Origin of the sequence: Streptomyces sp. NPDC001231, from assembly GCF_042896885.1 — a bacterium.
GTDB lineage: Bacteria > Actinomycetota > Actinomycetes > Streptomycetales > Streptomycetaceae > Streptomyces.
Map to the genome: position 1 here is coordinate 112,874 of NZ_JBIAXS010000008.1, position 115,343 is coordinate 228,216.

The 115,343-nt window shown below is 71.8% G+C and carries 103 protein-coding genes, 2 tRNA genes and 1 riboswitch (1 of these 106 cut by a window edge); of the genes, 85 read left to right on the forward strand and 20 right to left on the reverse strand.

Annotated features, from left to right (window positions below; all coding sequences use genetic code 11):
- Positions 1–155: 155 nt before the first annotated feature.
- The 4 genes from ACFY3J_RS12235 to ACFY3J_RS12250 all read left to right on the forward strand — a co-directional run bounded on the left by ACFY3J_RS12235 (position 156) and on the right by ACFY3J_RS12250 (position 1,660).
- Positions 156–620 (forward strand): TIGR02611 family protein, encoded by a 465-nt coding sequence (locus ACFY3J_RS12235; RefSeq protein WP_384175495.1) that lies wholly within the window; start codon positions 156–158, stop codon positions 618–620.
- 81 nt (positions 621–701) lie between these two features.
- A tRNA-Val gene (locus tag ACFY3J_RS12240) sits at positions 702–773 on the forward strand.
- Between the two features lie 329 nt (positions 774–1,102).
- On the forward strand, positions 1,103–1,549 hold the full coding sequence (locus ACFY3J_RS12245) for an SRPBCC family protein (RefSeq protein ID WP_390840826.1): 447 nt from the start codon (positions 1,103–1,105) through the stop codon (positions 1,547–1,549).
- Between the two features lie 39 nt (positions 1,550–1,588).
- A tRNA-Val gene (locus tag ACFY3J_RS12250) sits at positions 1,589–1,660 on the forward strand.
- A gap of 45 nt (positions 1,661–1,705) precedes the next feature.
- Here ACFY3J_RS12250 and ACFY3J_RS12255 read toward each other — a convergent pair.
- On the reverse strand, positions 1,706–2,434 hold the full coding sequence (locus ACFY3J_RS12255; RefSeq protein WP_384175499.1) for a 3'-5' exonuclease: 729 nt from the start codon (positions 2,432–2,434) through the stop codon (positions 1,706–1,708).
- A 182-nt stretch (positions 2,435–2,616) separates the two neighbouring features.
- Here ACFY3J_RS12255 and ACFY3J_RS12260 point away from each other — a divergent pair, with 182 nt between their 5' ends.
- From ACFY3J_RS12260 to ACFY3J_RS12275, 4 genes are all read left to right on the forward strand, one after another.
- Entirely contained in the window at positions 2,617–3,183 is a 567-nt protein-coding gene (locus ACFY3J_RS12260; RefSeq protein ID WP_390724346.1) for a DUF4365 domain-containing protein, read from the forward strand.
- Entirely contained in the window at positions 3,180–4,415 is a 1,236-nt protein-coding gene (locus ACFY3J_RS12265) for a hypothetical protein (RefSeq protein WP_384175503.1), read from the forward strand. The genes ACFY3J_RS12260 and ACFY3J_RS12265 overlap by 4 nt, the downstream gene beginning before the upstream one ends.
- A gap of 131 nt (positions 4,416–4,546) precedes the next feature.
- Complete coding sequence (gene thrS / locus ACFY3J_RS12270) at positions 4,547–6,523, forward strand: threonine--tRNA ligase (RefSeq protein ID WP_390840827.1); 1,977 nt, start codon at positions 4,547–4,549, stop codon at positions 6,521–6,523.
- Between the two features lie 90 nt (positions 6,524–6,613).
- Positions 6,614–7,159, forward strand: coding sequence for an HIT family protein (locus ACFY3J_RS12275; protein WP_390840828.1), 546 nt, complete (start codon positions 6,614–6,616; stop codon positions 7,157–7,159).
- Positions 7,160–7,180: 21 nt separating this feature from the next.
- On the opposite strand, the gene ACFY3J_RS12280 is transcribed toward ACFY3J_RS12275, so the two are convergent.
- The gene (locus ACFY3J_RS12280; RefSeq protein WP_384175509.1) at positions 7,181–8,848 is read right to left on the reverse strand and encodes a hypothetical protein; all 1,668 of its coding nucleotides are present in this window, start codon (positions 8,846–8,848) and stop codon (positions 7,181–7,183) included.
- 169 nt (positions 8,849–9,017) lie between these two features.
- On the reverse strand, positions 9,018–11,216 hold the full coding sequence (locus ACFY3J_RS12285; protein WP_390840829.1) for an elongation factor G-like protein EF-G2: 2,199 nt from the start codon (positions 11,214–11,216) through the stop codon (positions 9,018–9,020).
- Between the two features lie 227 nt (positions 11,217–11,443).
- On the opposite strand from ACFY3J_RS12285, the gene pgsA reads away from it, so the two are divergent.
- From pgsA to ACFY3J_RS12360, 15 genes are all read left to right on the forward strand, one after another.
- On the forward strand, positions 11,444–12,172 hold the full coding sequence (pgsA, locus tag ACFY3J_RS12290; protein WP_384175745.1) for a phosphatidylinositol phosphate synthase: 729 nt from the start codon (positions 11,444–11,446) through the stop codon (positions 12,170–12,172).
- On the forward strand, positions 12,169–13,098 hold the full coding sequence (locus ACFY3J_RS12295) for a phosphatidylinositol mannoside acyltransferase (RefSeq protein WP_384175513.1): 930 nt from the start codon (positions 12,169–12,171) through the stop codon (positions 13,096–13,098). Before pgsA ends, ACFY3J_RS12295 begins: the two co-directional genes overlap by 4 nt.
- Positions 13,095–14,258, forward strand: coding sequence for a glycosyltransferase family 4 protein (locus ACFY3J_RS12300; protein ID WP_384175515.1), 1,164 nt, complete (start codon positions 13,095–13,097; stop codon positions 14,256–14,258). The genes ACFY3J_RS12295 and ACFY3J_RS12300 overlap by 4 nt, the downstream gene beginning before the upstream one ends.
- Before the next feature lie 69 nt (positions 14,259–14,327).
- On the forward strand, positions 14,328–14,870 hold the full coding sequence (locus tag ACFY3J_RS12305) for a hypothetical protein (protein ID WP_384175517.1): 543 nt from the start codon (positions 14,328–14,330) through the stop codon (positions 14,868–14,870).
- 138 nt (positions 14,871–15,008) lie between these two features.
- Complete coding sequence (pdxS, locus tag ACFY3J_RS12310) at positions 15,009–15,923, forward strand: pyridoxal 5'-phosphate synthase lyase subunit PdxS (protein WP_361412753.1); 915 nt, start codon at positions 15,009–15,011, stop codon at positions 15,921–15,923.
- A 40-nt stretch (positions 15,924–15,963) separates the two neighbouring features.
- The gene (gene pdxT / locus ACFY3J_RS12315; RefSeq protein WP_384175520.1) at positions 15,964–16,572 is read left to right on the forward strand and encodes a pyridoxal 5'-phosphate synthase glutaminase subunit PdxT; all 609 of its coding nucleotides are present in this window, start codon (positions 15,964–15,966) and stop codon (positions 16,570–16,572) included.
- A gap of 47 nt (positions 16,573–16,619) precedes the next feature.
- Positions 16,620–17,372 (forward strand): YebC/PmpR family DNA-binding transcriptional regulator, encoded by a 753-nt coding sequence (locus ACFY3J_RS12320; RefSeq protein ID WP_384175522.1) that lies wholly within the window; start codon positions 16,620–16,622, stop codon positions 17,370–17,372.
- 155 nt (positions 17,373–17,527) lie between these two features.
- Positions 17,528–18,076 (forward strand): crossover junction endodeoxyribonuclease RuvC, encoded by a 549-nt coding sequence (gene ruvC / locus ACFY3J_RS12325; protein WP_376398926.1) that lies wholly within the window; start codon positions 17,528–17,530, stop codon positions 18,074–18,076.
- On the forward strand, positions 18,073–18,678 hold the full coding sequence (gene ruvA, locus ACFY3J_RS12330) for a Holliday junction branch migration protein RuvA (protein WP_390840830.1): 606 nt from the start codon (positions 18,073–18,075) through the stop codon (positions 18,676–18,678). The genes ruvC and ruvA overlap by 4 nt, the downstream gene beginning before the upstream one ends.
- A gap of 15 nt (positions 18,679–18,693) precedes the next feature.
- The gene (gene ruvB, locus ACFY3J_RS12335) at positions 18,694–19,788 is read left to right on the forward strand and encodes a Holliday junction branch migration DNA helicase RuvB (protein ID WP_384175526.1); all 1,095 of its coding nucleotides are present in this window, start codon (positions 18,694–18,696) and stop codon (positions 19,786–19,788) included.
- A 165-nt stretch (positions 19,789–19,953) separates the two neighbouring features.
- Positions 19,954–20,445, forward strand: a complete 492-nt coding sequence (yajC, locus tag ACFY3J_RS12340; protein WP_384175528.1) for a preprotein translocase subunit YajC — start codon at positions 19,954–19,956, stop codon at positions 20,443–20,445.
- A gap of 134 nt (positions 20,446–20,579) precedes the next feature.
- Positions 20,580–22,349 carry a protein translocase subunit SecD gene (gene secD, locus ACFY3J_RS12345; RefSeq protein ID WP_390840831.1) on the forward strand — a complete coding sequence of 590 codons (1,770 nt, stop codon included), beginning with the start codon at positions 20,580–20,582 and terminating at the stop codon, positions 22,347–22,349.
- A 1-nt stretch (position 22,350) separates the two neighbouring features.
- Complete coding sequence (secF, locus tag ACFY3J_RS12350) at positions 22,351–23,478, forward strand: protein translocase subunit SecF (RefSeq protein WP_390840832.1); 1,128 nt, start codon at positions 22,351–22,353, stop codon at positions 23,476–23,478.
- Complete coding sequence (locus tag ACFY3J_RS12355) at positions 23,475–24,014, forward strand: adenine phosphoribosyltransferase (protein ID WP_141362739.1); 540 nt, start codon at positions 23,475–23,477, stop codon at positions 24,012–24,014. The genes secF and ACFY3J_RS12355 overlap by 4 nt, the downstream gene beginning before the upstream one ends.
- An 863-nt stretch (positions 24,015–24,877) precedes the next feature.
- The gene (locus tag ACFY3J_RS12360; RefSeq protein WP_384175534.1) at positions 24,878–27,415 is read left to right on the forward strand and encodes a RelA/SpoT family protein; all 2,538 of its coding nucleotides are present in this window, start codon (positions 24,878–24,880) and stop codon (positions 27,413–27,415) included.
- Positions 27,416–27,546: 131 nt separating this feature from the next.
- On the opposite strand, the gene ACFY3J_RS12365 is transcribed toward ACFY3J_RS12360, so the two are convergent.
- Together ACFY3J_RS12365 and ACFY3J_RS12370 are read right to left on the reverse strand one after the other, a co-directional pair.
- Positions 27,547–28,776, reverse strand: coding sequence for a DUF349 domain-containing protein (locus ACFY3J_RS12365; protein ID WP_384175536.1), 1,230 nt, complete (start codon positions 28,774–28,776; stop codon positions 27,547–27,549).
- Positions 28,777–28,922: 146 nt separating this feature from the next.
- Complete coding sequence (locus ACFY3J_RS12370) at positions 28,923–29,756, reverse strand: peptidylprolyl isomerase (RefSeq protein ID WP_384175538.1); 834 nt, start codon at positions 29,754–29,756, stop codon at positions 28,923–28,925.
- Between the two features lie 168 nt (positions 29,757–29,924).
- Here ACFY3J_RS12370 and ACFY3J_RS12375 point away from each other — a divergent pair, with 168 nt between their 5' ends.
- Positions 29,925–30,638, forward strand: a complete 714-nt coding sequence (locus tag ACFY3J_RS12375) for an MBL fold metallo-hydrolase (protein ID WP_384175540.1) — start codon at positions 29,925–29,927, stop codon at positions 30,636–30,638.
- A gap of 13 nt (positions 30,639–30,651) precedes the next feature.
- Positions 30,652–31,914, forward strand: a complete 1,263-nt coding sequence (gene hisS, locus ACFY3J_RS12380; RefSeq protein WP_384175542.1) for a histidine--tRNA ligase — start codon at positions 30,652–30,654, stop codon at positions 31,912–31,914.
- A 78-nt stretch (positions 31,915–31,992) separates the two neighbouring features.
- On the opposite strand, the gene ACFY3J_RS12385 is transcribed toward hisS, so the two are convergent.
- Both ACFY3J_RS12385 and ACFY3J_RS12390 read right to left on the reverse strand, forming a co-directional pair.
- Positions 31,993–32,838 (reverse strand): ABC transporter permease, encoded by an 846-nt coding sequence (locus ACFY3J_RS12385; protein WP_384175544.1) that lies wholly within the window; start codon positions 32,836–32,838, stop codon positions 31,993–31,995.
- Positions 32,838–33,695: an ABC transporter ATP-binding protein gene (locus tag ACFY3J_RS12390; protein ID WP_390840833.1), complete on the reverse strand. Its 858-nt coding sequence runs from the start codon at positions 33,693–33,695 to the stop codon at positions 32,838–32,840. Before ACFY3J_RS12390 ends, ACFY3J_RS12385 begins: the two co-directional genes overlap by 1 nt.
- Before the next feature lie 142 nt (positions 33,696–33,837).
- Here ACFY3J_RS12390 and ACFY3J_RS12395 point away from each other — a divergent pair, with 142 nt between their 5' ends.
- The 16 genes from ACFY3J_RS12395 to nusB all read left to right on the forward strand — a co-directional run bounded on the left by ACFY3J_RS12395 (position 33,838) and on the right by nusB (position 50,535).
- Complete coding sequence (locus ACFY3J_RS12395; RefSeq protein WP_141362754.1) at positions 33,838–34,494, forward strand: vitamin K epoxide reductase family protein; 657 nt, start codon at positions 33,838–33,840, stop codon at positions 34,492–34,494.
- A 59-nt stretch (positions 34,495–34,553) separates the two neighbouring features.
- Positions 34,554–35,909: a replication-associated recombination protein A gene (locus ACFY3J_RS12400; protein WP_384175548.1), complete on the forward strand. Its 1,356-nt coding sequence runs from the start codon at positions 34,554–34,556 to the stop codon at positions 35,907–35,909.
- 345 nt (positions 35,910–36,254) lie between these two features.
- Complete coding sequence (gene rpsD, locus ACFY3J_RS12405) at positions 36,255–36,869, forward strand: 30S ribosomal protein S4 (RefSeq protein WP_384175550.1); 615 nt, start codon at positions 36,255–36,257, stop codon at positions 36,867–36,869.
- Between the two features lie 188 nt (positions 36,870–37,057).
- Complete coding sequence (locus ACFY3J_RS12410) at positions 37,058–37,507, forward strand: DUF948 domain-containing protein (protein WP_384175552.1); 450 nt, start codon at positions 37,058–37,060, stop codon at positions 37,505–37,507.
- A 9-nt stretch (positions 37,508–37,516) separates the two neighbouring features.
- Positions 37,517–37,891 (forward strand): hypothetical protein, encoded by a 375-nt coding sequence (locus ACFY3J_RS12415; RefSeq protein ID WP_384175554.1) that lies wholly within the window; start codon positions 37,517–37,519, stop codon positions 37,889–37,891.
- The gene (alaS, locus tag ACFY3J_RS12420) at positions 37,891–40,563 is read left to right on the forward strand and encodes an alanine--tRNA ligase (RefSeq protein ID WP_390840834.1); all 2,673 of its coding nucleotides are present in this window, start codon (positions 37,891–37,893) and stop codon (positions 40,561–40,563) included. The genes ACFY3J_RS12415 and alaS overlap by 1 nt, the downstream gene beginning before the upstream one ends.
- Before the next feature lie 13 nt (positions 40,564–40,576).
- A complete protein-coding gene (gene ruvX / locus ACFY3J_RS12425; protein WP_384175558.1) occupies positions 40,577–41,041 on the forward strand; it encodes a Holliday junction resolvase RuvX in 465 nt (154 codons plus the stop codon).
- A gap of 122 nt (positions 41,042–41,163) precedes the next feature.
- Positions 41,164–42,984 carry an endolytic transglycosylase MltG gene (gene mltG, locus ACFY3J_RS12430; protein ID WP_390840835.1) on the forward strand — a complete coding sequence of 607 codons (1,821 nt, stop codon included), beginning with the start codon at positions 41,164–41,166 and terminating at the stop codon, positions 42,982–42,984.
- Positions 42,965–43,804, forward strand: a complete 840-nt coding sequence (locus ACFY3J_RS12435) for a shikimate dehydrogenase (RefSeq protein ID WP_384175562.1) — start codon at positions 42,965–42,967, stop codon at positions 43,802–43,804. The genes mltG and ACFY3J_RS12435 overlap by 20 nt, the downstream gene beginning before the upstream one ends.
- 252 nt (positions 43,805–44,056) lie before the next feature.
- Positions 44,057–45,241, forward strand: a complete 1,185-nt coding sequence (gene aroC, locus ACFY3J_RS12440) for a chorismate synthase (RefSeq protein WP_384175564.1) — start codon at positions 44,057–44,059, stop codon at positions 45,239–45,241.
- Entirely contained in the window at positions 45,238–45,756 is a 519-nt protein-coding gene (locus ACFY3J_RS12445) for a shikimate kinase (protein ID WP_384175566.1), read from the forward strand. The genes aroC and ACFY3J_RS12445 overlap by 4 nt, the downstream gene beginning before the upstream one ends.
- Entirely contained in the window at positions 45,753–46,844 is a 1,092-nt protein-coding gene (aroB, locus tag ACFY3J_RS12450; RefSeq protein WP_390840836.1) for a 3-dehydroquinate synthase, read from the forward strand. The genes ACFY3J_RS12445 and aroB overlap by 4 nt, the downstream gene beginning before the upstream one ends.
- 165 nt (positions 46,845–47,009) lie before the next feature.
- A complete protein-coding gene (locus ACFY3J_RS12455; protein WP_390840837.1) occupies positions 47,010–48,227 on the forward strand; it encodes a Pro-rich N-terminal domain-containing protein in 1,218 nt (405 codons plus the stop codon).
- Positions 48,228–48,365: 138 nt separating this feature from the next.
- A complete protein-coding gene (locus ACFY3J_RS12460; protein ID WP_384175570.1) occupies positions 48,366–49,475 on the forward strand; it encodes an aminopeptidase P family protein in 1,110 nt (369 codons plus the stop codon).
- Between the two features lie 56 nt (positions 49,476–49,531).
- A complete protein-coding gene (gene efp / locus ACFY3J_RS12465) occupies positions 49,532–50,098 on the forward strand; it encodes an elongation factor P (RefSeq protein WP_141362778.1) in 567 nt (188 codons plus the stop codon).
- A gap of 2 nt (positions 50,099–50,100) precedes the next feature.
- Complete coding sequence (nusB, locus tag ACFY3J_RS12470) at positions 50,101–50,535, forward strand: transcription antitermination factor NusB (protein ID WP_384175572.1); 435 nt, start codon at positions 50,101–50,103, stop codon at positions 50,533–50,535.
- A gap of 227 nt (positions 50,536–50,762) precedes the next feature.
- On the opposite strand, the gene bldD is transcribed toward nusB, so the two are convergent.
- Positions 50,763–51,266, reverse strand: coding sequence for a transcriptional regulator BldD (gene bldD / locus ACFY3J_RS12475; RefSeq protein WP_004990661.1), 504 nt, complete (start codon positions 51,264–51,266; stop codon positions 50,763–50,765).
- Positions 51,267–51,520: 254 nt separating this feature from the next.
- Between bldD and pyrR the strand changes: the two genes are divergently transcribed.
- The 14 genes from pyrR (at position 51,521) to ACFY3J_RS12545 (ending at position 68,276) form a co-directional block, all read left to right on the forward strand.
- Positions 51,521–52,105 (forward strand): bifunctional pyr operon transcriptional regulator/uracil phosphoribosyltransferase PyrR, encoded by a 585-nt coding sequence (gene pyrR / locus ACFY3J_RS12480; protein WP_225076249.1) that lies wholly within the window; start codon positions 51,521–51,523, stop codon positions 52,103–52,105.
- A 100-nt stretch (positions 52,106–52,205) separates the two neighbouring features.
- A complete protein-coding gene (locus ACFY3J_RS12485) occupies positions 52,206–53,183 on the forward strand; it encodes an aspartate carbamoyltransferase catalytic subunit (RefSeq protein WP_384175575.1) in 978 nt (325 codons plus the stop codon).
- Positions 53,184–53,188: 5 nt separating this feature from the next.
- A complete protein-coding gene (locus ACFY3J_RS12490; protein ID WP_384175577.1) occupies positions 53,189–54,484 on the forward strand; it encodes a dihydroorotase in 1,296 nt (431 codons plus the stop codon).
- On the forward strand, positions 54,481–55,074 hold the full coding sequence (locus ACFY3J_RS12495) for a hypothetical protein (RefSeq protein ID WP_384175579.1): 594 nt from the start codon (positions 54,481–54,483) through the stop codon (positions 55,072–55,074). Before ACFY3J_RS12490 ends, ACFY3J_RS12495 begins: the two co-directional genes overlap by 4 nt.
- Entirely contained in the window at positions 55,071–56,228 is a 1,158-nt protein-coding gene (carA, locus tag ACFY3J_RS12500) for a glutamine-hydrolyzing carbamoyl-phosphate synthase small subunit (protein WP_384175581.1), read from the forward strand. Before ACFY3J_RS12495 ends, carA begins: the two co-directional genes overlap by 4 nt.
- Positions 56,221–59,529: a carbamoyl-phosphate synthase large subunit gene (gene carB, locus ACFY3J_RS12505; RefSeq protein ID WP_384175583.1), complete on the forward strand. Its 3,309-nt coding sequence runs from the start codon at positions 56,221–56,223 to the stop codon at positions 59,527–59,529. The genes carA and carB overlap by 8 nt, the downstream gene beginning before the upstream one ends.
- Positions 59,530–59,618: 89 nt before the next feature.
- Positions 59,619–60,734 (forward strand): quinone-dependent dihydroorotate dehydrogenase, encoded by a 1,116-nt coding sequence (locus ACFY3J_RS12510; RefSeq protein WP_384175585.1) that lies wholly within the window; start codon positions 59,619–59,621, stop codon positions 60,732–60,734.
- On the forward strand, positions 60,731–61,576 hold the full coding sequence (gene pyrF / locus ACFY3J_RS12515) for an orotidine-5'-phosphate decarboxylase (protein WP_384175587.1): 846 nt from the start codon (positions 60,731–60,733) through the stop codon (positions 61,574–61,576). Before ACFY3J_RS12510 ends, pyrF begins: the two co-directional genes overlap by 4 nt.
- A gap of 288 nt (positions 61,577–61,864) precedes the next feature.
- Positions 61,865–62,188 (forward strand): integration host factor, encoded by a 324-nt coding sequence (locus tag ACFY3J_RS12520; RefSeq protein WP_003977346.1) that lies wholly within the window; start codon positions 61,865–61,867, stop codon positions 62,186–62,188.
- Positions 62,189–62,246: 58 nt separating this feature from the next.
- Positions 62,247–62,840, forward strand: a complete 594-nt coding sequence (gene gmk, locus ACFY3J_RS12525) for a guanylate kinase (RefSeq protein ID WP_384175588.1) — start codon at positions 62,247–62,249, stop codon at positions 62,838–62,840.
- A 62-nt stretch (positions 62,841–62,902) separates the two neighbouring features.
- Positions 62,903–63,175 (forward strand): DNA-directed RNA polymerase subunit omega, encoded by a 273-nt coding sequence (rpoZ, locus tag ACFY3J_RS12530; protein WP_004933985.1) that lies wholly within the window; start codon positions 62,903–62,905, stop codon positions 63,173–63,175.
- 174 nt (positions 63,176–63,349) lie between these two features.
- On the forward strand, positions 63,350–64,552 hold the full coding sequence (coaBC, locus tag ACFY3J_RS12535; protein WP_384175591.1) for a bifunctional phosphopantothenoylcysteine decarboxylase/phosphopantothenate--cysteine ligase CoaBC: 1,203 nt from the start codon (positions 63,350–63,352) through the stop codon (positions 64,550–64,552).
- Between the two features lie 239 nt (positions 64,553–64,791).
- Entirely contained in the window at positions 64,792–66,015 is a 1,224-nt protein-coding gene (gene metK / locus ACFY3J_RS12540) for a methionine adenosyltransferase (RefSeq protein WP_141362798.1), read from the forward strand.
- A gap of 113 nt (positions 66,016–66,128) precedes the next feature.
- Complete coding sequence (locus ACFY3J_RS12545; protein ID WP_384175593.1) at positions 66,129–68,276, forward strand: primosomal protein N'; 2,148 nt, start codon at positions 66,129–66,131, stop codon at positions 68,274–68,276.
- Positions 68,277–68,704: 428 nt separating this feature from the next.
- On the opposite strand, the gene ACFY3J_RS12550 is transcribed toward ACFY3J_RS12545, so the two are convergent.
- The gene (locus ACFY3J_RS12550; protein ID WP_384175595.1) at positions 68,705–69,238 is read right to left on the reverse strand and encodes a hypothetical protein; all 534 of its coding nucleotides are present in this window, start codon (positions 69,236–69,238) and stop codon (positions 68,705–68,707) included.
- 690 nt (positions 69,239–69,928) lie between these two features.
- Here ACFY3J_RS12550 and fmt point away from each other — a divergent pair.
- From fmt to ACFY3J_RS12590, 8 genes are all read left to right on the forward strand, one after another.
- Positions 69,929–70,861, forward strand: a complete 933-nt coding sequence (gene fmt / locus ACFY3J_RS12555) for a methionyl-tRNA formyltransferase (RefSeq protein ID WP_390840839.1) — start codon at positions 69,929–69,931, stop codon at positions 70,859–70,861.
- Positions 70,862–70,942: 81 nt separating this feature from the next.
- A complete protein-coding gene (locus tag ACFY3J_RS12560; protein WP_384175599.1) occupies positions 70,943–72,358 on the forward strand; it encodes an RsmB/NOP family class I SAM-dependent RNA methyltransferase in 1,416 nt (471 codons plus the stop codon).
- A 215-nt stretch (positions 72,359–72,573) separates the two neighbouring features.
- A complete protein-coding gene (gene rpe, locus ACFY3J_RS12565; RefSeq protein WP_384175601.1) occupies positions 72,574–73,260 on the forward strand; it encodes a ribulose-phosphate 3-epimerase in 687 nt (228 codons plus the stop codon).
- Positions 73,261–73,338: 78 nt separating this feature from the next.
- Positions 73,339–74,382, forward strand: coding sequence for a sugar-binding domain-containing protein (locus tag ACFY3J_RS12570; protein WP_361417065.1), 1,044 nt, complete (start codon positions 73,339–73,341; stop codon positions 74,380–74,382).
- 37 nt (positions 74,383–74,419) lie between these two features.
- Complete coding sequence (locus tag ACFY3J_RS12575; RefSeq protein ID WP_384175603.1) at positions 74,420–74,821, forward strand: ribonuclease domain-containing protein; 402 nt, start codon at positions 74,420–74,422, stop codon at positions 74,819–74,821.
- Positions 74,818–75,147 carry a barstar family protein gene (locus ACFY3J_RS12580; protein WP_384175605.1) on the forward strand — a complete coding sequence of 110 codons (330 nt, stop codon included), beginning with the start codon at positions 74,818–74,820 and terminating at the stop codon, positions 75,145–75,147. Before ACFY3J_RS12575 ends, ACFY3J_RS12580 begins: the two co-directional genes overlap by 4 nt.
- 132 nt (positions 75,148–75,279) lie before the next feature.
- Positions 75,280–76,722 carry a GuaB1 family IMP dehydrogenase-related protein gene (locus ACFY3J_RS12585; protein WP_384175607.1) on the forward strand — a complete coding sequence of 481 codons (1,443 nt, stop codon included), beginning with the start codon at positions 75,280–75,282 and terminating at the stop codon, positions 76,720–76,722.
- Positions 76,723–76,754: 32 nt separating this feature from the next.
- The gene (locus ACFY3J_RS12590; protein ID WP_141362818.1) at positions 76,755–77,207 is read left to right on the forward strand and encodes an Lrp/AsnC family transcriptional regulator; all 453 of its coding nucleotides are present in this window, start codon (positions 76,755–76,757) and stop codon (positions 77,205–77,207) included.
- Between the two features lie 190 nt (positions 77,208–77,397).
- Here ACFY3J_RS12590 and ACFY3J_RS12595 read toward each other — a convergent pair whose 3' ends face one another.
- Positions 77,398–77,862 carry a hypothetical protein gene (locus tag ACFY3J_RS12595; protein ID WP_384175609.1) on the reverse strand — a complete coding sequence of 155 codons (465 nt, stop codon included), beginning with the start codon at positions 77,860–77,862 and terminating at the stop codon, positions 77,398–77,400.
- Positions 77,863–78,327: 465 nt separating this feature from the next.
- Between ACFY3J_RS12595 and ACFY3J_RS12600 the strand changes: the two genes are divergently transcribed.
- Together ACFY3J_RS12600 and ACFY3J_RS12605 are read left to right on the forward strand one after the other, a co-directional pair.
- Entirely contained in the window at positions 78,328–79,116 is a 789-nt protein-coding gene (locus ACFY3J_RS12600; RefSeq protein WP_384175611.1) for a carbon-nitrogen hydrolase family protein, read from the forward strand.
- A 59-nt stretch (positions 79,117–79,175) separates the two neighbouring features.
- A complete protein-coding gene (locus ACFY3J_RS12605; RefSeq protein ID WP_384175613.1) occupies positions 79,176–80,888 on the forward strand; it encodes a flavin monoamine oxidase family protein in 1,713 nt (570 codons plus the stop codon).
- A 16-nt stretch (positions 80,889–80,904) separates the two neighbouring features.
- Here ACFY3J_RS12605 and ACFY3J_RS12610 read toward each other — a convergent pair whose 3' ends face one another.
- The 4 genes from ACFY3J_RS12610 to ACFY3J_RS12625 all read right to left on the reverse strand — a co-directional run bounded on the left by ACFY3J_RS12610 (position 80,905) and on the right by ACFY3J_RS12625 (position 85,447).
- Positions 80,905–81,834: an LLM class F420-dependent oxidoreductase gene (locus ACFY3J_RS12610; RefSeq protein WP_390840840.1), complete on the reverse strand. Its 930-nt coding sequence runs from the start codon at positions 81,832–81,834 to the stop codon at positions 80,905–80,907.
- A gap of 92 nt (positions 81,835–81,926) precedes the next feature.
- Entirely contained in the window at positions 81,927–82,592 is a 666-nt protein-coding gene (locus ACFY3J_RS12615; protein ID WP_384175617.1) for a DUF5995 family protein, read from the reverse strand.
- Positions 82,593–82,720: 128 nt separating this feature from the next.
- Entirely contained in the window at positions 82,721–84,118 is a 1,398-nt protein-coding gene (locus ACFY3J_RS12620) for a uracil-xanthine permease family protein (RefSeq protein WP_384175619.1), read from the reverse strand.
- Positions 84,119–84,235: 117 nt separating this feature from the next.
- The gene (locus tag ACFY3J_RS12625; protein WP_390840841.1) at positions 84,236–85,447 is read right to left on the reverse strand and encodes an MFS transporter; all 1,212 of its coding nucleotides are present in this window, start codon (positions 85,445–85,447) and stop codon (positions 84,236–84,238) included.
- 133 nt (positions 85,448–85,580) lie between these two features.
- Between ACFY3J_RS12625 and ACFY3J_RS12630 the strand changes: the two genes are divergently transcribed.
- The 10 genes from ACFY3J_RS12630 (at position 85,581) to ACFY3J_RS12675 (ending at position 94,945) form a co-directional block, all read left to right on the forward strand.
- Positions 85,581–86,831 (forward strand): ROK family transcriptional regulator, encoded by a 1,251-nt coding sequence (locus tag ACFY3J_RS12630; RefSeq protein WP_384175623.1) that lies wholly within the window; start codon positions 85,581–85,583, stop codon positions 86,829–86,831.
- A 382-nt stretch (positions 86,832–87,213) separates the two neighbouring features.
- A riboswitch (FMN riboswitch) is annotated at positions 87,214–87,344 on the forward strand.
- A 154-nt stretch (positions 87,345–87,498) separates the two neighbouring features.
- On the forward strand, positions 87,499–88,107 hold the full coding sequence (locus ACFY3J_RS12635; protein WP_390840842.1) for a riboflavin synthase: 609 nt from the start codon (positions 87,499–87,501) through the stop codon (positions 88,105–88,107).
- Positions 88,104–88,748: a nicotinamide riboside transporter PnuC gene (locus ACFY3J_RS12640; RefSeq protein WP_384175627.1), complete on the forward strand. Its 645-nt coding sequence runs from the start codon at positions 88,104–88,106 to the stop codon at positions 88,746–88,748. The genes ACFY3J_RS12635 and ACFY3J_RS12640 overlap by 4 nt, the downstream gene beginning before the upstream one ends.
- Positions 88,745–90,091 (forward strand): bifunctional 3,4-dihydroxy-2-butanone-4-phosphate synthase/GTP cyclohydrolase II, encoded by a 1,347-nt coding sequence (locus tag ACFY3J_RS12645; RefSeq protein WP_384175629.1) that lies wholly within the window; start codon positions 88,745–88,747, stop codon positions 90,089–90,091. Before ACFY3J_RS12640 ends, ACFY3J_RS12645 begins: the two co-directional genes overlap by 4 nt.
- A 22-nt stretch (positions 90,092–90,113) precedes the next feature.
- Entirely contained in the window at positions 90,114–90,599 is a 486-nt protein-coding gene (gene ribH, locus ACFY3J_RS12650; protein ID WP_225076283.1) for a 6,7-dimethyl-8-ribityllumazine synthase, read from the forward strand.
- A 34-nt stretch (positions 90,600–90,633) separates the two neighbouring features.
- Positions 90,634–90,906 carry a phosphoribosyl-ATP diphosphatase gene (locus tag ACFY3J_RS12655; RefSeq protein ID WP_031486114.1) on the forward strand — a complete coding sequence of 91 codons (273 nt, stop codon included), beginning with the start codon at positions 90,634–90,636 and terminating at the stop codon, positions 90,904–90,906.
- 62 nt (positions 90,907–90,968) lie between these two features.
- On the forward strand, positions 90,969–91,817 hold the full coding sequence (gene hisG / locus ACFY3J_RS12660) for an ATP phosphoribosyltransferase (protein WP_384175632.1): 849 nt from the start codon (positions 90,969–90,971) through the stop codon (positions 91,815–91,817).
- A gap of 21 nt (positions 91,818–91,838) precedes the next feature.
- Positions 91,839–92,306 (forward strand): PH domain-containing protein, encoded by a 468-nt coding sequence (locus ACFY3J_RS12665; RefSeq protein WP_384175634.1) that lies wholly within the window; start codon positions 91,839–91,841, stop codon positions 92,304–92,306.
- Between the two features lie 225 nt (positions 92,307–92,531).
- Complete coding sequence (locus ACFY3J_RS12670; protein ID WP_384175636.1) at positions 92,532–93,878, forward strand: hemolysin family protein; 1,347 nt, start codon at positions 92,532–92,534, stop codon at positions 93,876–93,878.
- Complete coding sequence (locus ACFY3J_RS12675) at positions 93,875–94,945, forward strand: hemolysin family protein (RefSeq protein WP_384175638.1); 1,071 nt, start codon at positions 93,875–93,877, stop codon at positions 94,943–94,945. The genes ACFY3J_RS12670 and ACFY3J_RS12675 overlap by 4 nt, the downstream gene beginning before the upstream one ends.
- A 238-nt stretch (positions 94,946–95,183) precedes the next feature.
- On the opposite strand, the gene ACFY3J_RS12680 is transcribed toward ACFY3J_RS12675, so the two are convergent.
- Positions 95,184–95,978 carry a hypothetical protein gene (locus ACFY3J_RS12680; RefSeq protein WP_384175640.1) on the reverse strand — a complete coding sequence of 265 codons (795 nt, stop codon included), beginning with the start codon at positions 95,976–95,978 and terminating at the stop codon, positions 95,184–95,186.
- 216 nt (positions 95,979–96,194) lie between these two features.
- On the opposite strand from ACFY3J_RS12680, the gene ACFY3J_RS12685 reads away from it, so the two are divergent.
- The 4 genes from ACFY3J_RS12685 to ACFY3J_RS12700 are packed head-to-tail and all read left to right on the forward strand — an operon-like array spanning position 96,195 to position 103,230.
- Entirely contained in the window at positions 96,195–97,535 is a 1,341-nt protein-coding gene (locus tag ACFY3J_RS12685; RefSeq protein WP_390840843.1) for a B12-binding domain-containing radical SAM protein, read from the forward strand.
- The gene (locus ACFY3J_RS12690) at positions 97,532–98,647 is read left to right on the forward strand and encodes a hypothetical protein (RefSeq protein ID WP_384175643.1); all 1,116 of its coding nucleotides are present in this window, start codon (positions 97,532–97,534) and stop codon (positions 98,645–98,647) included. The genes ACFY3J_RS12685 and ACFY3J_RS12690 overlap by 4 nt, the downstream gene beginning before the upstream one ends.
- A gap of 52 nt (positions 98,648–98,699) precedes the next feature.
- On the forward strand, positions 98,700–99,500 hold the full coding sequence (locus ACFY3J_RS12695) for an SIR2 family protein (protein WP_390840844.1): 801 nt from the start codon (positions 98,700–98,702) through the stop codon (positions 99,498–99,500).
- The gene (locus tag ACFY3J_RS12700) at positions 99,493–103,230 is read left to right on the forward strand and encodes an NACHT domain-containing protein (protein WP_390840845.1); all 3,738 of its coding nucleotides are present in this window, start codon (positions 99,493–99,495) and stop codon (positions 103,228–103,230) included. The genes ACFY3J_RS12695 and ACFY3J_RS12700 overlap by 8 nt, the downstream gene beginning before the upstream one ends.
- A gap of 25 nt (positions 103,231–103,255) precedes the next feature.
- Here the strand turns inward: ACFY3J_RS12700 and ACFY3J_RS12705 are convergent, their stop codons facing one another.
- Both ACFY3J_RS12705 and ACFY3J_RS12710 read right to left on the reverse strand, forming a co-directional pair.
- Positions 103,256–105,121 (reverse strand): AAA family ATPase, encoded by a 1,866-nt coding sequence (locus ACFY3J_RS12705; protein ID WP_384175649.1) that lies wholly within the window; start codon positions 105,119–105,121, stop codon positions 103,256–103,258.
- Positions 105,122–105,553: 432 nt separating this feature from the next.
- Positions 105,554–106,222: a uridine kinase gene (locus ACFY3J_RS12710; protein ID WP_390840847.1), complete on the reverse strand. Its 669-nt coding sequence runs from the start codon at positions 106,220–106,222 to the stop codon at positions 105,554–105,556.
- A gap of 210 nt (positions 106,223–106,432) precedes the next feature.
- Here ACFY3J_RS12710 and ACFY3J_RS12715 point away from each other — a divergent pair, with 210 nt between their 5' ends.
- A complete protein-coding gene (locus ACFY3J_RS12715; protein WP_384175653.1) occupies positions 106,433–107,809 on the forward strand; it encodes a peptidase C39 family protein in 1,377 nt (458 codons plus the stop codon).
- Between the two features lie 197 nt (positions 107,810–108,006).
- Entirely contained in the window at positions 108,007–108,627 is a 621-nt protein-coding gene (locus tag ACFY3J_RS12720; protein ID WP_390840848.1) for a TetR/AcrR family transcriptional regulator, read from the forward strand.
- Positions 108,628–108,691: 64 nt separating this feature from the next.
- Here ACFY3J_RS12720 and ACFY3J_RS12725 read toward each other — a convergent pair whose 3' ends face one another.
- Positions 108,692–109,924 carry a glycoside hydrolase family 18 protein gene (locus ACFY3J_RS12725; RefSeq protein WP_390840849.1) on the reverse strand — a complete coding sequence of 411 codons (1,233 nt, stop codon included), beginning with the start codon at positions 109,922–109,924 and terminating at the stop codon, positions 108,692–108,694.
- A gap of 322 nt (positions 109,925–110,246) precedes the next feature.
- On the opposite strand from ACFY3J_RS12725, the gene ACFY3J_RS12730 reads away from it, so the two are divergent.
- Positions 110,247–111,419: an acyl-CoA dehydrogenase family protein gene (locus ACFY3J_RS12730; RefSeq protein ID WP_384175659.1), complete on the forward strand. Its 1,173-nt coding sequence runs from the start codon at positions 110,247–110,249 to the stop codon at positions 111,417–111,419.
- Here ACFY3J_RS12730 and ACFY3J_RS12735 read toward each other — a convergent pair.
- A complete protein-coding gene (locus ACFY3J_RS12735; protein WP_141362883.1) occupies positions 111,382–111,633 on the reverse strand; it encodes a hypothetical protein in 252 nt (83 codons plus the stop codon). The genes ACFY3J_RS12730 and ACFY3J_RS12735 overlap by 38 nt on opposite strands.
- Before the next feature lie 177 nt (positions 111,634–111,810).
- Positions 111,811–112,257 (reverse strand): hypothetical protein, encoded by a 447-nt coding sequence (locus ACFY3J_RS12740; RefSeq protein ID WP_384175662.1) that lies wholly within the window; start codon positions 112,255–112,257, stop codon positions 111,811–111,813.
- A gap of 234 nt (positions 112,258–112,491) precedes the next feature.
- On the opposite strand from ACFY3J_RS12740, the gene ACFY3J_RS12745 reads away from it, so the two are divergent.
- The 3 genes from ACFY3J_RS12745 to ACFY3J_RS12755 all read left to right on the forward strand — a co-directional run.
- Complete coding sequence (locus tag ACFY3J_RS12745) at positions 112,492–112,932, forward strand: Lrp/AsnC family transcriptional regulator (RefSeq protein ID WP_141362887.1); 441 nt, start codon at positions 112,492–112,494, stop codon at positions 112,930–112,932.
- 129 nt (positions 112,933–113,061) lie between these two features.
- On the forward strand, positions 113,062–114,666 hold the full coding sequence (locus ACFY3J_RS12750; protein WP_390840850.1) for an amidohydrolase: 1,605 nt from the start codon (positions 113,062–113,064) through the stop codon (positions 114,664–114,666).
- Positions 114,667–115,212: 546 nt separating this feature from the next.
- Positions 115,213–115,343, forward strand: the 5' end (the start) of a protein-coding gene (locus ACFY3J_RS12755) for a polyprenol monophosphomannose synthase (protein ID WP_384175666.1). It continues 676 nt past the right edge of the window; 131 of the gene's 807 nt are visible here — the first part of the coding sequence; the start codon lies at positions 115,213–115,215; its stop codon lies off the right edge, out of view.

Below are 115,343 nucleotides of genomic sequence, written 5' to 3' on the forward strand. Positions count from 1 at the left end.
TTCGCACGTCGGCGAAATCGACATGCCACCTACGGTGCCGTTGTAAACCCCTCTGAGTGTTTTGCTTGCCTTTACGTAACTCTTCCGGCCGAGGGTGTGTTCGTACGGTACGCCCATTCCGGTGACCGGATTCTCGTCCGGTACGGTTGAATCGTATGAATACGGGGAGTGACGGACCGGAGGAGCCGGCCGAGGCGCCGGGACGAGCGAAGGCCGAGGCGGAGGCGGACGAGGCGCGGGACCGGCGGGGGCTGGGGTCGCGGGCTCCCGCGTTCGTCCGGTCACGCCGCGTGCTGCACCTGGGCTGGCAGGCGGGGATCTTCCTCGCCGGACTCCTGGTCGTGATCGCCGGCGTCGTCATGCTCGCGCTGCCCGGACCGGGCTGGCTGGTGATCTTCGGCGGTATGGCGATCTGGGCCACCGAGTTCGTCTGGGCCCAGATCGTGCTGCGCTGGACCAAGCGGAAGGTCACCGAGGCGGCGCAGCAGGCCCTCGACCCCGAGGTGCGCCGCCGCAACATCGCGCTTACCCTGATCGGCCTGGTGATCGTCGCCGCGCTGGTCGGGGTGTACGTCTGGAGGTTCGGCCTGGTGCCGCCCTGGGACGTCGGCGGCCGCTGAGCGCGGCGGGTGGCGGCCGGGTGCTCGCCGGGCAGTGGTCCCGGGCATCCTCTGACATGCGGTAATGTTCTCTCTGTGCCCGGGCGATTAGCTCAGTGGGAGAGCGCTTCGTTCACACCGAAGAGGTCACTGGTTCGAACCCAGTATCGCCCACCCGGAACCGGCGGCCCGTCTGCGATCACGCGGACGGGCCGCCGGCGTATGCGTGGGGTGCCAGAGAGCGCGGTGACGATCCGTTACTTCTGAGCGGAGCGCCGGCGCATGCGCCGAGAAGTCGACCACCCCCGTCCCGTTCTTCCCGAAGAAGTATTTGAGGATCAAGGAGAAGGCCGACTTCCGGGACTATGTCCTATTCCGGGAGAAGTTCCGGACGTCGCCTCCGGAGGAAATCACCGGACGTTTTTCCAAAACGCCGTCACTTTTCTTCAGGGGTACGGAAGGAGAGGTCCCGATCCGGCGGGCGTCCGGGCCAGACTCGTGCCATGGACTGGACCCACTACCGCTTCCGCACCCGGTGGACCCTGCCCGCACCGCCCGACGCCGTCTACCGGGCGCTGGAGCGGGTCGAGGACTGCCCGCGCTGGTGGCGGCAGGTGCGCGAGGTGACCCGGACCGACCCGGCGACCGGCGTCATCCGGATCCGCTCCCTCCTGCCCTACGACCTGACCTTCACCGCGCGCGAGGTACGCCGCGACCCGGCCGCCGGAGTCCTGGAGGTCGCGCTCACCGGGGACGTCGACGGCTGGGCACGCTGGACGCTCACCGCGCACGGCACCGGCACCCTCGCCCGCTACGACCAGATCGTCCACGTGAACAAACCGCTGCTCAGGCGGTTCGCCGTGCCCGGCCGGCCCCTCTTTCGCGCGAACCACCGGCTGATGATGCGAGCCGGACGACGCGGACTGGCCGCCCGCCTGGAAGCGGTTTGAACGAACGCCCCGCAGGCCTGTATGGTTCAGTGCGTTCCCGGGCGATTAGCTCAGTGGGAGAGCGCTTCGTTCACACCGAAGAGGTCACTGGTTCGAACCCAGTATCGCCCACCGGGTAAGGCCGGTCCGCACAGGCGGACCGGCCTTTTCACATGCCTACGCGGCCGCCGCCGGCAGGTCCGGACGCAGCGGCCACGACGGGTCCACCGTCTCCTCCGTCCCGCTGCGCGCGAACCACGCCTGAAGACCGCGGGCCTGCGCCGCGTGCCATCCCGTCTGCAGCGTGTGCAGTTCCGCCGGGGTCAGCCGCTCCAGGCGGGCCGCGAAGTGGCGGCCGAGCGCGCGGACCACCTCGAGCGCGGCCAGGGCGTCCGCCGCCGCGTCGTGCGCGTCCTGCAAGGCCACGCCGTAGTGCGCGCACAGGTCGGTGAGGGTGCGCCTGCCCTTGCGGTAGCGGTCGAGATGCTTGTCCAGCACCCGCGGATCCAGCACCCGCAGCGGCGACGCCTCGAACCAGCGCTCCAGCGACGAGGCCCGATGTCGGCGCAACTCCCGGTCCAGCAGCGTCAGATCGAACGGCGCGTTCATCACCACCAGCGGCCGCCCCAGGGCGGCCTGCTCCGCCAGCTCCTCGGCCAACTCGTACATCACCGGCGCCGGCCAGCGCCCGCTGCGCTGGAGATGCTCGTCGGTCAGCCCGTGCACCGCCGTCGCCGCCTCCGGAACCGGCACGCCCGGGTTCACCAGCCAGCGGTGAACCCGCGGCCGGAAGCCCGGGGCGTCCTGGACGACCACGGCGGCCGACACGATGCGGTCGGTCTCGACGTCGACGCCCGTCGTCTCCGTGTCGAACGCGGCCAGAGGCCCCTCGTACCAGCACGTCATACGCCCACAACTCCTCGATCCACCAGGGCAGCTGACGCGGCCTCTCCTGCGTTCGCCTTCTGCCCGTTTGGTGATACCCGGGCTGTTTGCGCCGTACGCCGGAAGGACACAACAGGAGTGCGGGTCTTTGCAGTTCACGGGTTCGCAGCGGGGATACACCAATTCGTGGAAGGCTGTTGGTCATGGTGATGGCGCAGCCCGAGCGGGGCGGGCTGCTGCCCGAGCGCGCGAGCGCCCCACGGGGCACCCTCGCCACCACCGCCTGCATGGAGACACTTCAGGTGGGCTATCTGCACGCGGTCGCCGCGGCGGCCGGCTGCTCGCTGTCGCAGCCCTTCCCCGACAACGGCATCGACTGGCACGTCAGCCACAGCGCCCCCGGACACACCGTCGACGACGAGGTGACCATCAAGGTGCAGCTGAAGTGCACCTACCAGGTACCGCCCAACCCCCCGGGCCGGTTCTTCTCCTTCACGCTCGACAACGCCCACCTGGCGAAACTCGCCCGCACCCCGGTCTCGGTGCACAAGATCCTCGTCGTGATGATCGTGCCCCGGTCGCAGGACCAGTGGCTGCGCGCCGGCCACGACCGGCTCGACCTCAGACACTGCTGCTACTGGGTCAACCTCGCCGGCCACCCCCTCACCGGCCGGCACCGCACCACCGTGCGGATCCCGACCTCGCGCATCTTCGACGACCGGGCCCTGTGCGAGATCATGACGCGGGTCGGGACGGGAGGCAGACCATGACGCACCGCCCCCTCGACGAGCCGCTGCGACCGGTACGACCGCACCCCGTCGACGCCCACCGCGACCGTCTTCCCGCGCCCTCCGACGTCGACCCCGCCGTCCTCGGGACCCTGCTGCGCCGGCACGGCTGGCAGCGGCGCGGCGGCGCCGCCGGTCGCTACGGCCGCTGGACCCCGCCCGGCCCCGGCGGCGCCGGCACCAGCCTGCTCGTGCCCGAGAGCCGCGCCTTCCCCGACAGCGACGACCTGCTCGGCGAGGCACTGGACGCCCTCGCCCGCAGCGGCACGCCCTCCGCGCGCGAGGTGCTGGTCGCGCTCAGCCTGCCCAGCGACGAGATCCGCTGGTGGCGGGACGTGCCGGAGGGGCCGGCCGACGCCGCCGGCTGGACCGTCGAGGAACGGCTGCGCGGCGCCGCCCGGCAGATGCTGCTCGCCGCCGCGCTCGCCACACGCGCGCGTGCCGGCTACCACGGCGCCCGCCACCGGCGCTCGGCCGCCGCGAGCCTGGACCACGTCCTCGTCGGCTCAGCCGCCGACGGCCGCGGCCTGACCGCCTTCGTCCCCGTCGACCCCGGACGCCCCCTCGCCGTATGCCTCCACCAGGCCCTGTACGCCGTTCGCGAGGCCGTCGACTACCGCCGGGCCACCGGCGCCATGGACGCCTTCGACGGCGCCGTCCACGCGGGCGCCAGCCGTGAACTCACCGAGGCCGTCGCCGCCCTCGTCCGCGGCACCGAGGGCGCGCGCGTCGCCGTCGAGTGGGCGCCCGCCGCGGGCGTACCCGAGGCCTGCGCGGCCGCCGCCGAGGCCGTCGAGTTCTCGCCGGGCGACCTGCCCGTGCTGCGCGAGGCGGGCGCCCGCTATCTGCGCGCCGAACCGTCGGTGCCCGCGCGGATCACCGGCACCGTGGTGCGGATGCGCAGAGCGCAGCCGCGCGGCGAGGGCACCGTACGGCTGCGGGTGCTCGCGGGCGCCGAAGTGCCGTACGTGCGCGCGACCCTGGACGAGGAGGACTACCGCATCGCCGGGCACGCCCACCTCGTCGGACTGCCCGTGCGGGTGCTCGGACGGCTGGAGAGCCGCGGCGGCTTCCGCCGGCTCACGGGCGCCTCCGGCGTCGTACCCGTGCAGGTGGACGACGAGGAGCGGGACCGGCTGATGAAGTCGCTGCAGGAGAATGCCAAGGACACGGACTGCTTCGAGGAGGCGTGCGGCGGGGACGCCCGCGACTGACGTGGACGACCGCTACCGACCGTGGACCCTGCGTAATCGTTTCGCGGTCACGGGCCCGGGGTCGGTACGATCCCAGTCATGCGCGCGCTCCAGGTATGGCGCCGCACCCCACCTGCAGTCAGGAGAGACCGGTGTCAGACGTCCGTGTGATCATCCAACGCGATTCCGAGCGGGAAGAGCGCACGGTGACGACGGGCACCACGGCCGCCGACCTCTTCGCCGGCGAGCGCTCGATCGTCGCCGCGCGCGTCGGTGGCGAACTCAAGGACCTCGCCTACGAGATCGAGGACGGCGCGACCGTCGAGGGCGTCGAGATCTCCTCCGAGGACGGCCTCAACATCCTGCGCCACTCCACCGCGCACGTCATGGCGCAGGCCGTGCAGGAGATCTTCCCCGAGGCCAAGCTGGGCATCGGCCCGCCGGTCAGGGACGGCTTCTACTACGACTTCGACGTCGAGAAGCCGTTCACGCCCGAGGATCTCAAGGCCATCGAGAAGAAGATGCAGGAGATCCAGAAGCGGGGCCAGCGCTTCTCCCGCCGCGTCGTCACCGACGAGGCCGCCCGCGAGGAGCTGGCCGACGAGCCGTACAAGCTCGAGCTGATCGGTCTCAAGGGCACCGCGTCGCACGACGACGGAGCGGACGTCGAGGTCGGCGCCGGCGAGCTGACGATCTACGACAACCTGGACGCCAAGACCGGCGAGCTGTGCTGGAAGGACCTCTGCCGCGGTCCCCACCTGCCCTCCACCCGGCTGATCCCGGCGTTCAAGCTGATGCGCAACGCCTCGGCGTACTGGCGCGGCAACGAGAAGAACAAGCAGCTCCAGCGCATCTACGGCACCGCCTGGCCGTCCAAGGACGAGCTGAAGGCGCACCTGGACTTCCTCGCCGAGGCCGAGAAGCGCGACCACCGCAAGCTGGGCAACGAGCTGGACCTGTTCTCCATCCCCGAGCAGATCGGCTCCGGTCTGGCGGTCTTCCACCCCAAGGGCGGCATCATCCGCCGGGTGATGGAGGACTACTCGCGCCGCCGCCACGAGGAGGAGGGCTACGAGTTCGTCTACACCCCGCACGCGACCAAGGGGAAGCTCTTCGAGACCTCGGGCCACCTGGACTGGTACGCCGAGGGCATGTACCCGCCCATGCAGCTCGACGAGGGCGTGGACTACTACCTGAAGCCCATGAACTGCCCGATGCACAACCTGATCTTCGACGCGCGCGGGCGGTCGTACCGGGAACTGCCCCTGCGGCTCTTCGAGTTCGGCACGGTCTACCGCTACGAGAAGTCGGGCGTCGTGCACGGCCTGACCCGTGCCCGCGGCTTCACCCAGGACGACGCGCACATCTACTGCACCCGCGAGCAGATGGCCGACGAGCTCGACAAGACGCTCACCTTCGTGCTGAACCTGCTGCGCGACTACGGCCTGACCGACTTCTACCTGGAGCTTTCCACCAAGGACCCGGAGAAGTACGTCGGCTCCGACGAGGTCTGGGAGGAGGCCACCGAGACCCTGCGCCAGGTCGGCGAGAAGCAGGGCCTGCAACTGGTCCCGGACCCGGGCGGCGCGGCGTTCTACGGCCCGAAGATCTCCGTCCAGGTCAAGGACGCCATCGGCCGCACCTGGCAGATGTCGACGGTCCAGCTCGACTTCAACCTGCCCGAGCGCTTCGACCTGGAGTACACGGCCGCGGACGGCTCCAAGCAGCGCCCGGTCATGATCCACCGCGCGCTGTTCGGAAGCATCGAGCGGTTCTTCGCGGTGCTCCTCGAGCACTACGCGGGCGCGTTCCCGGCGTGGCTGGCGCCCGTCCAGGCGGTCGGCATTCCGGTGGGCGACGCCCACGTGGAGTACCTCCAGAAGTTCGCCGCGGACGCGAAGAAGAAGGGCCTGCGCGTCGAGGTGGACTCCTCCTCGGACCGCATGCAGAAGAAGATCAGGACGCATCAGAAGCTCAAGGTGCCGTTCATGATCATCGTCGGTGACGACGACATGAACGCGGGCACGGTGTCGTTCCGCTACCGCGACGGTTCGCAGGAGAACGGCATTCCGCGTGACGAGGCGCTGGCGAAGCTCCTCGACGTGGTGGAGCGCCGCGTACAGGTGTGATGCGGCGGCCACCGACATGGGCCTTCTGGCCCCCGGGGTATCCCCGGGGGCCTTTGCCTGCCCGCAGGCCGCACGCCATATGCTGCACGCATGACGAGTGAGCCGGAGCAGCAGATCGGAGTGGGGACGCAGGACGCGTTCCAGCGCCTGTGGACGCCCCATCGGATGGCCTACATCCAGGGCGAGAACAAGCCGAGCGGCCCTGGTGCCGACGACGGCTGCCCCTTCTGCTCGATCCCGGCCAAGTCCGACGAGGACGGGCTGATCGTCCGACGCGGCGAGCTGGTGTACGCGGTGCTCAATCTGTACCCCTACAACGGCGGCCACCTGATGACCGTGCCCTACCGTCACGTCGCCGACTACACCGACCTGACCGAGGCGGAGACCGCGGAGCTGGCGGAGCTGACCAAGCAGGCGATGCGGGCGCTGCGCGCCGCCTCCGGCGCCCATGGCTTCAACATCGGCATGAACCAGGGCACGGTCGCCGGCGCCGGTATCGCCGCCCATCTGCACCAGCACATCGTGCCCCGCTGGGGCGGTGACACGAACTTCATGCCGGTGGTCGGCCACACGAAGGTCCTGCCGCAGCTTCTCGCCGACACCCGCAAGATGCTCGCGGAGGCCTGGCAGGCGTAGCCCGCCCGGCGGGCGCACGCCTCACGCGTCGTAGGAGTCGGCCTTCCTCGGCGACACGTCCTGGACGGCGCCGCTGAGGACCGCGGAGCGGGAGCCGAACTTCTCGACGTTCACGCCGTTCTCCTTGAGGACCTTGAGCGCCGCGGCGTGCACCACCCGCAGCACGGGGGTGGCGGCGCGCAGCGCGTCGTCGGCCATGAAGCGGTGGCGCCAGGGCTGGTCGGCCCAGGCGTGCCGCAGGCCGAACGGCTCGGGCAGGGTGAGGCTGCCGCCGAGCCACTTCAGCAGGGGCGGGTACCAGGACAGGGGGGCACGGGCGGCGAGCCGTACCACCTCGTCGGCGTCGATCAGGGGCAGTTTCACCTTGCGGGTCTCCCAGAAGCGGAGCGCCTTCTGGACTTCCTTCTCCTTGGCCGCCGGTTTCTCGTTGAACAGGGGGTTGACCGGTCCCAGGGCGTGGCCGGTGACCTCGATGCGCAGGGTGTCGTGCAGCACGGTCACGGTGACCAGCATCGTGATCACCAGGTGGCCGTCCCAGAGGGTCCACTGGACCCCGAGGTAGTGGCGGTCGCCGCTGCCGAACTGCTGCTTGTTGCAGATGTCCTGTATGGCGTGCGTCTTGACCGTGTACGTCTCGACGTCGGTGCCGCTCGGCCGGGAGACCTCCTTGGCGTTCTCCCCGATCGGTGTGACGACCCAGTGGGTGACGGTCGGCTTGGGGAAGCCGCCGGTGTTGATGGAGGTGCGTTCGAGCATGACCAGGCCGCCCTGGATCGCGGTGATGACGTCCCAGCTGCGGAAGGGGTGGAACTCCTTGCCCGGTTCGGCGGAGACCAGTTCCTCGGCCAGCTGCCAGCTGCCCCAGCGCGTGCCCATGCCGAGTATGCCCTTGGGGCCGGCGTAGAAGACGGAGTTGGAGCGCTGTTCGGCGCTGAGCCGGGCGAGTTCCTTGCGTACTTGTTCGGCCGCGTCGCCGGGGTTGCCCGGTACGGCTTCGGGGATCTTGGCGCCCACGCCGCCGCCGGTCAGGAGACCTTCCCAGCGCTCCCGCAGTTCGCGCGCCGAGCGTTCGCAGATCTGCTTGGCCCAGAACCAGCCGATCACGGGCATGACGACCGCCGCGCGTGCGTACCAGGCCCAGAAGTCGGTGAAGGGCATCTTGATCAGGAAGAGCACGGCGAGTGCGGCCATGGCGACCAGCAGGGTGTTGGCGAGTGCGCCGGCTCGTTTGTCCTCACGTTTGCCGATGGTGGCGCGCAGGGTGAACACGAGCAGCCATACGAGGAGGCCGGGCAGGAAGAGCAGCCCGCACAGCACGGTCACCGCCGTCAGCCAGTTGTCGCGGTCGCGGCGGATGCGGTGGGCGGCCAGGCAGTGCTCCACGACGACCTGGGGTTCGAGGCCGAAGGACTGGATGAGCGGCTTGCGCCCGGCGCCGAGCATGCGGTCGATCACCGCGCGGGAGAAGGCCTCGCCGAACCTGGGGCGGAAGATCTTCGCCCAGGGGCGCGGCAGGCTGACCTTGGACTGGTGCCATTCGTTGTCCGCGGCCAGGATCTTGGTCACTTCGTCGTCCCGGTAGGCGGCCGCGGCGAGCGCGTTGGTCGCCGCCGTCTGCCCCGCCGAGCCGGACAGGGGCACCTGAGCCCCGGGACTGAAATCGAATCCGTCCGTCACTTCCGCCCCCATTGCCGCCGCTCCTGCATCTGCGGCCTTCCCGACTTCCCTGCCCCGCACACCTGTTGATCAGGTCATCAGGGTATCGGCAGCGGAGCGCGTGGACAGGTGGACGGCCGGAGCCGCCCACCTGTTCGCAACGATGCGTTCCAGTGCCCTGGTTGTGCGCCGGGCGCGCCGACTATGAGGCGTCGCGCCCCTGTTGGCGTACCCGGTCGGCCACCTGGGGCGGCATCGGCTCGTGCCGTACGTACCGGCGGTCGAAGCGGGCCGTGCCGTGCGACAGGGAGCGCAGGTCGATCGTGTACCGGCCGATCTCGATCTCGGGCACCTCGGCGCGTATCAGGGTGCGGCCGCTGCCCACCTGTTCGGTGCCCAGTACGCGGCCGCGCCGCCCGGACAGGTCGCTCATCACGGGGCCCACGTAGTCGTCGCCGACCAGCACGGTCACCTCGGCCACCGGTTCCAGCAGGTGGATCCGCGCGTCGGCCGCGGCCTCCCGCAGCGCGAGCGCGCCCGCGGTCTGGAAGGCCGCGTCGGAGGAGTCCACCGAGTGGGCCTTGCCGTCCAGCAGGGTGACGCGTACGTCGATCAGCGGGTGGCCGGCGGCGACGCCCTTGGCGGCCTGGGTCCGTACGCCCTTCTCCACCGAGGGGATGAACTGCCGTGGCACGGCTCCGCCGACGACCTTGTCCACGAACTCGATGCCCGAGCCGCCCGGCAGCGGTTCCACCTCGATCTCGCAGATGGCGTACTGGCCGTGGCCGCCGGACTGCTTGACGTGCCGTCCGCGCCCCGCGGACCGGTCCGCGAACGTCTCGCGCAGCGAGACCCGGTGCGGTACGACGTCGACCTGGACGCCGTAGCGGCTGCGCAGCCGTTCCAGGGCGACGTCGGCGTGGGCCTCGCCGAGGCACCACAGCACCACCTGGTGGGTGTCCGGGTTCTGCTCCAGGCGCATCGTCGGGTCCTCCGCGACGAGCCGGGCCAGGCCCTGGGAGAGCTTGTCCTCGTCGGGTTTGCTGTGGGCCTGGATGGCGAGGGGCAGCAGCGGGTCGGGCATCTGCCACGGCTCCATCAGCAGCGGGTCGTCCTTGGCGGAGAGCGTGTCGCCGGTCTCGGCGCGGCCCAGTTTCGCCACGCACGCGAGGTCGCCGGCGATGACGTGCGTCACCGGGCGCTGCTGCTTGCCGAAGGGGGTGGACAGGGCGCCGACCCGCTCGTCGACATCGTGGTCCTCGTGGCCGCGGTCGGCCAGGCCGTGTCCGGAGACGTGCACGGTCTCGTCGGGGCGCAGGGTGCCGGAGAAGACGCGGACCAGGGAGACGCGGCCGACGTACGGGTCGGAGGAGGTCTTGACGATCTCGGCGACCAGCGGCCCGTCGGGGTCGCACGGACGCAGTTCGCGCGGGCCGCCGTCGATGGTGGTGACCGCGGGTGCCTCGTGCTCCAGCGGGGTGGGGAAGCCGCGGGTGATCAGCTCCAGGATTTCCACGGTGCCGATGCCCTGCTTGGCGCCCTCGGCGGCGGGCGCGGCGGCCAGGACGGGGAAGAACGCCCCGCGGGCGACGGCTCGTTCCAGGTCCTCGATGAGCGTCTTGACGTCGACCTGTTCACCGCCGAGGTAGCGGTCCATGAGGGTCTCGTCCTCGCTCTCGGCGATGATGCCCTCGATCAGCCGGTTGCGGGCCTCCTCCAGCTGCGGCAGCTGGTCCTCGCCCGGTTCGGACTCCTTGCGCTCGCCGGAGGAGTAGTCGAACAGCTTCTGCGTCAGCAGTCCGACCAGACCGGTCGCGGGCGCGTGCCCGTCGGGTCCCTTCGGGCCGCGCAACGGCAGGTAGAGCGGCAGGACGGCGTCGGGGTCGTCCGCGCCGAACGCCTCCGCGCACACCCGCGTCATCTCCTCGAAGTCCGCGCGGGCGGCCTCCAGGTGTGTGATCACGATGGCGCGGGGCATGCCGACGGCCGCGCACTCCTCCCAGACCATGCGGGTCGAGCCGTCCACGCCGTCGGAGGCCGAGACGACGAACAGGGCCGCGTCCGCGGCGCGCAGACCGGCCCTGAGCTCCCCGACGAAGTCGGCGTAGCCGGGGGTGTCCAGCACGTTGATCTTGATGCCGTCCCATTCGACGGGCACCAGGGAGAGCTGCACCGAGCGCTGCTGCCGGTGCTCGATCTCGTCGTAGTCCGAGATGCTGCCGCCGTCCTCCACGCGGCCCGCACGGTTCACCGCTCCCGCGGTCAGCGCGAGAGCCTCCACCAGGGTCGTCTTGCCCGATCCGGAGTGGCCGACCAGCACCACATTGCGTACGGATGCGGGATGGTCGGCCGCCATTGCCCTGCCGGCGGCTCCGGGGTGGGTCTGCGTCTTGTCGCCCATGATCCTGCCTCCCGTTGAGGGTGAGGTCACTGTGGGCGCGGACACGCGGCACCGCGTGCACTGGCGGCTCCGGCGACGCCCGCGGTCCTTCGAGCTTTCCACTCCCGTCACGCTGCGTCCATACGAAGGACCCGATCCCGCCGTCGACCAGCGCTCGCGCACGGGTGGCCGCCGGTGCCCGCGGAGGTCGGGCGCCCGACCTCCGCGCACGCGCGTGCGTGGCTACGATGGGCCAGCCGGTGGCCAGCAGGGGCCGCCCGGCGACACCGACCCTCGGGAAGGCCATGCTGAACAAGTACGCGCGTGCATTCTTCACGCGTGTCCTCACACCGTTCGCCGCGTTTCTCATCCGCCGGGGCGTGAGCCCGGACACGGTCACGCTCATCGGGACCGCCGGAGTGGTCGCGGGCGCGCTGGTCTTCTATCCGCGGGGCGAGTTCTTCTGGGGCACGGTCGTGATCACGCTGTTCGTGTTCTCCGACCTCGTCGACGGCAACATGGCCCGCCAGCTCGGCCGCTCCAGCCGCTGGGGCGCCTTCCTCGACTCCACGCTCGACCGGGTCGCCGACGGCGCGATCTTCGGCGGTTTCGCCCTGTGGTACGCGGGTCATGGCAACGACAACGTGCTGTGCGCGGTGTCGATCTTCTGTCTGGCCAGCGGCCAGGTGGTGTCCTACACCAAGGCCCGGGGCGAGTCGATCGGCCTGCCGGTCGCCGTCAACGGGCTGGTCGAGCGTGCCGAGCGGCTGGTGATCTCGCTGGTCGCGGCCGGGTTCGCGGGCCTGCACAAGTTCGGGGTGCCGGGCATCCAGTACCTGCTGCCGATCGCCCTGTGGATCGTCGCCGCGGGCAGCCTGGTCACGCTGATCCAGCGGGTCGTCACGGTCCGCCGGGAGTCGGCCGAGGCGGAGGCCGCGGCGGCCCGGCGGGAGCAGGGGAGCGGGGCGGCGAAATGACCGTCCAGGAGCGGCTCACCGACGGGCTGTACGGGCTCGGCTGGGGCACCGTGAAGAAGCTCCCCGAACCGGTCGCCGTGCGGCTCGGCCGCACGGTCGCCGACCTGGCCTGGCGGCAGCGGGGCAAGGGTGTGCGGCGGCTGGAGGGCAACTACGCGCGCGTGGTCCCCGACGCGACCCCCGAGCGCCTTGCCGAGCTGTCGCGTGCGGGGATGCGCTCGTACCTGCGCTACTGGATGGAGTCCTTCCGGCTGCCGGCCTGGAGCGCCGAGCGGATCAGGGCGGGCTTCGACCCCAAGGACCTGCACTACCTGACCGACGCTCTGGCGGCAGGCAGGGGCGTCGTCCTCGCCCTGCCCCACCTGGCCAACTGGGACCTGGCCGGCGCCTGGGTCACCACCGAGCTGAAGACGCCGTTCACGACGGTCGCCGAGCGGCTGAAGCCGGAGACGCTCTACGACCGGTTCGTCGCCTACCGCGAGGGCCTCGGCATGGAGGTCCTGCCGCACAGCGGCGGCTCCGCGTTCGGCACGCTGGCCCGGCGGCTGCGCGACGGCGGCCTGGTCTGCCTGGTCGCCGACCGTGACCTGTCGGCCTCCGGGGTGGAGGTGACGTTCTTCGGCGAGACGGCCCGGATGCCCGCCGGGCCCGCCCTCCTCGCCCAGCAGACGGGAGCCCTGCTGCTGCCCGTCACCCTCTGGTACGACGACTCGCCCGTCATGCGGGGCCGTGTCCATCCCCCGGTCGACGTACCCGGGACAGGTACGCGGGCCGAGAAGACGTCTGTCATGACACAGGCGCTGGCCGACGCCTTCGCCACGGGGATCGCCGAGCATCCGGAGGACTGGCACATGCTTCAGCGCTTGTGGCTCGCGGACCTGGATCCCGGCCGGGATCCGGCGCGTCCCGGGAAGGCGACGGCGTGAGGATCGGCATCGTCTGCCCGTACTCGTGGGACGTGCCCGGTGGTGTGCAGTTCCACATCCGCGACCTGGCGGAGTACTTCATCGGCCTCGGCCACGAGGTGTCCGTCCTCGCCCCCGCGGACGACGACACCCCGCTGCCGCCCTACGTCGTCTCGGCCGGCCGTGCGGTCCCGGTGCCCTACAACGGCTCGGTGGCCCGGCTCAACTTCGGCTTCCTGTCGGCGGCCCGGGTGCGGCGCTGGCTGCACGAGGGCCGGTTCGACGTGATCCACATCCACGAGCCGACCTCGCCGTCGCTGGGCCTGCTGGCCTGCTGGGCGGCCCAGGGACCGATCGTCGCCACCTTCCACACCTCCAATCCCCGGTCGCGGGCGATGATCGCCGCGTACGCCATCCTCCAGGCGGCCCTGGAGAAGATCAGCGCGCGGATCGCGGTGAGCGAGTACGCCCGCCGCACCCTCGTCGAGCACCTCGGCGGCGACGCGGTGGTCATCCCCAACGGCGTCGACGTCGACTTCTTCGCCCGTGCCGAGCCCAAGCCCGAGTGGCAGGGGGACACGATCGGCTTCATCGGCCGCATCGACGAGCCCCGCAAGGGCCTGCCCGTGCTGATGCGGGCGCTGCCCGGGATCCTCGCCGCCCGTCCGGGGGCCCGTCTGCTGGTCGCGGGCCGCGGGGACGAGGAGCAGGCCGTGGAGGACCTGCCGAGGGAACTGCGCTCGCGCGTGGAGTTCCTGGGCATGATCAGCGACGAGGACAAGGCGCGTCTCCTGCGCAGCGTCGACCTGTACGTGGCCCCGAACACCGGCGGGGAGAGCTTCGGCATCATCCTGGTCGAGGCCATGTCCGCCGGAGCCCCGGTCCTCGCCGCGGACCTGGACGCCTTCGCCCAGGTCCTGGACCAGGGCAAGGCCGGCGAACTCTTCGCCAACGAGGACGCCGACGCCCTCGCCGAAGCCGCCGTGCGCCTGCTGTCCGACCCGTCCCGCCGAGCCGAACTGCGCGAACGCGGCAGCATCCATGTGCGCCGCTTCGACTGGTCGACCGTCGGCGCCGACATCCTCTCCGTCTACGAGACGGTCACCGCCGGGGCGGCGGCCGTCGCCGCCGACGAACGCACCACGGGGCTGCGGGCCCGCCTGGGCCTGGCCCGCGACTGACCTCGGCGACGCTTCCGTGACGCAAGGCCCCGGCCGTCCTGGCGGTGCGTCCCGGTAGCCTTGCCGCCCGTGACCGTAACGCTCATCTGGATTGTCGTCGCGCTCGTGGCCGTCGGGCTGTATCTGAGCTGGACGGCCGGGCGGCTGGACCGGCTGCACGCCCGTATCGACGCGGCGCGGGCCGCGCTGGACGCGCAGTTGCTGCGGCGGGCCTCGGTGGCGCAGGAACTGGCCACCTCCGGCGTGCTGGACCCGGCCGCCTCCATCGTGCTGTACGAGTCCGCGCACGCCGCGCGGCAGGCCGAGGAGGAGCAACGGGAGGTCGCGGAGAGCGAGTTGAGTCAGGCTCTGCGGGCCGTGTTCGCCGAGGCCCAGCAGGTCGAGGCGGTGCGCGAGGCGCCCGGGGGAGAGGAGGCGGCGCACGAGCTGACCGAGGCCGTGCGCAGGGTGCCGATGGCCCGCCGCTTCCACAACGACGCCGTGGGAGCCGCCCGCCGGCTGCGCGAGCACCGCAAGGTGCGGTGGTTCCGGCTGGCCGGACACGCCCCGTTCCCCCTGGCCTTCGAGATGGACGACGAGCCGCCGACGGCCCTGGCGGAGCGGGCCGCCTGACCCGAACCAGTGGCGCCCTTTCGGGCGGTGCCGGGCGAAAAGGATCCACCGGGTTCCCATTGGCCCTTGCCGTGGACTGGTCCAATCCCGTTTCCTCGGTGGCGCACCACACCCTCTTCTCCACAAGTGAGGTCACCCGTGTCCACCACGATTTCCGACTCCGCCCAGACCCCCGAGACCGGTACCGCCCGTGTGAAGCGCGGCATGGCCGAGCAGCTCAAGGGCGGCGTGATCATGGACGTCGTCACGCCGGAGCAGGCGAAGATCGCCGAGGACGCGGGCGCCGTCGCGGTCATGGCCCTGGAGCGTGTCCCCGCCGACATCCGCAAGGACGGCGGCGTGGCCCGCATGTCCGACCCGGACATGATCGAGGGCATCATCGACGCCGTCTCCATCCCGGTCATGGCCAAGTCCCGCATCGGCCACTTCGTCGAGGCCCAGGTCCTTCAGTCGCTCGGCGTCGACTACATCGACGAGTCCGAGGTCCTCACCCCGGCCGACGAGGTCAACCACTCCGACAAGTGGGCCTTCACCACCCCCTTCGTCTGCGGCGCCACCAACCTCGGCGAGGCCCTGCGCCGGATCGCCGAGGGCGCCGCGATGATCCGCTCCAAGGGCGAGGCCGGCACCGGCAACGTCGTCGAGGCCGTCCGCCACCTGCGCCAGATCAAGAACGAGATCGCCCGCCTGCGCGGCTACGACAACCACGAGCTGTACGCCGCCGCCAAGGAGCTGCGCGCCCCGTACGAGCTGGTCAAGGAGGTCGCCGAGCTGGGCAAGCTCCCGGTCGTGCTGTTCTCCGCCGGCGGTGTGGCCACCCCCGCCGACGCGGCCCTGATGCGCCAGCTCGGCGCCGAGGGCGTCTTCGTCGGCTCCGGCATCTTCAAGTCCGGCGACCCGGCCAAGCGCGCCGCCGCCATCGTGAAGGCCACCACCTTCTACGACGACCCGAAGATCATCGCGGACGCGTCCCGCAACCTCGGCGAGGCCATGGTCGGCATCAACTGCGACACCCTCCCCGAGGCCGAGCGCTACGCCAACCGCGGCTGGTGAGCCGGCTCCGAGGGACCGCACGCAGAGAGACCCCACGTACATGACCGACTCACCCGTCATTGGCGTCCTGGCCCTCCAGGGCGACGTACGGGAGCACCTCATCGCCCTGGCCGCGGCGGACGCCGTGGCCAGGCCGGTGCGGCGCCCCGAAGAGCTCGCCGAGGTCGACGGCCTCGTCCTCCCCGGCGGCGAGTCCACCACCATCTCCAAGCTGGCCGTCCTCTTCGGAGTGATGGACCCCCTCCGCGCGCGCGTGCGGGACGGCATGCCCGTCTACGGCACCTGCGCCGGCATGATCATGCTCGCCGACAAGATCCTCGACCCGCGTTCGGGCCAGGAGACCGTCGGCGGTATCGACATGATCGTGCGCCGCAACGCCTTCGGACGGCAGAACGAGTCGTTCGAGGCCGCCGTCGACGTCAAGGGCGTTCTGGGAGATCCTGTGGAGGGCGTCTTCATCCGCGCCCCCTGGGTCGAGTCCGTAGGCGCAGGGGCCGAGGTGCTCGCCGAGCACGACGGCCACATCGTCGCGGTCCGCCAGGACAACGCGCTGGCCACGTCGTTCCACCCGGAGCTGACCGGCGACCACCGTGTGCACGCCCTGTTCGTCGACATGGTGCGCGCGAACCGGACACCGGAGTCCTTGTAGGATTCCTGCGTTCGTACGCAGACGGGTTACGCGAAGGAGACAGGCAGATGTCCGGCCACTCTAAATGGGCCACGACGAAGCACAAGAAGGCCGTCATCGATGCCAAGCGCGGCAAGCTCTTCGCGAAGCTGATCAAGAACATCGAGGTCGCGGCTCGCATGGGCGGCGTCGACCTGGACGGCAACCCGACGCTCTACGACGCCGTGCAGAAGGCCAAGAAGCAGTCGGTGCCGAACAAGAACATCGACTCGGCCATCAAGCGCGGCGGTGGTCTCGAGGCCGGCGGCGCCGACTACGAGACGATCATGTACGAGGGTTACGGGCCGAACGGTGTCGCGGTGCTCATCGAGTGCCTCACCGACAACCGCAACCGCGCCGCCTCCGACGTCCGCGTCGCCATGACCCGCAACGGCGGCTCCATGGCCGACCCGGGCTCGGTGTCGTACCTCTTCAACCGCAAGGGCGTCGTGATCGTCCCCAAGGGCGAATTGTCGGAGGACGACGTCCTGACGGCCGTCCTGGACGCGGGCGCCGAGGAGGTCAACGACCTCGGCGAGTCCTTCGAGGTGCTCAGCGAGGCCACCGACCTGGTGGCGGTCCGCACCGCCCTCCAGGAGGCCGACATCGACTACGACTCCGCCGAGGCCAACTTCGTCCCCACCATGCAGGTGGAGCTGGACGAGGAGGGCGCCAAGAAGATCTTCAGGCTGATCGACGCGCTCGAGGACAGCGACGACGTGCAGAACGTCTTCGCCAACTTCGACGTCAGCGACGAGATCATGGAGAAGGTCGAGGCGTAACGCCGCCGCGGATCGCGCGGTCGCCCCGCACGCATGTCGGGCCGGTGGGACATTCCCGCCGGCCCGCCGTCGTTGTCGGTGGCAGCGGATAGCCTGGCGTCAGGCAAAGATCACCACCACGGACCGCGACCATGTCACGAGGGGAGGGGACACGCGTGCGCGTACTGGGAGTCGACCCCGGACTGACCCGCTGCGGCGTCGGTGTCGTCGAGGGAGTCGCGGGCCGGCCGCTGACCATGCTCGGAGTCGGAGTCGTCCGCACCCCCGTGGACGCCGACCTGAGCCACCGTCTGGTCGCCGTCGAGCAGGGGATAGAGCGGTGGCTGGACGAGCACCGCCCCGAATACGTGGCGGTGGAACGCGTGTTCAGCCAGCACAACGTGCGCACGGTGATGGGCACCGCCCAGGCCAGCGCCGTGGCGATGCTCTGCGCGGCCCGCCGCGGCATCCCGGTCGCCCTGCACACCCCCAGCGAGGTCAAGGCCGCCGTCACCGGCAGCGGCCGCGCCGACAAGGCGCAGGTCGGCGCCATGGTCACCCGGCTGCTGCGGCTCGCCGCGCCCCCCAAGCCGGCCGACGCCGCCGACGCTCTCGCCCTGGCCATCTGCCACATCTGGCGAGCCCCCGCCCAGAACCGGCTCCAGCAGGCCGTCGCCGCGCACGCGGCCGGACAACCCTCGACAACGAAAGGCCGTACGGCATGATCGCCTTCGTCAGCGGCACGGTCGCAGCCCTCGCCCCCGACGCCGCGGTGATCGAGGTCGGCGGTGTCGGCATGGCCGTGCAGTGCACCCCGAACACGCTGTCCACGCTCCGCCTCGGCCGGCCGGCCAGGCTCGCCACCTCCCTCGTCGTACGGGAGGACTCACTGACCCTGTACGGCTTCGCGGACGACGACGAGCGCCGGGTCTTCGAGCTGCTGCAGACCGCCAGCGGGGTGGGACCGCGACTCGCCCAGGCCATGCTGGCCGTGCACACGCCCGACGCCCTGCGCCGGGCCGTAGCCACCGGCGACGAGAAGGCCCTCACCGCCGTCCCGGGCATCGGCAAGAAGGGCGCCCAGAAGCTCCTGCTGGAGCTCAAGGACCGGCTCGGCGAGCCCGTCGGCGCACCCGTCGTCGGCGCACCGGTCACCCAGGGCTGGCGCGACCAGCTGCACGCGGCGCTGATCGGCCTCGGGTACGCCACCCGCGAGGCCGACGAGGCGGTGACCGCCGTGGCACCCCGGGCCGAGGCCGCCGGCGGCACGCCCCAGGTGGGCCAGTTGCTCAAGGCGGCCCTGCAGACCCTGAACCGAGCCCGCTGAGCCAGGAGTACGTGAGTGAACTGGGACGACACGACCGACACGCCCGCCGCCGAGGAGCGCGTCGGCCCCGGGGCGGAGCGGCTGGTGGGATCCGCCGCCGACGGTGAGGACCAGGCCGTCGAGGCCGCCCTGCGCCCCAAGGACCTGGGCGAGTTCATCGGCCAGGAGAAGGTCCGCGAACAGCTCGACCTCGTGCTGCGCGCCGCCCGGGCGCGTGGCGCCACCGCCGACCACGTGCTGCTGTCCGGCGCCCCCGGCCTGGGCAAGACCACCCTGTCCATGATCATCGCGGCCGAGATGGGCGCCCCCATCCGCATCACCTCGGGTCCCGCCATCCAGCACGCCGGCGACCTCGCGGCCATCCTGTCCTCCCTCCAGGAGGGCGAGGTGCTCTTCCTCGACGAGATCCACCGCATGTCGAGGCCCGCCGAGGAGATGCTCTACATGGCGATGGAGGACTTCCGGGTCGACGTGATCGTCGGCAAGGGCCCCGGCGCCACCGCCATCCCGCTCGAACTGCCCCCGTTCACCCTTGTGGGCGCCACGACACGCGCGGGCCTGCTGCCGCCCCCGCTGCGCGACCGCTTCGGCTTCACCGCACACATGGAGTTCTACGGGCCCGCGGAGCTGGAGCGCGTCGTCCACCGCTCGGCGAGCCTCCTCGACGTCCGGATCGACACCGACGGCGCCGCCGAGATCGCCGGCCGCTCCCGGGGCACCCCGCGCATCGCCAACCGCCTGCTGCGCCGCGTCCGCGACTACGCGCAGGTCAAGGCGGACGGGACCATCACGCGCGAGATCGCCGCCGCGGCCCTGGCGGTCTACGAGGTCGACGCCCGCGGCCTCGACCGGCTCGACCGGGCGGTCCTCGAGGCACTGCTGAAGCTCTTCGGCGGCGGTCCGGTCGGCCTGTCGACGCTCGCGGTCGCCGTGGGGGAGGAGCGCGAGACCGTCGAGGAGGTCGCCGAGCCGTTCCTCGTCCGCGAGGGCCTGCTCGCCCGCACTCCGCGCGGCCGTGTCGCCACCCCCGCCGCCTGGGCACACCTCGGCCTCACCCCGCCCGGCTCGTCAGCTGCGGGAAACGGACAACAGGGCCTGTTCGGGGCGTGAGGGCTGAGGTATTGGCCCGGGGAGGAACCCAGGTGTCATGCTGAGCGTTGTTCCTTGCATGCGGACTCGCCTAGACTCCGCCGATGCCGCCTTTGTAGGCAGTACACATACCCCCAACCAATCAGGCCGCTCCCCATCGCGGTCGTGTGAAGGAAGTTCCGACCCGTGAGTCTCGTGACCCTCCTCCCGTTCATCGTGCTCATCGGGGCCATGTTCCTGATGACCCGGTCGGCCAAGAAGAAGCAGCAGCAGGCCGCGGAAATGCGCGACCAGATGCAGCCCGGTAGTGGTATCCGCACCATCGGAGGCATGTACGCCACGGTCAAGGAGGTCAACGACGACACGGTCCTCCTCGACGCGGGCCCGGGCGTCGAGCTGCTGTTCGCCAAGAACGCGATCGCGACCGTCCTGAGCGACGACGAGTACAACCGCATCGTCCACGGCGTCGAGCACGACCTGAAGTCCGACGCCGACCTCGTCCCCGACGACGCCTCCTCCCTCACCGGTACCGACGAGTCCGCCGACACCGACGGCGCCTCCGACGACAAGCCCGTCGACCTCGGCAAGAAGGACGCGGCCGAGGAGCCGGCCGACGCGGCCGAGGCGAAGGCGGAGGACGAGCCGAAGAAGACCGACGGCGACTCCGAGGCGAAGTAGTCACCACCCAGGGCGCGCGGCACGACCTGCGCGCGCCCTGGGACGCGTTCACTTCGCGCGGGATTCCGACACCATGTGATGGCCGTCGCCGAGCTCACCCGGCGCGGGACGGCCCGAGAGGGAGTAACTAAAAGGTGGCTGTATCCAAAAAGGGACGCAGTGCGAGCGCCCAGAGCAAGCCGGGGCGCTCGCTGGCCCTCATTCTGATCGCCATCGTGGCGCTCACCGGAGGCATGTTCGTCACCGGCAACACCGCTCCGCGCCTGGGTATCGACCTGGCCGGCGGTACGAGCATCACGTTGCGGGCGGTCCCGGAGCGCGGTCAGGAATCCGCGATCAACAAGGCCAACATGGACACGGCCGTCAACATCATGGAACGCCGTGTCAATGGTCTCGGTGTGTCGGAGGCCGAGGTCCAGACCCAGGGGAATGACAACATCATTGTCAACATTCCCAAGGGCACCAACTCCAAGCAGGCCCGGGACCAGGTCGGCACCACCGCGAAGCTGTACTTCCGTCCGGTCCTCGCCACCGACATCAGCGGTGCCGCCCCGGCCGAGCCGTCGCCCAGCACCTCCCACAAGGCGAGCGACAAGTCCACCGGCAAGGCGACCCCCTCCGGTTCCCCGACTCCCTCGGCCACCGAGACCAAGCAGGGCCGCCCGGTCACCGACGCCCTCAAGGCGGACGCCACCCCGTCCGCGAGCGGCTCCCCGGCCAGCCCGAACGCCTCGGCGAGCCCGTCGGCCCCCGCCAGCGCCGCCCCGTCCCCGAGCGGCGGCTCCGGTGACGCGAACAGCAAGCTCCAGGCCGAGTACGCCGCCCTGGACTGCAGCAAGCAGGGCGTGCGCGCCACCGCCGGCAAGGGCGTGCTGCCCACCGAGTCGACCGTCGCCTGCGGCCAGGGCTCCCAGGGTCAGTGGCAGAAGTACCTGCTCGGCCCCGCCGAGGTGGACGGCACCGACGTCAAGAAGGCGGACGCCGTCTTCAACACGCAGACCGGCTCCGGCTGGACCGTGACCATGGAGTTCACCTCCAAGGGCGCCACGAAGTTCGCCGACATCACCGGCAAGCTGGCCAAGAACCCCTCGCCGCAGAACCAGTTCGCCATCGTCCTGGACGGCGACGTCGTCTCCGACCCGTACGTCAGCCAGGCGCTGACCGGCGGCAGCGCGGAGATCTCCGGCCGCTTCACCCAGGAGGAGGCGCAGAGCCTCGCCAACATGCTGTCCTACGGCGCGCTGCCGCTGACCTTCAAGGAGGACAGCGTCACCACCGTCACCGCCGCGCTCGGCGGTGAGCAGCTGCACGCCGGTCTGATCGCGGGCGCCATCGGCCTCGCCCTGGTCGTGATCTACCTGGTGGTCTACTACCGCGGACTGGCGATGATCGCCATCGCCTCCCTGCTGGTCTCCGCGATCCTCACCTACACGCTCATGTCGCTGCTCGGCCCGACCATCGGCTTCGCGCTGAACCTGCCGGCCGTCTGCGGCGCGATCGTCGCGATCGGTATCACCGCGGACTCGTTCATCGTGTTCTTCGAACGCATAAGGGACGAGATCCGCGAGGGCCGTTCGTTGCGCCCCGCCGTGGAGCGCGGCTGGCCGCGGGCCCGGCGCACCGTCCTCGTCTCGGACTTCGTGTCGTTCCTGGCCGCCGCCGTGCTGTTCATCGTGACCGTCGGCAAGGTGCAGGGCTTCGCGTTCACGCTCGGCCTGACCACGGTGCTCGACGTGGTCGTCATCTTCCTGTTCACCAAGCCGCTGATGACGATCCTCGCCCGCCGCCAGTTCTTCTCCAGTGGGCACAGCTGGTCCGGTCTGGACCCCAAGCGCCTGGGTGCCAAGCCTCCGCTGCGCCGCACCCGCCGTCCCTCCGCCCCCATCGAGACGAAGGAGGCGTGAGGTGTCCAAGCTCGGCAACCTCGGCGCCCGACTGCACCATGGCGAGGTCGGCTACGACTTCATCAAGAACCGCAAGATCTGGTACGGCATCTCGATCCTGATCACCATCACGGCCATCCTGGGCCTGGCGGTGCGCGGCCTGAACATGGGCATCGAGTTCCAGGGCGGGGCGGTCTTCACCACGCCGAAGCACATGAGCGCGTCGGTGGCCCAGGCCGAGGACTTCGCCCACAACGCCTCGGGCCAGGAGTCGATCGTCCAGAAGCTCGGTGATGGCAGCCTGCGCATCCAGATCGCCGGCATCGAGACCGGCAAGTCCGACCAGATCAAGGAAGACCTGGCCAAGGACCTGAAGGTCAATCCGGAGCACATCAACGCCGACCTGGTCGGTCCGAGCTGGGGCGAGCAGATCGCCAACAAGGCCTGGCAGGGCCTGGCGATCTTCATGATCCTGGTCGTGATCTACCTGGCGATCGCCTTCGAGTGGCGCATGGCGCTGGCCGCGCTGGTCGCGCTGATCCACGACCTGACGATCACCACCGGCGTCTACGCCCTCGTCGGCTTCGAGGTCACGCCCGGCACGGTGATCGGTCTGCTGACGATCCTCGGTTACTCGCTCTACGACACGGTCGTCGTCTTCGACAGCCTCAAGGAGCAGACGAAGGACATCACCCGGCAGACCCGCTGGACGTACAGCGAGATCGCGAACCGCTCGATCAACGGCACGCTGATCCGTTCCATCAACACCACCGTGGTGGCGCTGCTGCCGGTGGCGGGCCTGCTGTTCATCGGCGGCGGTGTGCTCGGCGCGGGCATGCTGAACGACATCTCGCTGTCGCTGTTCGTCGGCCTCGCGGCCGGTGCGTACTCCTCGATCTTCATCGCCACGCCGCTCGTCGCCGACCTCAAGGAACTCGAGCCGCAGATGAAGGCCCTCAAGAAGCGCGTGCTCGCCAAGCGGGCGCAGGCGGCGGCGCAGGGCGAGCCCCTGGAGGCGGAGTCCGACGGGGTCACCGCCGGTGACGAGCCGGAGGACCCGGAGGACGCCACACCCGCCGTGGTGGGCCCGCGCAACCAGCCCGCCTCCCGCGGCCGGGGCCGCGGCCGACCCTCGGGGAAGCGACGATGACCGACGTCCAGGAACTGCTGCTCAGCCGCATCCGTGATGTGGCCGACTATCCGTCGCCGGGGGTGATGTTCAAGGACATCACCCCGCTCCTGGCGGATCCGGCGGCGTTCACCGTCCTCACGGACGCGCTGGCGGAGGTCGGCACCCGGGAGGGGGCGACGAAGGTCGTCGGCCTGGAGGCCCGCGGCTTCATCCTCGGCGCCCCGGTCGCGCTCCGCGCGGGCCTCGGCTTCATCCCCGTGCGCAAGGCGGGCAAGCTCCCCGGAGCGACGCTGAGCCAGGCGTACGACCTGGAGTACGGCTCGGCGGAGATCGAGGTCCACGCGGAGGACCTGAGCGCGGGGGACCGTGTTCTCGTCGTCGACGACGTGCTCGCGACGGGGGGTACCGCTGAGGCGTCCATCCAGCTCATCCGGCGGGCGGGGGCGGAGGTCGCCGGTGTGGCGGTACTGATGGAACTCGGGTTTCTCGGTGGGCGGACGCGGTTGGAGCCGGCGCTGTCGGGGGCGCCGCTGGAGGCGCTCCTCCGCCTCTGAGCGAGGGGGTGGGGGGGGGGGGGGCCCCCGCCCCCCCCCCCCCCGCCCCCCCCCCCCGCCCCCGCCCCCCCCCCCCCCCCCCCCGGGGGGGGGGGGGGGGGCCCCGCCGGGGGGGGGGGGGGGGGGGGGGGGGGGGGGGGGGGGTGGGGCCCCCCCGGCCGGGGGGGGGGGGGGGGGGGGGGGTGGCCCCCCCCCCCCCCACTTCTCGGGGCCGCGCCCCGGCTCCGCCCGCCCGCCCACCCGTCTCGGTGGGTGGGGAGGGTCCCGCCTCTGGGGCTTCGCCCCAGACCCCGGCGGGGCTTCGCCCCCTGCGCCCCCGGGTTCGCGGCCGCGCTGCCGTCTCGGGGCCCTGTGCCCTTCGGATTACCGACCGGCCGCCAGTCTCGGTTGGGGGCCCGTCCTGGGGCTTCGCCCCAGACTCTGGCGGCGGCTCCGCCCCCTGCGCTCCCGGTCTCCCGGCCGCGTGCCCGTCTCGGCACCCCTGTGCCCTTCGGGCTATGCCGGCCGCCTGCTCGACTCCGTGGGTGTGAGGGGCGTCCCGGGCTTCGCCCAACCCCAGGCGCCGGCTCCGCCCCCCGCGCCCCGGTTTCCCGGCCGCCTGGCCGGGAAACCGGGGCGCGGGGAGACCCTGCCCTGGGGGCTCTGCCCAGGTCCCGGCCGGTGGGACTTCGGAATCCCTACACGGGCGGCGTCCGGCTGTGCGGGGGCTTGAAACGGGGGTACCGGAATCTCATGTCCGTCTTGTGTGTTTGTCCCGTAAACGGTCCTTCGATCAGGCTGGAGGGGATCCTGGAGCTCTGGATCGCTACCATGGGGGCTCCGGAGCCTGACCGGGGGACCCGGATCGCGCACGAGGAGTCCTCTTGCCAGACGAGGCCCAGCCACTGACCGCCGCCAAGCCCGAGTCCGCCTCGGCGCCCGCGGCGAAGCCCGCGTCGCACGCGAAGAGCGACACCCGTGGGACGGTCGAGCACGCCCAGTCCGCCCCCGTCGGCAAGTCGACCGAGGCCGCGCGCCCCAAGCCGGCCCCGCCCGAGCGTCCCGCGCCGCCGCCCGTCGTGCGCCCCTCCGTCGGCCAGCCCGGCCGTTCCGGCTCCTCCAACCGCGTCCGTGCCCGCCTCGCCCGTCTCGGCGTGCAGCGCGCCAACCCGTACAACCCGGTGCTGGAGCCGCTGCTGCGGATAGTGCGCAGCAACGATCCGAAGATCGAGAACTCGACCCTGCGCCAGATCGAGCGCGCCTACCAGGTCGCCGAGCGCTGGCACCGCGGTCAGAAGCGCAAGAGCGGCGACCCGTACATCACGCACCCGCTCGCCGTGACCACCATCCTCGCCGAACTCGGCATGGACCCGGCCACGCTGATGGCGGGGCTGCTGCACGACACCGTCGAGGACACCGAGTACGGCCTGGACCAGCTGCGCCGCGACTTCGGCGACACCGTCGCCCTGCTCGTCGACGGCGTCACCAAGCTGGACAAGGTCAAGTTCGGCGAGGCCGCGCAGGCCGAGACCGTACGCAAGATGGTCGTCGCCATGGCCAAGGACCCCCGCGTCCTGGTCATCAAGCTCGCCGACCGCCTGCACAACATGCGCACCATGCGTTACCTCAAGCGCGAGAAGCAGGAGAAGAAGGCCCGCGAGACGCTCGAGATCTACGCCCCGCTCGCCCACCGGCTGGGCATGAACACCATCAAGTGGGAGCTGGAGGACCTCGCCTTCGCGATCCTCTACCCCAAGATGTACGACGAGATCGTCCGCCTCGTCGCCGAACGCGCCCCCAAGCGCGACGAGTACCTGGCGATCGTCACCGACGAGGTCCAGGCCGACCTGCGCGCCGCGCGCATCAAGGCGACCGTCACCGGCCGGCCCAAGCACTACTACAGCGTCTACCAGAAGATGATCGTCCGCGGCCGTGACTTCGCGGAGATCTACGACCTGGTGGGCATCCGCGTCCTTGTCGACACGGTCCGCGACTGCTACGCCGCCCTCGGCACCGTGCACGCGCGATGGAATCCGGTCCCCGGCCGGTTCAAGGACTACATCGCGATGCCCAAGTTCAACATGTACCAGTCGCTGCACACGACGGTCATCGGCCCCAACGGCAAGCCGGTCGAGCTGCAGATCCGCACCTTCGACATGCACCGCCGCGCCGAGTACGGCATCGCCGCGCACTGGAAGTACAAGCAGGAGGCCGTCGCCGGCGCCTCCAAGGTCCGTACCGACGCGCCGAAGCCCGCCGGCAAGGCCGGCAAGGACGCGGGCGCCATCAACGACATGGCGTGGCTGCGGCAGTTGCTGGACTGGCAGAAGGAGACCGAGGACCCCGGCGAGTTCCTGGAGTCGCTGCGCTTCGACCTGTCCCGCAACGAGGTCTTCGTCTTCACGCCCAAGGGCGACGTCATAGCGCTCCCGGCCGGCGCCACCCCGGTGGACTTCGCGTACGCCGTTCACACCGAGGTCGGCCACCGCACCATAGGAGCACGCGTCAACGGCCGGCTCGTTCCGCTGGAGTCGACCCTGGACAACGGCGACCTGGTGGAGGTCTTCACCTCCAAGGCGGCCGGCGCCGGCCCCTCCCGCGACTGGCTCGGCTTCGTCAAGTCCCCGCGCGCCCGCAACAAGATCCGGGCCTGGTTCTCCAAGGAGCGCCGGGACGAGGCGATCGAGCAGGGCAAGGACGCCATCGTCCGCGCGATGCGCAAGCAGAACCTGCCGATCCAGCGCATCCTGACCGGCGACTCACTGGTCACCCTCGCGCACGAGATGCGCTACTCGGACATCTCCGCGCTGTACGCGGCGATCGGCGAGGGTCACGTCTCCGCGCCGAACATCGTGCAGAAACTGGTGCAGGCGCTCGGCGGCGAGGAGGCGGCCACCGAGGAGATCGACGAGAGTGTGCCGCCCTCGCGCGGACGCGGCCGCAAGCGCCGCTCCAGCGCCGACCCTGGTGTCGTCGTCAAGGGCGTCGACGACGTGTGGGTCAAGCTGGCCCGCTGCTGCACTCCGGTCCCTGGCGACCCGATCATCGGCTTCGTCACGCGGGGTAGTGGCGTATCGGTTCACCGCAGTGACTGCGTCAACGTGGAGTCACTGTCGCGTGAGCCGGAGCGGATCCTCGACGTCGAGTGGGCACCCACCCAGTCCTCGGTCTTCCTCGTCGCCATCCAGGTCGAGGCCCTGGACCGCTCCCGTCTGCTCTCGGACGTCACACGCGTCCTGTCCGACCAGCACGTCAACATCCTCTCCGCGGCCGTCCAGACCTCCCGCGACCGCGTCGCCACCTCCCGCTTCACCTTCGAGATGGGCGACCCCAAGCACCTGGGGCACGTCCTGAAGGCCGTACGGGGCGTGGAGGGCGTCTACGACGTCTACCGGGTCACGTCGGCGCGCAGCCGGGCGTAGGCCACCGCACCGGACAAGCCCGGACAGGCGCGGGAAAGAACAAGTACAGAGAACGGCTGAGGGCCCCCGTAGGCGCTACGGGGGCCCTCAGCCGTACGTGGAAGCGTCGCCGGATCCAGGCGGACCGGATTTCAGCCGCCGAACTCCTGGAGGCCCTTCAGGGCCTGGTCCAGGAGCGCCTGGCGGCCCTCGAGCTCCTTCTCGAGCTTGTCGGCCCTGGAGGTGTTGCCCTGGGCGCGAGCCTGCTCGATCTGCCCCCGCAGCTTGTCCACGGCGGCCTGGAGCTGACCGGTCAGACCCTCGGCACGGGCCCGCGCCTCCGGGTTCGTCCGGCGCCACTCGGCCTCCTCGGCCTCCTGGATGGCCCGGTCGACCGTCTGCATCCGACCCTCCACCCGCGGACGGGCGTCGCGCGGCACATGGCCGATGGTCTCCCAGCGCTCGTTGATCGAGCGGAAGGCGGCGCGGGCGGCCTTCAGGTCCGTGATCGGCAGGAGCTTCTCGGCCTCTCCGGCCAGCTCCTCCTTCAGCTTCAGGTTCTCCGCCTGCTCGGCGTCCCGCTCGGCGAACACCGAGCTGCGGGCGGCGAAGAAGACGTCCTGGGCACCGCGGAAGCGGTTCCACAGGTCGTCCTCGTGCTCGCGCTGGGCACGGCCGGCGGCCTTCCACTCCGTCATCAGCTCGCGGTAACGGGCCGAGGTGGGGCCCCAGTCCGTCGAGCCCGACAGTGCCTCGGCCTCGGCGACCAGCCGCTCCTTGGCCTTGCGTGCGTCCTCGCGCTGCGCGTCCAGCTGCGCGAAGTGCGCCTTGCGCCGCTTGGAGAACGCCGACCGGGCGTGCGAGAAGCGGTGCCACAGCTCGTCGTCGGACTTGCGGTCCAGGCGCGGCAGCCCCTTCCAGGTGTCCACCAGCGCCCGCAGCCGCTCCCCGGCCGCCCGCCACTGATCGGAACGGGCCAGCTCCTCGGCCTCCGTGACCAGTGCCTCCTTGGCGTGCCGGGCCTCGTCCGCCTGCCGGGCGCGCTGCGCCTTGCGCTCCTCACGGCGTGCCTCGACCGTCCCGACCAGCTTGTCCAGCCGGGCACGCAGCGCGTCCAGGTCGCCGACCGCGTGGTGCGCGTCGATCTGCTCCCGCAGATGGCCGACGGCGGTCTGGGCGTCCTTGGCCGACAGGTCGGTGGTCTGCACTCGCTTCTCGAGGAGGCCGATCTCGACAACCAGGCCCTCGTACTTGCGCTCGAAGTAGGCCAGCGCCTCCTCAGGGGAGCCGGCCTGCCAGGAACCGACGACCTGCTCGCCATCGGCCGTACGCACGTACACGGTCCCCGTCTCGTCGACGCGGCCCCACGGGTCGCTGCTCACAGCGCCTCCTCCACATGATGCCTGCGGAGGGCCTCGAAGCTCCCCCGGGCATCGTCCACAGTTTCGTCACCGCCAACATAGGCGACCGGCGGGTGGCCTGTCCGCATCCAGCGCGACCGAAATTTCCCAGCCGGTCGTCGCTGCTGTCAGGACTTCGTCACCGTCGCCTTGTTGATCACCACGGTCGCGTTCGGGGCGGTGTTGCCCGTCTCCGGATCGGCAGGCTCCGCGCCGGCGTCGGCGATCTTCTTCAGCACCTTCATACCCGACTCGGAGACGGTGCCGAAAGGCGTGTAGCTGGGCGGAAGAGGACTGTCCTGGTACACCAGGAAGAACTGGCTTCCACCGGTGTGCGCCTGCCCCGTGTTGGCCATCGCCACGGTGCCCGCCGGATAGACGTCGCCCTTCAGGCTTTTGTCCTTGAGGTTCTCGTCGGGAATCGTGTATCCGGGACCGCCCCGGCCCGTACCCTCCGGGTCGCCGCACTGCAGGACGTAGATGCCCTCAGCGGTGAGCCGGTGGCACTTGGTGTGGTCGAAGAAGCCCTTTCCGGCCAGGAAGTCGAAGGAGTTCACGGTGTGCGGCGCCGCGGAGGCCTTCAGGTCCAGGTCTATCCCGCCGCACGTGGTGTCGAGCGTCATCGTGTACTTCGCCGACTTGTCGATGGCCATCGCCGGTTCCTTGGCCCAGCTCAGCTTCTTCACCGAGCCCGCGGCAGGCTTCGCGCACGGGTCCGGCGCCTTGCTGGTGGCCGAGGCGCTGGGGGTGACCTCGGCGCTCGCGTTGGCCTTGTCGTCCTTGTCGTTCTTCAGCACCCCGGTCGTGTACAGCGCGACACTGCCGATCAGGACCACGCCCAGTACGGACGCGATCACGGAGGTGCGTACGCGTGACTTGCGCCGCGCGGCGGTGCGCCGCTGCTGCTGCCGCAAGAACTTCTCCCGGGCGAGCTGACGCCGCCGCTGCTCCTGGCTGACCACCGCGTTCTCTCCTCATGCGTCTCGTGTGTCCACCGGTCACGGGTGCGCCGCCCGAGGCGGCCACCCGCGTGTGCCCGTACCGTATATGGGTTAGCTGAGGATCCGGCAGCGCCGGTAGGCTCTGACAACAGCTGTAGCCGCCCGTAATCGACACAACGAAGGACGATCGTGCTCATTGCCGGGTTCCCCGCCGGGGCCTGGGGGACGAACTGCTACCTCGTCGCCCCCGCCGCCGGTGAGGAGTGCGTGATCATCGACCCCGGCCACCAGGCCGCCCCAGGCGTCGCGGAAGCGGTCAGGAAGCATCGGCTCAAGCCCGTCGCCGTCGTCCTCACCCACGGCCACATCGACCACGTGGCCTCGGTCGTCCCGGTGTGCGGCTCACACGACGTACCGGCCTGGATCCACCCGGCCGACCGGTACATGATGAGCGACCCCGAGAAGGCGCTCGGCCGTTCCATCGGCATGCCGCTCATGGGCGAGCTGACCGTGGGGGAGCCGGACGACGTGAAGGAACTGACCGACGGCGCCGAGCTGAAGCTGGCCGGCCTGGAGTTCTCCGTCGCGCACGCGCCCGGCCATACCAAGGGGTCGGTGACCTTCCGGATGCCCGAGGCCGCGGACATCCCGCCGGTCTTCTTCTCCGGGGATCTGCTGTTCGCCGGCTCCATCGGACGCACCGACCTGCCCGGCGGTGACACGGCCGAGATGCTCGACTCGCTGGCCCGCGTGTGCCTGCCGCTCGACGACTCGACCGTGGTGCTGTCCGGCCACGGCCCCCAGACGACCATCGGCCGGGAGCGCGCCACCAATCCCTATCTGCGGCAGGTGGCCGCCGGCCCGGGAGCGGACCTGGACGACGCTCCCCGACGAGGAATGTGACGAGAGACCTTCCGTGAGCACCTTCAAGGCCCCCAAGGGCACGTACGACCTGATCCCGCCGGACTCCGCGAAGTACCTGGCGGTCCGCGAGGCGATCGCCGCCCCGCTGCGCAACTCCGGCTACGGCTACATCGAGACCCCCGGCTTCGAGAACGTGGAGCTGTTCGCGCGCGGGGTCGGCGAGTCCACCGACATCGTGACCAAGGAGATGTACGCCTTCGAGACCAAGGGCGGCGACAAGCTCGCCCTGCGCCCCGAGGGCACCGCCTCCGTGCTCCGCGCCGCCCTGGAGGCCAACCTCCACAAGGCCGGCAACCTGCCGGTCAAGCTGTGGTACTCCGGCTCCTACTACCGCTACGAGCGCCCCCAGAAGGGCCGTTACCGCCACTTCTCGCAGGTCGGCGCGGAGGCGATCGGAGCGGAGGACCCGGCGCTCGACGCCGAGCTGATCATCCTGGCCGACCAGGCCTACCGTTCGCTGGGCCTGAGCAACTTCCGCATCCTGCTCAACAGCCTGGGCGACAAGGAGTGCCGTCCGGTCTACCGGGCCGCCCTCCAGGACTTCCTGCGCGGCCTGGACCTGGACGAGGACACCCGCACCCGGATCGACATCAACCCCCTGCGCGTCCTGGACGACAAGCGGGAGTCGGTGCAGAAGCAGCTGACGGGCGTCCCGCTCCTGCGCGACTACCTGTGCGACGGCTGCAAGGCGTACCACGAGGAAGTGCGGGCGCTGCTGGAGGCCCAGGGGGTCGCCTTCGAGGACGACGCCAAGCTGGTCCGCGGACTCGACTACTACACCCGCACCACCTTCGAGTTCGTGCACGACGGGCTCGGTTCCCAGTCCGCGGTGGGCGGCGGCGGCCGGTACGACGGCCTGTCCGAGATGATCGGCGGCCCCGCGCTGCCGTCGGTGGGCTGGGCGCTGGGCGTGGACCGTACGGTCCTGGCCCTGGAGGCGGAGGGAGTCGAGCTCCACATCCCTTCGGCCACCAGCGTGTTCGCGGTCCCGCTCGGCGAGGAGGCACGCCGGGTGCTGTTCGCGAAGGTCTCCGAACTGCGCAAGGTGGGCATCGCCGCCGACTTCTCCTACGGCCACAAGGGCCTCAAGGCCGCCATGAAGGCGGCCAACCGGTCCGGTGCCCGCTTCACGCTCGTCGCCGGCGAACGCGACCTCGCCGACGGCGTCGTCCAGCTCAAGGAGATGGAGTCCGGAGAGCAGACGGCGATCGCGGTCAACGAGATCGTCGCGGAACTGGAATCCCGCCTCGGCTGACGCTCCTCACGCAAGGGCGCCGGTGCTCGTCCGGGCACCGGCGCCCTTTGCCGTCCCGGCCGCGGCCGCGTCCCGGACTCAGCCCGACCGCCGGTCCTTCCAGCGGAACGTCAGCAGGCACAGCACCAGTCCGCCGGCGCACCAGGCCGCGAGCACCAGGGCGATCCGCCCGAACTCCCAGCTCCCCGCCTGCTCCAGCACCCGCGCCGAGTCCGGCAGGAACACCCCGCGCAGGCCCTGGCACAGCCACTTCAGCGGGAAGAGGGCGCCGACGTTCAGCATCCAGCCGGGGAGGGCGTCGACCAGGATGTAGACCCCGGAGATGAACTGGAGCACCAGGAACGGCAGCACGACCACCGAGGCGGCGCTCCTCGCCGACCTGGGCACCGAACTGATCGCGATGCCCAGCAGCGCGCACCCGGTCAGGCCGAGCACGAAGATCCACACGAAGTGGAACCACCGGGTCGCGTCCGAGGGCAGCCGGACGCCGTACAGCGTGGTGCCGACGAGCAGCAGGATCGCCGTCTCCAGCACCCCGGTGAAGAGAACCAGCCAGATTTTCCCCAGGAAGTACGCCGTCGGCGGCATCGGCGTGCCGCTCAGCCGGCGCAGCGCCTTCTCGTCCCGTTCGACCGCGATCGATATGCCCAGGGACTGGAAGCTGGTCGACATGATGCCCGAGGCCAGCATCGAGGAGACGTAGAGCTGCGAGGCGGTGACGCCGGTGCCGCTGACGTCGTCGCGGAAGATCGACGCGAACAGGAACAGGAACACCACCGGGAAGGCGAAGGTGAACACCACCTGCTCGCGCTGCCGGAAGAACTGCCTGATCTCCAGGGCGCCCCGGTGCAGCCCGATGTCCCACGCCCCGGGCAGCCGCACGGCCGCCGCCCCGGCGCGCGTCCGTCCGGCGGTCGAGGTCATCACGTGTCCTCCTGCCCGGTCAGCCGGAGATAGACGTCCTCCAGCGTGGGGCGGCCCACCCGCAGGCCCGGTATCTCTCCGTCGAAGCGGCGCATCAGGTCGGCGACGGTCCTGGTGGGGGTCCCGGTGTGCTCGGTGCGCGGGGTGCCGTCGGGGTCCGTCCACTCGACGGTGGCGCCGGTGGCGTGCCGTTCCCGCAGCTCGCGGGAGGTGCCCTCGGCGACGATCCGGCCCCGGGCGACCACCGCCAGCCGGTCCGCGAGGGCCTCCGCCTCCTCCAGGTAGTGCGTGGTCAGCAGGATCGTCGTGCCCTCCTGCGCGAGCGTGCGGATCAGCGCCCAGAACCGGCGCCGGGCCGCCGGGTCGAAACCGGTCGTCGGCTCGTCCAGGAGCAGCAGCTCGGGGCCGCCGATCACCCCGAGGGCCACGTCCAGCCGACGCCGCTGGCCGCCCGACAGCGCCTTGATCCGGCTCCCCGCCTTCGCCTCCAGACCCACCAGGGCGATGACCTCCTCCGGGTCGCGCGGCCGGGGGTAGTACCGGGCGAAGTGCCGCACGGTCTCGCGGACGGTCAACTCGGCGGGCGCCGATTCGTCCTGCCAGACGATTCCGACGCGCGAGCGCCACGCGCGCGTGGCGCTCGCCGGGTCCGCCCCCAGGACCGAGACCTCGCCCGCGTCCCGTGAGCGGTGGCCCTGGATGATCTCCACCGTGGTGCTCTTGCCCGCGCCGTTGGGTCCGAGCAGCCCCAGGACCTCGCCCTTCCTGATCGCCAGGTCCATTCCGTCGACCGCGGTGACGTCCCCGTACCGCTTGCGCAGCCCCCGTACGTCCACCGCGAGTTCGTTTCGCGTCATGGTCCGAGCATCGTCCGGAACCGAACGTTCGGATACGGTCGTGCACACCCCGTGTCACTACCTGACGGTGTTCACACACGCACGTGCGGCACAATGGCCGTGCCCGAAGAAGGTCCAACTCACAAGTGACGGAATCGGCGTGATGAGCAAGACGACAGTCAAACACGTCTCCGCGGAGCCCGAGCCGGAGCGCGCGGTGACCGCGCCGCGGACGGTGGGCGGCAGCCGCGCCTTCGCACTGCTGCTGGTGATCACCGGAGCGGCCGGTCTGCTCGCCGCGTGGATCATCACGATCGACAAGCAGAAGATCCTCGAAGGCAAGCTCAGCGGCAAGACCTTCACCCCGAGCTGCAGCCTCAACCCGATCGTGTCCTGCGGCAGCGTCATGGAGAGCAAGCAGGCCACCGTCTTCGGGTTCCCCAACCCGCTGCTCGGCCTGGTCGCCTACGGCATCGTCATCTGCGTCGGCATGAGCCTGCTCGCCCGCACCACCTTCCCGCGCTGGTACTGGCTGACGTTCAACTTCGGCACGCTCTTCGGCGTCTGCTTCGTCACCTGGCTCCAGTTCCAGTCGCTGTACCGCATCAACGCGCTGTGCCTGTGGTGCTCGCTGGCCTGGGTGGCCACGATCGTCATGTTCTGGTACGTGACCTCCTTCAACATCCGCAACGACTTCCTGCCCGCCCCGCGCCCGGTGAAGAACTTCCTCGCCGAGTTCACCTGGGTGCTGCCGGTCACGCACTGCGGTGTCATCGTCATGCTGATCCTGACCCGCTGGGGCACCAGCCTCTGGGCCTGAGCCGGAGCCGTTGATCACCGTCCGGCCACGTTGTCGGTGGTGTGCCATAGGGTTTCAGCGTGGAGCCCGACCTGTTCACCGCCGCAAGTGAAGAACGCCAGGAGAAGGACCCGGCCGCGAGTCCCCTGGCGGTCCGGATGCGCCCGCGCACCCTCGACGAGGTGGTGGGCCAGCAGCACCTGCTCAAGCCGGGATCGCCGCTGCGCCGGCTGGTCGGCGAGGGCGCGGGCGGCCCTGCGGGACCCTCCTCGGTGATCCTGTGGGGCCCGCCCGGCACCGGCAAGACCACCCTGGCGTACGTGGTCTCCAAGGCCACCAACAAGCGCTTCGTGGAGTTGTCGGCGATCACCGCGGGCGTCAAGGAGGTCCGCGCGGTCATCGACGGCGCCCGCCGAGCCTCCGGCGGGTACGGCAAGGAGACCGTCCTCTTCCTGGACGAGATCCACCGCTTCAGCAAGGCCCAGCAGGACTCCCTGCTCCCGGCGGTCGAGAACCGCTGGGTGACCCTGATCGCGGCCACCACGGAGAACCCGTACTTCTCGGTGATCTCCCCGCTGCTCTCCCGCTCGCTCCTGCTCACCCTCGAACCGCTCACCGACGACGACGTGCGCGGTCTGCTCCACCGCGCGCTCACCGACGAGCGCGGCCTGAGGTCGGCCGTCGGCCTCCCCGAGGACACCGAGAGCCATCTGCTGCGCATCGCCGGCGGCGACGCCCGCCGCGCCCTGACCGCACTGGAGGCCGCCGCCGGGGCCGCACTCGACAAGGGCGAGAGCGAGATCGGCCTGACCACGCTCGAGGAGACCGTCGACCGGGCCGCGGTGAAGTACGACCGCGACGGCGACCAGCACTACGACGTCGCCAGCGCCCTGATCAAGTCCATCCGCGGCTCCGACGTCGACGCCGCCCTGCACTACCTGGCCCGGATGATCGAGGCCGGCGAGGACCCCCGGTTCATCGCCCGCCGCCTGATGATCTCCGCCAGCGAGGACATCGGGCTGGCCGACCCGCACGCGCTGCCCACGGCGGTCGCCGCCGCCCAGGCCGTCGCCATGATCGGCTTCCCCGAGGCCGCCCTGACCCTCAGCCACGCCACCATCGCCCTGGCCCTCGCCCCCAAGTCCAACTCTGCGACCACGGCCATCGGCGCCGCCCTGGACGACGTACGCAAGGGACAGGCCGGACCGGTCCCGCCCCATCTGCGGGACGGGCACTACAAGGGCGCGGCCAAGCTCGGGCACGCGCAGGGGTACGTCTACCCGCACGACCTGCCCGAGGGCATCGCCGCCCAGCAGTACGCGCCGGACGCCCTGAAGGACCGCGAGTACTACGCCCCGGGACGGCACGGCGCCGAGGCGCGGTACGCGGACGCGGTGGAGTGGACCCGCAAGCACCTCGGTCGGAAGCGGTCCTGAGCGCCCTGTAGACTGCCCGCAAGCGCTGAGTTCCGTGTCCGGAACCCCGAAAGGGGAACCGGCGCCACCAGAGCGGGACATTCAGCCGGAACTCCGCCGTTCCAGGACGGCGGGGATCCAGGAGCGTCGCGCACCGTCGAACGGTGTCGCGGGCAGCCCACCACCACCCGGAGCTCCGGGAGCGGTCGGTGGGCCACTCGCGTGCTGCACGTATGTGCCCAGACCAGGGGAGCGGCTGCCCACCAGGCCCGACAGGGCCCCGGCGGGTTTCCCCGGCTGCGGATGCGACCTCCCCTAACCCTGGTGAAGCCGTATTCGCACAGAAAAAAACGAGGTGTTTGGTTCATGGCGAACCAGTCCCGCCCCAAGGTCAAGAAGTCGCGTGCCCTCGGCATCGCGCTGACCCCGAAGGCCGTCAAGTACTTCGAGGCGCGTCCCTACCCGCCGGGTGAGCACGGCCGTGGCCGCAAGCAGAACTCGGACTACAAGGTCCGTCTGCTGGAGAAGCAGCGTCTGCGCGCTCAGTACGACGTCAGCGAGCGTCAGCTCGTCCGCGCCTACGAGCGTGCCGCCAAGACGTCGATGAAGACCGGTGAGGCCCTGGTCATCGACCTCGAGAAGCGTCTTGACGCCCTGGTGCTGCGTTCGGGCATCGCCCGCACGATCTACCAGGCCCGCCAGATGGTCGTCCACGGCCACATCCAGGTCAACGGCAAGAAGGTCGACAAGCCGTCCTTCCAGGTCCGTCCCGACGACGTGGTCCAGGTCCGCGAGCGCAGCCGCGAGAAGACCCTCTTCCAGGTCTCCCGCGAGGGTGGCTTCGCCGCCGACGGCGAGACCCCGCGCTACCTCCAGGTGAACCTCAAGGCCCTGGCGTTCCGCCTGGACCGCGAGCCGAACCGCAAGGAGATCCCGGTGATCTGCGACGAGCAGCTCGTCGTCGAGTACTACGCCCGCTGATCACCGGCAGGCCGTAGCACCGCAGCACCACCCCGGCCCGCCGTCTCCCCGCCCTTCCGGGCGGGCGGGACGGCGGGCTCGCTCATGCCACCGGCGCACGCGCGCCAAATCCGGTACGGAGCCCCACCCTCGGCGCGATAGGCTCGGTGCACGACTTTCTCGATGTACAGGCACGTTTCAGGGAGCGGGTGCGCACAGTGTCCGGTGGAGAGGTGGCCGGGATCCTGGTGGCCGTGTTCTGGGCGATCCTGGTCTCCTTCCTCGCCGTCGCACTGGCGAGGCTGGCCCAGACGCTCAAGGCGACCACCCGACTCGTGGCGGACGTGACCGACCAGGCAGTTCCGCTGCTGGCCGATGCCTCCCAGGCGGTGCGCTCCGCGCAGAGCCAGATCGACCGCGTCGACGCGATCGCCTCCGACGTCCAGGAGGTCACGTCCAACGCCTCCGCGCTGTCGACCACCGTCGCCTCCACCTTCGGCGGTCCGCTGGTCAAGGTCGCGGCCTTCGGCTACGGCGTGCGCCGGGCGCTCGGCGGCCGCAAGGAGGACGTGCCCGGCAGGACGTCGAGGCGTACCGTGATCGTGGGCCGCACCGTCCCGGCCGCGCGGCGGGGGAAGCGGAACAACCGGGAGAAGTAAGGACTAGCGATGTTCCGCCGTACGTTCTGGTTCACCACTGGTGTCGCCGCCGGAGTGTGGGCCACCACCAAGGTCAACCGCAAACTCAGGCAGCTGACCCCCGAGAGCCTCGCCGCGACCGCGGCGACCAAGGCGGTCGAGGCGGGTCACCGGCTCAAGGACCGCGCCCTCGGCTTCGCGCTCGACGTCCGCGACAACATGGCCCAGCGGGAGGCCGAACTCGGCGAGGCCCTGGGCCTGAACGCCCCGGTCGACCCGGAACTGCCCCCGTCCAGGCGGTACACCGCCATCGAGAACCGCAATCACCCGAAGTACGTCGAGGCCCCGGCGTCCTCGGAACACCCCTATACGACGTACTCGTACAACCGGAATGAGGACCACTGATGGAGTCGGCTGAGATCCGCCGCCGCTGGCTGAGCTTCTTCGAGGAGCGCGGGCACACCGTCGTCCCTTCGGCGTCGCTCATCGCGGACGACCCGACTCTGCTCCTCGTCCCGGCCGGCATGGTGCCCTTCAAGCCCTACTTCCTGGGTGAGGTCAAGCCGCCCTTCCCGCGCGCCACCAGCGTGCAGAAGTGCGTGCGCACGCCCGACATCGAAGAGGTCGGCAAGACCACCCGGCACGGCACCTTCTTCCAGATGTGCGGCAACTTCTCCTTCGGCGACTACTTCAAGGAGGGCGCCGTCAAGCTCGCCTGGGAGCTGCTCACCACGCCCCAGGACAAGGGCGGTTACGGCCTGGAGCCGGAGAAGCTCTGGATCACCGTCTACCAGGACGACGACGAGGCCGAGCGGATCTGGCACGAGGTCGTCGGCGTGCCCAGGGAGCGCATCCAGCGCCTGGGCAAGAAGGACAACTTCTGGTCCATGGGCGTTCCCGGCCCGTGCGGCCCCTGCTCCGAGATCAACTACGACCGCGGCCCCGAGTTCGGCGTCGAGGGCGGCCCCGCCGTCAACGACGAGCGGTACGTGGAGATCTGGAACCTCGTCTTCATGCAGTACGAGCGCGGCGAGGGCACCGGCAAGGACGACTTCGAGATCCTCGGCGACCTGCCGAGCCAGAACATCGACACCGGGCTCGGCCTGGAGCGGCTCGCCATGATTCTGCAGGGCGTGCAGAACATGTACGAGATCGACACCTCCATGGCCGTCATCGACAAGGCCACCGAGCTCACCGGTGTCGCCTACGGCGAGGCCCACGGCTCGGACGTGTCGCTGCGCGTGGTCACCGACCACATGCGCACCGCCACCATGCTCATCGGTGACGGCGTCACCCCCGGCAACGAGGGCCGCGGCTACGTCCTGCGCCGCATCATGCGCCGCGCCATCCGCAACATGCGCCTGCTGGGCGCCACCGGTCCGGTCGTCAAGGACCTGATCGACGTGGTGATCGGCATGATGGGGCAGCAGTACCCCGAGCTGATCACCGACCGCGAGCGGATCGAGAAGGTCGCCCTCGCCGAGGAGGTCGCCTTCCTCAAGACGCTGAAGGCCGGCACCAACATTCTCGACACCGCCGTCACCGAGACCAAGCAGACCGGTGGCACGGTCCTCTCCGGCGACAAGGCCTTCCTGCTCCACGACACCTGGGGCTTCCCGATCGACCTCACCCTGGAGATGGCCGCCGAGCAGGGCCTGTCCGTGGACGAGGAGGGCTTCCGCCGCCTGATGAAGGAGCAGCGGGAGCGCGCCAAGGCCGACGCCAAGGCCAAGAAGACCGGCCACGCCGACCTCGGCGCCTACCGTGAGATCGCCGACTCCGCCGGCGAGACCGACTTCATCGGCTACACCGACACCGAGGGCGAGTCCACGATCGTCGGCATCCTCGTCGACGGAGCCTCCTCCCCGGCCGCCACCGAGGGCGACGAGGTCGAGATCGTCCTCGACCGCACCCCCTTCTACGCCGAGGGCGGCGGTCAGATCGGCGACACCGGCCGCATCAAGGTCGACTCCGGCGCCGTCATCGAGGTCCGCGACTGCCAGAAGCCGGTCCCCGGTGTGTACGTCCACAAGGGCGTCGTCCAGGTCGGCGAGGTCACCGTCGGCGCCAAGGCCCACGCCTCGATCGACTTCCGCCGCCGCAAGGCCATCGCCCGCGCCCACTCCGCCACGCACCTGACCCACCAGGCCCTGCGTGACGCCCTCGGCCCGACGGCCGCCCAGGCCGGCTCCGAGAACCAGCCCGGCCGCTTCCGCTTCGACTTCGGCTCCCCGTCCGCCGTCCCGACGGCCGTGATGACCGACGTCGAGCAGAAGATCAACGAGGTGCTCGCCCGCGATCTGGACGTGCACGCCGAGGTCATGGGCATCGACGAGGCCAAGAAGCAGGGCGCCATCGCCGAGTTCGGCGAGAAGTACGGCGAGCGCGTGCGCGTGGTGACCATCGGTGACTTCTCCAAGGAGCTGTGCGGCGGCACCCACGTGCACAACACCGCCCAGCTGGGCCTGGTGAAGCTGCTCGGCGAGTCGTCGATCGGCTCCGGTGTGCGCCGTATCGAGGCCCTGGTCGGCGTGGACGCCTACAACTTCCTCGCCCGTGAGCACACGGTCGTCGCCCAGCTCCAGGAGCTGATCAAGGGCCGCCCCGAGGAGCTGCCGGAGAAGGTCTCCGCCATGCTCGGCAAGCTGAAGGACGCCGAGAAGGAGATCGAGAAGTTCCGCGCCGAGAAGGTGCTCCAGGCCGCCGCCGGTCTCGCCGAGTCCGCCAAGGACGTCCGCGGTGTGGCCGTCGTCACCGGCCGCGTCCCGGACGGCACCACGCCGGACGACCTGCGCAAGCTGGTGCTCGACGTGCGCGGCCGGATCCAGGGCGGCCGTGCCGCCGTCGTCGCCCTGTTCACGGTGAACAACGGCAAGCCGCTCACGGTGATCGCCACCAACGAGGTCGCCCGCGAGCGCGGCCTGAAGGCCGGTGACCTGGTCCGCACGGCCGCCAAGACCCTCGGCGGTGGCGGTGGCGGCAAGCCGGACGTCGCCCAGGGCGGCGGACAGAACCCGGCCGCCGTCGGCGAGGCCGTGGACGCCGTCGAGCGGCTTGTGGCCGAGACGGCGAAGTAGGGCGGCCGAAGCGATGCGCAGAGGACGTCGGCTCGCGATCGACGTCGGGGACGCCCGGATCGGGGTCGCCTCGTGCGACCCCGACGGGATCCTCGCCACCCCGGTGGAGACGGTCCCCGGCCGGGACGTCCCCGCGGCACACCGTCGGCTCAGGCAACTCGTCGCGGAGTACGAGCCGATCGAGGTCGTCGTCGGTCTCCCGCGCTCCCTCAAGGGGGGCGAGGGACCGGCCGCGGTCAAGGTCCGCGCCTTCGCCGGGGAGCTGGCCAAGGGCATCGCCCCGGTGCCGGTCCGCCTGGTGGACGAGCGGATGACCACGGTGACGGCCAGTCAGGGACTGCGTGCCTCCGGGGTGAAATCCAAGAAGGGACGCTCCGTGATCGACCAGGCCGCGGCCGTCATCATCCTCCAGCAAGCCCTGGAATCCGAACGAGTGTCAGGGAAAGTACCCGGTGAGGGCGTCGAAGTGGTCATCTGATCGCGATACGGTAACGTTCCGCGCGATGCGCCTGCGTTCGAACAGACGACGCACAGAAAGAGGCGGAACGGAAGCCGGGGCACACAGCCGTGTGACCGCCGCCTCGCGGCTCTAGGGGATCGATGACTGAGTATGGCCGGGGTCCAGGCCCCGAACCGTGGCATCCGGAGGACCCGTTGTACGGGGACGGCGGATGGGGAGGGCAGCAGGCCCACGCGGGCCCGCAGTCCCCCTACGGGGGTGGGCCGCAGCACCATCCGCAGCAGCCGCAGCAACAGCAGTACGGCGACTGGGATCAGCAGCAGGCCGGCTACGACGGGCAGTACCAGCAGCAGCACTACGGCAACCAGGGCCAGCAGCACTACGACCCGCAGGGTCAGCAGCACTACGGTCAGCAGGGCCAGCAGCACTACGGTCAGCAGGGCCAGCAGCAGTTCGACCAGCAGGGTCAGCAGCAGTTCGACCAGCAGGGTCAGCAGCAGTACGACCAGCAGTACGCGGGCCACCTCCAGCAGCAGGGCTACGGCCAGGGCGGCTGGGACGGCACCGGCGAGCAGCAGCAGCCGGCCTACCCCGGCGACCCGGCCGACCCGTACGGTCAGCAGGCCGCGGCCTACGGCGCGCAGCAGCCCGATCTCTACGGCACCCCCGAGGCCTACCCGCCGCCGGAGCCGCCGAGCCGTCGGCGCGCCGAGCCGGAGCCGCGGCCGGACTGGGACCCGGATCCCGAAACCGACCAGGACGACCACGCGTTCTTCGCGGGCGGCGACGGCGAGGACGACGAAGACGGCGACGATCCGAACGAGGGGCGGGGACGGGGCGACCGCAAGGGCCGCGGCGGCAAGGGCAAGGGCAAGGACAAGAAGCGCCGCAGCGGCTGCGCCTGCCTGGTCGTCGCCCTGGTATTCGTCGGAGGGGGGGCCGGAGTCGTCTACTACGGCTACCAGTTCTACCAAAATCGTTTCGGCGCCGCCCCGGACTACGCGGGCGACGGAATCAACGAGATGGTGACCGTCGAAATCCCCAAGGGCGCGGGCGGCTACGACATCGGCCGGGCGCTGAAGGCGGCGGGCGTGGTCAAGAGCGTCGACGCCTTCGTGGCGGCGCAGTCGAAGAACCCCAATGGAGACCGGATCCAGGCGGGCGCCTATCTGCTGAAGAAGCAGATGTCCGCGGCGAGCGCCATCACGATGATGCTCGACCCCAAGAGCCAGAGCAATGTCCTGGTCAAGCCGGGCGAACGCAATGCCCTGGTCTACGAGGACATCGACAAGCAGCTGGAACTGGCCGCCGGTACCACGCAGAAGATCGCCGCGAAGCAGTACAAGGACCTCGGCCTGCCCAAGTGGGCCCAGAACAACGGCCAGATCAAGGATCCGCTGGAGGGTTTCCTCTACCCGGGGACCTATGCCGCGGCCAAGGGCATGAAGCCCGAGGCGGTCCTGAAGGAAATGGTCAAGCGGGCCGACGAGGCCTACATCCGGTACAAGCTCGCCGACAAGGCGAAGGAACTGAACCTGGACGACCCGTTCCAGTTGGTCACGGTCGCGAGCCTGGTCCAGGCCGAGGGCAAGACGCACGACGACTTCCGCAAGATGGCGGAAGTGATCTACAACCGTCTGAAGCCGACCAACACCGAGACCAACCAGTTGCTGCAGTTCGACTCGACCTTCAATTACCTGAAGGGCCAGAGCAACATCCACATCAGCGAAAAAGAGATCAACAGCAACCAGGACCCGTACAACACCTACACCCACAAGGGCCTTCCGCCCGGACCGATCGGAAGCCCCGGCGACGACGCGCTGAAGGCGGCATTGAATCCGACCCAGGACGGCTGGATCTATTTCGTGGCGACCGATGGCCTGCACAAGACCGAGTTCGCCAAGACGTACGCCGAATTCCTCAAGCTCAAGGACAAGTTCGATGCCACCAAGGGCAACTGACGCCCGTCGGGCGGCTGTTCTCGGTTCGCCGATCGCCCACTCGCTCTCCCCGGTGCTGCACCGGGCGGCGTACGCGGAGCTGGGGCTCACGAACTGGTCGTACGACCGGTTCGAGATCGACGAGGCAGGCCTGCCCTCGTTCTTCGAGGGCCTGGGACCCGAGTGGGCCGGGCTGTCGCTGACCATGCCGCTGAAGCGGGCGGTCATCCCGCTGCTCGACGAGATCAGCGACACCGCCGCCTCCGTCGAGGCGGTCAACACGGTCGTGTTCACGGCGGACGGCCGCCGGGTCGGGGACAACACCGACGTGCCGGGCATGGTCGCCGCCCTGCGCGAGCACGGCATCGAGCAGGTCGGCTCGGCGGCGATCCTCGGCGCCGGTGCCACCGCCTCCTCCGCACTGGCCGCGCTCGCCCGCGTCTGCACCGGCGAGGTCGTCACCTACGTCCGCAGCGAGACCCGCGCGGCCGAGATGCGGGAGTGGGGTGAGCGGCTGGACGTCGAGGTCCGCACGGCGGACTGGACGGACGCCGGGCAGGCCCTGAAGGCGCCGCTGGTGATCGCCACCACCCCGACCGGGACGACGGACGCGCTCGCCGACGCCGTACCCGGACGGCCCGCCACGCTCTTCGACGTCCTCTACGACCCGTGGCCCACGCCGCTGGCAGCCCGCTGGTCCATGGCCGGCGGCGCCGTCGTCGGCGGCCTCGACCTGCTGGTGCACCAGGCGGTCCTCCAGGTCGAACAGATGACGGGCCACAGCCCGGCCCCCCTGCACGCCATGCGCGAAGCGGGCGAGAAGGCCCTCGCGGCCCGCTGACCAGGGCGCATCCGCTCCGACGCGGAAGCGCCGGCCCTCGCGGCCCGAATGACACACTCGCGTGTGCCCGTGACGGGCCGACGGGAGTACGTGACATGCCGGTGCCGCGGGGCAGGCCTGTGCGCCGCGCGTCCGACTGCTGGACCGGCGACCGGGGCCGGGGTCCGGACGTGGGAGGATCGGAGGTGGCGGGCCAGGGCCGCGCACCCGGTCGCGCCGTCGCAGTTCCAGGCGCGAGCATGAGGAGCACCGTTGAGCAGGTTGCGCTGGCTGACCGCGGGGGAGTCCCACGGCCCCGCACTCGTCGCCACGCTGGAGGGCCTTCCCGCCGGCGTGCCCATCACCACGGAGATGGTGGCGGACCACCTCGCACGGCGGCGCCTGGGCTATGGGCGCGGTGCCCGGATGAAGTTCGAGCGGGACGAGGTCACCTTCCTCGGCGGGGTCCGGCACGGCCTCACTCTCGGCTCCCCGGTGGCCGTCATGGTGGGCAACACCGAGTGGCCCAAGTGGGAGAAGGTCATGGCCGCCGACCCGGTCGACCCGGCGGAGCTGGCCGAGCTCGCGCGCAACGCGCCGCTGACCCGGCCCCGGCCCGGGCACGCCGATCTGGCGGGCATGCAGAAGTACGGCTTCGACGAGGCCCGGCCGGTGCTGGAGCGGGCCTCCGCGCGCGAGACCGCGGCCCGGGTCGCGCTGGGCGCCGTGGCCCGGTCGTACCTGAAGGAGACCGCCGGCATCGAGATCGTCAGCCACGTCGTCGAGCTGGCCGCGGCCAAGGCGCCCTACGGCGTGTACCCGACCCCGGCGGACGTGGAGAAGCTGGACGCGGACCCGGTGCGCTGCCTGGACGCGGATGCCTCCAAGGCGATGGTCGCGGAGATCGACCAGGCCCACAAGGACGGCGACACGCTCGGCGGCGTGGTGGAGGTGCTGGCGTACGGCGTGCCGGTGGGTCTGGGCTCCCACGTGCACTGGGACCGGCGGCTCGACGCCCGGCTCGCGGCGGCGCTCATGGGCATCCAGGCGATCAAGGGCGTCGAGGTCGGCGACGGCTTCGGCCTGGCGCGGGTGCCCGGCTCCCAGGCCCACGACGAGATCGTCACCACCGACGAGGGCATCCGGCGTGCCACGGGCCGCTCCGGCGGCACCGAGGGCGGGCTGACCACGGGCGAGCTGCTCCGGGTGCGCGCCGCGATGAAGCCGATCGCGACCGTGCCGCGGGCCCTGCGGACCGTGGACGTCTCCACCGGCGAGTCCGCGCAGGCCCACCACCAGCGCTCCGACGTGTGCGCGGTGCCGGCCGCCGGCATCGTGGCCGAGGCCATGGTGGCCCTCGTCCTCGCCGACGCCGTCGCGGAGAAGTTCGGCGGCGACAGTGTGCCCGAGACCCGCCGCAACGTGCGGTCCTACCTCGAGAACCTGGCGATCCGGTGAGCGCCGAGCCGGTCGTCGTCCTGGTCGGACCCATGGGCGTCGGCAAGTCCACCGTCGGGCGGATGCTGGCCGACCGCCTCGGGATCGCCTACCGGGACGTCGACGACGACATCGTCGAGGAGCAGGGCCGCACCATCGCCGAGATCTTCGTCGACGAGGGCGAGCCGTTCTTCCGTGCCGCCGAGAAGGAGGCGGTGCGTCGGGCGCTCGCCGAGCACGACGGCGTACTGGCCCTCGGCGGCGGCGCGATCCTGGACCCGGACACACGGGCGCTGATCGCCCGACTGCCGGTCCTGTACCTGTCGATGGACGTCGAGGAGGCCGTCAGGCGCACCGGCCTGAACGTGGCCCGCCCGCTGCTCGCCGTGAACCCGCGCAAGCAGTGGCGCGAGTTGATGGAGGCCCGGCGGCACCTGTACGAGGAGGTCGCCACCGCGGTCGTGCCGACCGACGGGCGCACCCCCGAAGAGGTCACCCAAGCCGCCCTGGACGCACTGGAGTTGAAGGAAGCATGAGCGAGTCGGTCACGCGGATCCACATCGCCGGCACGGCCGGCACCGAGGCGTACGACGTCCTGGTGGGCCGCCGGCTCCTCGGTGAACTCACCGGCCTGGTCGGCGAGAAAGCCAAGCGGGTCGCCGTGATCCACCCCGAGGCGCTCGCCGAGACCGGGGACGCGCTCCGCGCCGACCTGGCCGAGCAGGGCTACGAGGCCGTCGCCATCCAGGTGCCGAACGCGGAGGAGGCCAAGACCGCGGAGGTCGCCGCCTACTGCTGGAAGGCGCTGGGCCAGTGCGGGTTCACCCGCACCGACGTCATCGTGGGCGTGGGCGGCGGCGCCACCACCGACCTGGCCGGATTCGTGGCCGCGACCTGGCTGCGCGGGGTGCGCTGGATCGCCGTCCCGACCACCGTGCTGGCCATGGTGGACGCGGCCGTCGGCGGCAAGACCGGCATCAACACCGCCGAGGGCAAGAACCTCGTGGGCGCCTTCCACCCGCCCGCCGGTGTGCTGTGCGACCTGGCCGCGCTGGACTCCCTCCCGGTCAACGACTACGTGTCCGGGCTCGCGGAGGTCATCAAGGCCGGCTTCATCGCCGACCCGGTGATCCTCGACCTGATCGAGTCCGACCCCGAGGCCGCCCGGACTCCGGCCGGCCCGCACACCGCAGAACTCGTCGAACGGTCCATCAGGGTCAAGGCGGACGTCGTCTCCGCCGACCTGAGGGAGTCGGGCCTGCGGGAGATCCTCAACTACGGCCACACGCTGGGCCACGCGATCGAGAAGAACGAGCGGTACAAGTGGCGGCACGGCGCCGCGGTCGCCGTCGGCATGCACTTCGCCGCCGAACTCGGCCGTCTGGCGGGCCGGTTGGACGACGCCACGGCCGACCGCCACCGCACGGTCCTCGAATCGGTGGGCCTGCCGCTGCACTACCGCTACGACCAGTGGCCCAAGCTGCTGGAGACGATGAAGGTCGACAAGAAGTCCCGCGGCGACCTGCTGCGCTTCATCGTCCTGGACGGCCTCGCCAAGCCCACCGTCCTGGAGGGACCCGACCCGGCCGTGCTGCTCGCCGCGTACGGCGAGGTCGGACAGTAAGTCCCACCGAGCGGCATCCGCCCCGTTCTGCCTGCCACGACGGGCACTTCGGACCGCGCCCGGCCGTTCACCATATGGCGGCCGGGGACGGTACCGTTCGGTAGGCGGCGGGGCTCGGACCCGCTGCCGGCGCCAATTGCCCCGTACGAGACGGAGTCGCACCGGATGCAGCACGCAGTGGGTTCACCGCTGCCGCCGCCCCGCCAGCCGGGGCACGGACCGGCCGCCGGCTGGGCGCCGGACGCACATCACCCGGGGCCGCGGCACCCGGGCTCCGCGCCTGTGCCCCCGCCGCCTCCGGCATCCGGCTATCCCGGAGCCCCGGCACCGCAACCGCCGGGCCCGCACCCGTCGGCACCGCATCACCAGGGGCCGCCTCCGCCGGCGCCGCGTCCTCAGAGTCCGCACCCCCAGGGGCCGTCCCCGTCGGCACCGCATCCCCAGGGTCGGCCTCCGTCGGCGCCGCACCCTCAGGGCCCGCCCCGGTCAGTACCGCATCCCCAGAACCCGCAGCCTCAGGGGCCGCCTCCGTCAGTACCGCATCCCCAGAACCCGCAGCCTCAGGGGCCGCCTCCGTCAGCACCGCATCCCCAGGGCTCGCCCCGGTCGGTACCGCGTCCTCAGGGCCCGCCCCCGTCCGCGCCGCACCCCCAGAACCCGCAGCCCCAGAGGCCGCACCCCCAGAGCCCCCACCAGTCGGTCCCCGCGGTCCCGCCGCCCGGCGTGCCGCCCGCGCCGGACGCCACCGGACATGTCCGGCTGCCGCCGGGTGGTCCCGTCGGCATGCCCAGCGTGCCGCCGGCCCAGACCGCGCCCGACCCGACGACCACCACGCTGGCGGTGCTGCTCATCGGGCCGGCGGGCGCGGGCAAGACGAGCGTCGCCAAGTACTGGGCCGACCACCGCCGCGTGCCCACCGCGCACATCAGCCTCGACGACGTCCGCGAATGGGTCCGCTCCGGCTTCGCCGACCCGCAGTCGGGCTGGAACGACCACTCCGAGGCGCAGTACCGCCTCGCCCGCCGCACCTGCGGCTTCGCCGCCCGCAACTTCCTCGCCAACGGCATCTCGTGCATCCTCGACGACGCCGTCTTCCCCGACCGCCCGGTGGTCGGGCTCGGCGGCTGGAAGCGCCATGTCGGCCCCGGCCTGCTCCCGGTCGTGCTGCTGCCCGGCCTGGACATCGTCCTGGAACGCAACGCCGAGCGTTCCGGAAACCGTCGGCTGACCGACGAGGAGGTCGCCCGCATCCACGGCCGCATGGCCGGCTGGTACGGATCCGGCCTCCCCATCATCGACAACTCCCAACTCGACGTCCCGGCCACGGCCAGAGTCCTGGACGAGGTCCTGTCCCGAGCCATCGCCAGCCCCCCGAACTGGTAGGGCTCGGCCGCGCCCGGCGGGCCCGGGCAGGCGGCCCGACCGCCGGACACGGCACCCGGCACCCCGAACCCGGGATCCGGGGGACCCACTCGGACCTCTCGAACGGCGATATTGAGCCATGACTCTTACGCTCGGTTCATGTCAGAGGTGTACGCGGCCCGCCGGACCCGGCTGAGGGAGCGCTGCAACGCGGGTGGCAGCGCGGCGGCGCTGGTGACTCGTCCCGCCAATGTGCGGTACCTCGCGGGGGCGGCCCCGCAGGGTGCCGTCCTGCTTCTCGGAAGGCTCGAGGACCTGCTCGTGTGCCAGAGCCCGCCGGACGACCGGCCCAGCGAGGGCCGTCCCGACGAGGCGCTGCGCGTGCAGGTACTGTCCCAACCCCCCGGCGGCGACCCGGCCGTCGCCGCCGCCGACCACGCCCGGACGCAGGGCGCCGACTCGCTCGCCGTGGAGGAGCACCACCTCACGGTGGCCCGCTACCGCGCCCTCGGCTCGGTGGCGCCCGGGCTGCGTCTGACCGACCTGGGCAGCGCGGTCGAGCAGCTCCGGGTCGTCAAGGACGAGGAGGAGATCTCCTGTCTGAGAATCGGTGCCGAGATCGCCGATCAGGCCCTGGGCGAGCTGCTGGAGTCGATCCTGGTCGGCCGCACCGAGCGCCATCTCGCCCTGGAGCTGGAGCGGCGGCTCGTCGACCACGGCGCCGACGGACCCGCTTTCCCGACCTCCGTGGCCACCGGCCCGAACTCCGGCCGCCGCGGCCACCGGCCCACCGACCGGCGGGTCGAGGAGGGCGACTTCCTCACGGTGTGCCTGGGCGCCGCCTACCGCGGCTACCGCTGCGAGATCGGCCGCACCTTCGTGATCGGCACGTCCCCGGCGGACTGGCAGATCCAGCTCTACGACCTGGTCTTCGCAGCCCAGCGCGCCGGACGGGAGGCCCTGGCCCCCGGCGCCGCCTACCGCGACGTGGACCGCGCCGCACGCCAGGTACTGGATTCGGCCGGGTTCGCCGAGGGCCTGCAACCCCTCACCGGGCACGGGGTCGGACTCGAAATCGACGAGGACCCGCAGCTGGCCCCTTCGGCCATGGGTAAACTGGACGCTTGCGTGCCGGTCACCGTCGAACCGGGGGTCCACCTCCCGGGCCGGGGCGGTGTCCGGATCGATGACACGCTCGTCGTACGCCCCGAGGCGGACGGCGGACCCGAGCTACTCACCATCACGACCAAGGAGCTCCTCGCGCTCTAGCCTCGCGCTGTGCGCCTGCCCCCGGGTCGTACGTCAGTCCAGGAGATTCCGCAACCGTGGCTTCCACGAACGACCTCAAGAACGGCATGGTGCTCAAGCTCGACGGCGGCCAGCTGTGGTCCGTCGTCGAGTTCCAGCACGTCAAGCCCGGCAAGGGCCCGGCCTTCGTGCGCACCAAGCTCAAGAACGTGCTTTCCGGCAAGACCGTCGACAAGACGTTCAACGCCGGCGTCAAGGTCGAAACGGCCACCGTCGACAAGCGTGACATGCAGTTCTCCTACATGGACGGCGACTACTTCGTCTTCATGGACATGGAGACCTACGACCAGCTGCACATCGACCGCAAGGTCGTCGGCGACACCGCCAACTTCCTGATCGAGGGCTTCGAGGCCACCGTCGCCCAGCACGAGGGCGAGGTGCTCTTCGTCGAGCTGCCGGCCGCCGTCGAGCTGACCGTCGCCGAGACCGAGCCGGGCGTCCAGGGCGACCGCTCCACCGGTGGCACCAAGCCCGCCACCCTGGAGACCGGCCACCAGATCCAGGTCCCGCTCTTCATCACCACCGGTGAGAAGATCAAGGTCGACACGCGTACGAGCGACTACCTCGGCCGGGTGAACAGCTAACCGTGGCTGCCCGCAACACGGCCCGCAAGCGTGCCTTCCAGATCCTCTTCGAGGGTGACCAGCGCGGCGCCGACGTCCTGACGGTCCTCGCTGACTGGATCCGGCTCTCCCGGACCGACACCCGGCAGCCACCGGTGAGCGAGTACACGATGCAGCTCGTCGAGGGCTACGCGAAGCACGCGACCCGGATCGACGAGCTGATCGCGCAGTACGCGGTCGGCTGGACGCTCGACCGTATGCCGGTCGTCGACCGCAACATTCTGCGGCTCGGCGCGTACGAGCTGATCTGGGTCGACGAGACCCCGGACGCCGTCGTGCTGGACGAGATGGTGCAGCTGGCAAAGGAGTTCTCCACAGAGGATTCGCCCTCGTTCGTCAACGGCCTGCTGGGCCGTCTGAAGGAACTCAAGCCCTCTCTCCGCCGCGACCAGGTGTGAGAGGGGCCCGGCCCGCAGCCGGTGCCCGCACGGACTCGCAGGGGCCCGCAGCACGACTGCTGCGGGCCCCTCGGCGTCCGTGTGCACGCCCCCGGCCCCACCTGACCGCGCCCGCCCCACCAGGGCCGCCCCCGCCCCTTCAGGGCCGCGGAAAAGCCGCCGGGGTGGCCGGAACCAAACGGTTCCGGCCACCCCGGCGGCACGTTTCTGCTAGGTCTGTCGAGCGGTCAGCTCTCCTCGTGGGACGCCACCGCGCGGCGCGCGTCCGCGTCCAGCACGCCCCAGCTGATCAGCTGCTCGGTGAGGACCGAGGGCGACTGGTCGTAGATGACGGCGAGTGTGCGCAGGTCGTCCTGGCGGATGGAGAGCACCTTGCCGTTGTAGTCACCGCGCTGCGACTGGATCGTCGCCGCGTAGCGCTGGAGCGGGCCCGCCTTCTCGGCCGGCACCGTGGCCAGCCGCTCCAGGTCCAGGACCAGCTTCGGCGGAGGCTCGGCGGCGCCGCCCGGGGTGGTGCCCGGCAGCAGCTCCTGCACGGGGACCCCGTAGAAATCCGCCAGCTCGGCGAGGCGCTGCACGGTCACGGCACGGTCGCCGCGCTCGTACGAACCGACCACGACCGCCTTCCAGCGTCCCTGGCTCTTCTCCTCGACACCGTGGAGGGAAAGGCCCTGCTGGGTGCGGATCGCCCGGAGCTTGGCCCCGAGCTGTTTGGCGTATTCGCTGGACATATGGCTCCCCGGACACTGTGTCGACGCGACGGGCTCGGGTGCCACGCCGCGCGGCTGGTAACTCACTGTGAGGTTACGCAGCGTTACTCTGCCGCGTCAAGCGGAATGGTCCGCAGCGCCGCCTCCGTGGTAACCGCGGCCCGTTGCGCCAAGGGGGTGATCGGGGAGGTCTCCGGCACCTGGTAGCGTGTATGGCGCAATTCCGACGTCCTTTAAGGTCCGTCCCGTGAGGCGGAGAAGGAGGTCCGTTTCTTATGGACTCGCACGAAACCGCGCAAGCGTCCGATGCCCGGCCCGTTCTCGAGGGCCCCGACATCGAGCGGGTGCTGACCCGCATCGCCCACGAGATCGTCGAGCGCGCCAAGGGCGCCGACGACGTGGTGCTCCTCGGCATTCCGACCCGGGGCGTCTTCCTCGCCCAACGGCTCGCCGTCAAACTCGAGCAGATCACCGAGCGCAAGGTCCCCTGCGGCTCGCTCGACATCACCATGTACCGCGACGACCTGCGCATGCAGCCCCCGCGTGCGCTGGCCCGCACCGAGATCCCCGGTGACGGCATCGACGGCCGCCTCGTCGTCCTCGTCGACGACGTGCTCTTCTCCGGCCGCACCATCCGCGCCGCCCTCGACGCCCTGAACGACATCGGGCGTCCGCGCGCGGTGCAGCTCGCCGTCCTCGTCGACCGCGGCCACCGCGAACTGCCGATCCGCGCCGACTACGTCGGCAAGAACCTCCCCACGTCGCTGCGGGAGACGGTCAAGGTCCTGCTCACCGAGGAGGACGGTCGCGACACCGTGCTGCTCGGCGCCAAGCCGGCCGCCCAGGGCGACCAGCCGTAACACGCGCGCGTACGTATCGCCGTACGCCCCGCGCGTGTGCCCTCGCACGCGCCCGTCTGCCCCAATTCTCCCGAATGAACCGCCTTACGGAGCCTGACAGATGCAGCGTCATCTCATCTCGGCCGCCGACCTCACCCGCGACGACGCCGTCCTGATCCTCGACACCGCCGAGGAGATGGCCCGGGTCGCCGACCGGCCGATCAAGAAACTGCCGACCCTGCGCGGCCGCACCGTCGTCAACCTCTTCTTCGAGGACTCCACCCGCACCCGGATCTCCTTCGAGGCCGCGGAGAAGCGGCTGTCCGCGGACGTCATCAACTTCACCGCCAAGGGATCGTCGGTGTCCAAGGGCGAGTCCCTGAAGGACACCGCCCAGACCCTGGAGGCCATGGGCGTCGACGCCGTGGTCATCCGGCACGGTGCCTCCGGGGCCCCGTACCGGCTGGCCAACTCCGGCTGGATCGACGCCGCCGTCATCAACGCCGGCGACGGCACCCACCAACACCCCACCCAGGCCCTGCTCGACGCCTTCACCCTGCGCCGCCGGCTGGTCGGCAGGGACGCGGGCATCGGCCAGGACCTGTCCGGCAGGCGCGTCACCCTCGTCGGCGACGTGCTGCACAGCCGGGTGGCCCGGTCCAACGTCGACCTGCTGCACACCCTCGGCGCCGACGTGACCCTGGTCGCCCCGCCGACCCTGCTGCCGGTCGGCGTCGGGTCCTGGCCCTGCGAGGTCTCCTACGACCTCGACGCCACCTTGCCCAAGTCCGACGCGGTGATGATGCTCCGCGTGCAGCGCGAGCGGATGAACGACGCCTTCTTCCCGACCGAGCGCGAGTACTCGCGGCGCTACGGGCTGGACGCCGAGCGGATGGCCAGGATGCCCGAGCACGCCATCGTGATGCACCCCGGCCCGATGGTCCGCGGAATGGAGATCACCGCCGAGGTCGCGGACTCCGACCGCTGCACCGCCGTCGAGCAGGTCACCAACGGCGTCTCCATCCGCATGGCCGTGCTGTACCTGCTGCTCGGCGGTATGGAACCGGCACCGCAAGCCCGCACCACCGAGGAGAAGTAAGAGACATGAGCAAGATCCTGATCCGTGGTGCCAAGGTGCTCGGCGGCGCGCCGCAGGACGTCCTGATCGACGGCGAGGTCGTCGAGGCGGTCGGCACCGGACTGTCCGCCGAGGTCGTCGAGGGCGCCGAGATCGTCGAGGCCGACGGCAAGGTGCTGCTGCCGGGCCTGGTCGACCTGCACACCCACCTGCGCGAGCCGGGCCGCGAGGACTCCGAGACCGTCCTGACCGGCACCCGCGCGGCCGCCTCCGGCGGCTACACCGCCGTGTTCGCCATGGCCAACACCTTCCCCGTGGCCGACACCGCCGGCGTCGTCGAGCAGGTCTGGCGTCTGGGCCGGGAGCACGGCTACTGCGATGTGCAGCCCATCGGCGCCGTCACGGTCGGCCTGGAGGGCCGGAAGCTCGCCGAACTCGGCGCCATGCACGAGTCGGCGGCCGGGGTCACCGTCTTCTCCGACGACGGCAAGTGCGTCGACGACGCGGTGATCATGCGCCGGGCGCTGGAGTACGTGAAGGCCTTCGGCGGCGTCGTCGCCCAGCACGCCCAGGAGCCGCGGCTGACCGAGGGCGCCCAGATGAACGAGGGCGTCGTCTCCGCCGAACTGGGCCTGGGCGGCTGGCCGGCCGTCGCCGAGGAGTCGGTCATCGCCCGCGACGTCCTGCTCGCCGAGCACGTCGGCTCCCGCGTCCACATCTGCCACCTGTCGACCGCGGGCAGCGTCGAGATCGTCCGCTGGGCCAAGGCCCGCGGCATCCAGGTCACCGCCGAGGTCACCCCGCACCACCTGCTCCTCACCGACGAGCTGGTGCGTACCTACAACCCGGTCTACAAGGTCAACCCGCCGCTGCGCACCGAGCGGGACGTGCACGCCCTGCGCGAGGCGCTCGCCGACGGCACGATCGACATCGTCGCCACCGACCACGCCCCGCACCCGCACGAGGACAAGGACTGCGAGTGGGCCGCGGCCGCCATGGGCATGGTCGGCCTGGAGACAGCCCTGTCGGTGCTCCAGGAGACCATGGTCGACACCGGCCTGCTGGACTGGGCGGGCATCGCGGACCGCATGTCCTTCGCGCCGGCCCGGATCGGGCGGGCCACCGGCCACGGCCGTCCCGTCTCGGCAGGTGAGCCCGCCAACCTCACGCTGGTCGACACGGCATACCGTGGGCAGGTGGACCCCGCGGGCTTCGCCTCGCGCAGCCGGAACACCCCGTACGAGGGACGCGAGCTGCCGGGCCGTGTCACCCACACGTGGCTCCGGGGCAAGGCCACGCTCGTCGACGGGAAGCTCACGTGACACCTGCATCTCTGCTCGCAGCCGGGCTCGCGACCGACATCGCCGCGGAAGGGAAATCGGCCGCGGTCACCGACTGGGCCGCCCGTATCGGCTGGCTGATCGGCCTCGTCCTGTTCATCGCCCTCGTCTACTGGCTGATGCGCGAGGGCTGGAAGTGGCGCGCCACTCTCCAGGGCGACCTGCCCGAGCTGCCGAGCGCGCCGGAGGAGCCCGGTCCGGCGAAACTGACGATGACCGGCCGCTACCACGGCTCCACCACCGCCGGCCAGTGGCTGGACCGCATCGTGGCGCGCGGCCTGGGCACCCGCAGCCGGGCCGAGCTGACCCTGACCGGCGCGGGCCTGGACGTGGTGCGCCCCGGAGCGAACGACTTCTTCGTCCCGGCCGCGCAGTTGCGCGGGGCCCGGCTCGACAAGGGCATCGCCGGCAAGGTGCTCACCGAGGGCGGGCTGCTCGTCGTGACCTGGGCGCACGGCGAGCGGCTGATCGACTCCGGGTTCCGCTCCGACCGGGCGGCCGAGCACACCGAGTGGGTCGAGGCCCTCAACTCCATGATCGAGAAGAACAGCACGGAAGGCGCCGAACGATGACCACCTCCACCAGGGGAACCTCGAGGGTTCCCGCCGTGCTCGTCCTGGAGGACGGCCGGATCTTCCGCGGCCGTGCCTACGGAGCCGTGGGGGAGACGTTCGGCGAGGCCGTGTTCTCCACCGGTATGACCGGCTACCAGGAGACGCTCACCGACCCGTCGTACCACCGCCAGGTCGTCGTCATGACCGCCCCGCACGTCGGCAACACCGGCGTCAACGACGAGGATCCCGAGTCGAAGCGGATCTGGGTCTCCGGCTACGTCGTGCGCGACCCCGCGCGCCGGCCCTCCAACTGGCGTGCCCAGCGCACCCTGGACGAGGAGCTCGCCGCGCAGGGCGTCGTCGGCATCAGCGGCGTCGACACCCGCGCCCTCACCCGCCACCTGCGCGAGCGCGGCGCCATGCGCGTCGGCGTCTTCAGCGGGGAGGCCGTCCAGGACGACGCCGCGCTGCTGGCCCGGGTCCTGGAGTCGCCCCGGATGGAGGGCGCGGACCTGTCCGCCGAGGTCACCACCGCGAAGGCGTACGTCGTTCCCGCGATCGGCGAAAAGAAGTTCACCGTCGCCGCGGTCGACCTCGGCATCAAGGGCATGACCCCGCACCGCATGGCCGAACGCGGCATCGAGGTGCACGTGCTGCCCGCCACGGCCACGGTCGAGGACGTGTACGCGGTCGAGCCCGACGGCGTGTTCTTCTCCAACGGCCCCGGCGACCCGGCCACCGCCGACCACGCCGTCTCCGTCATGCGGGGCGTCCTGGAGCGCGGCACGCCGCTGTTCGGCATCTGCTTCGGCAACCAGATCCTGGGCCGCGCGCTGGGCTTCGGCACCTACAAGCTGAAGTACGGCCACCGCGGCATCAACCAGCCGGTGCAGGACCGTACGACCGGCAAGGTCGAGGTCACCGCGCACAACCACGGTTTCGCCGTCGACGCCCCGACCGACCGGGTCTCCGACACCCCCTTCGGCCGTGTCGAGGTCTCCCACGTCTGCCTCAATGACAACGTGGTGGAAGGCCTCCAGCTCCTCGACAAGCCGGCCTTCAGCGTGCAGTACCACCCCGAAGCGGCCGCGGGACCCCACGACGCCGCCTACCTGTTCGACCGCTTCACGTCTTTGATGAGCACAGTCCCGATGGAGGGCCAGCGTGCCTAAGCGCACCGATATCCAGTCCGTCCTGGTCATCGGCTCCGGCCCGATCGTCATCGGCCAGGCCGCCGAGTTCGACTACTCCGGCACCCAGGCGTGCCGCGTCCTGAAGGCCGAAGGTCTCAGGGTCGTCCTCGTCAACTCCAACCCCGCGACGATCATGACCGACCCGGAGATCGCCGACGCCACCTACGTCGAGCCGATCACCCCGGACTTCGTCGAGAAGATCATCGCCAAGGAGCGCCCCGACGCCCTGCTGCCCACCCTGGGCGGCCAGACCGCGCTCAACACCGCCATCTCGCTGCACCAGAACGGCGTCCTGGAGAAGTACGGCGTCGAGCTGATCGGCGCCAACGTCGAGGCCATCCACAAGGGCGAGGACCGCGAGCAGTTCAAGGAGGTCGTGGAGGCCGTCCGGCGCAGGACCGGGCACGGCGAGTCCGCCCGCTCCGTGATCTGCCACACCATGGACGAGGTCCTGGCCGGCGTCGACGAGCTCGGCGGCTACCCGGTCGTGGTCCGCCCCTCCTTCACCATGGGCGGCGCCGGCTCCGGCTTCGCCCACGACGAGGACGAACTGCGCCGCATCGCGGGCACCGGCCTCGCGCTCTCCCCGACCACCGAGGTGCTCCTGGAGGAGTCCATCCTCGGCTGGAAGGAGTACGAGCTGGAGCTGATGCGCGACAAGCACGACAACGTCGTGGTCGTCTGCTCCATCGAGAACTTCGACCCGATGGGCGTGCACACCGGCGACTCCATCACCGTCGCCCCGGCCATGACGCTCACCGACCGCGAGTACCAGATCCTGCGGGACATCGGCATCGCCGTCATCCGCGAGGTCGGCGTCGACACCGGCGGCTGCAACATCCAGTTCGCGGTGAACCCGGAGGACGGCCGGGTCATCGTCATCGAGATGAACCCGCGCGTGTCGCGCTCCTCCGCGCTCGCCTCCAAGGCGACCGGCTTCCCCATCGCCAAGATCGCCGCCAAGCTCGCCGTCGGCTACACCCTCGACGAGATCCCCAACGACATCACGCAGGAGACCCCGGCCTCCTTCGAGCCGACCCTCGACTACGTGGTCGTCAAGGCGCCCCGGTTCGCCTTCGAGAAGTTCCCGCAGGCCGACTCCACGCTGACCACCACCATGAAGTCGGTCGGCGAGGCCATGGCCATCGGCCGCAACTTCACCGAGGCCCTCCAGAAGGCCCTGCGCTCGCTGGAGAAGAAGGGCAGCCGGTTCACGTTCGTCGGCGACCCCGGCGACCGGCACGAACGGCTGCGCGAGGCCGTCCGTCCGACCGACGGCCGGATCAACGCGGTGATGCAGGCCATCCGCGCGGGTGCCACGGCCGAGGAGGTCTTCGACGCCACGAAGATCGACCCGTGGTTCGTCGACCAGCTGTTCCTGATCAAGGAGATCGCCGACGAGCTGGCAGCGGCGCCCGAGCTGACCGCCGAACTGCTCGCCGAGGCCAAGCGGCACGGCTTCTCCGACCAGCAGATCGGCGAGATCCGGGGCCTGCGCGAGGACGTGGTCCGCGAGGTGCGGCACGCGCTCGGCATCCGCCCGGTCTACAAGACAGTCGACACCTGCGCTGCCGAGTTCGCCGCGAAGACGCCGTACTTCTACTCCTCCTACGACGAGGAGAACGAAGTCGCCCCGCGCGAGAAGCCCGCGGTGATCATCCTGGGCTCCGGCCCCAACCGCATCGGCCAGGGCATCGAGTTCGACTACTCCTGCGTGCACGCCTCCTTCGCGCTGCACGACGCCGGGTACGAGACCGTGATGGTCAACTGCAACCCGGAGACCGTCTCCACCGACTACGACACCTCCGACCGGCTGTACTTCGAGCCGCTGACCCTGGAGGACGTCCTGGAGATCGTCCACGCGGAGCGGCAGGCCGGCCCGATCGCCGGTGTCGTCGTCCAGCTCGGCGGCCAGACCCCGCTGGGCCTGGCGCAGGCCCTGAAGGACAACGGCGTGCCGATCGTCGGTACCTCGCCCGAGGCGATCCACGCCGCCGAGGACCGGGGTGCCTTCGGCCAGGTGCTGGTCGAGGCGGGCCTGCCGGCCCCCAAGCACGGCACCGCCACCACCTTCGCCCAGGCCAAGACCATCGCCGACGAGATCGGCTACCCGGTCCTGGTCCGCCCGTCCTACGTCCTGGGCGGCCGCGGCATGGAGATCGTGTACGACGAGGCGCGCCTGGAGGCGTACATCGCCGAGTCGACCGAGATCAGCCCCTCCCGCCCGGTGCTCGTCGACCGGTTCCTCGACGACGCCATAGAGATCGACGTCGACGCCCTCTACGACGGCGAGGAGCTGTACCTCGGCGGTGTCATGGAGCACATCGAGGAGGCCGGCATCCACTCCGGCGACTCGGCGTGCGCGCTGCCGCCGATCACGCTCGGCGGGTACGACATCAAGCGGCTGCGGGCCTCCACCGAGGCCATCGCGCGCGGTGTCGGGGTGCGCGGCCTGATCAACATCCAGTTCGCGCTGTCCGGCGACATCCTCTACGTCCTCGAGGCCAACCCGCGCGCCTCCCGTACGGTCCCCTTCACCTCCAAGGCGACCGCCGTGCCGCTCGCCAAGGCCGCCGCCCGGATCTCGCTGGGCGCGACCATCGCCGAACTGCGCGAGGAGGGGCTGCTGCCGAGGAACGGCGACGGCGGCACGCTGCCGCTGGACGCGCCGATCTCCGTCAAGGAGGCCGTGCTGCCCTGGAGCCGCTTCCGGGACACCTCCGGACGCGGTGTGGACACCGTCCTCGGCCCCGAGATGCGCTCCACCGGCGAGGTCATGGGCATCGACTCCGTCTTCGGCACCGCGTACGCCAAGTCGCAGTCGGCGGCCTACGGTCCGCTGCCGACCAAGGGCCGCGCCTTCATCTCGGTCGCCAACCGGGACAAGCGGTCGATGATCTTCCCGGCCCGTGAGCTGGTGGCCCACGGCTTCGAACTGCTCGCCACCTCCGGCACGGCCGAGGTGCTCAAGCGCAACGGCATCAACGCCACGGTCGTGCGCAAGCAGTCCCAGGGCACCGGGCCCAACGGCGAGCGGACCATCGTCCAGCTCATCCACGACGGCGAGGTCGACCTCATCGTCAACACCCCGTACGGCACCGGCGGCCGCCTGGACGGCTACGAGATCCGTACCGCGGCCGTGGCGCGCTCCGTGCCGTGCCTGACGACGGTCCAGGCGCTGGCCGCGGCGGTCCAGGGCATCGACGCCCTCCACCGCGGCGAGGTGGGTGTCCGCTCCCTCCAGGAACACGCGGGATTCCTGACCGCGACCCGCGACTAGCGGCCACAAGGGGGGACACCGGAGACGGTGTCCCCCCTCTTCACCCCATGGGGACCCATGAGGCCCCGAGGACACCCGAGGACTCAGTGATGTACAAGCTTTTCTTCCGTCTGTTCTTCCAGCGGATGGACCCGGAACAGGCACACCACCTGGCCTTCCGCTGGATCCGGCTCGCCGCCCGCGTCCCGGTGCTGCGCACCTTCGTCGCCGCCCTGCTCGCCCCCCGCCACGAGGAGCTGCGCACCGAGGCCCTCGGGCTGCGGATGCACGGCCCCTTCGGGCTCGCCGCCGGCTTCGACAAGAACGCCGTGGCGATCGACGGGATGTCGATGCTCGGCTTCGACCACGTCGAGATCGGCACGGTCACGGGAGAGCCGCAGCCCGGCAACCCCAGGAAGCGGCTGTTCCGGCTGGTCGCGGACCGCGCGCTGATCAACCGCATGGGCTTCAACAACGAGGGCTCGCTCGCCGTCGCCGCGCGCCTGGCCTCGCGCACGCCCGTGTTCAGGACCGTCGTGGGCGTCAACATCGGCAAGACCAAGGTCGTCCCGGAGGAGGAGGCCGTCGGCGACTACGTGAAGTCCGCCGAGCGGCTGGCCCCGTACGCCGACTACCTGGTCGTCAACGTCTCCTCGCCGAACACCCCCGGACTGCGCGACCTCCAGGCCACCGAGGCGCTGCGCCCGCTCCTCGCCGCCGTGCGCGAGGCCGCCGACCGGGTCGTGCCGGGTCGCCGGGTGCCGCTGCTGGTGAAGATCGCCCCGGACCTCGCCGACGAGGACGTCGACGCCGTCGCCGACCTCGCCGTGGAGCTGGGCCTGGACGGGATCATCGCCACCAACACCACCATCGCGCGCGAGGGACTCGGGCTGACGTCCGCGCCCTCGCTGGTGAAGGAGACCGGCGGGCTCTCGGGCGCGCCGCTGAAGGCGCGCTCCCTGGAGGTGCTGCGCCGTCTCTACGCGCGCGTGGGCGGCCGCATCACCCTGGTCGGCGTCGGCGGCATCGAGAACGCCGAGGACGCCTGGCAGCGCATCCTGGCCGGCGCCACCCTGGTCCAGGGCTACAGCGCCTTCGTCTACCAGGGGCCCTTCTGGAGCCGCGCGATCCACAAGGGGCTCGCCGCACGCCTGCGGACCAGCCCGTACGCCACCCTCGCCGACGCGGTCGGCGCCGACGTGAGGAAGGCAGGGGAGGCGGCATGAGCCCGGTGGAACCCTTCGGCGCGCGTCTGCGCCGTGCCATGGACGAGCGCGGCCCTCTGTGTGTCGGCATCGACCCGCACGCCTCGCTGCTCGCAGAGTGGGGTCTGAACGACGACGTGGCCGGTCTGGAGCGGTTCAGCCGCACCGTGGTGGAAGCGCTGGCCGGCCGGGTGGCCGCCCTGAAGCCGCAGAGCGCCTTCTACGAGCGTTTCGGCTCGCGCGGCCTCGCCGTCCTGGAGAAGTCGGTCGAGGAGGCCCGGGCGGCCGGGGCGCTGGTCGTGATGGACGCCAAGCGCGGCGACATCGGCTCGACCATGGCCGCCTACGCCGAGTCGTTCCTGCGCAAGGACGCGCCGCTGTTCTCGGACGCGCTCACCGTGTCGCCGTACCTCGGCTACGGGTCGCTGAGGCCCGCGGTCGACCTGGCGCGGGAGAGCGGCGCGGGCCTGTTCGTGCTGGCCCTGACCTCCAACCCGGAGGGCGCCGAGGTCCAGCACGCCGTGCGGCCCGACGGCCGCTCCGTGGCCGCGACCGTGCTCGCGCACCTCGCCGAGGAGAACGCGGGGCAGGCCCCGCTCGGCTCCTTCGGCGCGGTGGTGGGGGCCACGCTGGGCGACCTGTCGTCGTACGACCTGGACATGGGCGGGCCGCTGCTCGCGCCGGGGATCGGCGCGCAGGGAGCGACGCCGGCCGACCTTCCCCGGGTGTTCGGCTCCGCGGTGCGCAACGTGGTCCCGAGCGTCAGCCGGGGTGTTCTGCGTCACGGTCCCGAGGTGGGGGCGCTGCGGCGCGCCGCGGAGCGCTTCGCGGAGGAGATCAGGACCGCGGTGACCGGCGGCTGAGTCACCGGACGGGCGGTCCGGGGCCCGCCTGAGTCTGGATACATCCTCAAATCCGGGGCATTATGTCCTAAATGCCCGGCCTGGCGGAGGCTGACCAGGACTTTTCCGCTGTTCTCGCTGACTCTGGCGGACGGGACCGCTAGTCTCCGTCGAGTGGGGGCGCCTCCCACGCCCTCAAGGTAGTGGGGGAGAACGGGCAAGCGTGTTGCTCGTAGCTCCCCAGGTGTGGGGCGACTAGGTTCCTCACCGGTCCGTATCCGACAGTTCGACATCCGAGGTGACGTAGGCGTGGCTCTTCCGCCCCTAACCCCTGAACAGCGCGCAGCCGCGCTCGAAAAGGCCGCCGCGGCTCGCCGGGAGCGGGCCGAGGTCAAGAATCGACTCAAGCACTCCGGCGCCTCCCTGCACGAGGTCATCAAGCAGGGCCAGGAGAACGACGTCATCGGCAAGATGAAGGTCTCCGCCCTTCTTGAGTCCCTGCCGGGCGTGGGCAAGGTCCGCGCCAAGCAGATCATGGAGCGGCTCGGCATCTCCGAGAGCCGTCGCGTGCGCGGCCTCGGGTCCAACCAGATCGCCTCCCTGGAGCGCGAGTTCGGCAGCACCGGCTCCTGAATCCGGGGGCTTGGGGCCGGAGTCCCGGGCACCGCGCGATTGCTGGAATAATCGGCGCATGGCTGTAACACCCCGGGGCGCGACCCCCGTACCCCCGGACGCACGTCCGCGGCTGACCGTGCTCTCCGGCCCCTCAGGGGTCGGCAAGAGCACGGTCGTCGCCCATATGCGCAAGGAACACCCCGAGGTCTGGCTGTCGGTGTCCGCGACGACCCGCAAGCCCCGTCCCGGTGAGCAGCACGGCGTCCACTACTTCTTCGTCACCGACGAGGAGATGGACAAGATGATCGCCAACAGCGAGCTGCTGGAGTGGGCCGAGTTCGCGGGCAACCGCTACGGCACCCCACGCGCCGCCGTGCTGGAGCACCTGGAGTCGGGTGTGCCGGTGCTGCTGGAGATCGACCTCCAGGGCGCCCGGCAGGTCCGCGAGTCCATGCCCGAGGGCCGGCTGGTGTTCCTGGCTCCTCCCTCCTGGGAGGAGCTCGTGCGCAGGCTCACCGGGCGGGGGACCGAGCCGCCCGAGGTCATCGAACGGCGGCTGGAGGCGGCGAAGGTCGAACTCGCGGCCGAGCCGGAGTTCGACGAGACCCTGGTCAACACCTCCGTCGAGGACGTGGCTCGCGAGCTGCTAGCCTTGATGGACGTTGTGTGATCGTGGCAGTGACCGTGACGGTCGCACCGACTGATTCTTTCCCATCCATCGGAAGGTAGAGCGTGTCCTCTTCCATCTCCGCGCCCGAGGGCATCATCAACCCGCCGATCGACGAGCTCCTCGAGGCCACCGACTCGAAGTACAGCCTCGTGATCTACGCGGCCAAGCGGGCCCGCCAGATCAACGCGTACTACTCGCAGCTCGGCGAGGGCCTCCTCGAGTACGTCGGTCCGCTCGTCGACACCCACGTCCACGAGAAGCCGCTCTCCATCGCCCTGCGCGAGATCAACGCGGGTCTGCTGACGTCCGAGGCCGTCGAGGGCCCGGGTCAGTAGTCCCTGCGGTTCTTCATATCTGCAGATCGCAGTAGGTTTTTCCACAGGCCCGGCAGCACGACTGCCGGGCCTGTGGTGTGCTCGGGGGGTGCGGGAGTCGATCCCGCGATGATGCAGCATGGACGCGTACGCCGACGAACCGCGGCGTGCGTGTGTCGAGTGCGGGGAGGCCCGGTGAGCAAGCCCAAGGTCGTTCTGGGGGTCGGTGGCGGCATCGCCGCCTACAAGGCGTGCGAGCTGTTGCGCAGGCTGACCGAGTCGGGTCACGACGTGCGTGTGGTGCCGACCGCCTCCGCGCTGCACTTCGTCGGCGCCGCGACCTGGTCCGCCCTGTCCGGCCACCCCGTCTCCACCGAGGTCTGGGACGACGTCCACGAGGTCCCGCACGTCCGTATCGGGCAGCAGGCCGACCTGGTGGTCGTCGCCCCCGCCACCGCCGACATGCTCGCCAGGGCCGCCCACGGCCTCGCCGACGACCTGCTGACCAACACCCTGCTCACCGCCCGCTGTCCGGTGGTCTTCGCCCCCGCGATGCACACCGAGATGTGGGAGCACCCGGCCACCCAGGACAACGTGGCGACGCTGCGCCGCCGCGGCGCCGTCGTCGTCGAACCGGCGGTCGGCCGGCTGACCGGCGTCGACACCGGAAAGGGCCGGCTGCCCGACCCGGCGGAGATCTTCGAGGTCTGCCGCCGTGTGCTCGCCCGGGGCGCGACCGGGCCCGACCTCGCCGGGCGGCACGTCGTCGTCAGCGCCGGCGGCACCCGTGAGCCCCTCGACCCCGTCCGCTTCCTCGGCAACCGTTCCTCCGGCAAGCAGGGCTACGCCCTCGCGCGGACGGCGGCGGCCCGCGGGGCCCGGGTCACGCTCGTCGCCGCCAACACCGCCCTGCCGGACCCGGCGGGCGTGGACCTGGTCCGGGTCGGCACGGCCGTGCAGCTGCGGGAGGCGGTACTGAAGGCCGCCGCGGACGCCGACGCGGTGGTCATGGCCGCCGCGGTCGCCGACTTCCGCCCCGCGGCCTACGCGGCCGGCAAGATCAAGAAGAAGGACGGCGAGGACCCCGCGCCCATCGCGCTGGTGCGCAATCCGGACATCCTCGCGGAGATATCAGCCGAACGGACGCGGCCCGGACAGGTGATCGTGGGCTTCGCCGCGGAGACCGACGACGTCCTCGCCAACGGGCGCAAGAAGCTCGAGCGCAAGGGCTGCGACCTGCTCGTGGTCAACGAGGTGGGGGAGCGCAGGACCTTCGGCGCGGAGGAGAACGAGGCCGTGGTGCTGGCCGCCGACGGTGGCGAGACCCACGTGCCGCACGGTCCGAAGGAGGCGCTGGCCGACACCGTGTGGGACCTGGTGGCCGCCCGGCTGGGCTGAGCGCCCCCTGCTCTCGCCCGGCCACCTCGAACGTCGAAGCCCGGCGCGTGGCGACTCTGGTCAAGGTCGCCGGGCTTGGGCAGAATGCCCGTGCCGCAGGTCACAGCGCTCCCGAGAGGCGAGACAGGTGGGCCGGTGGCCGAGCGCGACCGATAAACTGTTCTCGGACGACGCCGGGCGCAGCCCCGTGCCCGTCCGCCAATGATCAGCCAGCAGCCGCTGCAACCCCAGGGAGCGTTGTGTCCCGTCGCCTGTTCACCTCGGAGTCCGTGACCGAGGGTCACCCCGACAAGATCGCTGACCAGATCAGCGACACCATTCTCGACGCGCTTCTGCGCGAGGACCCGACCTCCCGGGTCGCCGTGGAGACACTGATCACCACCGGCCTGGTGCACGTGGCCGGTGAGGTCACGACCAAGACCTACGCGGACATCGCGACCCTGGTCCGGGACAAGATCCTCGAGATCGGCTACGACTCCTCCAAGAAGGGCTTCGACGGCGCCTCCTGCGGCGTTTCCGTCTCGATCGGCGCGCAGTCCCCGGACATCGCGCAGGGCGTGGACACGGCGTACGAGTCGCGGGTCGAGGGTGGTGCCGCGGGCGACGGCTTCGACGAGCTGGACCGGCAGGGCGCGGGCGACCAGGGCCTGATGTTCGGCTACGCCTCCGACGAGACCCCGACGCTGATGCCGCTGCCGATCTTCCTGGCGCACCGGCTGTCCAAGCGCCTGTCGGACGTGCGCAAGAACGGCACGATCCCCTACCTGCGCCCGGACGGCAAGACCCAGGTCACCATCGAGTACGACGGCGACAAGGCGGTCCGCCTCGACACCGTGGTCGTCTCCTCGCAGCACGCCTCCGACATCGACCTGGACTCGCTGCTGGCGCCCGACATCCGCGAGTTCGTCGTCGAGCCGGAGCTGAAGGCGCTGCTGGACGACGGCATCAAGCTGGACACCGAGGGCTACCGGCTGCTGGTCAACCCCACCGGCCGGTTCGAGATCGGCGGCCCGATGGGCGACGCCGGACTGACCGGTCGCAAGATCATCATCGACACCTACGGCGGCATGGCCCGCCACGGCGGCGGCGCCTTCTCCGGCAAGGACCCGTCCAAGGTGGACCGCTCGGCCGCGTACGCGATGCGCTGGGTCGCCAAGAACGTGGTGGCGGCGGGCCTGGCCTCCCGCTGCGAGGTCCAGGTCGCCTACGCGATCGGCAAGGCCGAGCCGGTGGGCCTGTTCGTGGAGACCTTCGGCACCCACAAGGTGGAGCCCGAGAAGATCGAGAAGGCGATCGACGAGGTCTTCGACCTGCGTCCGGCCGCCATCATCCGCGACCTCGACCTGCTTCGCCCGATCTACGCCCAGACCGCCGCCTACGGCCACTTCGGCCGCGAGCTGCCCGACTTCACCTGGGAGCGCACCGACCGCGTGGACGCGCTGCGCGAGGCGGCGGGTCTGTAGGACCGGGGCCGCGGGCCCACGTCCGCCGCGAGACCTGAGCGAGGCCCGGACCCCAGGAGGGTCCGGGCCTCGCTCGCCGTCGGTTGTCGGTCCCGTTTGGTAAGAATGCAAGCGTGAGCAGCGAGAACGGGACGGGGGACGGCGGGGCCGCGGGGGCGCCGCCGGAACAGCTTGCGCTCATCCGGGAGAGCGTGCGCAAGGCGAAGGAGCCGCGGGCCAAGCCGCGCACCTGGCGCGGTGCCGCGCTCGCCGGGGAACTGCCCGTGGCGCGCGTACTGGTCGACAAGGGCGCACTGCACCTCGACCGTTGCTTCGACTACGCCGTCCCCGCCGAACTGGACGCCGACGCGCGGCCCGGGGTGCGGGTGCGCGTGCGGTTCGGAGCCGGACGGCACCGGGTGCGCGAGGGACGGCGCGAGGGCGGCGGGCTCATCGACGGGTACCTGATCGAGCGCCGGGCCGAGTCCGACTACGCGGGGCCGCTCGCCGCGCTCGCCCAGGTCGTGTCGCCCGAGCCCGTGCTCAGCGAGGAACTGCTCGGCCTGGCACGAGCCGTCGCCGACCGGTACGCGGGCAGCGTCGCCGACGTACTCCAACTCGCCGTGCCGCCGCGCAGGGCGCGCGCCGAGGAACGGCCCTCGCCCGCACCGCTGCCGCCGCCGCCCGCACCCGACGCGGGCTCCTGGGCCCGCTACGAGCGGGGCGCCGCGTTCGTGCGGGCCCTGGCCGCGGGGGGCTCGCCGCGTGCCGTGTGGAACGCGCTGCCCGGGCCCGAGTGGAGCGAGGAACTGGCCCGCTCCGTCGCCGCCGCGCTCGCCTCGGGACGCGGTGCGCTCGTCGTCGTACCGGACGGGCGGGCCGCCGCCCGGGTGGACGCCGCGCTGACGGCCCTCCTCGGCGAGGGACGGCATGCGCTGCTCACCGCCGACGCGGGGCCCGAGAAGCGGTACCGGCAGTGGCTCGCCGTGCGCCGGGGATCCGTACGGGCCGTCGTCGGCACCCGGGCCGCCATGTTCGCGCCGGTGCGGGATCTCGGGCTGGTCGCGCTGTGGGACGACGGGGACGACAGCCACAGCGAGCAGCACGCGCCGCAGCCGCACGCCCGCGAGGTGCTGCTGCTGCGCGCCGCGCAGGACAAGTGCGGTTTCCTGTTGGGCGGTTGGAGCTGCACGGTGGAGGCGGCGCAGCTCGTCGAGAGCGGCTGGGCCAGGCCGCTCGTCGCCGCCAGGGAACAGGTGCGGCGGGCGGCTCCGCTCGTGCGCACGGTGGGCGACACCGATCTCGCCCGGGACGAGGCCGCGCGGGCGGCCCGGCTGCCCTCGCTCGCCTGGCAGGCGGCCAGGGAGGGACTGCGGCACGGGCCCGTACTGGTGCAGGTGCCCCGCCGGGGCTACGTACCGCGGATGGCCTGCGCGCAGTGCCGGGCGCCCGCGCGGTGCCGGCACTGCTCGGGACCTCTCCAGGGGCAGGACGCGGGGGCGCTCGGCTGTGGCTGGTGCGGGCGGGAGGAGTCGGCGTGGCACTGCCCGGAGTGCGGTTCGTTCCGGCTGCGGGCCCAGGTCGTCGGAGCCCGGCGGACCGCCGAGGAACTGGGCCGGGCGTTCCCGTCCGTACCCGTGCGGACCTCGGGTCGCGAGCACGTGCTGGACACGGTGCCGGGGTCACCCGCGTTGGTGGTGAGCACCCCGGGTGCGGAGCCGGTCGCCGAGGGCGGGTACGCGGCGGCCCTGCTCCTGGATGGCTGGGCCATGCTCGGGCGTCCCGATCTGCGCGCCGGCGAGGACGCGCTGCGGCGCTGGATCGCCGCGGCCGCGCTCGTCCGGCCGCAGCCGGAGGGCGGCACCGTGGTTGTCGTCGCCGAGCCGACCCTGCGGCCCGTGCAGGCGCTGGTGCGCTGGGACCCCGTCGGTCACGCCCTGCGGGAGCTGTCCGAACGCGCCGAACTCGGGTTCCCGCCGGTGTCCCGTATGGCGGCCGTGTCGGGCCCGGCGGAGGCGGTGTCGGACTTCCTTCCCGCCGTCGAACTGCCGCGGGAGGCAGAGGTGTTGGGACCTGTCCCGCTACCGGTCACGCCTCCGGGTCGCCCGCGCCGGTCCGGCGCGCCCCCACCCGGCGAACACTGGACCCGGACCCTGATCCGCGTCCCGCCCGGCAGCGGAGCCGCGTTGGCCTCCGCACTGAAGGCCACCCAGGCGGCCCGTATGGCCCGCGGAAACCATGACCCGGTCTGGGTACGCGTCGACCCACCGGACATCGGCTGACACGGCGACGCCCGCGCGGTGAGGGGGCTGCGAACTCCGGCCGCGTGTACTGCCGTTCGCCGAAGGCGCGCGTCCAGGCCGGGCCGGGGGCGGGCAGAGGTCCGAGCCTCCTTGCGGCGCCGGGCGAGTTGGGGTCCTGCGGAGGACGGATCGCAGGTCAGGTCGGGCGGTCGGGTCTGTGCGGGCCGGTGTTCTGGGGGCGTGCCACGAGGGCCCGGCACGGCGGCCGAGGCCGTACCGCGTCGTACCGGTACGGGTCTCGCCGGGGTGCTCGGCGGCCGTCGGGACGGAGCGGTGAGCGGGCCGCCTGGTGTCCGGCCGCGCCCGGGACCGCGTGAGAGGGGCTGACGAGCGCCGTCAGTGCCCGGCCTAGGGGGGTGGCAGGACCCTCCCGGGTGCCCGCCGGGAGGGGACACGGCAAGGGGTCGTCAGCCGTTGCGGGGGCCGGGGAAGACGGTGGGGCGGGTCTCGTCGCGCAGGACCGGGCCACAGGCCGTCGGCTGGGTCGGCATGGAGCGGGCCGCGGGGACCGTGGCGATGCCGGTGCCGACATTGACCGTACGGGTGCCCGTCGGCTCCGGGGTCCGCTCGCCCTCGGGGGCCGCCTGGGCCGCCGCGCGGCGGGCGCCGTAACGCCGGTGGACCGCCTGCTTGGTGACGCCGAGGGCCGAGCCGACGGCGTCCCACGAGAAGCCGAGCGAGCGGTCGAAGTCCACGGCGGCCGTGACCAGGGTCTCGACGCTGTCCCGCAGCTCCTGGGCGAGACGGACGGTCGGGGCGGGGGCGCGTCCGTAGACGACGAAGCCCGTGGAAGGGCCGGAGCGGCGTGGGCGGTAGACGTTGCCCAGCTGGGCGGTGAGCGTGCGCAGTGCATCCACCTGCCGGCGGACCCGCTCGATGTCCCGCACCAGCAAGTGCAGGCTGGCCCGGGCCTGGGCGTCGTGGGTTGCGTGGTCGGCCATGAACAAGCCTCTCGAACCGGCGTTGAAAGGAATCGGGCCGAGCAGGCGGCCCGCTGTGGTCAACTCTTACTTGACCAACGCGCTTGCCCTCCACGGGTCACGGTGTGGGGGCGTAGGGAAACACGCGTACGCCCCCGTGCGCCGGACGCGCGCTGCATGGTCGGCCGACGGCCTCCCCCGTCATCTGCCGCCCGGCCCGGTCATCTGCCGCCCGGCTCAGTCGTCTGTGGCTCGGCTTCGTGGTCTGCTGCCTGGCGTGCCGCCCATTGCCCGGCCTGGTCATCTGCTGCCCCGGCTCCGTGGCCTGCTGTCCCGCGTGCCGCGTGCCGCGTGCCGCGTGCCGCGTGCCGCGTGCCGCGTGCCGCGTGCCGCGTGCGTGGCGACGGCGGGGTCGGCCCACACTCCGGTCAAGCTGCCGCCTGCCGCCCCGGCTCCGTGGCTCGCCGCCTGGCGTGCCGCTCGCCGCCAGGCTCCGTCACCTGCCGTCCGCCGGCCACCTGCCGTCCGCCGGTCACCTGCCGTCCGGCCCGTCACCTGCCGTCCGGCGCGGCGCTTGCCGCCCGCCCGTCACCTGCCGCCCGGCCCGGTGCCCGCGGCCCCGTCGCGCTCGTCAGCCACGGCTTTCCGCCCGTGGTCATAGACTGGTGCGCTGCCCGCCGTCCAACCCGCCCGAGAGGCCCAAGCCACCCCATGAAGCTCGTCTTCGCCGGTACCCCCGAGGTCGCCGTTCCCGCTCTGGACGCCCTGCTCGCCTCCGGGCGGCACGAGGTGGCGGCCGTCGTCACCCGGCCCGACGCGCCGGCCGGGCGCGGGCGCAGGCTGGTCGCGAGCCCGGTCGCCGAGCGGGCGGAGGAGGCCGGGATCGAGGTGCTCAAGCCCCTCAAGCCGCGGGACCCGGAGTTCCTGGAGCGGCTGAAGGAGATCGCCCCGGACTGCTGCCCGGTCGTCGCCTACGGTGCCCTGCTGCCCAGGGCGGCCCTCGACATCCCCGCCCACGGCTGGGTCAACCTGCACTTCTCCCTGCTGCCCGCCTGGCGCGGCGCCGCCCCCGCGCAGCACGCCCTCATGGCCGGGGACGAGATCACCGGCGCGTCCACCTTCCTCATCGAGGAAGGGCTCGACTCCGGCCCGGTCTACGGCACCGTCACCGAGCGGATCAGGCCCACCGACACCAGCGGCGACCTGCTCACCCGGCTCGCCCTCGCCGGGGCCGGACTGCTCGCCGCGACCATGGACGGCATCGAGGACGGCACCCTGGAGGCCGTGCCGCAGCCGGCCGAGGGCGTCACCCTGGCCCCCAAGATCACCGTTGAGGACGCCCGGGTCGACTGGACGGCACCCGCCCTGCGCGTGGACCGCGTGGTACGCGGCTGCACACCGGCGCCCGGCGCCTGGACCACGTTCCGCGGCGAGCGGCTCAAGCTGATCCAGGCCGCCCCGGCGCCGCAGCGCACCGACCTCGCTCCGGGCGCGCTCGCCGTCGGCAAGAACGACGTCCACGTCGGCACCGGTTCGTACGCCGTCGAGCTGCTGTGGGTGCAGGCGCAGGGCAAGAAGCCGATGCGGGCGGCGGACTGGGCGCGCGGGGCGCGCATCGCCCAGGGCGAGACGCTCGGCGGCTGACCAGGCGGCCCGGACCGGGACGTAGGCTGGGTGCACCGCGCGTCCGAGCGCGGCGCACCCAGACAACCGGAGCACCTTTTCGTGAGCGACACCCGTCGGCCCCGCAGGCCCGCCAAGCCCTACCGCCGACCCCAGAAGGACCCCGTCCGCATCCTCGCCTTCGAGGCACTGCGCGCCGTGGACGAGCGGGACGCCTACGCCAACCTGGTCCTGCCCCCGCTGCTGCGCAAGGCACGAGAGAAGGGCGACTTCGACGGCCGGGACGCCGCACTCGCCACCGAGCTGGTGTACGGAACGCTGCGCCGCCAGGGAACGTACGACGCGATCCTCGCGGACTGTGTCGACCGCCCGCTGCGGGAGGTCGACCCGCCCGTCCTGGACGTGCTGACCCTCGGTGCCCACCAGCTGCTCGGGACGCGCATCCCCAGCCACGCCGCTGTGTCCGCCACCGTCGAGCTCGCCCGGGTCGTCCTCGGCGACGGGCGGGCCAAGTTCGTCAACGCCGTGCTGCGCAAGGTCGCGCAGAACGACCTCGACGGCTGGCTGGAGAAGATCGCCCCGCCCTACGACGAGGACCCCGAGGACCACCTCGCCGTCGTCCACTCCCACCCCCGCTGGGTCGTCTCCGCCCTGTGGGACTCCCTCGGCGGCGGACGCGCCGGGATCGAGGACCTGCTGGAGGCCGACAACGAGCGGCCGGAGGTGACCCTGGTAGCCCGGCCCGGACGGGCCGGCACCGAGGAGCTGCTGCGCGAGGAGGCCGCGGTGCCGGGCCGCTGGTCGCCCTACGCCGTGCGGCTGACCGAGGGCGGCGAACCGGGCGCCGTGGACGCCGTACGGGAGGGCCGGGCCGGCGTCCAGGACGAGGGCAGCCAGCTCGTCGCACTCGCCCTGGCGAACGCGCCCCTCGACGGCCCCGACCGGAGGTGGCTCGACGGATGCGCGGGCCCCGGCGGCAAGGCGGCCCTGCTGGCCGCGCTCGCCGCCGAGCGCGGAGCCGTCCTGCTCGCCTCCGAGAAGCAGCCCCACCGCGCCGGGCTGGTGGCGAAGGCACTGGCCGGCAACCCCGGCCCGTACCAGGTGATCGCCGCCGACGGCACGCGCCCCGCCTGGCGGCCGGGCAGCTTCGACCGCGTCCTCGTCGACGTCCCCTGCACCGGGCTCGGCGCCCTGCGCAGGCGCCCCGAGGCCCGGTGGAGGCGCCGCCCGGAGGACCTGGACGGCTTCGCCCCGCTCCAGCGCGGCCTGCTGCGCACGGCCCTGGAGTCGGTGCGCGTCGGCGGCGTGGTCGGCTACGCGACCTGCTCCCCCCACCTCGCCGAGACCCGCGCCGTGGTCGCCGACGTGCTCAAGCAGTTCCCCGGGGCCGAACTGATCGACGCCCGCCCGCTGCTGCCGGGCGTCGGGCTCCTCGGCGACGGCCCCGACGTACAGCTGTGGCCGCATCTGCACGGGACCGACGCGATGTACCTGGCCCTGATCCGCCGCACCGGCTGACCGGCCCCTTCGCGGGTCCGGCCCGCGCCATCCCGCGAAGCGTCCGTGGAGCGGGCCGGCGGGCGCGGCTTCGCCCGCGCCCGCATACGGCGGCTTCGCCCGCGCCCGCACAACGGCGGCCCCGTCCGTGCGCCCGTGCGTCATGGCCGCCGCCTTCCGGCCTCCAGCCGGGTACCGGGGGGAGCGGGCGGGCCCGGGCATGGCACGCTTGGGGCATGGCCGTGCAGATCAACCCCAGCATCCTGTCCGCCGACTTCGCGCGCCTCGCCGAGGAGGCGAAGGCGGTCGAAGGGGCCGACTGGCTCCACGTCGACGTCATGGACAACCACTTCGTCCCGAACCTCACGCTCGGCGTGCCCGTCGTGGAGTCCCTGGCCCGGGCGACGGACACCCCGCTGGACTGCCACCTGATGATCGAGCAGCCCGATCGCTGGGCGCCGCAGTACGTCGAGGCGGGCGCCTCCTCCGTGACCTTCCACGTCGAGGCGGCCGCCGCCCCCGTCCGGCTGGCCCGCGAGATCCGCGCCAAGGGTGCCCGGGCCTCGATGGCCCTCAAGCCCGCCACCCCCATCGAGCCGTACGAGGACCTGCTCCCCGAGCTCGACATGCTCCTGATCATGACGGTGGAGCCGGGCTTCGGCGGCCAGGCCTTCCTCGACATCATGCTGCCCAAGATCCGCCGCACCCGGGAGCTGATCGGCAAGCACGGCCTCCAGCTGTGGCTCCAGGTCGACGGCGGGGTGTCGGCCTCGACGATCGAGCGGTGCGCGGAGGCGGGCGCGGACGTGTTCGTCGCCGGCTCGGCGGTCTACGGTGCGGAGGACCCCGCCGAAGCGGTACGTGCCCTGCGCGGTCAGGCGGAAAAGGCCACCGCCAAGGCGTCCTGGGCGTGCGGCCACTGAACAACGGCTGCGTGAACGGCAACCATCAGGGCTGATCAAGCGCGCCGGATCTGCAAGGATGAACGGTGAATCCAGAATGTGAACAGCAGTGAGGAGATCGCCGTGTCGGGTATGTCGGCGGGCCGGTCAGCCATGCGGATGGGACCCGCTGAGCTGGTGCAGGCGGCGGCCATGGCCCGCCGTTTCTACCTCGAGGGCAAATCGAAGATCCAGATCGCCGAGGAGTTCGGCGTCAGCCGCTTCAAGGTGGCCAGGGTCCTGGAGACCGCTCTCGAACGGGATCTCGTGCGCATCGAGATCCGCGTGCCGGCCGAGCTGGACGCCGAGCGCTCCGACGCGCTCCGTGCCCGCTACGGCCTCAGGCACGCCGTCGTGGTCGAGTCCCCGGCCGAGGCAGAGGAGACGCCCGACCCCGAGAACCTCGGCGAAGTAGCCGCCGATCTGCTCGGCGAGCTCGTCGACGAGGGAGACGTGCTGGGTCTGGCCTGGGGCCGTTCCACCATCCACATGGCGGCGGCCCTGAACCGGCTGCCGCCCTGCACGGTGGTGCAGCTGACGGGGGTGTACGACGCCGGGACCTCCGAGCGCGGCTCGGTGGAGGCCGTGCGCCGCGCCGCCCAGGTCTCGGGGGGCGACGCCCACCCCATCTACGCGCCGATGCTGCTGCCGGACGCGGCCACCGCGGCGGCGCTGCGGCACCAGACCGGGATCGCGCGCGCCTTCGAGTACTTCGACAAGGTCACGGTCGCCTGTGTGTCCATCGGTTCCTGGGAACCGGGCATCTCGACGGTGCACGACATGCTCAGCGACGAGGAGCGGGCCCACTACGCCTCGCTCGGCGTCTCCGCCGAGATGGCCGCGCACCTGTTCGACGCCGAGGGCCGCCGGATCGGACGGGACCTGGGGGAGCGGTGCATCACGGTCAAGGCCGACCAGCTGCGCCGTATCCCCGAGGTCGTCGCGATCGCGGGCGGGCAGCGCAAGGCGGCGGCGATCGACGCGGTGCTGCGGTCCGGCCTCGTCACCAGCCTGGTCACGGACACCTCGGCCGCGGACTACCTGATGACGGCGGGGCCCACCCCCAGGCCCGCTCTCAACAGGGCGGACCCGGACGGCCCCTGACGAGTCCGCGCGGGACGGCCGTGGGAGCATCGACGGCATGCTGCTGCGGTTCGTCCCCCGTGTGCTCGCGGGGCTCCTCGTCACGCTCGCCGTCCTTCTGACAGGCTGCTCGCCCTCCGGGCCGGCCGGTTCCGACCCCTCAGCCCCGTCGTGGGCCCACGGGATGGCCACGATCAGCCAGTCCCGGCTGCCGGCCGAGGCCCGGCAGACCCTGGACCTCGTCGACAAGGGCGGCCCCTACCCGTACCGGCAGGACAACACCGTGTTCGGCAATTTCGAGGGGCGGTTGCCCAAGGAGCCGCGCGGCTACTACCACGAGTACACGGTGCGGACCCCGGGGTCGCGCGACCGCGGGGCCAGGCGCATCGTCACCGGCCAGGGCGGGGAGTTCTATTACACCGATGATCACTACAACACGTTCCGGGCGGTGCTGAGATGAGCGAAGACCTGGCGGGCCGGGTCGTGGTCACGCTGGACCTCGACGGTGTCACGGACAAGGCGGGGCTGATGGACCGCGCCGCCCGTGCCCTCGCACTGCCCGGCTGGTTCGGACGGAACTGGGACGCGCTGGCCGACAGCCTCGGCGACGAGACCCTCTGGCCGGCGGAGGCCGTGGAGCGCGGGATGCTGATCGTGGTACGGGGCTGGCAGGCGTACGCGCAGGCCAGGCCGGAGGAGTGGGAGATCGCCGTGGAGGTCTTCGCCGCCTCGGCGGGCGGCCGGCCGGCCCTGGACGTCGCCCTCGCGCTTGGAGGTTCCTCCTAGGGGGCGGGCGGTCGGCCTGGACGATCCGTCCGGGTATGGCACGGCCCGCGCCATGGGAGAATGAAGTACGTGCTCTTTCCCCCTGACGGACCTGTCCGGGGGTCACCTCTGATCGACTGGGATGTGCGGCACGTGCGTTTCCTCAATGACATCCAGCCCGCGTACGACCTGACGTACGACGACGTCTTCATGGTGCCGAGCCGCAGCGCGGTCGGTTCACGTCAGGGCGTGGACCTCAGTTCCCCGGACGGCACGGGCACCACCATCCCGCTCGTCGTCGCCAACATGACCGCCATCGCCGGGCGCCGCATGGCCGAGACCGTGGCCCGCCGCGGCGGACTGGTGGTCATTCCGCAGGACATCCCGAACGACGTCGTCACCGACGTGATCTCCTGGGTCAAGAACCGCCATCTGGTCCTGGACACCCCGATCGTGCTCGCCCCGCACCAGACCGTCGCCGACGCCCTGGCCCTGCTGCCCAAGCGCGCGCACAACGCCGGTGTGGTCGTCGACGAGCAGCACCGGCCGGTCGGCGTGGTCACCGACCGGGACCTGACCGGTGTCGACCGCTTCACCCAGCTCGAAGTGGTGATGAGCAAGGACCTGCTCCTGCTGGACGCGGACATCGACCCGCGCGAGGCCTTCAACACCCTGGACGGGGCCAACCGCCGCTATGCGCCGGCCGTGGACAAGGACGGCAGGCTCGCCGGCATCCTCACCCGCAAGGGCGCCCTGCGCGCCACGCTGTACACCCCGGCCACCGACGCCCGGGGCAAGCTGCGCATCGCCGCCGCCGTGGGTATCAACGGCGACGTCGCCGGCAAGGCCGAGCAACTGCTCGACGCGGGCGTCGACACCCTCGTCATCGACACCGCGCACGGCCACCAGGAGTCGATGATCAACGCCGTCAAGCTGGTGCGGGACCTCGACCCGCGGGTGCCGGTCGTCGCCGGCAACATCGTCTCCGCCGAGGGCGTCAAGGACCTCATCGAGGCGGGCGCCGACATCGTCAAGGTGGGTGTGGGACCGGGCGCCATGTGCACCACCCGCATGATGACCGGCGTGGGCCGCCCGCAGTTCTCCGCGGTCCTGGAGTGCGCGGCCGAGGCGAAGAAGTACGGCAAGCACGTGTGGGCCGACGGCGGTGTCCGCCACCCGCGCGACGTGGCGATGGCACTCGCGGCCGGCGCGTCCAACGTGATGATCGGCTCCTGGTTCGCGGGCACCTACGAGTCGCCCGGCGACCTCCAGCACGACGCCAACGGCCGCCCCTACAAGGAGTCGTTCGGCATGGCCTCCGCGCGCGCGGTGCGCAACCGCACCTCCGAGGAGTCCGCGTACGACCGCGCCCGCAAGGCGCTGTTCGAGGAGGGCATCTCGACCTCCCGGATGTTCCTCGACCCGGCCATGCCGGGCGTCGAGGACCTGATCGACTCGATCATCGCGGGCGTCCGCTCCTCGTGCACCTACGCCGGGGCCGGCTCACTGGAGGAGTTCGCCGACAAGGCCATCGTCGGCATTCAGAGCGCGGCAGGCTACGCCGAGGGCCAGCCGCTGCACGCCAGCTGGAACTGAGCCGCCGAGTCCCGAGAAGTGATCCACCGACAGTGCTGAACGATCTCGACGAACGCATCGTGCACGCCCTCGCCGAGGACGCCCGCCGCTCCTACGCGGACATCGGGCAGCTGGTCGGCCTGTCCGCGCCCGCCGTGAAGCGGCGCGTGGACCGGCTGCGCGCCACCGGGGCCATCACCGGTTTCACCGTCCGGGTCGACCCGGCGGCACTCGGCTGGGAGACCGAGGGGTTCGTCGAGATCTACTGCCGGCGCCACACCTCCCCGGAGACCATCCAGCGCGGCCTGGAGCGCTACCAGGAGGTCGTGTCCGCCTCCACCGTCACCGGTGAGGCGGACGCGATCGTCCAGGTCTTCGCCGCCGACATGCGGCATTTCGAGCGGGTCCTGGAGCGGATCGCCGGCGAGCCGTTCGTGGAACGGACGAAGTCCGTGCTGGTGCTCTCGCCCCTGCTGCGCCGCTTCTCCTCCGGCGCGCCGGGCTAGTGCCCCGACAGGCAACGGTTTCCCCCTCGCGACGCCCGGCACGCCCTCTCGCCGCACCGGCCGAAAGCCCAAGTACGGTCCAGTACGAGGACTTCCGGCCGGCACTCCCCCAAGCTCTTCGAGCAGGGGGGACCCCCGGAGCACGCACCGGACGCCGCTCCTTTACGGGCAAACGTTGCCTGCCGCGGCACTAGGGCACCCTCGACCTGCGGTCGATCGCCGACAGCAGGCGCCGCATGCCCACCGCATGCCCGCCCGTGGCGATCACCAGCCGCCGGTAGAGGCCGCCGGCCGGGCCGGGGAAGGCGGCCCGGGTCTCGGCGCGCAGCCGCGAACGCCCGGGACCGGCCGGTTCGAGGCGGAACGTCAGCGCGTACGACGAGAAGCGATGCCGTCCGGTGAGCACCAGTTCCCGGCCCGTGTCGGCGGCGACCACCCGGAACCCGGGAAGAGTCGAGCCCTCCGCGAGGGGACGCGGTCCGGACGCCGCACGGTCGGCGCATCCGACCAGGCGGGCGTAGCGGGCCGCGCCGGGACCGCAGAACGATCCCTCCAGCGCGGCGCCGAGCCCGCGCCACACGGCGCCGGTGTCCGCCGCGACGACGGTCGCGTGCTCGTCGACGTACGGCAGTGCGGCGATTCCGGCGACATCCATGAAGGCCCCCTTCAGCCGGCCGTCTTGCGCGACAGGGCGTTGTTCCCTGTCGAATTGTGCATGCTGAAGCTCACCGCCTCCTGCACCGAGGGCTGCGGGTGCTCGACTCCTGAACGTACGTCAGGGGCACCCCGCGTCCTTGGCCGGAGGTCGCCGGCAACGACTGGTCCTCGGACCACGCGGCGGTCGTGACCGCCTTCGGCGTGTCAGGGGGCCACCGAGGCCGGCCCAGCGCGTAGCGAGCGCCCGGGCGGCCGGCCCGGAGCCGCTGGGGGAGGCCGCGGGGCGGCTGCGGACCCGTGCTTCGCCCCCGCCTCCCGCGGAGGCGCAACGAATCGCCGCCCGTCCCGGGTTGTACGCAACGATTCGCTCACCGGCGCGCAACGGCTCCGGCTTGTCCGCCCGAGACGGCCGAACGTACGGTCTAACCGATCCCCGAACCCCCCGTACCGGTGAGGAACATCCATGCGCACCGCCCTGCTCCAGAGCTCCGGCCATCCCGGCTCCGTCGCCGAGAACCTCGAGGTCCTCGACGACGCCGCCGGCCGGGCCGCCGCCGCGGGGGCCGGACTGCTGGCGACGTCGGAGCTGTTCCTGACCGGGTACGCGATCGGCGACGACATCGGCCGTCTGGCCGAGCCCGCCGACGGCGACCGGGCGGACGCGGTCGCGGAGCTGGCCCGCAGGCACGGGCTGGCCGTCGCCTACGGCTACCCGGAGCGGGACGGCGAGACGGTCTACAACTCCGTGCAGCTGATCTCCGCCGACGGCACCCGCCTCGCCAACTACCGCAAGACCCACCTGTTCGGCGACTTCGAGCACGGCCAGTTCACGCCGGGCGAGCAGCCGGTCGTCCAGGCGGAGCTGAACGGGCTGACCGTCGGTCTGATCATCTGCTACGACGTGGAGTTCCCGGAGAACGTGCGCGCCCACGCGCTGGCCGGCACCGACCTCCTCGTCGTCCCGACGGCGCTCATGCACCCGTTCCAGTTCGTCGCCGAGTCCCTGGTGCCGGTGCGCGCCTTCGAGAGCCAGATGTACGTCGCCTACGCCAACCGGGTCGGCACGGAAGGCGAGTTCGAGTTCGTCGGGCTGTCCGCCCTGGCCGGCCCCGACGGGGTGGTCCGCACCCGCGCCGGCCGGTCCGAGGAACTGGTCCTCGCGGACGCCGACCCCGCCTTCCTCGCCGCCTCCCGCGAGGCCAACCCGTATCTGGAGGGCCGCCGCCCCGGCCTCTACGGGTCCCTCGTCTGACCCCCGGACCTCCCCTCTCTCCCCACCCCCGGTTCTTTCGCGCAAGGAGTCCGCACCCCATGACGTCCACGGTGCCCAACGCCGTCGAGCACGCCGACGAGCAGCAGCCGCCGATCACCATGTTCGGCCCGGACTTCCCGTACGCGTACGACGACTTCCTCGCCCACCCGGCGGGCCTCGGCCAGGTCCCCGCGACCGAGCACGGCACCGAGGTCGCGATCATCGGCGGCGGCCTGTCCGGCATCGTCGCCGCCTACGAGCTGATGAAGATGGGCCTCAAGCCCGTCGTCTACGAGGCCGACCGGATCGGCGGCCGGCTGCGCACCGTCGGCTTCGAGGGCTGCGACGAGTCGCTGACCGCCGAGATGGGCGCCATGCGCTTCCCGCCGTCCTCCACCGCCCTCCAGCACTACATCGACCTGGTGGGCCTCGAGACCCGGCCGTTCCCCAACCCCCTGGCCGAGGCGACCCCGTCGACCGTCGTCGACCTCAAGGGCGAGTCGCACTACGCCGAGACCATCGACGACCTGCCGCAGGTCTACCGGGACGTGGCGGACGCCTGGAACCGGTGCCTGGAGGAGGGCGCCGACTTCTCCGACATGAACCGCGCCCTGCGCGAGCGCGACGTGCCGCGCATCCGCGAGATCTGGTCCCGGCTGGTCGAGAAGCTCGACAACCAGACCTTCTACGGCTTCCTGTGCGACTCCGAGGCCTTCAGGTCCTTCCGGCACCGCGAGATCTTCGGCCAGGTCGGCTTCGGCACCGGAGGCTGGGACACCGACTTCCCCAACTCCATCCTGGAGATCCTGCGCGTCGTCTACACCGAGGCCGACGACCACCACCGCGGCATCGTGGGCGGCTCGCAGCAACTGCCGCTCAGGCTCTGGGAGCGCGAGCCGGAGAAGATCCTGCACTGGCCCTACGGCACGTCGCTGAAGTCCCTGCACGTGGACGGCGACCCGCGCCCCGCCGTGACCCGGCTGCACCGCACCGCGAACAACCGCATCACGGTGACGGACGCGAACGGCGACATCCGCACCTACAAGGCGGCCGTCTTCACCGCCCAGTCCTGGATGCTGCTGTCCAAGGTCCGGTGCGACGACGCCCTCTTCCCGATCGACCACTGGACCGCCATCGAGCGCACCCACTACATGGAGTCCAGCAAGCTCTTCGTGCCCGTCGACCGGCCGTTCTGGCGGGACAGGGCCGTCGACGACAAGGGCGAGCCGACCGGCCGGGACGTGATGTCGATGACGCTCACCGACCGCATGACCCGCGGCACCTACCTGCTCGACGACGGCCCGGACAAGCCCGCCGTCATCTGCCTCTCCTACACCTGGTGCGACGACAGCCTGAAGTGGCTGCCGCTGTCCGCGAACGAGCGGATGGAGGTCATGCTGAAGTCGCTGTCGGAGATCTATCCGAACGTCGACATCCGCAAGCACATCATCGGCAGCCCGGTGACCGTCTCCTGGGAGAACGAGCCCTACTTCATGGGCGCGTTCAAGGCCAACCTGCCCGGCCACTACCGCTACCAGCGGCGCCTGTTCACCCACTTCATGCAGGACCGGCTGCCCGAGGACAAGCGGGGCGTCTTCCTCGCCGGCGACGACATCTCCTGGACGGCCGGGTGGGCCGAGGGCGCCGTGCAGACCGCGCTGAACGCGGTCTGGGGCGTCATGCACCACCTCGGCGGCGGCACCGACCCGGCCAACCCCGGCCCCGGCGACGTCTACGACGAGATCGCTCCGGTCGAACTCCCGGAGGACTGACAGGAGTTCAGGGCGGTCACACCCCGGCCGCCCGCGCCTTCTCGAACACCTCCGCGGCGACGTCCTTGAGCTCCTCGGCGTCCCGCGGGCGGCCCTGCACGTCGATGAGGATCTCTTCCAGGCCGATCGCCGCGTACGGGAGGAGGTCCTCGACGATCTGGTCCGCGTCACCCTGGAAGGGCCGGCGGCCGGCGCCGTCGTACGGCTTGGCCGAGTACGCCGCGTTCACCCGCAGCACCGTCTGGATCGGCTGCTGCCGGCCCCGCTCGGCGGCCAGGTCCCGCACCGCGTCCCACTGGCTCGCGACCTGCTCGGCGCCCATGGCCACCGGCAGCCAGCCGTCGGCGTGCTCGACGAGCCGCTCCCGGGCCCTGCGGGTGCTCGCGGCCAGCAGGATCGGGATCGGCCGGGCCGGCTTGGGCCCCACCACGGCCGACTCGATCTTCGTGATACGGCCGTCGTAGCGCACCGGGTCGGGCCCCCACACGGCCCGGCAGACGTCGATCACCTCGTCCAGTACCTGGCCGCGCTCCTTGATCGGCCGGATTCCCGCCGCCGCGTACTCGTCCAGGGACCAGCCCGTGCCGAAGCCGGCGATCACCCGGCCACCGCTGGCCGCGTCCAGCGAGGCGAGGGACCTGGCGAGCTGGAACGGCACGTGCAGCGGCGCGACCAGCACGCTGCTGCCCAGCCGGACCCGCTCGGTGGCCGCCGCGGCCAGGGTGAGCGTGACCAGTGGGTCGGCCACGTGCCGGTACGAGTCGGGCCAGGGCACGCCCTCGATGCCGTACAGACCCTGTGTGGCGGGCTCCGGGAACAGGGCCCGCTCGTACACCCACACGCTGTCGTAGCCGATGCGCTCCACTGAGCGTGCCACGTCGGGCACGTCCCTGCCGAGGTCGTACTGCCGGTTCTGCGGAAGACCGATTCCAAGACGGGTCGCCATGACGGTGCGCTCCTTCGTGATCGTCCGTGTTCCAAGGGCAACGTACAGTGATCACGGGGGAGTTCCGGGAAGGTGCGGGGCGGATGTCCGGATCAGTCCGGCAGCGGTGTGAGCATCATGCGGCAGTCGAAGCCGACCGCGGCGTCCAGTCGTCGGCCGAACTCCTCGGCCACGTCGGGCAGTCGGCGCAGTGCCCACAGCGCCCGCGCGGCCGACCAGCTCGCCTCCCGGGCCCGCTCCAGGTCCCACGAGCCGAGCAGGTGGGTGAGCGGATCGGTGATGTGCAGCAGTTCGGGACCGGGCACCAGATCCTCGCGGACACGCTCCTCCAGCGACAGGAGGAAGTCGCCCAAGCGGTGGAACTCGCCCTCCAGCTCGGCCGGTTCGCACGGCGCGACCCGGCAGGCGTCCACCACGGCCAGGGCCAGGTCGTGGCCGATGTGCGCGTGGATGCCCGCCAGCGCGAACTGCGCCGGCCGCACCCCGGGGTGCCGCCGGAACTGGAACAACGGCCGCCAGCAGGCGGGCGGCCGCCGTCCTTCGGCTGCCGCTTCCACGGCGGCGAGGTACCGCCCGGCGAACGGTGCGTCCAGCGTGGTCGCGGGCCATCGGCCGGCCGCCTCGGCGGCGGCGAGGTACACACGCTGGAAGACCGCGACCCCGTCGCGCTCGGGCAGCCCGGCGGCCAGGTGGCGCATCCTGTCGACCAGCGCGTCCACTGTGTCCGGGCCATGGGTGAGTTGTGCCGATTGCCCCATGGGGGCAGCGTCCCAGGCCCGGGACGGCCCGGGCGCCGACGGGCCCGGCGCTTCCCCGGAACGGGGGAACGCGCCCGTCGGCGAACGGGGCGGAGGGGGCCTGCGAGGCAGGCCGGGCGGAGCGGGACCTACGAGGCGGGCCCGGTGCCCTGAGCCTCCCCGCCGTACGACGACGTGCCCTCGTCCAGCAGCGGCTCCTGCTTCTTGAGATGGGCGGGCGCGAACGCGCGCAGCGCGTGGTAGCCGGTGATGACGACCAGGGTGCCGAGCGCGATGCCGCTGAGGGAGAAGGTGTCGCTGAACTTCAGGCTGACGTTGCCGACGCCGATGATGATGCCCGCCGCGGCCGGCACCAGGTTCAGCGGGTTGCGCAGGTCGACCTTGGCGTTGATCCAGATCTGCGCGCCGAGCAGGCCGATCATGCCGTACAGGATGACGGTGATGCCGCCGAGGACGCCGCCCGGGATCGCGGCCACGATCGCGCCGAACTTGGGGCAGACGCCGAACAGCAGCGCGAAGCCCGCGGCGGCCCAGTACGCGGCCGTCGAGTAGACGCGGGTCGCGGCCATCACGCCGATGTTCTCGGAGTAGGTGGTGTTCGGCGGGCCGCCCACCGCGGTCGACAGCATGGAGGCCACACCGTCGGCCGAGATCGCGGTGCCGAGCTTGTCGTCCAGCGGGTCGCCGGTCATCTCGCCGACCGCCTTCACATGCCCCGCGTTCTCCGCGACCAGCGCGATGACGACGGGCAGCGCCACCAGGATCGCCGACCACTGGAAGCTGGGCCCGTGGAAGGACGGCAGCCCGATCCAGTCGGCCTTGCCCACGCCCGAGAGGTCCAGGCGCCAGTGGTCGGTGAGGCTGCCGCTCGCGTCCACGGAGTGGATCCTGCCGAAGACCTGGTCGAAGACCCAGGAGACGGCGTAGCCGAAGACCAGGCCGAGGAAGATCGCGATCCGGGACCAGAAGCCGCGCAGGCACACGACGGCCAGCCCGGTGAACAGCATCACGAGCAGGGCCGTCCACTGGTCCTGCGGCCAGTAGGTGGAGGCCGTCACCGGAGCGAGGTTGAAGCCGATCAGCATGACGACCGCGCCGGTGACGATCGGCGGCATCGCGGCGTGGATGATCCGCGCCCCGAAGCGCTGCACGGCGAGGCCGACCAGGAACAGCGCGACACCGACGACGAAGACCGCGCCGGTCACGGTGGCGCTGGTGCCGCCCTGCGCCCGGATGACCGCGGCGACGCCCACGAAGGAGAGCGAGCAGCCCAGGTAGCTGGGCACCCGGCCGCGGGTGGCGAGCAGGAAGATCACGGTCGCGACGCCCGACATCATGATCGCGAGGTTGGGGTCGAGACCCATGAGCACGGGGGCGACGAAGGAGGCGCCGAACATGGCCACGACGTGCTGGGCGCCGAGTCCTGCCGTGCGGGGCCACGAGAGCCGTTCGTCGGGCCGGACCACTGCTCCGGGTGCGGGCGTGCGCCCGTCACCGTGCAGTTTCCAGCGCACGCCGAGGTCCATGGTGGGATTTCGCTTTCTCTGTACGTGGAGCCTGTCCGCACCATTGTCGGGGGTGCCCGGAGGTCCCGTGCCCACCCGCCCCTGCTCAGGCGCCGTTCAGGCGCCGCTCAGGACCGCTCAGGGCCGCGGGTCGGGAACCGCGGTGCTCGCGGGACCGATCTTCGTCCGGTCCCGGTCACCCGCCCTGAGGACCCCCGCGAAGGCGACCAGACCGCACGCCAGCAGGGTCACCAGGCCGAAGGACACCACCAGGCTGGTCGCCTGGGCGAGCCCGCCGATCGCGCTCGGGGCGACCAGCCCGGAGGTGTATGTGATGGTCGCGACACCGGCGATGGCCTGGCTGGGGTTCGGGCCGCTGCGGCCGGCCGCGGCGAAGCACAGCGGTACGACGACCGCGATACCGAGGCCCATCAGCGCGAACCCGGTCATCGCCACCACCGGATGGCCCCCGGCGACGACGAACAGGCCGCCCACGACCGCCAGCACGCCGCTCGCCCGCACCGTGCGCACGGCGCCGAACCGGTCCACCACCCGGTCGCCCGCGATCCGCGCGATCGCCATCGTGAGGGTGAAGCCGGTGGTGCAGGCCGCCGCGAGACCGGCCGAGGTCTCCAGCTGGTGCCGCAGGTAGACCGCCGACCAGTCCAGGCTCGCGCCCTCCGCGAACACCGCGCAGAACCCGATCGCGCCGATCAGCAGCGCCGACTTCGGCGGCAGCGCGAACCGCGGCGGCGGCTCCTCGTCCTGGGCGGGCTGGAGGTCCAGCACCCAGGTGCAGGCGGCCACGCCCAGCACGGTCAGCACGGCGGCGGCCAGCAGGTGGTGCAGCCGCGCGTCCGAGCCGAGGTGCGCGGCGACCGTGCCGGCCGCCGAGCCGACCAGGGCTCCCGCGCTCCACATGCCGTGCAGGCCGGACATGATCGAACGGTCGAGCCGGTTCTCGACCTCCACCCCGAGGGCGTTCATCGCGACGTCCGCCATGCCCGCCGTGGCGCCGTAGACGAACAGGCCGAGGCAGAGGGTCAGGAGGTTCGGCGCGAGGGAGGGCAGGACGAGGGCGAGCGTCCACAGGGCGATCAGGCCGCGCAGCGCGTTGCGGGCGCCGAAGCGGTGGCTGATGCCGCCCGCGAGCGGCATCGCGAGGGACGCGCCGAGGGCCGGGAAGGCCAGCGCGAGCCCCAGCTGCCCGGGGCTGACCCCGGCGTGGTCCTGGATCCAGGGCACGCGGGTCGCGAACGAGCCGGTGACGGCGCCGTGTACGGCGAAGACGGCCGCCACGGCGTACCGGGCGCGCCGCACCTCGCGCTGTTCGTAAACCACTGCACTCATTGTCCGGCCCCTCCCGGGCTGACCGCCGTTGCCCCTCGCGCCGTCGCGCCGCCGTAAACTATCAGGGAACCTGCCTGATAGATAGCGCATATCAGGGACGGCAGCAGCCCGCAGATCTGGGAGGATTCCCGGCATGCCCGCATCCCCGAGCACCGCCCGGGCCATCAACGACCGGCTCGCCCTGCGGCTGCTTCAACAGCAAGGACCGCTGACAGCAGGGCAGTTGAAGCAGCTCACCGGTCTGTCCCGGCCCACCGTCGCCGACCTCGTCGAACGGCTCACGGCCTCCGGCCTGATCACCGTGGTCGGTGAGTCCGGCGAGCAGCGGCGCGGGCCGAACGCGCGGCTGTACGGCATCGTCGCCGACCGCGCCCACCTGGCCGCCCTCGACGTCCGCACCGAGAGCGTGTCCTTGATCGTCGCCGATCTGCTGGGCCGGGAACTGGCCGCGGAGTCCGTGCCGATCGGCGGGGACACGGGCACCGGGCCCGCGCTGGAGCAGGCGGTCGGTCTGGTGGAGCGGGTGGTCAAGGAAGCGGGAGCGGACCGGCTGCACACGGTCGGCATCGGCGCGCCGGGGCTGATCGACCCGGTCACCGGCGAACTCCGTGACTCCACGGGACTGCCCGAATGGCATCGCAGGCTGGTGGCGGCGTTGCAGGAGCGGCTGCCGCGGGCCCGGGTCACCGTCGAGAACGAGACCAACCTCGCGGCGCTGGCCGAGCAGCGCGACGGGGCCGCCCGGGGCCGGGACACGTTCGTCCTGCTGTGGCTCGGCCACGGCACGGGCGCGGCCGTCGTCCTGGACGGAACCCTGCGCCGCGGTGCCTCCGGAGGCACCGGCGAGATCGGGTTCCTGCCCGTCCCGGGCACCGGCGGCCTCCCCTCGGCGACGGACTGCGCGGACGGCTTCCACTCACTGGCCGGCGCGACGGCGGTGACGGAACTGGCCGCGCGACACGGGCTGTTGGCGGAGGGGGCCGGGACGGAGGGGGCGGGGTCGGAGCCCGTCGCCGCGGAACTGGTGCGGGCGGCGGTACGGGCAACCGCGGGGACGGCCGTCTCCGCCGCGGAGGCCGCTGATGACGCTGAGGACTCCGCCGCGGCCGCGCGTTTCCTCGATGCCCTGGCCGACCGCGTCGCCCTCGGGGTCGCCTCGGTGGTGGCCGTCCTCGATCCCGGATGCGTGGTCCTCGGGGGCGAGGTCGGGCAGGCGGGCGGTGAGGTGCTCGCCGCGCGCGTGGCGGAGCGCGTGGCGCGGATGTCGCCGCTGCGCACCGAGGTGAGGGCGGGCGCGCTCGGCGGCAGGGCGGTGCTGCGCGGCGCGCTCGTGACCGCCCGCGACCGCGCGCAGGACGACTTGTTCGCCCCGCCGGAGCGCTGACACCACAAGGAGCCCGGCCCGGGCGCCGCACGGGAATCGGCCCGGCGCCGCAAGGAGCCTGGCCCGGGCGCCGCACGGGAATCGGTCCGGCGCCGTACGGAATTCGGTCCGGCGTCGTGCGAACACCACAGCTCGCGCCGGATGTTCGGCCCGGTGCGGCGGAACTTGCATGTCCCACACACCTGTTGACCTGCATGGTCTAGTCCTCTTAGTGTCTGACTTCCGCGCAGACCGGTCCGGCGGCGGTGACGACGGCCCTTGCCCGCCGCCGGACCTCCACGCCCGCGCACGGCACGGCGGGCGGTACGTTCTGTGAGCCACCCCACACGCTTCGTCCGTAGTCGCGCCGATCTGGCGTGGCACACTGGCTCTGTACCAGTAGCAGCGCACTCCGGGGTCGGTGAAAGTCCGAACCGGCGGTTATAGTCCGCGACCCGGTCGCTTCCAGCGGCCGGTTGACCAGGTGGAATTCCTGGACCGACGGTTAAAGTCCGGATGGGAGGCAGTGCGCGGCGAGCGAGCACATCCGTGTGCGCCGCCGTCTCTGGGCTCGCCCTTCACGGGCGGGTCCCGTCGGGCGTCGCCCTCCGAGTGTCCTCGTTCGTGCAGTCTGTCGACGTCGGCAGCCCCCGGAGTCCGTGCCCGAAGAGGCAGGAGGACCCGGGAAGTGTTCACCGGAATCGTCGAAGAGCTGGGCGAAGTCACCGCCGTGGAGGACCTCGGCGACGCCGCCCGCTTCCGGCTCCGCGGCCCCGTCGTGACCGAGGGCGCACGGCACGGCGACTCCATCGCCGTGAACGGGGTCTGTCTCACCGTCGTCGAGCACGAGGGTGACGAGTTCACCGCGGACGTCATGGCGGAGACCCTCAAGCGCTCCAGCCTCGGCGTCCTCACCACCGGCTCCCGCGTCAACCTCGAACGCCCCACCGCCGTGGGCGCCCGCCTCGGCGGCCACATCGTGCAGGGGCACGTCGACGGCACCGGCACGATCCTGGACCGCACCCCCTCCGAGCACTGGGAGATCGTGAAGATCTCGCTGCCGCCGGACCTCGCGCGCTACGTCGTCGAGAAGGGCTCCATCACCGTCGACGGCATCAGCCTCACCGTCGTCGAGGCCAGCGACGAACACTTCACCGTCAGCCTCATCCCCACCACCCTGGCGCTGACCACCCTCGGCCTGAAGCAGCCCGGCGACCCGGTCAACCTCGAGGTGGACGTCGTCGCCAAGTACGTCGAGCGGCTGCTCGGCGACCGCGCGCCGGGAGCCGGACGGTGAACTGGCTCAACTCCGAGGCGTTCACCCTCCTCGGCCAGCACATCAAGTGGTCCGACATGACGGGCAACATCATCGGCCTGCTCGGCCTCGCGTTCGGCTGGCGGCGCTCCATCTGGAGCTGGCCCACCCAGTTCCTGTCCGGCCTGATCCTGTTCGCCGCGTTCGCCACCGCCCATCTCTCGGGCAGTGCCGGCAAGCAGATCGTCGTCATGGTGGTCGCCGTCTTCGGCTGGTGGCAGTGGAACCGCGGCAAGGGCCGGGCGGCGGACGGCCACATCGCCGTACGGTTCGCCACCTGGCGCGAGCGTGCCGTGCTGCTCGGCGCCGCCGCGGTCGGCACGGTCGCCGTCGCCGGACTGTTCCAGGCCTACCCCTCGCTGTCCTGGGACCCCTGGCCCGACGCCTACATCTTCGTCGGCACCGTCGTCGCCATGTACGCGCAGGCACGCGGCATGGTCGAGTTCTGGTTCGCCTGGCTGCTCGTCGACGTAGTCGGCGTACCGCTCAACTTCGCCAACGGCTTCGCCTTCTCCGGCTTCGTCTACATCGTCTACGGCGCACTGGTCCTGTGGGGCATGCGCGACTGGTGGCTGCGCACCCGCACGGACGCGCGGCCCGTCCTGGAAGGAGCGCCCGCATGACCGCGGCAACCGTCGTCTACGGCACCGACAACATCGAGGACTTCACACTCGACCCGGTCGAGCAGGCAGTCGCCGACATCGCGGCCGGCCGCCCGGTCGTGGTCGTCGACGACGAGGACCGCGAGAACGAGGGCGACCTCGTCATCGCCGCCGAGAAGGCGACGCCCGAGATCGTCGCCTTCATGATGAGCGAGTGCCGCGGCCTGATCTGCGCGCCCATGGAGAGCGAGGAGCTGGACCGGCTGAAGCTGCCGCAGATGGTCGAGGAGAACACCGAGTCGATGAAGACCGCCTTCACGGTCTCCGTCGACGCCGGTGCCGCCCACGGCGTCACCACCGGCATCTCCGCCTCCGACCGCGCCACCACCCTCCAGCTGCTGGCGAGCGGCACCGCGGAGCCCACCGACCTCGTCCGGCCCGGGCACGTCTTCCCGCTGCGCGCCCGTCCCGGCGGGGTGCTCGTCCGCCCCGGCCACACCGAGGCGGCCGTCGACCTCGCCCGGCTCGCGGGGCTGCGCCCGGCCGGCGCGATCGTCGAGATCGCCGGTGAGGACGGCCGGATGCTCCGCCTGCCCGAACTGATCGTCTTCGCCCGCAAGCACGGCCTGACGATCATCTCCATCGAGGACCTGATCGCGCACCGGCGCCCGCCCGAGCTCCTGGCCCAGCCCGAGCTCCCGGCCCAGCCCGAGCAGGGGGAACGGCCGTCCCAGCCCGCGGTCCTCCGCGAGGCCGAGGTCCGCCTGCCCACCGCGCACGGCGTCTTCACCGCGTACGGCTACCGCTCCACCGCCGACGGCGTCGAGCACGTGGCCCTGGTGCACGGCGAGATCGGCGACGGCGAGGACGTCCTGGTCCGCGTCCACTCCGAGTGCCTCACCGGAGACGTCTTCGGTTCCCAGCGCTGCGACTGCGGCCCCCAGCTGGACACCTCCCTGGAGCGCATCCAGAAGGAGGGCCGGGGAGTGGTGGTCTACCTGCGCGGCCACGAGGGACGCGGGATCGGCCTGATGTCCAAGCTGCGCGCCTACGAGCTCCAGGAGCGCGGCCGGGACACCCTCGACGCCAACCTCGAACTCGGACTGCCCGCCGACGCCCGCGACTACGGCGCCGGCGCGCGGATCCTTCAGGACCTCGGGGTCAGCAGCGTGCGCCTGCTGACCAACAACCCCGACAAGATCGACGCCCTGCTCCGCCACGGCCTGAGGGTCACCGGCCGGGAGCCGATGCCCGTCCAGGCCGGCGAGCACAACCTCCGCTACCTGCGTACCAAGCGGGACCGGATGGGGCACGACCTGCCCTGGCTGGACACCACCGCCGTGTCCACCTGCGGCAACCAGTAAGCGAAAAGACTCGAGGAGACACGTGAGCGGCAAGGGTGCACCGGAACTGTCCGTCCGGAACGTCGGGGACCTCAGGGTCGCCGTCGTCGCGGCGCAGTGGCACGAGAAGGTGATGGACGGACTGGTGGACGGGGCCCTGCGCGCCCTGCACGAGCTGGGGATCGACGAGCCGACCCTGCTCCGGGTGCCGGGCAGCTTCGAGCTTCCGGTGGTGGCGAAGGTCCTGGCCGGGCGCGGCTACGACGCGGTCGTCGCCCTCGGCGTCGTCATCCGGGGCGGCACCCCACACTTCGACTATGTGTGCCAGGGCGTCGCCAACGGCCTGACCCAGGTGTCGGTCGAGACCGGCGTTCCCGTCGGTTTCGGCGTGCTCACCTGCGACACCGAGGAACAGGCCCTGGACCGGGCCGGCCTGGAGGGATCAAGCGAGGACAAGGGCCACGAGGCGGTCACCGCGGCGGTCGCGACCGCCGCCACGCTCCGCTCGGTATCCGAACCCTGGCGGTGAGCAGCCGCCCGAAGCGCGTAGGGTTGGCACCACCATGTCCAAGAAGACGTTCGAGGAGCTCTTCACCGAGCTCCAGCACAAGGCCGCCAACGGCGACCCCGCCACCTCCCGCACCGCCGAGCTGGTCGGCAAGGGCGTCCATGCCATCGGCAAGAAGGTCGTCGAGGAGGCCGCCGAGGTCTGGATGGCCGCCGAGTACGAGGGCAAGGAGGCGGCCGCCGAGGAGATCTCGCAGCTGCTGTACCACGTCCAGGTGATGATGGTCGCCCGCGGCATCTCCCTGGACGACGTCTATGCCCACCTCTGAGCACTCCGAGCACCAGTAACCGCACACACTGTCGTACAAGACGAACGAAGGAAGCCGACCTCATGCTGCGCATCGCCGTCCCCAACAAGGGTTCACTCTCCGGCCCTGCGGCGGAGATGCTGCATGAGGCCGGCTACCAGCAACGGCGGGAGTCCAAGGAGCTGCGGATCGTCGACCCGGTCAACGAGGTCGAGTTCTTCTACCTCCGCCCCCGCGACATCGCGATCTACGTCTCCACCGGCCGCCTGGACATCGGCATCACCGGCCGCGACCTGCTCATCGACTCCGGCGCGGGTGCCGAGGAGATCCTGCCGCTCGGCTTCGCCCGCTCCACCTTCCACTACGCGGCCAAGCCCGGCACGGTCGGCGGCGTCGGGGACCTGAACGGCAAGACGGTCGCCACGTCCTACGAGGGCATCGTCAGCAAGCACCTCGCCGACAGCGGCATCGACGCCTCCGTCGTCCACCTGGACGGCGCCGTCGAGACCGCCATCGAACTCGGTGTGGCCGAGGCCATCGCCGACGTCGTCGAGACCGGCACCTCCCTGCGCAACGCCGGACTGGAGATCGTCGGCGAGTCGATCATGAAGTCCGAGGCGATCGTCGTCCGCCGCACAGGCGCCGACGTCGAGGAGCCCAAGGTGCAGCAGTTCCTGCGCCGCCTCCAGGGCGTCCTGGTGGCCCGGACGTACGTGATGATGGACTACGACTGCCGGGTCGAGCAGCTGGAGAAGGCCGTCGCGCTCACCCCGGGCCTGGAGTCCCCGACCGTCTCCCCGCTGCACAACGAGGGCTGGGTCGCCGTGCGCGCCATGGTCCCCGCCAAGGAGGCGCAGCGGATCATGGACGATCTGTACCAGCTCGGCGCACGGGCCATCCTCACGACGGCCATCCACGCCTGCCGTCTCTGAGGGACGAGGAGGCACACAGAGATGTCCGACCTGCCCGCACTTCCCGTCACCTTCCGGCCGGGCCGCACCCGGGCCGTCCTGCTCACCGCCGGAGCGGCCATATTCGTGGTGATCACGACCGTGGGGCTGCTGCTGGAGCAGCTCAGCCCCGGCGAACGGATGAGTTTCGCCTTCACCGGCGCCCTCCTGGCCGGGGTCCTGGTCCTGCTCGCCCGCCCGAAGGTGGTCGCCGACGACTCGGGTGTCACCGTCGTCAACATCGCCGGCCGGCGCCGTCTGGCGTGGGCCGAGATAATTCAGGTCAATCTGCGCCCGGGTGATCCGTGGGTGTTCCTGAACCTCAGCGACGGCACGAGCCTGGCCGCGCTGGGCATCCAGCCGGGCATAGCGAAACAGCAGGCCATCGCCGATGCGCGCACCCTCCGCGCGCTCGTCGAAGCCCGTTCGGTCCCGGGCTCCGAGCGGTCCCCGGACGAACCTCGGGACTGACTCGGTGCCGTCCGCCCTGCCGCATCCGCCGGTGTCTTGATTAATCTGGTTACGGACGCGTTTTCGCTGCGCCTCCGCCCCTGGGTTCCACGACCGGTGCCAGGGGCTCCTGCTACCCGAGGAGTGACTCCCTCCGGCGATGGACGGATCGTCCTGCAGTACCTGCGCCGCCCCCTGCCGACATAGCGCGGACCTGTTCCGCGCATATGCGGAGGCGGCGGCATCATGACCATCCCCCTGCTGCTCCTCGGAGCGGCGCTTCTGCTCATTCTCGCCAACGGCTTCTTCGTCGCGGCCGAGTTCGGCCTGGTCACGGTCGAGCGCCCGGACGCCGAGAAGGCCGCCGAGGAGGGCGACAGACGGGCCCTCAGGGTCGTCGAGTCCCTCAAGGAGCTGTCCTTCCAGCTCTCCGGCACCCAGCTCGGCATCACCATCACCTCCCTGGTCGTCGGCATGCTCGCCGAACCGGCGCTGGCCGGGCTGCTGCGCGGCCCGTTCGCGGCGGCCGGTGTCCCCGGCGGAGCCGTCTCCGGGGTCGCCGTCGTCGTCGGCATGCTGCTGGCCTCGGCGGTCCAGATGGTGATCGGCGAACTCGTACCCAAGAACTGGGCGGTCTCCCGGCCCCTTCAGGTGGCGCGTTTCGTGGCCGGCCCGCAGCACCTCTTCTCGCGCCTGTTCCACCCGGTGATCGCGGCGCTCAACACGGTCGCCAACCGCCTGGTGCGCGCCCTGGGCGTCGAACCCACGGAGGAGCTGGCCTCCGCCCGCACCCCCGGCGAGCTGGTCTCGCTGGCCCGCCACTCGGCCCGGGCCGGCGCCCTCGAACAGGACACCGCGGACCTCTTCGTGCGCACCCTGTCCCTGGGCGACCTGACCGCACAGCACGTCATGACCCCGAGGGTGAAGGTCAGCGCGCTGCAGTCCTCGGCGACCGCCGAGGACGTGGTGAACCTCACCCGTGCCACCGGCCTGTCCCGCTTCCCCGTCTACCACGAGAAGATCGACGAGGTCGTCGGCATGGTCCACCTCAAGGACGCCCTCGCGGTGCCGTCCGACGCGTGGCTGCGCACCCCGGTGGGCCGTATCGCCCGCCCGGCACTGCTGGTCCCCGAGACCCTGCCGGTGCAGCCGCTGCTCGCCCAGCTGCGCAACGAGCAGCCGATCGCGGTCGTCGTCGACGAGTACGGCGGCACCGCGGGCGTCGTCACCCTGGAGGACATCGTCGAGGAGCTCGTCGGCGAGGTCCGCGACGAGCACGACGCCACGGACGTGCCGGAACTCGCGCCGGCCCCGCCCGAGGACGGGAGCCCCGCCTGGGACGTCGACGGCGGCTGCCGGGTCGACCTGCTCCGGCGGATCGGCCTGGACGCGCCCGAGGGCCCGTACGAGACCGTCGCCGGCCTGGTCGCCGACCTGCTCGGCCGCATCCCGGCCCCCGGCGACAGCGCCGAGCTGCCGGGCTGGCGGCTGGCCGTGCGCCAGGTCGGGCACTACCGCGCGGAGCGGGTGCGGCTGGTCCGCACCGCCACCGCGGCGGACCCGGTCCCGGCCGTGGCGGAGGCCGCCCGATGAGCTTGATCCAACTGCTTTTCGCCGCGCTTCTGGTCCTCGCCAACGGCTTCTTCGTCGGTGCCGAGTTCGCCCTCGTCTCCGTCCGCCGCAGCCAGATCGAACCGCTCGGCACGGCCCGGGCCCGGCAGGTGCTGCACGGCCTGGAGCGGCTGCCGCAGATGATGGCCGCCGCCCAGTTCGGCATCACCGTCTGCTCGCTGACCCTGGGCGCCGTCGCCGAGCCGACGGTGGCCCGGCTGCTGGAGCCCGTGTTCGCATGGCTCCACATGCCCAGCGGCATGGTCCACCCGCTCGGCTACGTCATCGCGCTCGCGGCCGTGGTCTTCTTCCACCTCGTCATCGGCGAGATGGTGCCGAAGAATCTCGCGATGGCCGCCCCTGAGAAGGCCGCGCTGTGGCTCGGCCCCGGTCTGGTCGCCTTCGCCCGGCTGTGCCGGCCGATCACGGTGGCGCTCGGCGCCTGCGCCAAGGGTGTCCTGCGGCTCTTCCGCGTCGAGCCCAAGGACGAGGTCGAGGCCGCCTTCACCAGCGTGCAGCTGGGCCGGCTGGTGGAGGACTCCCGACAGGCGGGGCTGCTGGACCCCGAGGAGCAGGAGCGTCTGGAGGACGCCCTGGAGCTGGGCTCGCGCCCGGTGACCGACGTCCTGCTCGCGCCCGAGGCGCTGGTCACGGTCGGCCCGTCGGTCACCTCGGCCGAGATCGTCGCGCTCACCGCCCGGACGGGCTACTCGCGCTTCCCGGTCGCCGCGGGCAACGGTGCCTTCCTGGGGTATCTGCACGTCAAGGACGTGCTCGACCTGGAGGACCTCGACGGGGCGGTGCCGCAGCGGGCCTGGCGGCCGATGACCACGCTGCGGGCCGATCTGCCGCTCGACGACGCCCTGACGGTGATGCGCCGGGCCGCGACCCATCTGGCCCAGGTGGCCGACACCACCGGCCGGGTGCTGGGCCTGGTCGCCCTGGAGGACGTACTGGAGCTGCTGGTCGGCGAGGTCACAGACCCGGCCCACCGCACCCCGACTCTCACGTCCCCCCGTCCCACCCCCCGGCAGGCCCTCACAGCCTGACCCACCACGGCCACCGGCCCACCCGCTTCACGGGGGTGGGCCGGTGGCCGTTGGACCGAGCATCGTCGCGCCGGCCGGGGCGGGTCTCCGTCCTCGGAGGAGCCCCTCGCCGGTTGCGCCGGGGGCGCCCCGCGGGCCGACCTCCGTTGCCCACTGGGGGCCGCCGCCGCGCAGCGCCGTCGTGGTGCCACGGGGCGGACCGGCGCGCCGAGCGTCGCTCACAGGCCGGGGCAGCTCGTCAGTCGGAGGCCGGGCCGGGCGCCGGGGTCGGGCCCGGAGCCGCGGCTGGACCCGTACCCGGGGTCGGGTCCAAGGGCCGGGACTGGTGCCAGAGGTGTTCGTACTGGTGGAGCCAGTAGCGGTGCCATGTCTCGTGGGCGCGGCGGGTGAGGCGCAGGTGCATTCGGCTGGTGACGGCCTCGTTGCGGATGCCGTGCAGTTCCAGGACCAGCCAGCCGTCCCGCTCGCCCGGGTCGACGGCCAGCAGGCTGAAGCCGGGGTTGTAGGGGAGCACCCGGTACTCGAAGGTGCCGGTGCGCGGCCAGGAGTCCATGGTGCCCAGCTGCCGGAGCACCGTGTCGAGCGACGGCCGCAGCCGCTGCAGCGGAGCGTCCAGGCTGTCGTCCAGCTGGTGTTCGGCGACCGCGACGGCGTCCGTGGCCGCCGGGTCCAGCACCACCACCCGCACCGACCCCTCCGGCCGGCTCAGCACATGGTGCCGCAGCGCCTGGGACACCTGCGGCGTCAGGAAGTTGACCGCGCTCGGCGCGAACAGCCAGACGGTACGGGCCGTTTCCAGCCGCTTGGCGAGCGGCGGCGAGGCCTCCTGGAGCGCGACCCGGTCCCCCAGCAACTCGTCCCCGGACGGGCCCCGGGTCTCCAGCGCCGACCGGTACACCAGCAGGGCGACCGCCGCGAGCAGCGCCGCCCACCGCAGGTCCACCGGCACGATGTCACCGATGACCGACAGCACGGCGAACACGGCGGCCAGCGCCGCGGCGACATAGACCTCGACATTGCGCAGATGCCTCATCCGGGCCGATGTTTCCGCATGGCGGGATCCACCGCAACTGCCCCGTGCGCGGCACTTGTTGAAGCGCGCGCACCGCTGCCCCGGTCCTCGCCGGTGTGGCATGGTTCGCTACACGGCGCGCCCGGCGCACGAGGTCCGGCCGGCGCGGCGGCTCTCCGCACCCCCGTACTTCCGTACTGTCCGGGAACACTCGCGCGACCCGCCAGGAGGCCGGCCATGCTGATCCGGATCGTCTCAGCGCCCTGTGTGAGCGCCTATCTCAACCTGGACCACCACTTCGTGGAGCTGGGCGAGGTCGCCGCCCATCTGCGTGACCGCGCCGGACACGAGGTCCGCGTCGTCGACGGCGTCCTGCCCGAGGTCACCTGGGACACGGTCGTCGAGGAGGCGCTGCACGCCACCGGACTCGTCGTCCTGCACGTCACCCTGGACAACACCCTGGAGACGGCCCGTACCATCCGGCTGCTGCGCCAGCTGTCCCCCGGCACCCGGATCGCCCTGTACGGGCGGGGCGCCTACCACCTGCGCCGGCTCTTCCAGCGCACCGACGCCGACTGGATCGTCCTGGAGCAGGACTGGGAGCCGGCACTCGCCGAGATCGCCGCCCAGGTGGCCGCCGGCGCCGAGCCGGGACCCGTGCCCGGCACCCTGACCCGGACGGCCGGCACCTGGACCCGCGGCCCGGCCGGCGTCCGCCTGGCCGGCGACTGGGAGCTGCCCGCACTGGACCTGCTGCCCGTCGCCGGGTACGCGCGACTGCCCGCGGACGAGTCGTACCCGGGCCGCGAACCCGAACGGGAGCTCGCGGTCGGTGTGTCACGCGGCTGCGACAGCTACTGCGGCTACTGCCCGATCCCCGACGTGATGGGCCGCCACGAGTACTTCCGCACGGGCCTGGACACCCTGGCCGGCTATCTGCGCGCGGCCCGCGAGAGCCACGGATACACCGCCGTCTCGCTGTTCGGGGCCAACTTCACCGCCCACCGCGACTACGTCCACGACTTCTGCGCCCGCGTCGGCACCCCGCGCACCGGGGTCACCTGGAAGTGCGTCACCTCGCACGCCGAACTCGACCCGCCGCTGCTGGGCGAGATGGCCGCGGCCGGCTGCACCCGGGTGGCCGTCGGCGTGGAGTCGCTGCTCCCGGACGGCCGGAACCGCTTCTCCGGACGCGTCGGCGCCGAGCGGCTGGCCGACCTGGGCGCCTGGTGCGCGGCCGAGGGCATCCTGCTGATCTGCTTCGTCATGGTGGGGCTGCCCGGCCAGACCCGCCACGAGGTCGCCGTGACCCTGGACACCGTGCGCGCGGCCGGCGCCGTACCCCGCCCGATGACGTACGTCGACTACCGCCGGCTCGCCGCGGCCGAGGACTTCGCCGATGTGTTCTGGGCCAACCGCAAGACGGTGAGCGAGCCGTTCGGCCGCGGCATCCTCTCCATGCGGGACACGGCCCTGGCCGTGCACTCCTGGGAACGCTGGCTGGACACGGTGGGCCCGGCCGACGGCCGGCCCAGCGACGAGCGCCCCTCCGCGGCGCCCCGCCGGCCGGCCCTGTGAACGTCCCCCCGGCGCCGGACCTGGCCCCCACCGGGCCCGGCGGGGCGCCCTGGCCGGTCACCACCTGGTACGGCGCGGTGGAGACCGAGTTCACCGCGGTCTTCGTCCAGGACCTGTGGAGCACCCCGCTGCGCACCGCCGCCGCGCACTGGCTGGGCCCGGCCGCCGTGCACTACGTCGAGGCGATGCCCGGCCGCAAGTACCGCGCCGTACTGCCCTGGCTGACCCTCGGCCGCCCCGGTCGGCTCGTCCACCGCTGTCTGGTGCCGGAGCTGCTGTTCGCGGTTTTCTACTGCCTCGACGACCTGCTCGACCGCAAACGCGTGCGCTACGGCACCGCCACGGCCTACGCGGCCCACGGACGCCGCGAGCTGACCCGCTCCCTGGAGGCCGCCCGGCGGGGCGTGCCGCGCTCGGGACCGCTCGCCGGGCTGCCCGGCGAGCTGTGGGAGGAGTGCGTGACCGGGATGGCCGACGGCCAGTCACAGCGGCACGCGCTGACCACCGACGCGTTCTCCTGGGAGCGCTACACCGAGGCGGCCCGGCGGCGCACCGCCTTCGTCGGGCGCGCCTGGGCCGACGTCCTGACCGCCGGCGGCGACCCACGCGCGGCGGCCTTCGTCACCACCGCCTACCCCTGGTGCGCCGAGGCCGGCCAGCTGCGCAACGACCTGCGCAACACCACCGCCAGGGAGAGCCGCGACGGCGGACTGCGCCACTCCGACCTCGGCGACGGCAGGGTGACCGCGGTCTCGGGACTGCTGTGGCGGCGCGCCGACCCCGCCGACCGGCAGTGGCTCGCCGGCCGGGTGTGGGGCCGCGGCCCGCTCGGCGCCGAAGCACTCGTCCGGGTGGACCGGATGCTGGAGCACTATGCCGTGCGCTCCCATGTCGCCCTGGCCACAGGCCGGTTGACCCGCCGGATCCGAGCGGCCCTCGATGCGATCGAGGACCCGCGGGTGCGTGCGGTGTGGGACGCTTGGGTCACCCGGCAACTGGAGGTCGGGGTCCGGCACGACTACGGCCACGGCCGGGGCAACGCCTCCGTCTCCCGCTTCCGCTCCGCCGTCGCGGAGCTGCGCGGCCCCGCCGGGCGGACGGACACCGAGTGATCGACGGACGTACGACCGACGCACGACGAACGAACGGGGACGGTGGACGCGGATGACAGCAGCCGACGGAGTGCTCGGACACCTCGCCGCACGGGCCGCGGAGGGCCGCCTGGCCGTCCTCGTGGGCGCCGGACTGTCCATGGGCGCCGGATACCCCGGCTGGGGCCGGCTCTTCGCCCCGCTCGGGCAGGCCCTGGGCCCGGCGGCCGGCGGCACCCCGCTGCCCGACGACCTGCCCGCGCTGGCCGAGGCGTACGAGGCGGAGTACGGCCGCAACAGCCTCGTCTCCCATCTGCGCCGCGAACTGCGCCGCTCCCTCGCCTACACCGAGGCGCACCGGGCACTGGCCGCCACCGGCCTCAAGGAGATCCTCACCACCAACTACGACGTGCTGCTCGAGGAGGCCCTGCAGGACGTCGCGGGCCCGGTCGACGTCGTCGTACGGGACTCCGACCTCGCCTACACCGCCCCCGCCCGCCCCCGGCTGGTCAAGATGTGCGGCGATGTGCTCAACCCGGAGACGCTGACCGTCACCCGCCGGGACTTCGCGGTCTACGGCGCGGTCAAACCCAGGCTCGCCGAGCACGTCCGCGGTCTGCTGGAGACCCATGAACTGCTGGTGCTCGGCGCCGGACCGTCCGACCCGGAGTTCAACATGCTCTGGGATCTGGCGACCGCCGGGCTCGGTGAGCACAAACCCGTCGGCTGGGTGCTGACCGCCGACGTCTCGCCCCTGCAACAGCGGGTCGCGCTCACCCGGGGGCTGCGCACCCTGCCGCTCGACGTGACGGACGACGGCGTCACCCGGGCCCTGGCCCGCTGGCTGGACGGACTGAGCGCCGCCCATGCCTGACGCCCTGCCGGAGTTCGACCCGCACCTCGTCGTCGAACTGGCACGGGCCTGGGAGACCGGCTCCCTGGCCGTGGTCCTGGGCCCCGAGTTCGACCGCGAGACGGATGAGACCGTCCGCACGGCGCTGCTCGCCGAACTCGGCCGCGCCGACGAGTCCTCGCCCCCTCCGCTGGGCCGGCTCACCGAGGAGTACCTGGCCCGCTTCGGCCGCGCCGCCCTGATCACCCTGCTGCGCACCGCAGGACGCCCGGCGGTGCCCGGCGAGACGCCCGCACGGCCCCCTTCGCCCTCCGAGGCGCTCCATGAATGGCTCGCGGCCCGCCCACCGGCCTGCCTCCTGGTCACCTCGCTGTATCCGACGGCCGAACACGCCTACCGCCGCTTCCGGCGCCCCTTCCACGTCGTCAAGACCGAGACGGCGATCGCCTTCTGGGACACCGCACAGCCCCAGATCGTCCATCTCTTCGGCTGTCTGGACGCCCCGCAGGACGCCCTGCTCGGCGAACGGGAGCGGCGGGCCGCCCGCTTTCTGCGCCCCCTGCTCACCGCTCGCCTGGCCGACCTGCCCGCCTCGCACACCCTGGTCCTCGTCGGCTTCGCCCCGTACGACCCGGTCCTCGAAGAACTCCTGGCACCCGCCCTGCACTCGCTCGGCGCCTACTGGCGCGGCGCCGTCGTGGTGCTGCCCGAGGCCGACGAGGGCGTGCGCGCCGCCTATGGGCGGCGCCAGATCAAGGTCGTCACCACCGGCGGCGCCCCCACCGCCGCCTACACCCGGGACCTGCTCGACCTGGTCCGCGGCACCGCCGAACGGCAGGGCACCGAGGCGCTGCGCGGAGAGTCACCGGCCATAAGGGAGTGCGAGGAGCAACTCGGCGTCCTCGGCTGGAGCGCACAGCACTCGGTACGGCTGAGCGACCGTGCCGTGGAGTCGGTCTTCGGCCACCCCACCGAACCCGGGCCGCTCACCGCGCACATCGTGGAGGGCGAGCTGTCGGGCGGCGATGTGCGCCGGCTCGCCGAACGCGTCGGCGGACACGGCCGGGGCATGGCCGTCACCGAGACCAGGATCTCCAACACCGCCCGCCGGCTCGCCGCCGCCGACGACCGGCTCGAACTGCACACACGCCAGTCCCTGCTGGAGCGCGTCCTCGGCGTCGAACCGTATCTGCGCTGGATCCTCGACGAGTACGAGAACGGAAGCCAGCGCGGCGCCTATGTGGACCTCCAGTGCCGGCGCCCGCTGTCCGACGCGGTGGCTCCGGTGCGCGGCGACGCCTACTGGCTCGACGACTACGTCGACTCCTGGCTGCGCGAGCGCTCGCACAGCCAGCTGACCCTGCTCGGCGAACCCGGCAGCGGCAAGTCCTGGTACTGCCGGCACCTCGCCTACGCCCTGGCCCGCCGCTGCCTCGACGACCCCGACCGCGGACGTGTCCCCGTGCTCGCCCTGCTGTCGGAGATGCCGGCCACCGGCTCGCTGGAGGACTTCCTGATCGCGCAGATGCGCGGCAAGGGCGCCGAGCTCCTCGGCGGAAAACAGTCCTTCCGGTACGCCAACGACACCGGCCGGCTGGTCGTCATCCTCGACGGGCTCGACGAACTGCGCTGGCAGGTCACCCCCGAACGCGCCCGGCGCACGCTGGCCGAACTCGCTGGTCTGGTAGGCGCCCGGAGCAAGATCCTGCTGGCCAGCAGGCCCGGCTACTTCGAACAGGACCGCTCCGCCCTGCGCCCCGGTGGTGCTCCGGGCGCGCCGCTGTCCGGGAGCGCGTTTGAGGACACCGCCGGCGTTCCCGGACTCCGGCTGTCGGACGGGTCCACCTTCGAGGTGATCCGGCTCGCCGACCTCGGCTACGAGCAGCGCGTCCAGGCCCTGGTGCGCCGGCTCGGCACCCGGTCGGAACCGGTGCGGAGGCTGATCGACGCCAGCAGCGCCCTGACCGACCTGGCCCGGCTGCCCGGTCTGCTCGACCTGATGTCCGTGGTGCTGGCCGTGCCCGGCCGCGAGGCCCCGACGACCGCCTCGGAGCTGTTCGAGGAGTACGTCACCGTCCTGCTCGGCGGCGCCGAACGCGTCGCCGTCGACGGCGCGGCGGTCCGCGCCGACACCGACCGGCTCGCGGCGCTCGCGGGCCGGATGCGCAGCCGGGCCACCCACGCCCTGCCGCTGCCCGAGGCCCGCGGCATCCTCGGCGTGCCCGAACCCGCCTCCGCCGGGACGGCCGGGCCGCTGAGCACCGACCCCCGCTGGGAGGCCTTCCTGCGGGTGGCCGCCGACGGCACCGTGCGCTTCCGGCTCAAGACCATGCGCGAGTTCCTCACCGCGCGCAGCCTGTGCACGGCGCTGCGGGCCGGGGACCGGGCCCCGCTGGACGAACGGCTGCTGCTGCCCGAACCGGTCGGCTACCTGGCCGAGCAACTGGCCTCCGCCGGACTGTCGCCGCTGGACTGGCTGCCCGCGGGTGGGTCGGCGCCTGCCGTCCGCGAGCCCGCCGCCGGACCGGTGGGCTCCCTGGTCGGCGGCCGGCTGCCCGCCAACTGCCTCTCCCTGGCCAACCGCATGGGCGTCTCCCTGGCCGGCCGCTCGCTGCGCGGACTCGATCTGCGCGGCGCCGACCTCCAGGGCGCCCGGCTCGCCGGCGCCGATCTGCGCGACTGCGATCTGCGCTCGGTGCTGCTCCAGGGGGCCGTGGTGACCGGAGCCGACCTGCGGGGCGCCTGGCTGCACGGCGCGATGCTGCACGAGACCCAGGTGGTCTCCGCGGTGGGCATGCTGCCCGACGACGGCGAGGTCGTGGCCGGCACCGCCGAGGGCCTGGTGCAGGTGCTGGACCGGGCCCGCCTGGACACCCTGGAGACCATGCGCTGCCCGGGGGTCTTCCGGAACATGGCCCTGATGTCCCACGGCCGCTATGTGGTGGCGGCCGCCCTCGACGGCGGTGTGTATCTGGCGGACCGGGAGAACGGGCAGGCGTTCCTGGAGATCGCCCACCACGGCGCCCCCACCACCTCGGCCGTCGCGGTCGGGGACACCCGGCTCGCCTCGGGCGGCACCGACGGTTCCGTACGCCTGTGGACCCTCGACGGCGACGAGGTGTGGCAGACGCGGGTCTCCTCCGGCTACGTACGCTCCCTCGCCCTGGACCCGGACGCCGGCCTGATGTTCGCCGGCTCCTCCGCCGGAACCGTCACCGCCCTGGACGCCGTCACCGGCCGGCCCGTCAGGCAGTGGGTCGCGCACCCGGACGCCGGGGTGTACTGCCTGTGCGCGTTGCCGGGCACGGGCCTGGTGGCCAGCGGCAGCGACGACCGCAGGATCCGGCTCTTCGTCCAGGACGACGGCAGCCATGCCGCCGACCTCGCCGTACTGGGCGACACGGTGCTCGGCCTGGTGTACGACGCGGGCACCGGGGTGCTCTACTGCGGCTGCCGGGACGGCACGCTCAGCTCCTGGGACCTGAGGCACCGGGAGCGCAACTGGTCGGTGGGCGGGGGACACGCCGTGCTCTCCGTGGCGCTGCACACCAAGTCCGGGGTGGTGGCGACGGCCGGCGCGGACGGCTGGGTACGGCTGTTCGACAGTGGTTCGGGGGAGCCGCTGGGCGAGCGGCTGGTCGGCCGCCGCTCCGAACCGGACTGGCACGGCGTGGACCTGCGGGGCACCACGGGCTGGCACCGGGAGTGGCTGCGCTTCATGGGCGAACGCGGCGCGATCCTCGACGACTGACCGTCCTCGGTGGCAGGGGCCTTGCTCACACCCCCGACGGATCCTGGGGCCCCCGACCCGACAGCACCTCCCCGTACGCCTGCATCAGGTCCGGCAGCCGCAGGGTCGACAAGTCGTCCCGGGTCGGCGTTGCCGGGTACGTCGACAACCTCAGGTCCCGGTAGGCGCAGCTCTTCTCGTAGAGGGTCCGCAGGAACCGGCCGTTGCCGAGTTCGTCGATCCAGCCCTGGTCGACCACGTGCCCGGCGATCGAGTGCAGTTCGTCCCGCGCCTCGTCGTCCCACAGGTCGCCGTTCTCCGTGGCGAGCACCTTGCCGATCTCGGTGAGTTCCGTCGGCCGGTACGAGGGGAAGTCCACCCGGGTGGTGAAGCGCGACGACAGCCCGGGGTTCGCGGCGAGCAGGCGGTCCATGCCCTCGGGGTAGCCGGCGAGGATCACCACCAGGTGGTCGCGGTTGTCCTCGGCCCGCTTGAGCAGCACCTGGAGGGCCTCGTCGCCGTACGCGTCGCCCTTGCCGTAGCCCGAGTTCGACAGGGAGTAGGCCTCGTCGACGAAGAGCACCCCGCCGATCGCGGAGTCGATGAGCTCGTTGGCCTTGACGGCGGTCTGCCCCAGATATTCGCCGACCAGGTCGGCCCGCTGCGCCTCCACCAGATGGTCGCCGCCGAGCAGGCCGAGCGCGTAGAAGACACGGCCGAGGATGCGGGCGACGGTGGTCTTGCCGGTGCCCGAGGGGCCGGAGAAGACGAAGTGGCGTTTGGGCGGCTGCACGGGCAGCCCCTGCCCGGCCCGCAGCCGTGCCATGTTCAACTGCGCCGACAGGGCCTTGACCTGCCGTTTCACCGGTTCCAGCCCCACCATGCGCTCAAGTTCGGAGAGTGCTTCCTCCAGTAACGCCGGGTCGGTGGGCCCGGTGGGCAGCGGCGCGTCGGCGGCCGGGGCACGCCGGCGCACCGCCGGATCGGTCACCGACGGCAGCGGACCGGTCACCGACAGGTCGGTCCCGGACAGCTTCAGGTCCCGGCCCTCGGTGCCGAACAGCGGGTCCAGCAGATCCGGGCCGTCCATGAGGTCCTGCCCGAGGCCGGTGAGGGTGATCGCGGCGAGGCCGGCCGTGTCCTCGTACCCGTCGCCCTCGGCGATCGCCGTGAGCCGCGCCGAGGTGTCCATGAAGGCCGGATCGACCCGGTGCACCGCCCGGTACAGGGGCAGCGCCGCCGCGCTGCGGCCGGTGCCCTCGTGCGCCCGCGCGAGCCAGTACCTGAGTTCCTTGCGCTGCGGCTGCTCGCTGCGGCAGCGCATCAGCGCGGCCGACAGCAGCGGCTCGGCCTGCCCGTACATCTCCAGGCGCACCCGGGCCATGCCGCCGAACAGTCCGGCCTCGATGCCGAGCAGCGGATCGTCGAGCAGCGGGTCGGTGTGCCGGACGAGCTGTTCCCAGTCCTTGACGAGGTAGGCGCGGCAGGCGTGCAGAAAGCGGACCTGGGGGTCGGCGTCCACCGGCGGCAGCCCGGCCAGCGCGCGGTCCAGCTCGGGGACATGGCGGCCGTCCAGCCAGTGCGAGGCGTGCGCGAGCAGCAGGTCGCGCGGCCTCTCCAGCACGGGCTGCACCCACCAGCCCAGCCAGTACCAGGAGTTGAGGGTGCGGCGGTGCCGGGCACGCTGTTCGCCGAAGCGGTCGCGGTGCCGGAACATCCTGAGCAGCGCGGTCGTCGTGTCGACGCGCAGCGCGTGCAGACCGAGCCAGCCGTCGGCCATCCCCGGGTCCAGCCGCACCGCGGCCCGGAACTCCTCCTCCGCCTGCGGATAGGCGCCCATGGTGTAGGCGTCCACGCCTCGCAGCCACGCGAGGTCGGCCGGGGCCTTCGGGCCCTGCGTGCCGAAGTCCATCACGTCCCCCACAAACCGTGCCCCCGAAGGTTCGCCGCCAGGCATCCACCTGACGGCTTCCTGTGGTCGAACCGCTGTACCGCGGACCGGAGTTGCAGGTGCGCGAAGCAGTCGTTCAAAGGTCGCACCGAGGGCATCGTACCTGCGGGGCCGCCGCCCGCCGAAGGGTGCCGCACTGGCTGTTCGGCGACGTGGCGGGTGCACGGGACGCACCCGGTGTGGTGACCGAGGGTGAGCGAATGACGTCGCGCAGCGTCCGGAAAACGCCAAGAAGGCAGAACGAAGCCCCCGATCACGGGGGAACAACCGGGGGCTTCGTGACTGCGGGCGGTACGCGATGACCGCTCCTTCAGAACGTAAGACCTGTACGACCCCCCGGTCAAGCGGAGTTGGGGGACTTGGGAAAGTTGCCCGGCAAGGGCCTTCACAAGTTCAGCACATTGCCGATGGCCCGTCACCGAGGGTGACGAACTGGTCCGGTCCAACGGCCCCGGCAGGCCCTGACAGCACCGCGTATCCCTCTGGCAACTGCCGCACCAGAAGATCAGCGAAGGGCCGCGAGGGGTCCTCGGCGAAGTGCCGCCGCTCGGCCTCGACCCACCCGGCCCAGAACTCCCGCTGTTCCTCGCCGTCGCGCGACCGGCCCCGCGCCCAGGCCTCCTCCCGTGGCAGATCCATCCACAGCAGGTGCGCCAGATACGGACGCAGTGCCCGCCGTCCGGCGCCCACGCCCTCCACAAGGACTACGGGCGCCTGCGGCAGCGTCCGCGCGGCCCCGAACCGCCGCGCCCGCCAGTCGTAGGGGGCGTAGCGCGCCGCCGCTCCTCGCCCGAGGGGCTCGACGACCTCGCTCAGCAGCCGACCCTGCCACGCGAACAGTTCCTCATGGCTGGCGACGTCGTCCAGGTGCAGCACGGGCGCGCCCCCCAGTGCCGCGGCCAACTTCCCGGTGAACGTGGACTTCCCGGATCCCGCGTGCCCGTCGACGCCGACCAGCCGCACGGTCCCGCAGGACGGCGGCGCATCACGAAGGAAGGCGGCGAGGGCGCGGATGGCGATTCCCGGAGTGCGTAGAGGGGGCGGTGTGTTCTCCGTGGTCATTCTAGTGACCGCTCCCCGCGCCGCCGGTGGCCGCGCGGGCGGACCGCCTGACTGGCGACGCGGGGACCCGGCGCAGGTCATGCCAGTGGTGGAGACCAATATTGATGGGCGTGGCGTATGTCGAAGTGCTGGCCGGAGGCCGGTGTCACGGCCATAGTGGGCGCAGCCACGGACCCGCCCCGACTTCGGACACCTGGGGGTCATCCACCCATGAGCAGAGCCGAACAGCCGTCCCGCAGATCAGTCCTGGCCGTCGCGGTCGCCGCGGCGGCGATGGCGGGTGGCGCGACCCCGCTGGCCGCCGCGGCCACGGCCGCCCCCGCCACCGGCGCCAAGAACGCCGGAGCCGCCCCGGCCCGCCCGGTCGACTACCGCGCCTGGACCACGTACACCGACTGGCGCGCGGGCACGGCCCGCGGCACCCGCGCCGTCGCGGGCACCCGTCCCGGCCTCGAGATCGCGCAGCCCGCGGGCACCACCGACTACACCGACCCGCACACCGGCACGACCAGGACCTGGGAGTACGCCACCTGGACCAGCCCGGCGCACCGGCTGTCCGTGCCGGCCACGGAGGCGGTCGCCTCCTGGAACGCGCACACCCCGGCCGGCACCTGGCTCCAGGTCGAACTGCGCGGCACGTACTCCGACGGCACGGACACCCCCTGGTACGTGATGGGCCGCTGGGCGGCCGGCGACCAGGACATCAAACGGACCTCCGTCGACGGCCAGAGCGACGGCCGCAGCACCATCTGGACGGACACCTTCTCCCTGGACGACCCGGCCTCCGGGCTGCGCCTCACCTCCTACCGGCTGCGGCTCACCCTCCACCGCAGGCCCGGCACCCGGCTCACACCCACCGTCTGGCGGATCGGCGCCATGGGCTCCGACGTCCCCGACCGCTTCACCGTCCCGGCCTCCACACCCGGCGTGGCCAAGGAGTTGACCGTCCCGCGCTACTCGCAGTCGATCCACTCCGGCCAGTACCCCGAGTACGACAACGGTGGCGAGGCCTGGTGCAGTCCCACCTCCTCCCAGATGATCGTCGAGTACTGGGGCGGACGGCTCACCCCCGAGCAGCTGTCCTGGGTCGACCCGTCCTACGCCGACCCGCAGGTCTGCAACGCGGCCCGGTACACGTACGACTACCAGTACGAAGGCTGCGGCAACTGGCCGTTCAACGCCGCCTACGCGGCCACCTTCAAGGACCTCCAGGGAGTGGTGACCCGGCTCGGCTCGCTCACCGACCTGGAGACGCTGATCGCGGCCGGGATCCCGGCCATAACGTCCCAGTCCTTCCTCAACACCGAGCTGACCGGGGCCGGTTACGGCACCAACGGCCACCTGATGACCGTCATCGGCTTCACTGCGGACGGCGACGTGATCGCCAACGACCCGGCCTCGCCGAACGACGCGGCGGTACGGCGTGTGTACCGGCGCCGGGAGTTCGAGAACATCTGGCTGAGGACCAAGCGCTACAACGCCTCCGGCAAGGTCGCCTCCGGCTCCGGCGGCATCTGCTACCTGTACTTCCCGGCCCACCTCACGGGCCACCAGCGCAAGGCGCTCGCCGCCGTGGGCGTGAGCTGACCGGAACTCCGCGCGTGTACGAGGGCCCCGGGCGACCGGGGCCTTCGAGGCGACCTGCCTCCGGGCCATGCCGGCCTGCCATACTGCGGTTGTCCGACCGCCAGTTGGAGGCCAGGGTCGAATTGAATATCCAACCGCGTGAGACCGCCCGCCCCCAAGCTCCGAACTCCGTTCGAGCAGGGGGGACCCCCAGCCGGGTGCGCGGCACCGAGCGCTCCGAGGGTCGTCGCGCCGAACTCCTCGCCATCGGGCGGAGGTTGTTCGCCGACACCTCCTACGACGCCCTCTCGATGGACGACATCGCCCGGCAGGCCCATGTGGCCAAGGGGCTGATCTACTACTACTTCCGGTCCAAGCGCGGCTACTACCTGGCGATCATCGAGGACTCCGTCGCCGACCTGGTCACCTCCGCGGCGCGCGGCCTGGAGATGCCGGCCGTGGACCGGGTGCAGCGCACCATCGACGGCTACCTGCGCTACGCGGAGCACAACCAGGCCGCCTACCGCACCATCGTCAGCGGCGGCGTCGGCTTCGACACCGAGGTGCACGCCGTCCGGGACGGCGTGCGCGAGGCCATCGTCGCGACCATCGCGGAGGGTGCCTACGGCCGTACCGACATCGCCCCGGTGGCCCGCATGGGGCTGCTCGCGTGGGTGTGCAGTGTCGAGGGCGCCACCCTGGACTGGATCGGCCGGCCCGGACTCTCCCGGGAGACCATGCGCGAGTTGCTGGTGAAGACCCTCGGCGGCGCGCTGCGCGCCATCCAGGAGATCGACCCGACCCACCCGGCCCCCGCACCCGCCCGCCGCGACGACTGAGCAGCAAGGGGCGAGGAAGGGGGGCCGAGGGACTTGCCCTCCGCCCCCCTCCACGGCCGCGGCGCTACTTGATCGCCTTGATCAGCTCACCGCTCGCGGTGTCCCCGCTCAGCTCCCAGAAGAACGTCCCGCCCAGGCCCTGGTCGTTCTTGTACGTCATCTTGGTCGCGATGGTCGCCGGAGTGTCATAACTCCACCATTCGCTACCGCACTTGGCGTACGCGGTGCCGCCCACCGTGCCGGTCGCCGGGCACTTGGTCCTGAGCACCTTGTAGTCGTCGATGCCCTGTTCGTACGTGCCCGCCGCCGGTCCGGTCGCCGTGCCGCCGGGCGCGGACTGGGTGACGCCGGTCCAGCCGCGGCCGTAGAAGCCGATGCCGAGCAGCAGCTTCGAGGCGGGGATCCCGAGGCCCTTGAGCTTGGCGATGGTCGCCGAGGTGGTGTACTGCGTCTTCGGGATGCCGGAGTAGGAGTTCAGCGGCGAGTGCGGAGCCGTCGGCCCGGCCGCGTCCCAGGCGCCGAAGTAGTCGTAGGTCATGGGCTTGTACCAGTCGACATGCGCCGCGGCGCCCGCGTAGTCGGCCGCGTCGATCTTGCCGCCGCTACTGGCGTCCGCCGGGATCGCCGCGGTGACCAGCGCACCGCCGCCGAACTTGGCCCGCAGCGCCGCCATCAGGTTCTTGTAGGCCGCGCGGCCGCTGGTGTCACAGGTGTTGCCGCAGGCGTTGGGGTACTCCCAGTCGATGTCGATGCCGTCGAAGACGCCCGCCCACTTGGAGTTGTTGACCAGGTCGTAGCAGGACTGGGCGAAGGCGGCCGGGTTCTTCGCGGCCTCGCCGAAGCCGCCCGACCAGGTCCAGCCGCCGAACGACCACAGCACCTTCAGCCCCGGGTGCTTCTTCTTCAGCTTCAGCAGCTGGTTGAAGTTGCCGCGCACCGGCTGGTCCCAGGTGTCGGCGACCCCGTCCACCGACTCGTCGGCGGTGTAGGCGCGGTCGGTCGCCGCGTACGAGTCGCCCATGGCGCACTTGCCGCCGGTGACGTTGCCGAAGGCGTAGTTGATGTGGGTGAGTTTCGCCGCGGAGCCGGAGGTCTCGATGTTCTTGACGTGGTACTTGCGGTCGTAGACGCCCCATTCGGTGAAGTAGCCGACCACCTTGGAGCCCGCGGCGGCCGTCTGGGCGGCGAACCGGGTGGGGGTGGCGGTGGCCGTGCCCGCGCCGGCGAGCAGTCCGGCGCCGAGCGCGACGGTACAGGCGGCGGACAGCAGCGCCCGGAGGCGGTGCGGAGTGTGCATCGGTGTCTCCTCGTGGGGGAGAGGGGATCGTGCCGATTGGCATGAACGCGGCAAGCGTTGGTTCGGGCACCCTAGGAGGACTAGACCAGTGCGGTCAATGGTTCGGACCAATTTCGGGCCCCCGGGATTTCTTGAAGTAAGCGGTCGTTAACCGGTGACGAGATGCCTCGGATCGGGCATACTCACAGCGCACAGCCGCTGGTCAGCAGCTTCCGCGACCCGGGATCGCCGACACCGGCTGGGCCCGAGAAAGACCCCGGCGGAGCCGCCCCACCCAAGGCGCACATCCGCCGATGTGCCCGAAAGGGAGGAGAGCGTCGCCATGCCCGACCGCGCCCCGCAGCCGGTGGACCGGCAACTGCCCACGGAGGAGGCCCGGGACCTGATCTCGCTCGTCCGCGACATCGCGCAGCACGAGATCGCCCCGAAGGCGGCCGAGGAGGAGGACGCGGGACGCTTCCCGCGCGAGGCCTTCACCCTGCTCTCCCGCTCCGGCCTGCTCGGCCTGCCCTACGACTCCGAGTACGGCGGCGGCGACCAGCCCTACGAGGTCTACCTCCAGGTCCTGGAGGAACTGGCCGCGGCCCGTCTCACCGTCGGCCTGGGCCTGAGCGTGCACACCCTCGCCTCCTACGGGCTCGCCGCCTACGGCACCAAGAAGCAGCAGGTGGAGCATCTGCCCGCGATGCTGGGCGGCGGCCTGCTCGGCGCGTACGCCCTCTCCGAGCCGGCCTCCGGCTCCGACGCCGCCTCGCTCAGCACCAAGGCGGTCCGGGACGGCGACGGCTGGGTGCTCACCGGGACCAAGTCCTGGATCACCCACGGCGGGGTCGCCGACTTCTACACGGTGATGGCCCGCACCGGTGAGCGGGGCCCGCGTGGGATCACCGCCTTCCTCGTGCCGGCCGGCGCCGAGGGCCTGAGCGCCGCCGCCCCGGAGAAGAAGATGGGCCTGAAGGGCTCGCCCACCGCGCAGCTCCATCTCGACGGTGTGCGGGTCGGAGACGACCGGCGTCTGGGGGAGGAGGGGCAGGGCTTCGCCATCGCGCTGTCCGCGCTCGACTCCGGACGCCTCGGCATCGCGGCCTGCGCCATCGGCCTCGCCCAGGCCGCGCTGGACGAGGCGGTCGGCTACGCCGCCGGACGGCAGCAGTTCGGACGGCCGATCTCCGACTTCCAGGGACTGCGCTTCATGCTCGCCGACATGGCGACGCAGATCGAGGCCGGCCGCGCGCTGTACCTGGCGGCGGCGCGGCTGCGGGACGCGGGCCTGCCGTTCGCGCGGCAGGCGGCCATGGCCAAGCTGTTCTGCACCGACGCGGCCATGAAGGTGACCACGGACGCCGTCCAGGTGCTCGGCGGCTACGGCTACACCACGGACTTCCCGGTCGAACGCTACATGCGCGAGGCCAAGGTCCTGCAGATCGTCGAGGGCACCAACCAGATCCAGCGAATGGTCATCGCCCGTCACGTCGCGGGTCCCGAGACCCGCTGAGCTGCGCGAGACCGGCCGGCGGCGCCGCCAGCCGGACCCACTCCGGGTCGTGACGCCCCGGCAGGGTGCGGCCCCGGTCGGCCCAGGCGCGCATCAGGTCGCGGTAGATCGGCGGGTCCGTCGGCTGCGAAGGCACAGACGGAACCGATTCCGCGGGCGGCGGCGGCACGAAGACGCGCCGCCGTCGTCCGGCTGCCGGATGCGTGGTGGTCATACCCGGGCAACGCGGAGTGCGGCGGGCAGGTCACCGCCCGGTGGAATCGCGCGTGAGTTCACCGGCGTCCGGCCCGGCAGCCTCCGGGGCCGGGGGTGCTGTTCGGGCACCACGGCGGCCTGTGCGCCCTGGCCGTGGTGCGCGGACGGACGCGGGTGCCCGGCGGTGCGGCGCCGCTCAGGCGGCGAACCGGCGCAGTTGCGGCACGCGCATCGGGCGGGAGCCCGGGCCGCCGACGTGCGAGAAGGGCTGCATGCGCCAGTCGAGGCCCTGCGGGAGCGTCAACAGCAGCGCGGTGTCCTGCTCCTGGGGGTCGGCGGACTCGTCCGCGGGCCGGGCCTCGGACGCCCAGCGTCCCGTACCGGCGCAGACCGTGAGGCCGAACGGGTTCCACGGCGAGGCGCACAGCGCGTGCTCCGGCAGAACCTCCTCGTCCGCCAGCAGGGCGATGGGCTGCGCGCACTCCGGGCAGATCACCCGGTACATCTCGAAGGTGTCGTAGGCGTCGGATTCCGCGCCGTCCACGTCGTCGTCGACGTCTGGTTCCAGGCTCTCCGGCTGGAACTCGATGACCGGCTGCCGTCGCCTGGGCACAGAACGACCAGGGCGCTTGAGACTCTGCATGGGATTCTCCCCCTAAGGCTGGGCCGTGAAGGCGCTGCGGCCTCGACCACAGCAAGCACTTCCCGTCCGCTCTCGCCGGTAATCACGAGAACATCACGGAGAGGCTTCGGGGCGTGTGGCGTTGGTCACATACCGCTCGCAGGTGCCCGTCGTGGTGGGTTTGTCCGCCGACGTGGCGCGACCCGGGCCGCTCGGCTGTCCCGGGAGATCGGCCGCACTGTAGGTTCTTGCGCCATGGAGGAGCTGGACCGACAGATCGTGCAGCTGCTCGTCAAGGACGGGCGGATGAGCTACACCGACCTGGGCAAGGCCACCGGTCTGTCCACGTCGGCCGTGCACCAGCGGGTGCGGCGGCTGGAGCAGCGCGGTGTCATCCGCGGCTACGCCGCCGTCGTCGACGCCGAGGCCGTGGGGCTGCCCATGACCGCCTTCATCTCGGTCAAACCCTTCGATCCCAGCGCCCCCGACGACATCGCCGACCGGCTGGCCGGCGTTCCCGAGATCGAGGCCTGCCACAGCGTCGCCGGCGACGAGAACTACATCCTCAAGGTCCGCGTCTCCACCCCGCACGAGCTGGAGGAACTGCTGGCCCGCGTACGCACGTTGGCGGGCGTCTCGACCCGCACGACGGTGGTCCTCTCCACCCCGTACGAATCCCGCCCGCCCCGTATCTGACCCGATCCGGCGCAGAAGGCACGTCCCGGGACGCCGGGCGGGCTCGTCGGGGCGCCTGCGGTGGAGCTCCGGAGCGTCTCCGGGCGACCTGCGTGCCGGGGGGGTCGGGGCAGGCGGGAGACTGGGGGCATGAGTGAGCGTGCTGCCGAGGTCCGGACCGTCCTTCTCCGCAGGGGCGAGATCCACAGTCCCGCCGACCCGTTCGCGACCGCCATGGTCGTGGAGGCGGGCCAAGTGGCCTGGGTCGGCTCGGAGGGGGCGGCCGACGCCTTCGCCGACGGTGTCGACGAGGTGGTCGACCTGGACGGCGCCCTCGTCACCCCGGCGTTCACCGACGCCCATGTGCACACCACCGCCACCGGCCTCGCGCTCACCGGTCTCGACCTGTCCGACGCGCCCTCACTGGAGGCGGCGCTCGCCCGGGTACGGGACTTCGCCGCCGCCCACCCGGACGACCGCGTCCTGCTCGGCCACGGTTGGGACGCGGCCCGCTGGCCCGGCGGACGTCCCCCGACGCGCGCCGAACTCGACGAGGCCACCGGCGGCCGACCGCTCTACCTCAGCCGTATCGACGTGCACTCCGCGGTCGTCACCTCGGCACTGCTCGACCTCGTACCGGAGATCCACGGGCCCGTGGACGGCCCGCTGACCGCCGACGCCCACCACGCCGTACGGGCCGCCGCGTTCGCCGCCGTCACCCCCGCCCAGCGCGCCGAGGCGCAGCGCGCGGCGCTCGCCCGTGCCGCCTCCCTGGGCATCGGATCGGTGCACGAGTGCGGCGGCCCGCGCATCTCCTCCGAGGACGACTTCACGGGCCTGCTGCGGCTCGCCGCCGAGGAACCCGGCCCCCGGGTCGTCGGCTACTGGGCCGAGCAGGACGTCGACAAGGCGCGCCGGCTGGGCGCCGCCGGCGCCGCCGGCGACCTCTTCGTCGACGGCTCCATCGGCTCGCACACCGCCTGCCTGCACGCGCCCTACACCGACGCCGCCCACACCGGCACCGCCTACCTGGACGCGGCCGCCGTCGCCGCCCACGTCGCCGCCTGCACCGAGGCGGGCCTCCAGGCGGGCTTCCACGCCATCGGCGACGCCGCCGTCACCGCGGTCGTCGACGGCGTGCGCGCCGCCGCCGAGAAGGTCGGCCTGGCCCGCGTCCGCGCCACCAGGCACCGCGTCGAGCACGCCGAGATGCTCACACCGGAGACCGTCGCGGCCTTCGCCGAACTGGGTCTCACCGCGTCCGTACAGCCCGCCTTCGACGCCCTGTGGGGCGGTGAGGAGGGCATGTACGCCCAGCGCCTGGGCGCCGAGCGGGCCCGTACGCTGAACCCCTTCGCGGCCCTGCTGCGCGCCGGCGTCCCCCTCGCCTTCGGCTCCGACAGTCCCGTCACCCCGCTGGACCCGTGGGGCACGGTCCGGGCGGCGGCATTCCACCGCACCCCCGAGCACCGCGTCTCCGTCCGCGCCGCGTTCACCGCGCACACCCGCGGCGGCTGGCGGGCGGTCGGACGGGACGACGCGGGCGTCCTGGTGCCCGGCGCCCCCGCGGACTACGCCGTCTGGCGCACCGGCGAACTCGTCGTCCAGGCCCCCGACGACCGGGTCGCGCGCTGGTCGACCGACCCGCGCTCGGGAACCCCCGGACTGCCCGACCTCACCCCGGGCGGTGACCTGCCCGTCTGCCTGCGGACCGTGGTGGGCGGACGGACGGTGTTCGTACGGCCGGGCGAGTGATCTCCCGGGGACGCACTGCGCCGCCCCGCGCCCGCCGCTGGGTCGCGCGACCTGCGCATCCTCCGCCCCGACCCGGCGGTCGTGGCCGTTTGTACAGGTCAAGGCACTGGTTGACAGGCGACAGCAGCGGGCCGGTAGGTTCTGCCGGGTCCACCACCGGACGCCCGGCCGGGGAACTTCCGTACCCGCGTCGCGGCGCCGCTGCGTCAGGGACGGTGTGCCGCACCGGGTCACCGTCGCTGGGAGCCAGGCTCAGCGCCCGCGTCCGCGGGGGAACGTTCCGGACGGTCGGCAAGGTGTGACCCGGGTGGGGCCCGGGCGCTCAGTAGACAACGGCTTTCGGTAGACCCGCAGCCAGCGGGTCCCAGGTCGGCCCGAAGGGCGCCGGGCCCCCATCCGCCGGGCGGGCGGATCCATGACACGATCGAGGCGAGCGCTCTTACCCCGCTCTTGCCGAATCGACACCCCCATACGCCTGCGATGTCACGTCCTCGCAGGCCGGGGCCACTAAGGTGGTCCCCTGCGTACGGACATGAAGGGGCAGTAGTGAACGACGGCGACGGTACCCCCGCGGCCGGCTCCCGGGCCCGGGACAGGCGACTCGGCCCGCTCGGCACGGCCTTGGTGATCATTCCGACCTACAACGAGGCGGAGAACATCAAGACGATCGTGAGCCG

Coding starts and splice junctions, on each gene's coding strand:
- ACFY3J_RS12235 (WP_384175495.1), top strand. CDS start 156: ATGAATACGGGGAGTGACGGACCGGAGGAGCCGGCCGAGGCGCCGGGA.
- ACFY3J_RS12245 (WP_390840826.1), top strand. CDS start 1,103: ATGGACTGGACCCACTACCGCTTCCGCACCCGGTGGACCCTGCCCGCA.
- ACFY3J_RS12255 (WP_384175499.1), bottom strand. CDS start 2,434: ATGACGTGCTGGTACGAGGGGCCTCTGGCCGCGTTCGACACGGAGACG.
- ACFY3J_RS12260 (WP_390724346.1), top strand. CDS start 2,617: ATGGTGATGGCGCAGCCCGAGCGGGGCGGGCTGCTGCCCGAGCGCGCG.
- ACFY3J_RS12265 (WP_384175503.1), top strand. CDS start 3,180: ATGACGCACCGCCCCCTCGACGAGCCGCTGCGACCGGTACGACCGCAC.
- ACFY3J_RS12275 (WP_390840828.1), top strand. CDS start 6,614: ATGACGAGTGAGCCGGAGCAGCAGATCGGAGTGGGGACGCAGGACGCG.
- ACFY3J_RS12280 (WP_384175509.1), bottom strand. CDS start 8,848: ATGGGGGCGGAAGTGACGGACGGATTCGATTTCAGTCCCGGGGCTCAG.
- ACFY3J_RS12285 (WP_390840829.1), bottom strand. CDS start 11,216: ATGGGCGACAAGACGCAGACCCACCCCGGAGCCGCCGGCAGGGCAATG.
- pgsA (WP_384175745.1), top strand. CDS start 11,444: ATGGGCCAGCCGGTGGCCAGCAGGGGCCGCCCGGCGACACCGACCCTC.
- ACFY3J_RS12295 (WP_384175513.1), top strand. CDS start 12,169: ATGACCGTCCAGGAGCGGCTCACCGACGGGCTGTACGGGCTCGGCTGG.
- pdxT (WP_384175520.1), top strand. CDS start 15,964: ATGACCGACTCACCCGTCATTGGCGTCCTGGCCCTCCAGGGCGACGTA.
- ACFY3J_RS12320 (WP_384175522.1), top strand. CDS start 16,620: ATGTCCGGCCACTCTAAATGGGCCACGACGAAGCACAAGAAGGCCGTC.
- ruvA (WP_390840830.1), top strand. CDS start 18,073: ATGATCGCCTTCGTCAGCGGCACGGTCGCAGCCCTCGCCCCCGACGCC.
- ACFY3J_RS12355 (WP_141362739.1), top strand. CDS start 23,475: ATGACCGACGTCCAGGAACTGCTGCTCAGCCGCATCCGTGATGTGGCC.
- ACFY3J_RS12385 (WP_384175544.1), bottom strand. CDS start 32,838: ATGACCTCGACCGCCGGACGGACGCGCGCCGGGGCGGCGGCCGTGCGG.
- ACFY3J_RS12390 (WP_390840833.1), bottom strand. CDS start 33,695: ATGACGCGAAACGAACTCGCGGTGGACGTACGGGGGCTGCGCAAGCGG.
- ACFY3J_RS12395 (WP_141362754.1), top strand. CDS start 33,838: ATGAGCAAGACGACAGTCAAACACGTCTCCGCGGAGCCCGAGCCGGAG.
- rpsD (WP_384175550.1), top strand. CDS start 36,255: ATGGCGAACCAGTCCCGCCCCAAGGTCAAGAAGTCGCGTGCCCTCGGC.
- ACFY3J_RS12415 (WP_384175554.1), top strand. CDS start 37,517: ATGTTCCGCCGTACGTTCTGGTTCACCACTGGTGTCGCCGCCGGAGTG.
- alaS (WP_390840834.1), top strand. CDS start 37,891: ATGGAGTCGGCTGAGATCCGCCGCCGCTGGCTGAGCTTCTTCGAGGAG.
- ruvX (WP_384175558.1), top strand. CDS start 40,577: ATGCGCAGAGGACGTCGGCTCGCGATCGACGTCGGGGACGCCCGGATC.
- mltG (WP_390840835.1), top strand. CDS start 41,164: ATGACTGAGTATGGCCGGGGTCCAGGCCCCGAACCGTGGCATCCGGAG.
- ACFY3J_RS12435 (WP_384175562.1), top strand. CDS start 42,965: ATGCCACCAAGGGCAACTGACGCCCGTCGGGCGGCTGTTCTCGGTTCG.
- aroB (WP_390840836.1), top strand. CDS start 45,753: ATGAGCGAGTCGGTCACGCGGATCCACATCGCCGGCACGGCCGGCACC.
- ACFY3J_RS12455 (WP_390840837.1), top strand. CDS start 47,010: ATGCAGCACGCAGTGGGTTCACCGCTGCCGCCGCCCCGCCAGCCGGGG.
- ACFY3J_RS12460 (WP_384175570.1), top strand. CDS start 48,366: ATGTCAGAGGTGTACGCGGCCCGCCGGACCCGGCTGAGGGAGCGCTGC.
- bldD (WP_004990661.1), bottom strand. CDS start 51,266: ATGTCCAGCGAATACGCCAAACAGCTCGGGGCCAAGCTCCGGGCGATC.
- pyrR (WP_225076249.1), top strand. CDS start 51,521: ATGGACTCGCACGAAACCGCGCAAGCGTCCGATGCCCGGCCCGTTCTC.
- ACFY3J_RS12485 (WP_384175575.1), top strand. CDS start 52,206: ATGCAGCGTCATCTCATCTCGGCCGCCGACCTCACCCGCGACGACGCC.
- ACFY3J_RS12490 (WP_384175577.1), top strand. CDS start 53,189: ATGAGCAAGATCCTGATCCGTGGTGCCAAGGTGCTCGGCGGCGCGCCG.
- carA (WP_384175581.1), top strand. CDS start 55,071: ATGACCACCTCCACCAGGGGAACCTCGAGGGTTCCCGCCGTGCTCGTC.
- ACFY3J_RS12510 (WP_384175585.1), top strand. CDS start 59,619: ATGTACAAGCTTTTCTTCCGTCTGTTCTTCCAGCGGATGGACCCGGAA.
- pyrF (WP_384175587.1), top strand. CDS start 60,731: ATGAGCCCGGTGGAACCCTTCGGCGCGCGTCTGCGCCGTGCCATGGAC.
- gmk (WP_384175588.1), top strand. CDS start 62,247: ATGGCTGTAACACCCCGGGGCGCGACCCCCGTACCCCCGGACGCACGT.
- ACFY3J_RS12550 (WP_384175595.1), bottom strand. CDS start 69,238: ATGGCCGACCACGCAACCCACGACGCCCAGGCCCGGGCCAGCCTGCAC.
- fmt (WP_390840839.1), top strand. CDS start 69,929: ATGAAGCTCGTCTTCGCCGGTACCCCCGAGGTCGCCGTTCCCGCTCTG.
- rpe (WP_384175601.1), top strand. CDS start 72,574: ATGGCCGTGCAGATCAACCCCAGCATCCTGTCCGCCGACTTCGCGCGC.
- ACFY3J_RS12575 (WP_384175603.1), top strand. CDS start 74,420: ATGCTGCTGCGGTTCGTCCCCCGTGTGCTCGCGGGGCTCCTCGTCACG.
- ACFY3J_RS12580 (WP_384175605.1), top strand. CDS start 74,818: ATGAGCGAAGACCTGGCGGGCCGGGTCGTGGTCACGCTGGACCTCGAC.
- ACFY3J_RS12595 (WP_384175609.1), bottom strand. CDS start 77,862: ATGGATGTCGCCGGAATCGCCGCACTGCCGTACGTCGACGAGCACGCG.
- ACFY3J_RS12600 (WP_384175611.1), top strand. CDS start 78,328: ATGCGCACCGCCCTGCTCCAGAGCTCCGGCCATCCCGGCTCCGTCGCC.
- ACFY3J_RS12605 (WP_384175613.1), top strand. CDS start 79,176: ATGACGTCCACGGTGCCCAACGCCGTCGAGCACGCCGACGAGCAGCAG.
- ACFY3J_RS12610 (WP_390840840.1), bottom strand. CDS start 81,834: ATGGCGACCCGTCTTGGAATCGGTCTTCCGCAGAACCGGCAGTACGAC.
- ACFY3J_RS12615 (WP_384175617.1), bottom strand. CDS start 82,592: ATGGGGCAATCGGCACAACTCACCCATGGCCCGGACACAGTGGACGCG.
- ACFY3J_RS12620 (WP_384175619.1), bottom strand. CDS start 84,118: ATGGACCTCGGCGTGCGCTGGAAACTGCACGGTGACGGGCGCACGCCC.
- ACFY3J_RS12625 (WP_390840841.1), bottom strand. CDS start 85,447: ATGAGTGCAGTGGTTTACGAACAGCGCGAGGTGCGGCGCGCCCGGTAC.
- ACFY3J_RS12630 (WP_384175623.1), top strand. CDS start 85,581: ATGCCCGCATCCCCGAGCACCGCCCGGGCCATCAACGACCGGCTCGCC.
- ACFY3J_RS12645 (WP_384175629.1), top strand. CDS start 88,745: ATGACCGCGGCAACCGTCGTCTACGGCACCGACAACATCGAGGACTTC.
- ACFY3J_RS12655 (WP_031486114.1), top strand. CDS start 90,634: ATGTCCAAGAAGACGTTCGAGGAGCTCTTCACCGAGCTCCAGCACAAG.
- hisG (WP_384175632.1), top strand. CDS start 90,969: ATGCTGCGCATCGCCGTCCCCAACAAGGGTTCACTCTCCGGCCCTGCG.
- ACFY3J_RS12665 (WP_384175634.1), top strand. CDS start 91,839: ATGTCCGACCTGCCCGCACTTCCCGTCACCTTCCGGCCGGGCCGCACC.
- ACFY3J_RS12670 (WP_384175636.1), top strand. CDS start 92,532: ATGACCATCCCCCTGCTGCTCCTCGGAGCGGCGCTTCTGCTCATTCTC.
- ACFY3J_RS12675 (WP_384175638.1), top strand. CDS start 93,875: ATGAGCTTGATCCAACTGCTTTTCGCCGCGCTTCTGGTCCTCGCCAAC.
- ACFY3J_RS12680 (WP_384175640.1), bottom strand. CDS start 95,978: ATGAGGCATCTGCGCAATGTCGAGGTCTATGTCGCCGCGGCGCTGGCC.
- ACFY3J_RS12685 (WP_390840843.1), top strand. CDS start 96,195: ATGCTGATCCGGATCGTCTCAGCGCCCTGTGTGAGCGCCTATCTCAAC.
- ACFY3J_RS12695 (WP_390840844.1), top strand. CDS start 98,700: ATGACAGCAGCCGACGGAGTGCTCGGACACCTCGCCGCACGGGCCGCG.
- ACFY3J_RS12700 (WP_390840845.1), top strand. CDS start 99,493: ATGCCTGACGCCCTGCCGGAGTTCGACCCGCACCTCGTCGTCGAACTG.
- ACFY3J_RS12705 (WP_384175649.1), bottom strand. CDS start 105,121: ATGGACTTCGGCACGCAGGGCCCGAAGGCCCCGGCCGACCTCGCGTGG.
- ACFY3J_RS12710 (WP_390840847.1), bottom strand. CDS start 106,222: ATGACCACGGAGAACACACCGCCCCCTCTACGCACTCCGGGAATCGCC.
- ACFY3J_RS12715 (WP_384175653.1), top strand. CDS start 106,433: ATGAGCAGAGCCGAACAGCCGTCCCGCAGATCAGTCCTGGCCGTCGCG.
- ACFY3J_RS12725 (WP_390840849.1), bottom strand. CDS start 109,924: ATGCACACTCCGCACCGCCTCCGGGCGCTGCTGTCCGCCGCCTGTACC.
- ACFY3J_RS12730 (WP_384175659.1), top strand. CDS start 110,247: ATGCCCGACCGCGCCCCGCAGCCGGTGGACCGGCAACTGCCCACGGAG.
- ACFY3J_RS12735 (WP_141362883.1), bottom strand. CDS start 111,633: ATGACCACCACGCATCCGGCAGCCGGACGACGGCGGCGCGTCTTCGTG.
- ACFY3J_RS12740 (WP_384175662.1), bottom strand. CDS start 112,257: ATGCAGAGTCTCAAGCGCCCTGGTCGTTCTGTGCCCAGGCGACGGCAG.
- ACFY3J_RS12745 (WP_141362887.1), top strand. CDS start 112,492: ATGGAGGAGCTGGACCGACAGATCGTGCAGCTGCTCGTCAAGGACGGG.
- ACFY3J_RS12750 (WP_390840850.1), top strand. CDS start 113,062: ATGAGTGAGCGTGCTGCCGAGGTCCGGACCGTCCTTCTCCGCAGGGGC.